Annotated in this window: 107 protein-coding genes and 2 pseudogenes; 53 read left to right on the top strand and 56 right to left on the bottom strand. The window is 71.6% G+C overall.

Annotated features, from left to right (window positions below):
- Together ACWDRB_RS56755 and ACWDRB_RS56750 are read left to right on the top strand one after the other, a co-directional pair.
- Positions 1 to 201: hypothetical protein (locus ACWDRB_RS56755; RefSeq protein WP_449909357.1), on the top strand; the 201-nt coding region annotated here is incomplete at its 5' end.
- A gap of 11 nt (positions 202 to 212) precedes the next feature.
- The gene (locus ACWDRB_RS56750) at positions 213 to 3473 is read left to right on the top strand and encodes a DUF2961 domain-containing protein (protein WP_449909354.1); all 3261 of its coding nucleotides are present in this window, start codon (positions 213 to 215) and stop codon (positions 3471 to 3473) included.
- A gap of 6 nt (positions 3474 to 3479) precedes the next feature.
- Here the strand turns inward: ACWDRB_RS56750 and ACWDRB_RS56745 are convergent, their stop codons facing one another.
- The gene (locus ACWDRB_RS56745; RefSeq protein ID WP_449909351.1) at positions 3480 to 4337 is read right to left on the bottom strand and encodes a helix-turn-helix transcriptional regulator; all 858 of its coding nucleotides are present in this window, start codon (positions 4335 to 4337) and stop codon (positions 3480 to 3482) included.
- 84 nt (positions 4338 to 4421) lie between these two features.
- On the opposite strand from ACWDRB_RS56745, the gene ACWDRB_RS56740 reads away from it, so the two are divergent.
- Positions 4422 to 5264 (top strand): NAD(P)H-binding protein, encoded by an 843-nt coding sequence (locus tag ACWDRB_RS56740; RefSeq protein ID WP_449909348.1) that lies wholly within the window; start codon positions 4422 to 4424, stop codon positions 5262 to 5264.
- A gap of 9 nt (positions 5265 to 5273) precedes the next feature.
- Here ACWDRB_RS56740 and ACWDRB_RS56735 read toward each other — a convergent pair whose 3' ends face one another.
- Positions 5274 to 6614 carry a serine hydrolase gene (locus ACWDRB_RS56735; protein ID WP_449909345.1) on the bottom strand — a complete coding sequence of 447 codons (1341 nt, stop codon included), beginning with the start codon at positions 6612 to 6614 and terminating at the stop codon, positions 5274 to 5276.
- Positions 6615 to 6748: 134 nt separating this feature from the next.
- Between ACWDRB_RS56735 and ACWDRB_RS56730 the strand changes: the two genes are divergently transcribed.
- The 3 genes from ACWDRB_RS56730 to ACWDRB_RS56720 are packed head-to-tail and all read left to right on the top strand — an operon-like array spanning position 6749 to position 10032.
- A complete protein-coding gene (locus ACWDRB_RS56730) occupies positions 6749 to 8500 on the top strand; it encodes a sensor histidine kinase (protein WP_449909342.1) in 1752 nt (583 codons plus the stop codon).
- Positions 8493 to 9167 carry a response regulator transcription factor gene (locus ACWDRB_RS56725; RefSeq protein WP_363968002.1) on the top strand — a complete coding sequence of 225 codons (675 nt, stop codon included), beginning with the start codon at positions 8493 to 8495 and terminating at the stop codon, positions 9165 to 9167. Before ACWDRB_RS56730 ends, ACWDRB_RS56725 begins: the two co-directional genes overlap by 8 nt.
- A gap of 37 nt (positions 9168 to 9204) precedes the next feature.
- A complete protein-coding gene (locus tag ACWDRB_RS56720) occupies positions 9205 to 10032 on the top strand; it encodes an alpha/beta fold hydrolase (protein ID WP_449909339.1) in 828 nt (275 codons plus the stop codon).
- 60 nt (positions 10033 to 10092) lie between these two features.
- On the opposite strand, the gene ACWDRB_RS56715 is transcribed toward ACWDRB_RS56720, so the two are convergent.
- Together ACWDRB_RS56715 and ACWDRB_RS56710 are read right to left on the bottom strand one after the other, a co-directional pair.
- On the bottom strand, positions 10093 to 11277 hold the full coding sequence (locus tag ACWDRB_RS56715) for an NAD(P)/FAD-dependent oxidoreductase (RefSeq protein ID WP_449909336.1): 1185 nt from the start codon (positions 11275 to 11277) through the stop codon (positions 10093 to 10095).
- A complete protein-coding gene (locus ACWDRB_RS56710; protein ID WP_350741946.1) occupies positions 11274 to 11474 on the bottom strand; it encodes a ferredoxin in 201 nt (66 codons plus the stop codon). Before ACWDRB_RS56710 ends, ACWDRB_RS56715 begins: the two co-directional genes overlap by 4 nt.
- 194 nt (positions 11475 to 11668) lie before the next feature.
- Between ACWDRB_RS56710 and ACWDRB_RS56705 the strand changes: the two genes are divergently transcribed.
- The 7 genes from ACWDRB_RS56705 (at position 11669) to ACWDRB_RS56675 (ending at position 20132) form a co-directional block, all read left to right on the top strand.
- A complete protein-coding gene (locus ACWDRB_RS56705; RefSeq protein WP_397367745.1) occupies positions 11669 to 12319 on the top strand; it encodes a TetR/AcrR family transcriptional regulator in 651 nt (216 codons plus the stop codon).
- Between the two features lie 122 nt (positions 12320 to 12441).
- The gene (locus tag ACWDRB_RS56700) at positions 12442 to 13077 is read left to right on the top strand and encodes a TetR/AcrR family transcriptional regulator (protein ID WP_449909365.1); all 636 of its coding nucleotides are present in this window, start codon (positions 12442 to 12444) and stop codon (positions 13075 to 13077) included.
- Positions 13078 to 13107: 30 nt separating this feature from the next.
- Positions 13108 to 14319 (top strand): cytochrome P450, encoded by a 1212-nt coding sequence (locus tag ACWDRB_RS56695; protein WP_449909332.1) that lies wholly within the window; start codon positions 13108 to 13110, stop codon positions 14317 to 14319.
- A gap of 544 nt (positions 14320 to 14863) precedes the next feature.
- Complete coding sequence (locus ACWDRB_RS56690) at positions 14864 to 16009, top strand: epoxide hydrolase family protein (RefSeq protein WP_449909329.1); 1146 nt, start codon at positions 14864 to 14866, stop codon at positions 16007 to 16009.
- 349 nt (positions 16010 to 16358) lie between these two features.
- Entirely contained in the window at positions 16359 to 17816 is a 1458-nt protein-coding gene (locus ACWDRB_RS56685; RefSeq protein ID WP_449909326.1) for a sulfatase family protein, read from the top strand.
- Positions 17809 to 18513, top strand: a complete 705-nt coding sequence (locus ACWDRB_RS56680; RefSeq protein WP_449909323.1) for a TetR/AcrR family transcriptional regulator — start codon at positions 17809 to 17811, stop codon at positions 18511 to 18513. The genes ACWDRB_RS56685 and ACWDRB_RS56680 overlap by 8 nt, the downstream gene beginning before the upstream one ends.
- Before the next feature lie 47 nt (positions 18514 to 18560).
- Entirely contained in the window at positions 18561 to 20132 is a 1572-nt protein-coding gene (locus ACWDRB_RS56675; protein WP_449909320.1) for an arylsulfatase, read from the top strand.
- A gap of 12 nt (positions 20133 to 20144) precedes the next feature.
- Here ACWDRB_RS56675 and ACWDRB_RS56670 read toward each other — a convergent pair whose 3' ends face one another.
- Complete coding sequence (locus tag ACWDRB_RS56670) at positions 20145 to 21098, bottom strand: AraC family transcriptional regulator (protein WP_449909317.1); 954 nt, start codon at positions 21096 to 21098, stop codon at positions 20145 to 20147.
- A 246-nt stretch (positions 21099 to 21344) separates the two neighbouring features.
- Between ACWDRB_RS56670 and ACWDRB_RS56665 the strand changes: the two genes are divergently transcribed.
- Positions 21345 to 21989 (top strand): TetR/AcrR family transcriptional regulator, encoded by a 645-nt coding sequence (locus ACWDRB_RS56665; RefSeq protein WP_449909314.1) that lies wholly within the window; start codon positions 21345 to 21347, stop codon positions 21987 to 21989.
- On the opposite strand, the gene ACWDRB_RS56660 is transcribed toward ACWDRB_RS56665, so the two are convergent.
- Genes ACWDRB_RS56660 through paaA form a run of 8 tightly spaced genes read right to left on the bottom strand, consistent with a single transcriptional unit; the run spans position 21977 to position 28351 of the window.
- Positions 21977 to 22798, bottom strand: coding sequence for a 3-hydroxyacyl-CoA dehydrogenase family protein (locus tag ACWDRB_RS56660; RefSeq protein ID WP_449909312.1), 822 nt, complete (start codon positions 22796 to 22798; stop codon positions 21977 to 21979). The genes ACWDRB_RS56665 and ACWDRB_RS56660 overlap by 13 nt on opposite strands.
- Positions 22795 to 23526 (bottom strand): enoyl-CoA hydratase/isomerase family protein, encoded by a 732-nt coding sequence (locus tag ACWDRB_RS56655; protein WP_449909309.1) that lies wholly within the window; start codon positions 23524 to 23526, stop codon positions 22795 to 22797. The genes ACWDRB_RS56660 and ACWDRB_RS56655 overlap by 4 nt, the downstream gene beginning before the upstream one ends.
- Positions 23523 to 24701 (bottom strand): thiolase family protein, encoded by a 1179-nt coding sequence (locus tag ACWDRB_RS56650; RefSeq protein WP_449909306.1) that lies wholly within the window; start codon positions 24699 to 24701, stop codon positions 23523 to 23525. The genes ACWDRB_RS56655 and ACWDRB_RS56650 overlap by 4 nt, the downstream gene beginning before the upstream one ends.
- Positions 24702 to 24712: 11 nt before the next feature.
- The gene (gene paaE, locus ACWDRB_RS56645; protein WP_449909303.1) at positions 24713 to 25768 is read right to left on the bottom strand and encodes a 1,2-phenylacetyl-CoA epoxidase subunit PaaE; all 1056 of its coding nucleotides are present in this window, start codon (positions 25766 to 25768) and stop codon (positions 24713 to 24715) included.
- Position 25769: 1 nt separating this feature from the next.
- On the bottom strand, positions 25770 to 26270 hold the full coding sequence (gene paaD, locus ACWDRB_RS56640; protein WP_449909301.1) for a 1,2-phenylacetyl-CoA epoxidase subunit PaaD: 501 nt from the start codon (positions 26268 to 26270) through the stop codon (positions 25770 to 25772).
- Positions 26267 to 27103 (bottom strand): 1,2-phenylacetyl-CoA epoxidase subunit PaaC, encoded by an 837-nt coding sequence (gene paaC / locus ACWDRB_RS56635; protein ID WP_449909298.1) that lies wholly within the window; start codon positions 27101 to 27103, stop codon positions 26267 to 26269. Before paaC ends, paaD begins: the two co-directional genes overlap by 4 nt.
- 13 nt (positions 27104 to 27116) lie before the next feature.
- Entirely contained in the window at positions 27117 to 27410 is a 294-nt protein-coding gene (paaB, locus tag ACWDRB_RS56630) for a 1,2-phenylacetyl-CoA epoxidase subunit PaaB (RefSeq protein ID WP_192783751.1), read from the bottom strand.
- Positions 27407 to 28351, bottom strand: a complete 945-nt coding sequence (gene paaA / locus ACWDRB_RS56625; protein WP_449909295.1) for a 1,2-phenylacetyl-CoA epoxidase subunit PaaA — start codon at positions 28349 to 28351, stop codon at positions 27407 to 27409. Before paaA ends, paaB begins: the two co-directional genes overlap by 4 nt.
- A gap of 109 nt (positions 28352 to 28460) precedes the next feature.
- Between paaA and paaZ the strand changes: the two genes are divergently transcribed.
- Both paaZ and ACWDRB_RS56615 read left to right on the top strand, forming a co-directional pair.
- Positions 28461 to 30512: a phenylacetic acid degradation bifunctional protein PaaZ gene (gene paaZ, locus ACWDRB_RS56620; protein WP_449909292.1), complete on the top strand. Its 2052-nt coding sequence runs from the start codon at positions 28461 to 28463 to the stop codon at positions 30510 to 30512.
- 1 nt (position 30513) lies between these two features.
- Positions 30514 to 31317: an enoyl-CoA hydratase/isomerase family protein gene (locus ACWDRB_RS56615; RefSeq protein WP_449909289.1), complete on the top strand. Its 804-nt coding sequence runs from the start codon at positions 30514 to 30516 to the stop codon at positions 31315 to 31317.
- A 15-nt stretch (positions 31318 to 31332) separates the two neighbouring features.
- Here the strand turns inward: ACWDRB_RS56615 and ACWDRB_RS56610 are convergent, their stop codons facing one another.
- The gene (locus ACWDRB_RS56610) at positions 31333 to 31671 is read right to left on the bottom strand and encodes an aldehyde dehydrogenase family protein (RefSeq protein ID WP_449909286.1); all 339 of its coding nucleotides are present in this window, start codon (positions 31669 to 31671) and stop codon (positions 31333 to 31335) included.
- A 241-nt stretch (positions 31672 to 31912) separates the two neighbouring features.
- Here ACWDRB_RS56610 and ACWDRB_RS56605 point away from each other — a divergent pair, with 241 nt between their 5' ends.
- Positions 31913 to 32089 (top strand): hypothetical protein, encoded by a 177-nt coding sequence (locus tag ACWDRB_RS56605; protein WP_449909283.1) that lies wholly within the window; start codon positions 31913 to 31915, stop codon positions 32087 to 32089.
- A gap of 85 nt (positions 32090 to 32174) precedes the next feature.
- On the top strand, positions 32175 to 32636 hold the full coding sequence (locus ACWDRB_RS56600; protein WP_449909280.1) for a GbsR/MarR family transcriptional regulator: 462 nt from the start codon (positions 32175 to 32177) through the stop codon (positions 32634 to 32636).
- A 4-nt stretch (positions 32637 to 32640) separates the two neighbouring features.
- Here ACWDRB_RS56600 and ACWDRB_RS56595 read toward each other — a convergent pair whose 3' ends face one another.
- A complete protein-coding gene (locus ACWDRB_RS56595; protein ID WP_449909278.1) occupies positions 32641 to 33132 on the bottom strand; it encodes an Lrp/AsnC family transcriptional regulator in 492 nt (163 codons plus the stop codon).
- A gap of 119 nt (positions 33133 to 33251) precedes the next feature.
- On the opposite strand from ACWDRB_RS56595, the gene pdhA reads away from it, so the two are divergent.
- From pdhA to ACWDRB_RS56560, 7 genes and pseudogenes are all read left to right on the top strand, one after another.
- Complete coding sequence (gene pdhA / locus ACWDRB_RS56590; protein ID WP_449909276.1) at positions 33252 to 34328, top strand: pyruvate dehydrogenase (acetyl-transferring) E1 component subunit alpha; 1077 nt, start codon at positions 33252 to 33254, stop codon at positions 34326 to 34328.
- A 1-nt stretch (position 34329) separates the two neighbouring features.
- Positions 34330 to 35358: an alpha-ketoacid dehydrogenase subunit beta gene (locus tag ACWDRB_RS56585; RefSeq protein ID WP_449909273.1), complete on the top strand. Its 1029-nt coding sequence runs from the start codon at positions 34330 to 34332 to the stop codon at positions 35356 to 35358.
- Positions 35355 to 36776: a dihydrolipoamide acetyltransferase family protein gene (locus tag ACWDRB_RS56580; RefSeq protein WP_449909270.1), complete on the top strand. Its 1422-nt coding sequence runs from the start codon at positions 35355 to 35357 to the stop codon at positions 36774 to 36776. The genes ACWDRB_RS56585 and ACWDRB_RS56580 overlap by 4 nt, the downstream gene beginning before the upstream one ends.
- A gap of 3 nt (positions 36777 to 36779) precedes the next feature.
- A pseudogene (locus tag ACWDRB_RS56575) lies at positions 36780 to 37064 on the top strand (aminotransferase class I/II-fold pyridoxal phosphate-dependent enzyme); the annotation flags it as partial.
- A gap of 234 nt (positions 37065 to 37298) precedes the next feature.
- Positions 37299 to 37691 (top strand): GntR family transcriptional regulator, encoded by a 393-nt coding sequence (locus ACWDRB_RS56570; protein ID WP_449909267.1) that lies wholly within the window; start codon positions 37299 to 37301, stop codon positions 37689 to 37691.
- Positions 37688 to 38533 carry an ABC transporter ATP-binding protein gene (locus ACWDRB_RS56565; protein ID WP_449909264.1) on the top strand — a complete coding sequence of 282 codons (846 nt, stop codon included), beginning with the start codon at positions 37688 to 37690 and terminating at the stop codon, positions 38531 to 38533. The genes ACWDRB_RS56570 and ACWDRB_RS56565 overlap by 4 nt, the downstream gene beginning before the upstream one ends.
- Positions 38530 to 39492, top strand: coding sequence for an ABC transporter permease (locus tag ACWDRB_RS56560; protein WP_449909262.1), 963 nt, complete (start codon positions 38530 to 38532; stop codon positions 39490 to 39492). The genes ACWDRB_RS56565 and ACWDRB_RS56560 overlap by 4 nt, the downstream gene beginning before the upstream one ends.
- A 17-nt stretch (positions 39493 to 39509) precedes the next feature.
- On the opposite strand, the gene ACWDRB_RS56555 is transcribed toward ACWDRB_RS56560, so the two are convergent.
- From ACWDRB_RS56555 to ACWDRB_RS56545, 3 genes are read right to left on the bottom strand one after another with little or no spacing between them, the layout of a single operon-like run.
- A complete protein-coding gene (locus ACWDRB_RS56555; RefSeq protein ID WP_449909259.1) occupies positions 39510 to 40820 on the bottom strand; it encodes an MFS transporter in 1311 nt (436 codons plus the stop codon).
- A 10-nt stretch (positions 40821 to 40830) separates the two neighbouring features.
- Positions 40831 to 42348, bottom strand: coding sequence for an acyl-CoA synthetase (locus tag ACWDRB_RS56550; RefSeq protein WP_449909256.1), 1518 nt, complete (start codon positions 42346 to 42348; stop codon positions 40831 to 40833).
- A complete protein-coding gene (locus ACWDRB_RS56545; RefSeq protein WP_449909253.1) occupies positions 42345 to 43106 on the bottom strand; it encodes an enoyl-CoA hydratase/isomerase family protein in 762 nt (253 codons plus the stop codon). Before ACWDRB_RS56545 ends, ACWDRB_RS56550 begins: the two co-directional genes overlap by 4 nt.
- A 112-nt stretch (positions 43107 to 43218) precedes the next feature.
- On the opposite strand from ACWDRB_RS56545, the gene ACWDRB_RS56540 reads away from it, so the two are divergent.
- Positions 43219 to 44112, top strand: a complete 894-nt coding sequence (locus tag ACWDRB_RS56540; RefSeq protein ID WP_397367773.1) for a LysR substrate-binding domain-containing protein — start codon at positions 43219 to 43221, stop codon at positions 44110 to 44112.
- Positions 44113 to 44136: 24 nt separating this feature from the next.
- Here the strand turns inward: ACWDRB_RS56540 and ACWDRB_RS56535 are convergent, their stop codons facing one another.
- Positions 44137 to 45072 carry a cupin domain-containing protein gene (locus tag ACWDRB_RS56535; RefSeq protein WP_449909250.1) on the bottom strand — a complete coding sequence of 312 codons (936 nt, stop codon included), beginning with the start codon at positions 45070 to 45072 and terminating at the stop codon, positions 44137 to 44139.
- Positions 45073 to 45154: 82 nt separating this feature from the next.
- Between ACWDRB_RS56535 and ACWDRB_RS56530 the strand changes: the two genes are divergently transcribed.
- Together ACWDRB_RS56530 and ACWDRB_RS56525 are read left to right on the top strand one after the other, a co-directional pair.
- Positions 45155 to 45991: an NAD(P)H-binding protein gene (locus ACWDRB_RS56530; RefSeq protein WP_449909248.1), complete on the top strand. Its 837-nt coding sequence runs from the start codon at positions 45155 to 45157 to the stop codon at positions 45989 to 45991.
- 236 nt (positions 45992 to 46227) lie between these two features.
- Positions 46228 to 46596, top strand: a complete 369-nt coding sequence (locus tag ACWDRB_RS56525; protein WP_449909247.1) for a hypothetical protein — start codon at positions 46228 to 46230, stop codon at positions 46594 to 46596.
- 97 nt (positions 46597 to 46693) lie between these two features.
- Here the strand turns inward: ACWDRB_RS56525 and ACWDRB_RS56520 are convergent, their stop codons facing one another.
- The 6 genes from ACWDRB_RS56520 to ACWDRB_RS56495 all read right to left on the bottom strand — a co-directional run bounded on the left by ACWDRB_RS56520 (position 46694) and on the right by ACWDRB_RS56495 (position 52062).
- Positions 46694 to 46903, bottom strand: coding sequence for a hypothetical protein (locus ACWDRB_RS56520; protein WP_449909245.1), 210 nt, complete (start codon positions 46901 to 46903; stop codon positions 46694 to 46696).
- A gap of 60 nt (positions 46904 to 46963) precedes the next feature.
- On the bottom strand, positions 46964 to 48517 hold the full coding sequence (locus ACWDRB_RS56515; RefSeq protein WP_449909243.1) for an amidohydrolase family protein: 1554 nt from the start codon (positions 48515 to 48517) through the stop codon (positions 46964 to 46966).
- Positions 48518 to 48642: 125 nt separating this feature from the next.
- A complete protein-coding gene (locus ACWDRB_RS56510) occupies positions 48643 to 49236 on the bottom strand; it encodes a response regulator (RefSeq protein ID WP_449909241.1) in 594 nt (197 codons plus the stop codon).
- Positions 49233 to 50435, bottom strand: a complete 1203-nt coding sequence (locus ACWDRB_RS56505; RefSeq protein WP_449909239.1) for a sensor histidine kinase — start codon at positions 50433 to 50435, stop codon at positions 49233 to 49235. Before ACWDRB_RS56505 ends, ACWDRB_RS56510 begins: the two co-directional genes overlap by 4 nt.
- Before the next feature lie 8 nt (positions 50436 to 50443).
- Positions 50444 to 51166, bottom strand: a complete 723-nt coding sequence (locus ACWDRB_RS56500; protein WP_449909237.1) for an ABC transporter permease — start codon at positions 51164 to 51166, stop codon at positions 50444 to 50446.
- Positions 51163 to 52062, bottom strand: coding sequence for an ABC transporter ATP-binding protein (locus tag ACWDRB_RS56495; RefSeq protein WP_449909234.1), 900 nt, complete (start codon positions 52060 to 52062; stop codon positions 51163 to 51165). The genes ACWDRB_RS56500 and ACWDRB_RS56495 overlap by 4 nt, the downstream gene beginning before the upstream one ends.
- Before the next feature lie 429 nt (positions 52063 to 52491).
- On the opposite strand from ACWDRB_RS56495, the gene ACWDRB_RS56490 reads away from it, so the two are divergent.
- On the top strand, positions 52492 to 53232 hold the full coding sequence (locus tag ACWDRB_RS56490) for an SDR family NAD(P)-dependent oxidoreductase (protein ID WP_449909231.1): 741 nt from the start codon (positions 52492 to 52494) through the stop codon (positions 53230 to 53232).
- 108 nt (positions 53233 to 53340) lie between these two features.
- Here ACWDRB_RS56490 and ACWDRB_RS56485 read toward each other — a convergent pair whose 3' ends face one another.
- Positions 53341 to 54297: an aldo/keto reductase gene (locus tag ACWDRB_RS56485; RefSeq protein WP_449909228.1), complete on the bottom strand. Its 957-nt coding sequence runs from the start codon at positions 54295 to 54297 to the stop codon at positions 53341 to 53343.
- A gap of 76 nt (positions 54298 to 54373) precedes the next feature.
- Here ACWDRB_RS56485 and ACWDRB_RS56480 point away from each other — a divergent pair, with 76 nt between their 5' ends.
- Entirely contained in the window at positions 54374 to 54994 is a 621-nt protein-coding gene (locus ACWDRB_RS56480; RefSeq protein WP_449909225.1) for a TetR/AcrR family transcriptional regulator, read from the top strand.
- A 208-nt stretch (positions 54995 to 55202) separates the two neighbouring features.
- Here the strand turns inward: ACWDRB_RS56480 and ACWDRB_RS56475 are convergent, their stop codons facing one another.
- Positions 55203 to 56162, bottom strand: coding sequence for a hypothetical protein (locus ACWDRB_RS56475; RefSeq protein ID WP_449909222.1), 960 nt, complete (start codon positions 56160 to 56162; stop codon positions 55203 to 55205).
- 274 nt (positions 56163 to 56436) lie between these two features.
- On the opposite strand from ACWDRB_RS56475, the gene ACWDRB_RS56470 reads away from it, so the two are divergent.
- From ACWDRB_RS56470 to ACWDRB_RS56445, 6 genes are read left to right on the top strand one after another with little or no spacing between them, the layout of a single operon-like run.
- On the top strand, positions 56437 to 57450 hold the full coding sequence (locus tag ACWDRB_RS56470; protein WP_350742018.1) for a LacI family DNA-binding transcriptional regulator: 1014 nt from the start codon (positions 56437 to 56439) through the stop codon (positions 57448 to 57450).
- A gap of 8 nt (positions 57451 to 57458) precedes the next feature.
- Positions 57459 to 59063, top strand: a complete 1605-nt coding sequence (locus tag ACWDRB_RS56465) for an FAD-dependent oxidoreductase (protein WP_363967923.1) — start codon at positions 57459 to 57461, stop codon at positions 59061 to 59063.
- A 19-nt stretch (positions 59064 to 59082) separates the two neighbouring features.
- Positions 59083 to 60336: an ABC transporter substrate-binding protein gene (locus tag ACWDRB_RS56460; RefSeq protein ID WP_449909218.1), complete on the top strand. Its 1254-nt coding sequence runs from the start codon at positions 59083 to 59085 to the stop codon at positions 60334 to 60336.
- Between the two features lies 1 nt (position 60337).
- On the top strand, positions 60338 to 61279 hold the full coding sequence (locus ACWDRB_RS56455; protein WP_449909215.1) for a carbohydrate ABC transporter permease: 942 nt from the start codon (positions 60338 to 60340) through the stop codon (positions 61277 to 61279).
- Complete coding sequence (locus ACWDRB_RS56450; protein ID WP_449909212.1) at positions 61269 to 62099, top strand: carbohydrate ABC transporter permease; 831 nt, start codon at positions 61269 to 61271, stop codon at positions 62097 to 62099. The genes ACWDRB_RS56455 and ACWDRB_RS56450 overlap by 11 nt, the downstream gene beginning before the upstream one ends.
- Positions 62100 to 62101: 2 nt before the next feature.
- Positions 62102 to 63958 carry a hypothetical protein gene (locus ACWDRB_RS56445; RefSeq protein WP_449909209.1) on the top strand — a complete coding sequence of 619 codons (1857 nt, stop codon included), beginning with the start codon at positions 62102 to 62104 and terminating at the stop codon, positions 63956 to 63958.
- Positions 63959 to 63980: 22 nt separating this feature from the next.
- On the opposite strand, the gene ACWDRB_RS56440 is transcribed toward ACWDRB_RS56445, so the two are convergent.
- Together ACWDRB_RS56440 and ACWDRB_RS56435 are read right to left on the bottom strand one after the other, a co-directional pair.
- Entirely contained in the window at positions 63981 to 65075 is a 1095-nt protein-coding gene (locus tag ACWDRB_RS56440; protein WP_449909206.1) for a winged helix DNA-binding domain-containing protein, read from the bottom strand.
- 33 nt (positions 65076 to 65108) lie between these two features.
- Complete coding sequence (locus ACWDRB_RS56435) at positions 65109 to 65525, bottom strand: VOC family protein (protein WP_449909204.1); 417 nt, start codon at positions 65523 to 65525, stop codon at positions 65109 to 65111.
- A gap of 95 nt (positions 65526 to 65620) precedes the next feature.
- Here ACWDRB_RS56435 and ACWDRB_RS56430 point away from each other — a divergent pair, with 95 nt between their 5' ends.
- Genes ACWDRB_RS56430 through ACWDRB_RS56420 form a run of 3 tightly spaced genes read left to right on the top strand, consistent with a single transcriptional unit; the run spans position 65621 to position 68381 of the window.
- Entirely contained in the window at positions 65621 to 66628 is a 1008-nt protein-coding gene (locus tag ACWDRB_RS56430; protein WP_449909201.1) for a helix-turn-helix transcriptional regulator, read from the top strand.
- Between the two features lie 44 nt (positions 66629 to 66672).
- Complete coding sequence (locus ACWDRB_RS56425; protein ID WP_449909198.1) at positions 66673 to 67524, top strand: phytanoyl-CoA dioxygenase family protein; 852 nt, start codon at positions 66673 to 66675, stop codon at positions 67522 to 67524.
- Complete coding sequence (locus ACWDRB_RS56420; RefSeq protein ID WP_449909196.1) at positions 67521 to 68381, top strand: helix-turn-helix domain-containing protein; 861 nt, start codon at positions 67521 to 67523, stop codon at positions 68379 to 68381. The genes ACWDRB_RS56425 and ACWDRB_RS56420 overlap by 4 nt, the downstream gene beginning before the upstream one ends.
- Here ACWDRB_RS56420 and ACWDRB_RS56415 read toward each other — a convergent pair.
- The gene (locus ACWDRB_RS56415; protein ID WP_449909194.1) at positions 68339 to 69262 is read right to left on the bottom strand and encodes a hypothetical protein; all 924 of its coding nucleotides are present in this window, start codon (positions 69260 to 69262) and stop codon (positions 68339 to 68341) included. The genes ACWDRB_RS56420 and ACWDRB_RS56415 overlap by 43 nt on opposite strands.
- A 114-nt stretch (positions 69263 to 69376) precedes the next feature.
- Here ACWDRB_RS56415 and ACWDRB_RS56410 point away from each other — a divergent pair, with 114 nt between their 5' ends.
- Positions 69377 to 70195 carry an APH(3'') family aminoglycoside O-phosphotransferase gene (locus tag ACWDRB_RS56410; protein ID WP_449909191.1) on the top strand — a complete coding sequence of 273 codons (819 nt, stop codon included), beginning with the start codon at positions 69377 to 69379 and terminating at the stop codon, positions 70193 to 70195.
- Positions 70196 to 70282: 87 nt separating this feature from the next.
- Here the strand turns inward: ACWDRB_RS56410 and ACWDRB_RS56405 are convergent, their stop codons facing one another.
- The 7 genes from ACWDRB_RS56405 to ACWDRB_RS56375 all read right to left on the bottom strand — a co-directional run bounded on the left by ACWDRB_RS56405 (position 70283) and on the right by ACWDRB_RS56375 (position 76368).
- Positions 70283 to 71437, bottom strand: coding sequence for an alpha/beta hydrolase family protein (locus ACWDRB_RS56405; RefSeq protein WP_449909188.1), 1155 nt, complete (start codon positions 71435 to 71437; stop codon positions 70283 to 70285).
- 13 nt (positions 71438 to 71450) lie between these two features.
- On the bottom strand, positions 71451 to 72869 hold the full coding sequence (locus tag ACWDRB_RS56400; protein ID WP_449909186.1) for a S41 family peptidase: 1419 nt from the start codon (positions 72867 to 72869) through the stop codon (positions 71451 to 71453).
- On the bottom strand, positions 72866 to 73918 hold the full coding sequence (locus ACWDRB_RS56395) for an ABC transporter permease (protein ID WP_449909185.1): 1053 nt from the start codon (positions 73916 to 73918) through the stop codon (positions 72866 to 72868). The genes ACWDRB_RS56400 and ACWDRB_RS56395 overlap by 4 nt, the downstream gene beginning before the upstream one ends.
- Entirely contained in the window at positions 73915 to 74805 is an 891-nt protein-coding gene (locus ACWDRB_RS56390; protein ID WP_449909183.1) for an ABC transporter ATP-binding protein, read from the bottom strand. The genes ACWDRB_RS56395 and ACWDRB_RS56390 overlap by 4 nt, the downstream gene beginning before the upstream one ends.
- Positions 74802 to 75194, bottom strand: a complete 393-nt coding sequence (locus ACWDRB_RS56385; protein WP_357754576.1) for a GntR family transcriptional regulator — start codon at positions 75192 to 75194, stop codon at positions 74802 to 74804. Before ACWDRB_RS56385 ends, ACWDRB_RS56390 begins: the two co-directional genes overlap by 4 nt.
- Positions 75195 to 75407: 213 nt before the next feature.
- A complete protein-coding gene (locus ACWDRB_RS56380) occupies positions 75408 to 75608 on the bottom strand; it encodes a hypothetical protein (RefSeq protein ID WP_449909180.1) in 201 nt (66 codons plus the stop codon).
- Between the two features lie 124 nt (positions 75609 to 75732).
- Positions 75733 to 76368 carry a TetR/AcrR family transcriptional regulator gene (locus ACWDRB_RS56375; protein ID WP_449909179.1) on the bottom strand — a complete coding sequence of 212 codons (636 nt, stop codon included), beginning with the start codon at positions 76366 to 76368 and terminating at the stop codon, positions 75733 to 75735.
- Between the two features lie 86 nt (positions 76369 to 76454).
- On the opposite strand from ACWDRB_RS56375, the gene ACWDRB_RS56370 reads away from it, so the two are divergent.
- Positions 76455 to 77429, top strand: a complete 975-nt coding sequence (locus ACWDRB_RS56370; protein WP_449909176.1) for an NAD(P)-dependent alcohol dehydrogenase — start codon at positions 76455 to 76457, stop codon at positions 77427 to 77429.
- A 27-nt stretch (positions 77430 to 77456) separates the two neighbouring features.
- Here ACWDRB_RS56370 and ACWDRB_RS56365 read toward each other — a convergent pair whose 3' ends face one another.
- From ACWDRB_RS56365 to ACWDRB_RS56355, 3 genes are all read right to left on the bottom strand, one after another.
- Entirely contained in the window at positions 77457 to 78494 is a 1038-nt protein-coding gene (locus ACWDRB_RS56365; protein WP_449909173.1) for a zinc-binding dehydrogenase, read from the bottom strand.
- A gap of 188 nt (positions 78495 to 78682) precedes the next feature.
- On the bottom strand, positions 78683 to 79444 hold the full coding sequence (locus ACWDRB_RS56360; protein ID WP_449909363.1) for a helix-turn-helix transcriptional regulator: 762 nt from the start codon (positions 79442 to 79444) through the stop codon (positions 78683 to 78685).
- Positions 79445 to 79472: 28 nt separating this feature from the next.
- Complete coding sequence (locus ACWDRB_RS56355) at positions 79473 to 81335, bottom strand: serine hydrolase domain-containing protein (protein WP_449909170.1); 1863 nt, start codon at positions 81333 to 81335, stop codon at positions 79473 to 79475.
- Between the two features lie 167 nt (positions 81336 to 81502).
- Between ACWDRB_RS56355 and ACWDRB_RS56350 the strand changes: the two genes are divergently transcribed.
- The 5 genes from ACWDRB_RS56350 (at position 81503) to ACWDRB_RS56330 (ending at position 84729) form a co-directional block, all read left to right on the top strand.
- Positions 81503 to 81679: a hypothetical protein gene (locus tag ACWDRB_RS56350; protein WP_449909167.1), complete on the top strand. Its 177-nt coding sequence runs from the start codon at positions 81503 to 81505 to the stop codon at positions 81677 to 81679.
- A gap of 138 nt (positions 81680 to 81817) precedes the next feature.
- Positions 81818 to 82633 carry a sensor histidine kinase gene (locus ACWDRB_RS56345; RefSeq protein ID WP_449909164.1) on the top strand — a complete coding sequence of 272 codons (816 nt, stop codon included), beginning with the start codon at positions 81818 to 81820 and terminating at the stop codon, positions 82631 to 82633.
- Complete coding sequence (locus tag ACWDRB_RS56340) at positions 82608 to 83261, top strand: response regulator transcription factor (RefSeq protein ID WP_449909161.1); 654 nt, start codon at positions 82608 to 82610, stop codon at positions 83259 to 83261. Before ACWDRB_RS56345 ends, ACWDRB_RS56340 begins: the two co-directional genes overlap by 26 nt.
- Before the next feature lie 140 nt (positions 83262 to 83401).
- Positions 83402 to 83530: a hypothetical protein gene (locus ACWDRB_RS56335; RefSeq protein ID WP_449909159.1), complete on the top strand. Its 129-nt coding sequence runs from the start codon at positions 83402 to 83404 to the stop codon at positions 83528 to 83530.
- A complete protein-coding gene (locus ACWDRB_RS56330; protein WP_449909156.1) occupies positions 83527 to 84729 on the top strand; it encodes a hypothetical protein in 1203 nt (400 codons plus the stop codon). The genes ACWDRB_RS56335 and ACWDRB_RS56330 overlap by 4 nt, the downstream gene beginning before the upstream one ends.
- Before the next feature lie 150 nt (positions 84730 to 84879).
- Here the strand turns inward: ACWDRB_RS56330 and ACWDRB_RS56325 are convergent, their stop codons facing one another.
- The 3 genes from ACWDRB_RS56325 to metX are packed head-to-tail and all read right to left on the bottom strand — an operon-like array spanning position 84880 to position 87925.
- Positions 84880 to 85362, bottom strand: coding sequence for a CoA-binding protein (locus ACWDRB_RS56325; protein ID WP_449909154.1), 483 nt, complete (start codon positions 85360 to 85362; stop codon positions 84880 to 84882).
- Positions 85359 to 86696 carry an O-acetylhomoserine aminocarboxypropyltransferase/cysteine synthase family protein gene (locus tag ACWDRB_RS56320; protein ID WP_449909152.1) on the bottom strand — a complete coding sequence of 446 codons (1338 nt, stop codon included), beginning with the start codon at positions 86694 to 86696 and terminating at the stop codon, positions 85359 to 85361. Before ACWDRB_RS56320 ends, ACWDRB_RS56325 begins: the two co-directional genes overlap by 4 nt.
- Positions 86693 to 87925 carry a homoserine O-acetyltransferase MetX gene (gene metX, locus ACWDRB_RS56315; RefSeq protein WP_449909149.1) on the bottom strand — a complete coding sequence of 411 codons (1233 nt, stop codon included), beginning with the start codon at positions 87923 to 87925 and terminating at the stop codon, positions 86693 to 86695. Before metX ends, ACWDRB_RS56320 begins: the two co-directional genes overlap by 4 nt.
- Positions 87926 to 88003: 78 nt before the next feature.
- Here metX and ACWDRB_RS56310 point away from each other — a divergent pair, with 78 nt between their 5' ends.
- Positions 88004 to 88552: an OsmC family protein gene (locus ACWDRB_RS56310; protein WP_355196847.1), complete on the top strand. Its 549-nt coding sequence runs from the start codon at positions 88004 to 88006 to the stop codon at positions 88550 to 88552.
- 27 nt (positions 88553 to 88579) lie between these two features.
- Positions 88580 to 89818: an NAD(P)-binding domain-containing protein gene (locus ACWDRB_RS56305; RefSeq protein WP_449909360.1), complete on the top strand. Its 1239-nt coding sequence runs from the start codon at positions 88580 to 88582 to the stop codon at positions 89816 to 89818.
- A gap of 20 nt (positions 89819 to 89838) precedes the next feature.
- On the opposite strand, the gene ACWDRB_RS56300 is transcribed toward ACWDRB_RS56305, so the two are convergent.
- The 9 genes from ACWDRB_RS56300 to ACWDRB_RS56260 form a co-directional block, all read right to left on the bottom strand.
- The gene (locus ACWDRB_RS56300; protein ID WP_449909145.1) at positions 89839 to 90720 is read right to left on the bottom strand and encodes an ABC transporter substrate-binding protein; all 882 of its coding nucleotides are present in this window, start codon (positions 90718 to 90720) and stop codon (positions 89839 to 89841) included.
- Positions 90717 to 91817 (bottom strand): LLM class flavin-dependent oxidoreductase, encoded by a 1101-nt coding sequence (locus ACWDRB_RS56295; RefSeq protein WP_449909142.1) that lies wholly within the window; start codon positions 91815 to 91817, stop codon positions 90717 to 90719. Before ACWDRB_RS56295 ends, ACWDRB_RS56300 begins: the two co-directional genes overlap by 4 nt.
- On the bottom strand, positions 91807 to 92583 hold the full coding sequence (locus ACWDRB_RS56290; protein ID WP_449909140.1) for an LLM class flavin-dependent oxidoreductase: 777 nt from the start codon (positions 92581 to 92583) through the stop codon (positions 91807 to 91809). Before ACWDRB_RS56290 ends, ACWDRB_RS56295 begins: the two co-directional genes overlap by 11 nt.
- Before the next feature lie 99 nt (positions 92584 to 92682).
- A complete protein-coding gene (locus tag ACWDRB_RS56285; RefSeq protein WP_449909137.1) occupies positions 92683 to 93495 on the bottom strand; it encodes a hypothetical protein in 813 nt (270 codons plus the stop codon).
- Entirely contained in the window at positions 93483 to 93974 is a 492-nt protein-coding gene (locus tag ACWDRB_RS56280; protein ID WP_449909135.1) for a hypothetical protein, read from the bottom strand. Before ACWDRB_RS56280 ends, ACWDRB_RS56285 begins: the two co-directional genes overlap by 13 nt.
- Positions 93971 to 94723, bottom strand: coding sequence for an ABC transporter ATP-binding protein (locus tag ACWDRB_RS56275; protein ID WP_449909134.1), 753 nt, complete (start codon positions 94721 to 94723; stop codon positions 93971 to 93973). Before ACWDRB_RS56275 ends, ACWDRB_RS56280 begins: the two co-directional genes overlap by 4 nt.
- The gene (locus tag ACWDRB_RS56270; RefSeq protein ID WP_449909132.1) at positions 94720 to 95541 is read right to left on the bottom strand and encodes an ABC transporter permease; all 822 of its coding nucleotides are present in this window, start codon (positions 95539 to 95541) and stop codon (positions 94720 to 94722) included. Before ACWDRB_RS56270 ends, ACWDRB_RS56275 begins: the two co-directional genes overlap by 4 nt.
- Positions 95538 to 96527 (bottom strand): ABC transporter substrate-binding protein, encoded by a 990-nt coding sequence (locus ACWDRB_RS56265; protein WP_449909130.1) that lies wholly within the window; start codon positions 96525 to 96527, stop codon positions 95538 to 95540. Before ACWDRB_RS56265 ends, ACWDRB_RS56270 begins: the two co-directional genes overlap by 4 nt.
- Positions 96520 to 97494, bottom strand: coding sequence for an ABC transporter substrate-binding protein (locus ACWDRB_RS56260; RefSeq protein WP_449909127.1), 975 nt, complete (start codon positions 97492 to 97494; stop codon positions 96520 to 96522). The genes ACWDRB_RS56265 and ACWDRB_RS56260 overlap by 8 nt, the downstream gene beginning before the upstream one ends.
- 126 nt (positions 97495 to 97620) lie before the next feature.
- Between ACWDRB_RS56260 and ACWDRB_RS56255 the strand changes: the two genes are divergently transcribed.
- Positions 97621 to 98394 (top strand): IclR family transcriptional regulator, encoded by a 774-nt coding sequence (locus tag ACWDRB_RS56255; RefSeq protein ID WP_350730894.1) that lies wholly within the window; start codon positions 97621 to 97623, stop codon positions 98392 to 98394.
- Positions 98395 to 98444: 50 nt separating this feature from the next.
- On the opposite strand, the gene ACWDRB_RS56250 is transcribed toward ACWDRB_RS56255, so the two are convergent.
- Positions 98445 to 99059 (bottom strand): TetR/AcrR family transcriptional regulator, encoded by a 615-nt coding sequence (locus ACWDRB_RS56250; protein WP_449909124.1) that lies wholly within the window; start codon positions 99057 to 99059, stop codon positions 98445 to 98447.
- 49 nt (positions 99060 to 99108) lie between these two features.
- Between ACWDRB_RS56250 and ACWDRB_RS56245 the strand changes: the two genes are divergently transcribed.
- Positions 99109 to 100059, top strand: a complete 951-nt coding sequence (locus ACWDRB_RS56245) for an NADP-dependent oxidoreductase (RefSeq protein WP_449909122.1) — start codon at positions 99109 to 99111, stop codon at positions 100057 to 100059.
- Between the two features lie 661 nt (positions 100060 to 100720).
- On the opposite strand, the gene ACWDRB_RS56240 is transcribed toward ACWDRB_RS56245, so the two are convergent.
- Complete coding sequence (locus ACWDRB_RS56240; RefSeq protein WP_449909119.1) at positions 100721 to 101296, bottom strand: dihydrofolate reductase family protein; 576 nt, start codon at positions 101294 to 101296, stop codon at positions 100721 to 100723.
- Positions 101297 to 101411: 115 nt separating this feature from the next.
- Positions 101412 to 101678 (bottom strand): annotated as a pseudogene (locus tag ACWDRB_RS56235) (transposase); the annotation flags it as partial.
- 244 nt (positions 101679 to 101922) lie between these two features.
- Here ACWDRB_RS56235 and ACWDRB_RS56230 point away from each other — a divergent pair.
- Positions 101923 to 102627 carry a cytidylate kinase family protein gene (locus tag ACWDRB_RS56230; RefSeq protein WP_449909116.1) on the top strand — a complete coding sequence of 235 codons (705 nt, stop codon included), beginning with the start codon at positions 101923 to 101925 and terminating at the stop codon, positions 102625 to 102627.
- A gap of 369 nt (positions 102628 to 102996) precedes the next feature.
- Here ACWDRB_RS56230 and ACWDRB_RS56225 read toward each other — a convergent pair whose 3' ends face one another.
- Positions 102997 to 105783 carry an ATP-binding protein gene (locus ACWDRB_RS56225; RefSeq protein ID WP_449909115.1) on the bottom strand — a complete coding sequence of 929 codons (2787 nt, stop codon included), beginning with the start codon at positions 105781 to 105783 and terminating at the stop codon, positions 102997 to 102999.
- A gap of 167 nt (positions 105784 to 105950) precedes the next feature.
- On the opposite strand from ACWDRB_RS56225, the gene ACWDRB_RS56220 reads away from it, so the two are divergent.
- Both ACWDRB_RS56220 and ACWDRB_RS56215 read left to right on the top strand, forming a co-directional pair.
- Positions 105951 to 106307, top strand: coding sequence for a VOC family protein (locus tag ACWDRB_RS56220; protein WP_449909112.1), 357 nt, complete (start codon positions 105951 to 105953; stop codon positions 106305 to 106307).
- Positions 106308 to 106507: 200 nt separating this feature from the next.
- The gene (locus ACWDRB_RS56215; RefSeq protein WP_449909109.1) at positions 106508 to 107083 is read left to right on the top strand and encodes a DoxX family protein; all 576 of its coding nucleotides are present in this window, start codon (positions 106508 to 106510) and stop codon (positions 107081 to 107083) included.
- Positions 107084 to 107266: the final 183 nt, after the last annotated feature.

Below are 107266 nucleotides of genomic sequence, written 5' to 3'. Positions count from 1 at the left end.
AAGTGGAACGACTGGTTCGCTCCGAACGGCGAGTTCCCCTACACCGGTGATTTCGACGGCGATGGCAAGGACGACATCGTCACCTTCACCAAGGGTTCCACGAACGACGTCTTCGTCGGCCTGTCGAACGGCACTTCGGCCTTCGGCGCCGGGGTCAAGTGGCACGACTTCTTCGGCCTCAACGGCGAGACCACCCTGTGAAAGGCACGCGGATGATGCGGAAGCTGCTCGCCGCGCTGGCGACGAGCCTGCTTCTCGTGGCCGCCCCCGTCGCCGTGACAGCGCAGCCCGCTGTCGCGGCGGCGGGGGCCGACAAAGGGCCGATCGGCTGGGACGTCTTCCGGCGCCTCGACCGGCTCCCGTACCTGAGTCCCGGTACCCAGACCCGGCAGTTCTCCAGCTTCGACCGGGCCGGCGCCAACTTCCAGGACGGGTTCGGCGGCGTGTACTCCTGCCTGCGCACCTCGGGAAGCCAGTGCGTGATCGCCGAGGACACGGGCGCCGGCGAGATCTCCTCGATCTGGTTCACCAGGGACGGCGGCGACGTGTCGGCCACCGGCACGATCACCATCGAGCTCGACGGCGCCGTGGTGGTCAGCGCGCCGCTGCAGAGCCTGGTCAACGGGCAGGTCGGCGGGCCGTTCGTCTTCCCGCTGGTGGCCAACGCCGACCAGAGCTCGGGCGGCGTCTACATCAAGGTGCCGATGCCGTACCGCCAGTCCATGCGGGTGTACACGCAGCACAACCCGCTCTTCTACCACGTCACCTACCGCCACTTCCCCGACGCGGAAGGCGTGCGGCGGTTCGACCCCGCAGAGAACGCCTCCGACGTCGTCAACCTGCTGAAGGCGTCCGGCACCCGCGACCCCAAGCCGGCCCGGCCCGGCGCGCAGACCGTCACCCAGAAGGCGAGCCTGACGGCGGGGCAGCAGCGCGAGTTCGCCCGGGTGACCGGCTCCGGCGCGATCTCCGCGCTGCGGGTGCGGGTCCCGGACGCGTCGGACACCGACGACACCCTGGCCGGGCTGCGGCTGCGGCTCGACTTCGACGGCCGGACCACCGTCGACTCTCCGGTCGGCGAGTTCTTCGGCGCCGGACTGGGCGAGCACCCGGTCAAGTCGCTGCTGTTCGCCGTGGACACCGCGGGCGGCGGCTGGTACACGACGTGGTGGCCGATGCCGTACCGGTCCGAGGCCAGGGTGAGCCTGGTCAACGGCGCCGGGCGCACGCTGGACGACCTGGAGGTGCAGGTCACCTCCGCGGCCGACGCCTCCTGGGCGGACGCGCTCACGCCGGGCGGCCAGGCCGGCTACTTCACCACCGAGTCGCGGCGCGGCTCGGCCGTCCGTGACTCCGACTGGCTGTTCTCCGACCGCACGGGACGGGGCAAGTTCGTCGGCGTCTCGCACACCATGACCGGGCTCATCTCCGAAGGTCTCACGCGGGAGTACCTGGAGGGCGACGAGCGCGCCTACGTGGACGGCGCACTGACGCCGCAGCTCCACGGCTCCGGGACCGAGGACTTCTACGAGTCCGGCTGGTACTTCAACCGCGGTGAGTTCAACGATCCGCTGGCCGGCAACCCGGCGCACGAGAAGGCCGGCGGCGGCTGCCCGTACGAATGCGACGCCGCGTACCGGCTCATGCTCTCCGACGGCGTGGAGTTCTCCTCCGCGCTCAGGTTCGGCATCGAGCACGGCCCGCAGAACGACAAGCCCGCCACGTACGGCTCCACCGCGTTCCTCTACACGCAGCCCACCTTCGGCACGCACCGCACGAGCGTCCTCGACGTCGGCGACGCGGCCGGCAGGGCCGCGCACGACTACCGGGAGAGCGGGGCCGCCACCCAGGCCACGCTCGCCTCGGTGTACGAGGGGGACGAGGACCACCAGACCGTGCGCGGGGTGACGCGGTCCACGTCGAGCCCCGTGTCGTTCCAGCTCGGCGTGGACGCCGGCAACGCGGGCGTGCTGCTGCGGCGCACCTCCGACCAGGCTGCCGCCGGCCAGGCGGCCCGGGTCCTGGTGGACGGGGTGGACGTCGGCGAGTGGCGGCAGCCGCTCGGCAACGGCACCCAGCGCTGGCTGGCGGACGCGTTCGCGCTGCCGGTGAGCGCCACCGCGGGCAAGTCCTCCATCAGGGTCGAGCTGCGACCCACGGCCGGCGCGCCTCCGTGGACCGCCGCCCGGTACGCCGCCGACAGCCTCGTCCCCGCGCAGCACGCCGACGACCGGGCGCCCTCGGGGAGTGAGGGGCCGTCCCTGGTCGGCGGCGACAGGCACGCGCTGCACCTCACGTGGCGCGAGCCGGACGACGACCTCGGCATCCGCGAATACCGCGTGTACGGCTCCACCTCGCCGTCCGCGCAGAACACGCTGCTCGGCACCACCCGCGCGCCCGGCTTCACCCACGGCCCGCTGGCCGCCGGCGCGACCTGGTACTACCGGGTGGAGGCGGTGGACCTGTCAGGCCGTACGGCCTCCGCCGGGCCGGTCGTCTCCGGCCGCACCGGCACGCCCACCCGCACCGACCTCGACAAGGACGGGCGGGACGACGTGCTGACCTTCACCCGGGGGAGCACCGGCGACGTGTACGCCTCGCTCTCCGACGGGACGAGGTTCGTGCAGGACGGGTGGAAGTGGCATGACTCGTTCGCCGTCGGCCAGGAGATCGCCCTGACGGGTGACTTCGACGGCGACGGCCGCGACGACGCGGCGACGTTCACCCGGGGGAGCGCCGCCGACGTCTTCGTGTCGCTGTCGGACGGCACGAAACTCGTCCAGAACGGCTGGAAGTGGCACGACTACTTCGCCGCCGGCACGGAGATCCCCGCCGTGGGCGACTTCGACGGCGACGGCCGCGACGATATCGCGACCTTCACCCGGGGCGACTCGGGTGACGTCTGGGTGGCCCTGTCGACCGGGTCCGGGTTCGGGGCGTCGCGCAAGTGGCACGACCGCTTCGTGATCGGCGACGAGCTCCCGGCCGTGGGCGACTTCGACGGCGACGGCCGGGACGACGTCGCGGCCTTCACCCGGGGCACGTCCGCCGACGTGTTCGTGGCGCTGTCCAGCGGCAGCGTCTTCCGGCACGACGGGTGGCGCTGGCACGGCAACTTCGCCGTCGGCTCCGAGACGCCCGCCGTCGGCGACTTCAACGGCGACGGGCGCGACGACATCGCGACCTTCACCGGCGGCGCGGCGGCCGACGTCTTCGTGTCGCTGTCCGACGGCGGGAGGTTCGTGGAGAACGCCTGGAAGTGGCACGACAACTTCGCGGGCGGCGACCAGGTCCCGGGCGTCGGCGACGTCAACGCCGACGGCAAGGCCGACGTGATCGCCTTCACGCGGGGCGACGCCGCGGACGTGTTCGTGGCCACCTCGGAGACCGGCCGTTTCCAGCCGGCGCCGATCAAGTGGCACGACCACTTCGCCGCCGGCACGGAGTGGCCGCAACCGAGCCAGATCGGCTGACCTGCCTCACGGCACCCGAGCCCGCTCCCGTCCCTCCGGGAGCGGGCTCATCGAGCTACCGTCGCTGAGTGCTCGCAGGCGCTGGAGCCCGCGGTGTGATGGCGAGCCCGGGGCGGCGGTGTAGAGGACGATGCGATGTTCCCCGCCGGGCAGGGGCAGGACGTCGCAATCGAGCTCCATCACGCCCACCACCGGGTGCATGGCTCGCTTCGTCACGGTTCGCTGCACTTCGATGTCCTGCGCCGCCCACAGCTCGGCGAACAGCGGGCTGGCCGCCGTCAGCTCGTCCACGATCTCCCGTACGTTTGGATCGTCCGGGTAGCGGCCGCTGGCCCGCAGATCGGCGACGGCCTGGCGGGCATGGTCGGCGTGATCACTCAGCAGGGCGGGAGCGCCGCCGAACAGCCAGCGCAGCGTGTTGCGCCGGCGGGGCGGTCTGGCCGCCGGGTCGCCGATGAGCGCGACCAGCATCCGGTTCCAGGCGAGCAGGTCCCAGCAGACGTTGACGATCACGGCGGGAAACTCCTCGAAGCGATCCAGCAGGCGCAGCGCGTGCTCGGGAACCTCCGGCGCGGAGCCGGTCCGGACCGGGGCCTGGCCGCCCATCCGCAGCAGGTAGTCGTGCTCGTCGCCGGTCAGCCGCAGCGTGCGGCTCAGCGCGGCGAGCACCTGCGCGGACGGCTGCGGCCCGCGGCCCTGCTCCAGCCGGATGTAGTAGTCGACCGAGATCCCGGCCAGCAGCGCGACCTCCTCGCGGCGCAGGCCCGGCGTCTGGCGCCGGCGGCCGGGCGCCAGCCCCGCCTCTTCCGGCCTGACCCGCTCGCGCCTGCTCCGCAGAAAACTGCCCAGCTCGTCCTTGTTCATCGTCTTCCATCATGGCCTGGTATCACGAGTCCCAGGCCCACGGGGGCCTACCCGCCGTCCCGGCCGCGCGGCCAACCTGGTGACATGACGATTCTGGTGACCGGGGCGCGCGGGCACGTCGCGCGCGGCCTCGTACAGCGACTTCTCGCCGCGGGACAGCCCGTCCGCGCGGCCGGCCGGAACCCGGGCGCGGCCCGCCTGCCCGCCGGGGTGGAAACGGTGCTCTGCGACCTCGCCGACCCGGGCACGTTCGACGCCGCGCTCGCCGGCGTCACCAAGGTCTTCCTGTACGCCGAGCGACGCGGCCTGGACGACTTCGTCACCCGCGCCGCGACCGCCGGGGTGGAGCACATCGTCCTGCTGTCCGCGCTGCTCGCCGACCCCGCCTCGACCGACGCGATCGGCCGCATGCACGGCGACGCCGAGCAGGCCGTGGCCCGCTCGGGAATCGCCTGGACGTTCCTGCGCCCGGGCGCCTTCGCCACCAACACGCTCCAGTGGGCGCCGTCGGTCCGGGCCGAGGGGGTGGTCCGCGACCCGTTCCCGGACTCGCGCTCGGCCCCTGTGCACGAGGCGGACATCGCGGCGGTCGCCGCCCTCGCCCTGACCGAGCCGGGACACGAAGGTGCGACCTACCCGCTGACCGGGCCGGAGCTGGTCAGCCGCAGCCGCCAGGCCGAGCTGATCGGGGAGGCCGTCGGCCGTCCGGTCCGCTTCGTCGTCCAGGATCTGGAGGAGTACCGCGCGGAGCTGAGCGCCTGGACGACGCCCCAGGTCGCCGACGTGGTGATCAAGGAGTCGGCCGCCGCCGTCGACCGGCCCCTGCCCCCCACGGACACGGTCGAGAAGGTCACCGGCCGGCCCGCCCGCACGTACGGCGAGTGGGCCCGCGACCACGCCGAGGACTTCCGCGACGAGCCCTCGTGATCGCGGCCTTCAGGAGCCCTTGACCAGCGCGAACGCGCCACGGGTCAGCCCCAGCTGCTCCGAGAGCGCCCGCGCCTGGTCGAACGGGGTCTTCGGATCGATCGCCAGGGTCGTCACCACGAACGACCTCCCGTCCGCCGTCCTGGCGAGGTATCCCAGATCGCTCACCCCGGGCTCCGACCCGCCCTTGAACCAGACCGACGGCCACTTGGCCCTGTCCAGCGCGAGCCCCGCGTCGTCGATCGACAGGGCCTCGCCGACGTGCTTGTCGGGCAGCTTCGACAGCCGGGCGAAGGCCTGGCACACCTGGGCGGGGGAGGCGTACCACTCGATCGTGTCCAGCCCGCGCGGCGCGGTCCACCCGGCGACGCGGGACAGCGGCACCTTGGCGACCACCTTGTCCAGGTAGGCCCGCTTCCCGGCCGTTCCCAGCGAGAGGTACTTCTTGGCGTGCCGCGGGTAGCCGGCGCCCTTGAGCACGAACATCTCCCGCGTGGTGAGCCAGGGCGTGTCGCGCCGGTCGCGGACACCCCAGGCCCGCGCGGTACGCTCGACGTTCTTGCGGCCGGCCCGGTGGATGAGCAGGTCGGCGGCGGTGTTGTCGCTGATGGAGATCATCAGCTTGGCGGCCTCCAGCACTGACACCTTGCTGTTGTCCGGGCGGTTCTGCAGCTCGCCCGACCCCAGGCTCTTCAGCTCCGGCGTGATCGTGAGCCGGGTGTCCCACCCGAACGCCCCGCTCGCGATGCGTTCGGCCACGGCCCCCAGCACGTAGAGCTTGAACATGGAGCCGAGCGGGCGCGCCGTGCCGGGGGCGACGGAGTGCACGGGGCGGCAGGCCCCGTCCTTGGCCACCTCGGCGGCGATGAAGCCGGCCTGCGGCGCGAGCCTGCTCAGCCGCTGGTCCAGCTCCGCCCAGTCCTTGGGCGCGGGGGAGACCTGCGGCCGGAACAGCAGTCCGCTGATGAGGCCGGCGCCGTCCGTCGTGAGCGACAGGTCGAACAGGACGCCGGCGGCCTCGACCGTGGCGACGAGCAGGGCGCTCTCCGACCTGGTGAGCTCCTGGAGCCGCATGCCCTTGAAGCCGGTCAGGGTCTGGTTCAGCCGGTCGGCGGGGACGCTCTGGAGGAACTCGGCGGCGAAGTGCTGCCTCAGCTCGCTCTCCGGGATCGGCGGGCGCGTGGCGGCGTCGAGCAGCCAGCGCAACTGCCGGCCCGCGGGCGTGTCGGGGATCTCGGGCGCGGCGACGGCGGCTGCCTGCACGGGCGCGGTCCGGCCCACGCAGACCGCCGTCATCGTGGCCGCGACGGCTGCCGCCGTCAGAAAGCGGACGGGCTTGTTGTTTCTCATGGTGCTCAGGCAATCGCGGCGGGGTCGCGGCGGGCCACCATGGGAGCCACCGTTCTGGCTGGTGGGGATGGCCGTACGAAATATGCGGATAACCTCATAGCCCTCTCGCCGATCACCCACGACGATGGGGGCTTATGGGTTCGAGGCTGGTGGCCGGGATACTGGCGACGGGCGCGGCCGCCGGCATCGTGGCCAACGTGATCATCACGAGCCGCATCACGGCGAGCCGCGGCGTCCCCCTCCCGGTGACCGAATGGGTGTTCATGGCGGTGGCGCTGCTCATGCCCGCGCTGGGCTGGTTGCTGGCCACCCGGCGTCCCGAGCTGCGGTACGGCTGGCTGCTCCTGCTCTGCGCGCTCTTCCTGGGCGTCGGCCTGACCGGCGCGGGGTTGGCGATCACGGGCGCGGTGCCGCTCTGGCTGTCCGCCCCGCTCTCCTCCGTCCTCGCTGTCTTCTACGGCCTGAACTGGATCTTCGTCCCGCTGCTCTTCCCCGAAGGACGGCTGCCCTCGCGCCGCTGGCGCGCGTTCGCGTGGATCTCCGGCATCGCGATCGCCCTGCACGCCGTGGGGAACACGCTGAGCGGCGGCGCCGCGCGCGAGCCGACGCGGGTCCTGGAGTCGACGCTCACCCTGGTCGGGCTCTTGATGTCGGCCGCCGGCCAGCTCACCACGTGGATCATGGCGGCGATCGGGTTCTGCGGGCTCGTGCTCCGCCGGCGGCGCAGCGCGCGGGTCGAGCGGCGGCAGTACACCTGGATGGTCGGGGGCGTGGCCGTGAGCCTGCTGGGCGGCGTCGCCCAGATGGTGTTCCTCACGAGGCTGCCGATGCTCGCGCTGCTCGGGATGGTGGCCATGACGGGGGCGCTGCCCGTCGCGATCGGGGTCACCGTGGTCCGCCACCGGCTGCTCGACATCGGGATCGGCATCCGGGGCTCCCGCCTGCACCTGATCTTCGACGTACGGCCGACGGTGGACGAGGTGCTGTCCGACCTCGGCACCGCGCTGGAGGACGCGCCCGAGCCCGCGGAGCAGCTCGGCCGGGTGGCCGCGGCCGTGCGCACCGCGTTGGAGGCCACCTGGGCGGCCGTGACGCTGGCGGACGGCACCCGCGTGGTCGCCGGCCGGCAGGAGGGCCCGGCGACGCTGACGGTGCCGGTGCACGGAGGGCTCGGCCGGATCGAGTGCGGCCCCCGAGGCGTCGGCGGGCTGACGCGCGTGGACCGGCGGCTCCTGGAGGCGCTGGCCGTGCCGGCCGGGCTGGCCATCCAGAGCGCCGGCCTGGCCACCCGCCTGGTCAACGCCCAGGAGGCGGAACGCCGGCGCATCGAACGCAACATCCACGACGGCGTACAGCAGCAGCTCGTCGCGCTCATCGCCGGTCTGGAGCTGGCCCGCTCCACCGGCGCGAGCCCCGACATGCTCGCCCACCTGCGCGAACAGGCCCGCCAGACGCTCGCCGACCTGCGCGAGCTGGCGGCCGGCATCCACCCGTCGGCCCTCAGCCAGGGCGGCCTGGTGGAGGCGGTGGAGGAACGCTGCTCCCGCCTGCCTGTGCACACGACGGTGGCCTCGGACCCCGGACTGCGAACCAGGCGGTTCAAGGACGAGGTCGAGGGCGCGATGTACTTCACCGTCAACGAGGCCCTCGCCAACGCGCTCAAACACGCGGGTGCCGCCACCATAGAGGTGGGCCTGTCGCACGCGGGCGGCCGCCTGCGCGCCACGGTCGCCGACGACGGCAAGGGCTTCGACCCGGGGGCCACCGCCCGCAGGGGGCTGGCCACGCTGTCTGACCGGCTGGACGCGCTCGGCGGCGGGCTCGACCTCGACAGCTCGCCGGGAAAGGGGACACGGGTGAAGGCGTGGGTGCCGGTCGATGGGTGAGCGGATCCGTACGGTGGTCGCCGACGACCACTACCTCGTACGCGAAGGAACCCGCCAATTGCTCGACATGTCGGGCGAGATCACGGTCGTCGGCGCGGTCGGCAACGCCGACGAACTCCTCGACGCCGTCCGCCGCCTCGGCCCCGACGTCGTGGTCACCGACATCCGGATGCCGGGCGGCGACTGGCGGCCCGGCTTCGAGGGCATCGACGCCGCCCACCGCATCAGGACCGCGCATCCGGGGGTGGGGGTCGTGGTGCTGTCGCAGTTCGCGGACGCGTTGTTCGCGTTCGAGCTGTTCAAGCACGGCACCGAAGGCTACGCCTACCTGCTCAAGGACCGGGTCGGGGACCTGGACGAGCTGCTGGGGGCCATCAGGGCGGTGGCCTGCGGCGGCTCCGTCATCGACCCGAAGGTCGTGGAGGGCCTGCTGGCCAGGCGCGACGTCCGCGGCCAGCAGGAGGCGCTGACCGGCCGCGAACGCGACGTGCTCCGGGAGATGGCGCGCGGCCGCTCGAACTCGGCCATCGCCAGGGCGCTTCATCTGTCGATCTCGTCGGTGGAGAAGAACGTCAACGCCATCTTCACGAAACTGGGGCTGGAGAACAGCGGGGACGTGCACCGGAGGGTGGCGGCGGTCCTCGCCTACCTGGGCCCCGATCGATAGGCGCTACACGCCCGACCGCTGACTACCATGGGTAGTCATGGAGTTGACGGAGCGATTCGAGTGGTGTGGGAGGCGGATCGCCTGGGGGCGCGCGGGCGCCGGTCCGGCGGTGGTGTTCTGTCATGGCACGCCGTTCTCGTCGGCGTTGTGGCAGCCGTTCGCGGAGGCCCTGAGCCGCGACTTCACCGTCTACCTGTGGGACATGCCCGGATACGGCCGTTCGTCCAAGCATGCCGAGCATCCCGTGGACTTCGGCGCGCAGGCCGATGCGTTCGCGGCGCTGCTCGCGCACTGGGGGCTGGAGCGGCCGCACGTGATCGCCCACGACTTCGGCGGTGCGGTGTCGCTGCGCACGCACCTCATCCTGGGCGTCGGCTACGCCTCGCTCATGCTCGTCGACGTCGTGGCCATCCCGCCCAGCGGCTCACCCTTCTTCAGGTTCGTGCAGGACCATCCTGACGTCCTGGGACAGCTGCCGGCGTACATCCACACCGCCATCGTGCGCGCCTACATTCAGGGCGCGAGCCACCGCGGCCTGCGCGAGGACGATCTCGACGCCCTCGTGCGGCCGTGGACGGGGGAGGACGGCCAGCCCGCCTTCTACCGGCAGATCGCCCACTATGACGAGCGCTTCCTCGAAGAGAACGAGGAACGGCTGGGCCGCATCAGCATCCCCGTACGGATCCTGTGGGGCTCCTGTGACGCGTGGATCCCCACCGAGATCGGCCGGCGGTTGCAGGGCCTGATCCCCGCCGCGGAGCTCTCGCTGATCGCCGCCGCCGGTCACCTGGTCCACCACGACGCGCCCGTCCCGCTCATGGACGAGATCCGCGCCTGGCTCACCCGGCATGAATCTACAATGTAAAGGCGCCGGGGTCGGAAGCCGCGGCCACGCCGGTCTCTCAAGGTGACCGCGGCCTGCCGGTCAGGCCGATCCAGCGAGCAGGGAAGTCGCGGTGAGCTCCTGCCGGTGCTGACGCGCCTGTTTGGGCATGTTCCAGCCGAGTACGGCGGTGGCCCGGCCGTCGTGGCGGTAGACGGCGACGAAGCGGCGTTCGGCCACGGAGCCTTCCGCGATGGACACCTCGGCGTCGGGTGACGGCATCCCGTGTACGTGGATCTTGGCGTCGAACTGGTCGGTCCAGAAGTAGGGGATCGGGGTGTAGGGCCGGTCGTCGCCGAGGAGGTTGCCGGCGACGGCGATCGCCTGTTCGGTGGCGTTGGTCCGGTTCTCCAGCCGGAGCGACCTGCCCAGGGTCTCGTGGTGCCAGCGGGCGACGTCGCCGACCGCGTACACGCCTTCCGCCGCGCGGCAGCGGGAGTCGCACACCAGCCCGTTGTCCAGGTCGAGCCCGCTGCCGGCGAGCCAGTCCGTGGCCGGGGTGGCGCCGAACGCGACCACGACGACGTCGGCCGGCAGCACGTCGCCGGTCTCCAGGCGTACCCCGGTGACGTGGCCGTGCCGTTCGGTCAGGCCGCTGACGGCGGCGCCGAGCCGCAGCTCGACCCCGTGCTCGGTGTGCAGGTCGGCGAGCAGCCCGGCGGCCGGTTGGCCGAGCTGGCAGGCCAGCGGCGCCGGTTGAGGGCCTGCCAGGGTGACGTTCACGCCCATGCCGCACGCGGTGGCGGCGATCTCGGCGCCGAGCACGCCGTCCCCGACGACCACCAGGCGCGTGCAGGACAGCAGGTCGGCCCGCAGCGCCAGCGCGTCGTCGAGGGTGCGCAGCACGTGGACGCCGGCCAGCCCGGCCTGGTCCGGCAGTGTGCGGGGGCGCAGTCCGGTGGCGACCACCACCGCGTCCGCGCTCAGAACGCGTCCCGATGCCGTGCGCACGGTACGGGAGGAGACGTCCAGCCCGGTCGCCGGGTCGCCGGGCACGAACTCCGCGTTCAACGCGGACAGCGTGGCCGGGGGCCGCAGCTGGGCTCGCTCGGGTTCCCAGCTGCCGGACAGGATCTGCTTGGACAGCGGTGGCCGGTCGTAGGGCAGGTGGGGTTCGGCGCCCAGCACGGTCACCCGGCCTTCGTATCCCTTGCGGCGCAGGGCTTCCACGGTGGCCAGGCCGGCGGCGGAGGCGCCGGCCACGAGCACGTGGCCGGGGGTGCTCATGCGTCCTCGCTCACGAAGATCGCCGCTCCGGGGCAGACGTCGGCGGCCTCGCGGACGACGGGGTGGAGCTCCGCGGGCGGCCGCTCGTTGAGCAGGATCACGATCCCGTCGTCGTCTCGCTGGTCGAACACGTCCGGTGCGACGAGCACGCACGTGCCGGCGCCGCAGCACTTGTCCTGGTCAATGGTGACTTTCATGGTTTCGTCTTCCTTCAGGGGGATGGGTCAGGCGGCCTTTGGGTTGGGTCATCGGTGGCGCCGGGACGGCGCTGGAGGAGCCTTCCGCCACGAGATGGGTAAGTCAGTCGCTTGATTTAATTAAATCATATGATTGAGTTGGGTGGATGTGAGGTTCCCTACGATGCGGTGAAGGCCACAGGGAGGAGAGGGTGATGGCGGGCGGGACTGCGCGGCCCGAGCGGGGGAGCGCGACGCGGGAGGTGATCCTGGCCACCGCGGAGCGGCTGTTCGCCGAGCACGGGGTGCACGCGGTGTCCAACCGCCAGATCAGCGAGGCCGCGGGTCAGGGCAACAGCGCCGCGGTGGGCTACCACTTCGGCACGAAGGCCGACCTGGTACGCGCCATCGCGCGCAGGCACGCCGACGAGATGGAGCAGCTGCGGGTGTGGATGGTCGCCGACGCCGCGGGCTCGACGGACGTGCGTGACTGGGTGGCCTGCTTGGTGCGCCCGTTCACCCGGCATCTGGAAGCGCAGGGCAGCCCCACCTGGTACGCCCGGTTCCGCGCGCAGGTGATGGCCGATCCGGCGCTCTACCAGATCACGGTCGAGGAATCGCTGCCGTCGCCCTCGCTGCGGCTGCTCGTGGACGGCCTGAACCGGTGCCTGAGCGACCTGCCGGCCACCGTGCAGAAGGAGCGCTGGGCCATGGCGCGTCACGTGATCGTGCACATGTGCGTCGAACGGGAACGCGCCCTCGCCGAGGGCGCCACCACCCTCCAGCCCAGCTGGGACGACCTCGCCTCCAGCCTGATCGACGCGATCGTCGGCCTGTGGCAGGCCCCGGTGACGCCTCGCCCGTAAGCCGGGGCCTCCCCGTCGTCCTGCATCACATAGTGAATCACGTGATTGACTAGATTAAATCATGTGATTCACTATGTGCCACGGACAGGCCGCCGAGCAGAGGAACGGTCGTGGGCAAGGCGATGCGGCAGGAACGCGGCAGTGCGACGCGTGACGTGATCCTGGCCACGGCGGAGCGGTTGTTCGCCGAACGCGGGATCCACGCGGTGTCCAACCGTCAAATCAGCGAGACGGCGGGTCAGGGCAACAGCGCCGCCGTGGGCTACCACTTCGGAGCCAAAGCCGACCTGGTACGCGCCATCGCGCGCAAGCACACCGGCGAGATGGAGCAGCTGAGGGTGACCATGGTCGCCGACGCCGCCGGCTCGACGGACGTGCGCGACTGGGTGGCCTGCCTGGTGCGCCCGCTCACCGGGCATCTGGCTGCCCTGGGCAGCCCCACCTGGTACGCGCGGTTCTGCGTCCAGGTGACCAGCGACCCCGCCCTCCACCAGATCATGATGGAAGAGGCGCTCACGTCCGCCTCGCTGCGGATGCTCGTGGGCGGCCTGCACCGGTGCCTGCCCGGCCTGCCGCCCTTCGTGCGTGACGAACGATCCGTCATGGCACGTCACCTGATCGCGCAGATGTGCGTCGAGCGGGAACGCGCCCTCGCCGAGGGCACTCCCACCCTCCATCCGAGCTGGGACGACCTCGCCGCCAGCCTGATCGACGCGATCGCCGGACTCTGGCGGGCCCCCGTGACCGGCCTGCCGTAAGCGAAAGATTCATGGAAAGGACCGACTCCTATGACGACCGAAAGCCTGGCCGAGGTGCCGGAGTTCCCGATGTCGCGGGAGGCCCGCTGCCCGTTCGACCCGGCCCCGGGCCTGTACGCCCAGCGCGAGCAGGGCCCGCTGACCAGGGTCCGGCTCTGGGACGGCAGCACCCCCTGGCTGGTCACCGGCTACGCCGAACAGCGCGCCGTGCTGGCGGACCCCAGAGTCAGCGCCGATCTCAGCAACCCCGGCTACCCCGCCACGGTGCCGCTGCCCGCCGGTGGCGTGAAGCGCAGCTTCATCGGGATGGACGACCCGGAGCACGCCCGGCTGCGCCGGATGGTCACCGCGCCGTTCGCCGTCAAGCGCATCGAGGCCATGCGCCCGTCCGTGCAGAAGATCGTGGACGACCTCATCGATGATCTGCTGGCCGGCCCGAAGCCGGTGGACCTGGTGGAGGCGTTCGCCCTGCCGGTGCCGTCGCTGGTGATCTGCGAGCTGCTCGGAGTCCCGTACGCCGACCACGACTTCTTCCAGGACACCAGCAAGACCATCATCAACCGGACCTCGACCCCCGAGGAGCGGCAGGCGGGCCACCAGGCGCTGCACGCGTACCTGGACGGCCTGGTCGGCGAGAAGCTCGCCAACCCCGGCGACGACCTGCTGTCCGGGCTGGCCGAACGGGTCAAGGCCGGCGAGCTGGCCCAGGACGAGGCCGCCCGGATGGGCGCGCTGATGCTGATCGCCGGCCACGAGACCACCGCCAACATGATCGCCCTGGGCACTCTCACGCTGCTGCAGCACCCCGGCCAGCTGGCCCTGCTGCGCGACGGCGACGACCCGAAGCTCGTCGCCTCCACCGTGGAAGAGCTGCTGCGCTACCTGAACATCGTCCACAACGGGCGGCTGCGCGTCGCGACGGAGGACTTCGAGGTCGCCGGGCAGACCGTGCGCGCCGGTGAAGGACTGATCATGGTCAACGAGATGGGCAACCGCGATCCCGAGGCGTTCCCCGACCCCGACGAGCTGGACATCCGGCGCGACGCGCGCCGCCACGTGGCCTTCGGCTTCGGGGTCCACCAGTGCCTCGGCCAGCCGCTGGCCCGCATGGAACTGCAGGTGGTCTACGGCACCCTCTACCGGCGCATTCCGACCTTGAAACTGGCCACCGAGCTGGACCGGGTGCCGTTCAAGCACAACGGGCTGGTCTACGGCGTCTTCGAGCTCCCCGTCACCTGGTGACCCGGCAACGGTAGGAGCAGCCGCCGGTGCCTATCCGGTGAACGAATCGGCATGAGCGCTATGTGGATAGTGGGAGCTCGTGCAACGCTCATAGGCTCGCATGGCCAGAAAGCATCGGCATCTCCGGCCCTGCGAAAGGAAACTGAACGTGAATCGTGTCCTGCTTGTCTTGGCCGCGACATTTGCCATGGGGGTGGGAGGCGTCGTGGTCGCCGCATCGCCGGCCGTGGCCGCCGGTCCGGAGTCGGGTAACGGCGCTGTCCCGAGGACGGTCGTGGGTGACGAGAGCGACAGCGTCCGCATCACGGGAGAAACCCCCACTCCATGAATTCAGGCGGCACCGCGCGCATTTCTCCGGGGCAAGCGCGGGAGTCGCGTACTTTCTTGATGAAACCAGCGCGCCGGTGCGCACGGCGGCTGCTCGACCCCAGGCAGAGGGGCCAGTCGGAGGCATGAGCCCGTTCCCCGGGAATGGCGGTGAACCGCAAACAACGGTCCACCGCCTTTTTCATATAAGTATTCCGTTGCTGGAAGGAACAGTTCGATGATCAACCCGTTCCGCATTGACATCCCGCAGGACGAGCTGGATGACTTACGAGACCGGCTCGCCCGTACCCGCTGGAGCGGCGAGATCGGCGGCCAAGGCTGGAGCCGCGGCGTCCCGACCGGCTACCTGCAGCAGCTCGCCGCCTACTGGGCCGACGGCTACGACTGGCGCAAGCACGAGGCCAGGCTGAACGACCTGCCCCAGTTCACCACCGACATCGACGGGCAGACCATCCATTTCGCGCACATTCGCTCTCCCGAGGCCGACGCCACCCCGCTGATGCTCGTCCACGGCTGGCCCGGCTCGATCGCCGAGTTCCTGGACGTCGTCGGCCCCCTGACCGACCCGCGCTCTTACGGCGGCGACCCTGCCGACGCCTTCCACCTGGTGATCCCCTCTCTGCCCGGGTTCGGCTTCTCCGTTCCGCTGCGCGAGGCGGGCTGGACGCACGGCCGCATCGCCGGCGCTTTCACCGAGCTGATGAACCGGCTCGGCTACTCCCGCTACGGCGTGCAGGGCGGCGACGTCGGCGCCTTCGTCGCTCCGGAAATGGGCCGCCAAGATGCCGAGCGCGTCCTCGGCGTGCACGTCAACGCTCTGGTCACCTTCCCGATCGGGGCCGACGGTGAGATGGACGGCCTGACCACGTCCGAACAGGAGCGGCTGGCGCGCCTGGAGCACTGGCAGCAGGAACAGAGCGGCTACGACAAGATTCAAGGCACCCGTCCGCAGACCCTGGGGCACGGCCTGAACGACTCCCCGGCCGGCCAGCTCGCCTGGATCGCCGAGAAGTTCAAGGAATGGACCGACAGCGCCGCGGACCTGCCCGAAGACGCCGTCGGCCGCGACGCCCTCCTCACCGACGTCAGCATCTACTGGTTCACGCAGACCGGCGCCTCTTCGGCCCACCTCTACTACGAGGCCCACCACGACCCCTCGGCCTGGGCGCCGCGCGACCCCGGGACCGTGCCCACCGGCGTGGCGGTCTCCCTCACCCAGGACGTCGCCATCCGTCGATTCGCGGAACGCGATCACACCATCGTGCATTGGACCGAATTCGAGCGCGGCGGACACTTCCTGGCCCTGGAACAGCCCGGCCCGTTCGTCGGCGACGTGCGCGAGTTCTTCCGCTCCCTGCGCTGACCGTTCACACCGCCGCCACACACCGATAGCGGCGGTCCGAGGCCGACCTTGACCGGTGCCGGCCGGCACGCTGTTGCCGACCGGCCCACAGCATCCACCGCCATTCGGCCTCCGGCCGTCCACGCGCCTCGCTCGGCGGTCCACCGGATCCTGCGACTCGGGTGCCACCGGAGGTATGGCCCCTAATTTTTTTTGTCGCGCTAACCTACCGAGTACTCGGTTAGTTAGGTATGGTCCCGTTACATTCCGCGAGGTGCTCGTCGCGCCTGGGGAACGACGAGAACGCGAGGAACGATCGCCATGCCTGCTGGACCTAGCCCCCCACCCGTCGAACTCTCAAGTAGGTGTGATGCCGAAACAACCGAACGTGCTCCTGATCGTGGCGGACCAGCACCGCTACGACTGGATCGAGGGAACGGGCGACCTGCCGGTACGCACGCCCCACCTGCGGAGACTGGCCGAGCGCGGCATGACGTTCCGCCGCGCCGTGACTCCCGCGCCGCTGTGCGCACCGGCGCGGGCCTGCCTGGCCACCGGTCTGGACTACGACTCCGGCCCGGTGCCGAGCAACTTCCACGACCTGCCGCCGGAGACGCGTACCTATTTCCGGACGCTCCGGGACGAGGCCGGGTACCACGTGGCGGGCGTCGGGAAGTTCGACCTGCACAAGGCGACGTTCGACTGGAATCTCGACGGCTCGCGGTGCCTGCGCGAGTGGGGTCTGGACGGTGGCATCGACAACGAGGGCAAATTCGACTCGCTCTGGTCGGGGCGTACCGGACCCAAAGGGCCGTACATGAACCATCTGTACGGACGCGGGGTCGCGGACCTGCACCTGCGGGACTTCGAACGCAGACGGCACGAGCCCTACTTCGACGTCGAGCCCAGCCCGCTGCCGGAGGACGCCTACCTGGACAACTGGATCGCGCGCAACGCCCGCGACGTCCTGTCGAGCTGCCCTCAGGGGCGGCCCTGGCACGTGGTGGTGAACTTCGCCGGCCCGCACGATCCGATGGACGTGCCGCCAGGGCTGATCGACAGGTGGCGGGACGTCGAGTTCCAGGTTCCGGCCGGCCAGGATCCGGCCGATCCCCGCCACCAGGAGGTGCGGCGCCGCTACGCGGCCATGATCGAGAACATCGACGGTCACGTCGGCGGGCTGCTCGACCTGATCGCGGAACGGGGCGAACTGGAGAACACGGTGGTCGTCTACACCAGCGACCATGGCGAGATGCTCGGTGACCAGGGCATCTGGGGCAAGCAGGTCGCCCTGGACCCGAGCATCCGCATCCCGATGATCATCGCCGGACCGGTCGTCAGGCACCCTGGCCTCACCAGCGACGCCCTGGTCTCGCTGGAGGACCTGGCCGCGACGTTCCTCGACGTCGCAGGGCTGGCGCCCGCGCAGTGGATGACCGCGCGGTCGCTGCTGCCCGTCGTGCGAGGGGAGACGCCCGAGCACCGCGACCATGTCGTGTCCGGGCTCGACCGGTCCGCCCGCGAGATCGAGCTCGCCCAGCGTCACTACGGGGACAACCGGTGGGTGGCCCTGCGACGCTGGCGTGCGGTCTCCACCAGGACGCGCAAGCTCGTGGTGAGCGCCGACCTGCCCGCGCCGGCCCTGTTCGACCTGGAGTCCGATCCGTACGAGACCACGGACCTGGCCGGTTCGGAACCGGCGACGGTGCGTGAGCTGCTGGCCTGCCTCGACGATGACCTCGTGGCCACGCTGCTCTGCCGGCGGGGGAGTTCGACCGCGTCCAGCCAGACAGCCAACCACGACGTACGGGAGAAGAGCGATGGATGACGGGGGCTCCGCACCACACGGAGGGACTCAGGACGGCGCCGCGGCGCCGAAGAGGCGACGCAGAAAGGTCGTCACGCGCCCGCACGGCGATCAACGCCGCCGCGAGATCCTCGACACGGCCGTCACCGTGTTCTCCGCCAACGGCTTCAATGCCGTGAGCCTGCGGGAAGTCGCCGACAAGGCCGACATCTCCCAGGCCGGTCTGCTGCATCACTTCCCCAACAAGGCCTCGCTCCTGATGGCCGTGCTGCAGGACCGCGAGGGCAGGAACCGGGAGGACGAGCGGCGCCGGCTGGCCGAGGGGGAGGACCGGATGGAGGTGTTCCTCCGCACCCTCGAGGACAACGAGCGCAACCCCGTGCTCGTCCAGCTCTTCGCCCTGCTGTCGGCGGAGGGGCTGAGCCTTGAGCACCCGTCCCACGAATGGTGGGTCGAGCGGTACCGGGCCATCGTGATCAACATGCAGGGGTGGCTCACCGAGGTGATCGACGAGCGCAACCTGCCTCCGGGGTTGACCACGGAGACGGTCGCGCGATGGCTCATCGCGCTCGCCGACGGGCTGCGCATCCAATGGCTGCTGGACCCCGACGCGGTGAGCCGGGCGGAGGCGGTCCGCCAGTTCGCCGACCTGCTGCGCTCACTGACCCGGCCGAACACGAACCCGGGCGGGCCGGCCGGCGAGACATCGGATACGTGAGCACAACCGGCACATCACACCCCTCCGACGGAAACGGAAAGGCCCGCATGCCCGCCCCCAACGTGATCGTGATCCTCGCCGACGACCTCGGCTATTCCGACCTCGGCAGCTTCGGTGGGGAGATCGACACTCCGAACCTCGACCGCCTCGCCCGCAGCGGCGTCCGGATGACGTCGTTCTACGTCACGCCGCGCTGCAGCCCCTCCCGCGCGGCCCTGCTGACCGGCCGGCACCCCCACTCCGTGGGAATCGGCGTCCTGACGCGCGACAACAGGCCGGCCGGCTACCGGGGCTCCCTGGACCAGAGCGTCCCGACCCTCGCGCAGAGGCTGAAAGACCAGGGTTACCGAACCGCGCTGGTCGGCAAATGGCACCTGTCGTCCGACACCACGACACCCAACGACACGTGGCCCACACGCCGCGGATTCGACGAGTTCTACGGCATCCTGCCCGGGTGCAGCAGCTACTACCAGCCGCCGCTCATGTCGGGCGAAGCGAGGGTGCCCGAGGCACACGCGGATCCGGACTACTACATCACCGACGACCTCAGCGAGCACGCCCGCGACTTCGTCGCCCGCGCCTCGGCCGGTGACACGCCGTTCTTCCTCTACCTGGCGTACACGGCTCCCCATTGGCCGTTGCACGCCCGCGAGCCCGACATCGCGAAATACCGCGAGCGCTACCGGGCCGGCTGGGACACGCTCCGCGCGGAACGCTTCCGGCGCCAGGCCGACCTCGGCGTCGCCGGCGTCGCGGAACTGCCCCCGCGGGACGAGGAGGTTCCACCGTGGGCCGACGTCGACGACCACGCCTGGCAGGTGGAGCGGATGGCCACGTACGCCGCCCAGGTCGAGGTGATGGACCGCGGCATCGGTCAGGTCCTCGACCAGCTCGAACGGTCAGGGACCCGCGAGAACACGATCGTGATGTTCCTCTCCGACAACGGCGGGTGCGCCGAGGAACTGCCGCACCGTCCCGGACAGCCGTACTTCGGCGAGGAGATCTGCCCCCGGCACACCCGGTTCGGCGAACCGGTCGAGGTGGGCAACACCCCCCGGATCATGCCCGGTCCCGAGCAGGGCTACATCAGCTACGGCCGAGGCTGGGCGAACCTGTCCAACACACCCTTCCGCCTCTACAAGCGCTGGGTCCACGAGGGCGGTGTCGCCTCCCCCTTCATCGTGTCGTGGCCGAGCGCCCTGCCCGCCGACCGGGTCGAACGGCGCCCCGGTCACCTGGTCGACCTGACCTCCACCATCGTGGAGGCGGCGTACGGCCACGCGGACACGGCGGGCCACAGCCTGTTGCCCGTGTGGCGGGGCGACGACCTTCCCGCCGCCGACGAACCCCGGACGTTGTGCTGGGAACACATCGGCAATGCCGCCGTACGACGGGGGCGCTGGAAGCTCGTACGCGAGTGGGGCGGCCCCTGGGAGCTGTACGACATCGAGGCCGACCGCGCCGAGAGCGAGGACCTCGCCCCGCGGGAGCCGTCGCTCGTCGCGGAGCTCGCAGCGGTCTGGGAACAATGGGCCAAGGACAACGCGGTCATCCCCTGGTCGGACGTGCTGGCCGACTTCCGCCGCCGGGGCCGGCCCGAGACCGAGGCGCTGGGGTAGGCGCCGACGGCCTCATCGGTGTCCTTGCCGGGTGCTGGACGGAAGCCGGCCGTAGGTCTGCCTGTACAGGGCCGCGAAGCGGCCGAGATGGGTGAATCCCCATCGCAGGGCCACCTCCGTGACGGTCGTCTGGCTGCCCGTGTCCGCGATGCGGACGAGATCGGCGTGTACGTGAGCCAACCGTACGGAACGGAGATAGGCCATCGGGGTGGTCTGCAGATGTTCACGGAAGCCGAGCTGGAGGGTACGGACGCTGACTCTGGCCGCGGCGGCGATGTCGCCGAGGCAGATCGCCTCGCCGGCGTGGTCTTCGCAGTAGCGGATGGCACGCCGGAGAGCGGCGGGGGTCCAGGGGGCAGCGGACTCGCAGAGTGCGTCCGAGTAGTTGTGCGGCTGGGAGGCGAGCAAGGTGTGCAGCAGAAACTGCTCGAAGTGATGCTCGGCCAGTTTCGAAGCCGCGAAGAGCAGCGTGCCGCCCGATGACACCATTCTGAGCGCGTGGCCGAGCGCGCCGGTGGCGTCCACCCCAGGCTCGAACCGCAGCCGCTCCTTGGGAGGATCGCCAAGATAGGCCTCGAGCGCCTCTTCCATGGCCGCCAACGGAACTTGCATCATCAACACCTCGTGGTCGAGGCTCCAACGCATGTCGATTTTCTGCTTGGGGCCGATGAGGGAGATCGGCGCGGTGACGTCCTGCCCGTTGAGCGTCACCCCGCCGGTTCCCCGCAACGGCATCATGACCGCATAGAAGTTGAACGACTCCGACGTTCCGACGCGAATCTCCGCCCCGTATGTCGCGGTGTGCAGAGCGATCTTTCCCTTGTGGAGAAGCTGGTATCGAGCGCCGCGCGGGTGCGGCTTGCCGATTTCGAGATAGTAAGGCGGGAAATGCTGCACCAGCAAATCGCGCAGCTGGTCGACATCTGCTGTGACAACCGGGTGGTTCATCGCGTTCAAGTCTTTCATTGGCGCTGATTCCCTTTCGCATTCAGCAGATTAACGACTGGATCGCGACGTTGTAAACGTAAATCCGAATGCTTTGAAGAATTTTCAAATCAATCGCTTTTTGGCGGGCCGCGGCTAAAATGCCCACGACGTGAGTTCTCCTCGCATTGGGCACCTCGGCCGTGTGACGGCACGCTGAGCGCGATGACCTGGACCCCACCCGCCGCGCGTGGAGGGGCGTCTGATCCGTCGTGAGATGCTGCATTCGTGACGACTCAGCCTGCCGAACCGGCCCCGCGCCGCGGGCGTGGCCGTCCCGGCCATGACCAGGCCGCGGTCCTGCGCGCCGCGGTGGAGCTGTTCAACCGCAAGGGGTACGACGCCACCAGCATGGGCGACCTGGCCAAGGAGCTGGGCCTGACCAAGCCGGCCATCTACCACCACGTCACCAGCAAGGAGCAACTGCTCGGCCAGGCCCTGGACGACGCGCTCGACGAGCTGACCGCCGTCGTGACCGAGGCCTCCAGGGACCAGGCCGGGACGAGCGCGTACGGACGGCTGCGCGAGGTGCTACGCCGCAGCGTCGAGGTGCTGGTGGCGCACCAGCCCTCGGTCACGCTCCTGCTGCGGGTGCGCGGCAACAGCGAGGTCGAGCTGGCGGCGCTGGAGCGGCGTCGCTGGCTCGACGACCGCCTGGCCGCGCTCGTCACCGACGCCGTCGCGGAAGGCGCGCTCCGCGACGACGTGCCGGCGACGCTGGTCAGCCGGCTGCTGTTCGGCATGGTGAACTCGCTGGTCGAGTGGTACCGGCCCGACGGCGCCTACGACCGGGCGATGGTCGCCGACGCCATCACCGCCATCGCCTTCGACGGCCTGGCCCGGCACGGGGCCGGGGGGTCTCACCAGGTGTAGAAGCCCTGGCCCGTCTTACGGCCGAGATGCCCGTCCGCGACCAGGTCGCGCAGGATCTGCGGCGGCACGAACCGGGGCCCCAGCTCGTGCGCCAGGTGCTCGGCGATCGCGAGCCGCACGTCCAGCCCCACCACGTCGGTGGTCCGCAGGGGCCCCATCGGGTGCCGGTAGCCGAGGGTCATCGCCGTGTCGATGTCGGCCGCGCTCGCGACGCCCTCCTCCAGCATCCGCATCGCCTCGAGCGCCAGGCAGACGCCCAGCCGGCTGCTGGCGAACCCCGGCGAGTCCGCAACCGTGATCGGCGTCTTGCCCAGCCCGGCCGCCCACTCCTGGGCCAGCGCCACGAGCGCCGGATCGGTACGCGGCCCGGTGACGATCTCGATGAGCGCGCTCACCGGGACGGGGTTGAAGAAGTGCAGCCCGAGGAAGCGCTCCGGCGCGGCCAGGCCGGCGGCCAGCGCGCCGATCGACAGGCTGCTGGTGTTCGAGGCCAGCACCGCGCCCGGCGCCACCTTCTCGACCAGGGCGAACACCTGGGTCTTGAGCGCCGCGTCCTCCGGGACCGCCTCGACGACGAGCTCGCACGGGCCCAGCTCGCCGGGGTCCGAAGTCGTCCGCAGCCGCGCGAGGGCGTCCGGGTCCGCGTTTCCCTTGGCCAGGCCGTCGCGCACCCGCCCCCTGGCCCGCTCGGCCGCCTCCGGTCCGTCCTCGACGACGATCACGTGGCTGCCCGAGGTCAGGAACGCCTGCGCGATCCCGGACCCCATCCGCCCGCCGCCGAAGACGCCGACCGTCCGTGGCAGGCTCATGAGCGCCGCTCCAGGAATGCCGTCATGCGCATGTGCTTCTCCTCCGTCTCGAACAGGACCGCCTGAGCCACGTCGTCCACGAACGGGTGCGCGCCCCGAGGGGCGTGGAAGACCGCCTTGGTCAGCCGGGTCGCCAGCGGCGCCCGCGCGGTGATCCGGTCGGCCAGCCGCTGCCCGGCCGCCAGCAGCTCCTCCGGCTCCACGACCTCGTTGAGCAGCCGTACGGCGTGCGCCTCCTCGGCCGTGAGCACCCGGCCCGCGAGCAGGATCTCCTTGGCCAGCGGCTCCCCGATCAGCTCGGCCAGCCGCCAGGCCGCCCCGGCCGCCGCCAGGATGCCGAGGCCCGTCTCCGGGTTGCCGATCCGCGTGTTCGGGGTGCCGATCCGGAAGTCGCAGGCGTAGGCCAGCTCGGCCCCGCCGCCCAGGGCGTACCCGTCGAGCAGGGCCACGGTCGGCATCGGCAGCCGGTGGATCCGGTCGAAGAGCTTGGAGTTGATGCCGCGCAGCGCGTCGTACAGGTCGCGTTCGCGCAGCTGGGCGATGTCCGCCCCGGCCGCGAACGTCGTACCCTCGCCGGTGAGCAGGACGACGCGCGGCTCCTCCTCGACGGCGGCGCACGCCTCGTGGAGCCTGGCGACCAGCTCGCGGTCGATCGCGTTGCGGACCTCGGGGCGGTTGAGCCGCCACACCACCCGGTTCTCGCCTTCCTCGACGATCAGGCTGGTCATGGGCGCTCCACCAGGAGAGCGCTGCCCTGGCCGACGCCGACGCACATGGTCGCCAGGCCGCGCCGGCCTCCGGAGCGTTCGAGCCGGCCGAGCAGGGTGACGAGGATCCGGGCGCCGGACGCGCCCAGCGGGTGCCCGAGGGCGATCGCGCCGCCGTCGGCGTTGACGCGGCCGAGGTCGAGCCCGAGATCCCGGACGCAGGCGAGCGACTGGGACGCGAACGCCTCGTTCAGCTCCACGGCGTCCAGGTCGCCGACGGCCCAGCCCGCGCGTTCGAGCGCCTTGCGGGTCGCCGGGACCGGGCCGACGCCCATGATCTCCGGCGCCACCCCGGCGTTCGCCGCCGCCACCAACCGCGCGCGGGGCGTCAGGCCGTGCCGTTCGAGGAAGCGGTCGCTGACCACGACGACGGCCGCGGCGCCGTCGTTCAGCGAGCTGGAGTTGCCCGCGGTGACGACCCCGTCGGGGCCGTTGACCGGGCGCAGCCGCGCCAGCCGCTCCAGGCTCGTGTCCGGCCGCGGCCCCTCGTCGGTGTCGACGACGCCCGCACCCGTGGGAACCGGGACGATCTCGCCGGTGAACCGGCCCTCCTTGATCGCCGTGACCGCCCGTTCGTGGGAGCGCAGCGCGTACGCGTCCAGCTCCGCACGGGTCAGCCCCCAGCGCCGCGCGACCGTCTCGGCCGTCTGCGGCATGGAGGCGGTGGTCGCGGCGTCGAAGCGGGGGTTGGTGAACCGCCAGCCGATCGAGGTGTCGAACGACGGCCCCGGCTTCGCGAACGCCTTGGCCGGCTTCTCGGTCACCCACGGAGCCCGGGTCATCGACTCCACCCCGCCCGCGACCACCACGTCCGCGTCCCCGGCGGCGATCAGGGCACGCGCGGTCGCCACCGCGGTCAGCCCCGAGGCGCAGAGCCGGTTGACGGTGAACCCGGGCACCGAGTCGGGCAGGCCCGCCAGCAGGAGGGCCATCCGGGCGACGTTCCGGTTGTCCTCGCCGGCCTGGTTGGCCGCGCCGAGCACCACCTCGTCCACGAGGTCCGGGGCGATCCCGGCGCGGGCGACGGCCTCGCCCACGACGAGGGCGGCCAGATCGTCGGGCCGGACGTGGGCGAGCGCGCCGCCGTAGCGGCCTATCGGCGTCCGCACGCCGGAGACGACGAAGGATTCGGGCATCAGTGGGCTCCTTATGCGTCGTAGTCGACGGTGACGCGCTCGCCGACCGGAAATGTCTGGCAGGTCAGGACGAATCCGGCGTCCACCTCGGCCTGTTCGAGGGCGTAGTTGCGGCGCATGTCCACCTCGCCCGACCGTACGACCGCGCGGCACGTCCCGCAGACGCCGCCCTTGCAGGCGAACGGCAGGTCCGCGCGCGCCGCCTGGGCGCCGTCGAGCAGCGTCGCGTCGCGGGAGACCGTCGAGGTCGTCCGCAGGCCGTCCAGCACCGTCGTCAGCTCGCTCGTCGCGCCGGGCGCGACCCCCTCCGCGGCCCGTCGCGGTCGCGGCGGCGGCTCGTCGACGTAGAACAGCTCGACGTGCACGCGGGAGGCGGGTACGCCCAGGTCGGCGAGCACCGTACGCGCTTCCTGGATCATCGCCAGCGGCCCGCAGAGCCAGATGTGGTCGAACACCTCGACCGGCACCACCTCGGTCAGCAGGCGGCGCAGCCGGTCGCCGTCGAGCCGCCCCGAGAACAGCTCGACGTCGCGCGGCTCCCGCGAGAGCGCGTGGACCACCTGGAGCCGGGGGCCGTAGCGGTTCTTCAGGTCGCCCAGCTCCTCGGCGAACATCACGGTCCGGCTGGTCCGGTTGCCGTACAGCAGCGACACCTGGGCTTCTGGATGGGTGAGCACGGTCGAGGCGAGCGACAGCATCGGGGTGATGCCCGACCCGGCGGCGACGCACAGGTGCCGCTCGCCCGTGGCGGGGTCGGCCCGCCAGGAGCCGGTCGGCGTCTGGACCTCGATCCGCGTCCCGGGCGCGACCTCGCGTACCAGCCAGGACGAGAACAACCCGCCCGGGATCTCGCGGACCCCGATCCGGGGCCGCGCGCCGGCCGGCGCGCAGATCGAGTACGACCGGCGCTCCTCCCGCCCGTCCACGACGCGGCGCAGGGTGAGCGACTGCCCGGCGCGGAAGGCGTACGCCTCGCGCAGCTCGGCCGGGACGGCGAACGTGATCGCCGCGGCGTCCTCGCACAGGCGGTCCACCGCCGACACGGTGAGCGGGTGGAAAGCGGCCATGTCAGATCTCCTTGACGTGCTCGAACGGCTCAAGGCAGCCGGTGCAGCGGTAGAGGGCCTTGCAGGCGGTCGCGCCGAACTCGGACGTCAGCCGGGTCGCCGCCGACCCGCAGCGCGGGCAGGGCGGGGCGCTCCTGGCCGGCCCCAGCGTGAGCGGGATCGGGCCGCTGCGCCGAGGGGCGGGGCCGGGGGCCGACAGCCCGGCCTCCCGCAGGGCGGCCCGGCCGCGTTCGGTGATCCAGTCGCTCGACCAGGGCGGATCCAGGACGATCCGCACCTCGACCCGGTCGAACCCGGCCTCCCGCAGCCGGTGGACGAGGTCGTCGCGCATGGTCGCCATGGCCGGGCAGCCGGTGTACGTCGGGGTGATCGACACGACCACCTCCTCGCCACCGGATACCTCGACGCCGCGCAGCACGCCGAGGTCCGCGAGCGTGAGCATGGGCATCTCGGGGTCGCGTACCTGCGCCGCGACCTCGGCGGCCCGGTCGCGGGCGCTCACCAGCGCCCGCTCGGGTGGGCGCGGGCGACGACCTGCATCTCGGCGAGCAGTGGGCCGAGGGCGTCGGTGTGCGCGCCGTCGCGGCCGGTGCCGGCCAGCGGCGCGCGCTCGGGCCGCTCGACGCCGCTCACGGCGAAGACCTGGTCGAGGACGACGTTCACCTCGTCGCGCAGGTCCTCGCCGAAATCGGTGAGCTCGGCCTGGTACGGCCACAGGGAGTCCAGCGCCGCCACCAGCCTGCGCCGCGACTCCCCGGTCCCCTGCGCCAGGGTGCGGAACCAGCGTCCCGCCCAGTCGCGGTGGTAGGTGATCTCCTTCACGCCCTTGGCCGCCACCGCCGCCAGGACCTGGTCACGGCTGGTCCGCAGCCGCTCCAGCAGCGCGAGCCGGGCCACCGAGAACAGCAGCAGCCGCACGACGACGTGCGCGAAGTCCCCGTTCTCCACCTCGGCGAGCCGGACGTTGCGGAACTGCTCGGCGTCGCGGAAGTACGCCAGCGCGTCCTCGGCGGGCACCGGCGAGCCCTCGGGCAGGGCGGGCACGACGCCGGGATCGGCGGCGGCCGCCCGCGACAGCAGCAGGCGGGCCTGTCCGAGCAGGTCGAGCGCCATGTTCGCCAGCGCGATGTCCTCTTCCAGGTCGGGCGCGCGGCTGCACCACTCGGACAGGCGCTGCGACATGATCAGCGCGTCGTCTCCGAGCATGAGGCAGTACGCGGCCAGCTCGGCGGCGTCCACGCCCGGCGGCACCGTGGTGTCGACCCCGGCCAGAGGGTCCTCGAAGCCGGTGCCGAAGGCCCACTGCGAGGAGTCGCCGGCGAATTCGTCGTTCATGAGTGCCAACCGATCACATGTGCGGGACGTTGTCGGGAATGTCGTAGAACGTCGGGTGTCGGTAGACCTTGTCGCCGCTCGGCGCGAACAGCGGATCCTTCTCGTCCGGGCTGGAGGCCGTGATGGCGTCGGCCCGCACGACCCAGATGCTCACGCCCTCGTTGCGCCGGGTGTAGACGTCACGCGCGTGCCGTACGGCCATCGCGTCGTCGGCGGCGTGCAGCGATCCGACGTGCACGTGGTTGAGGCCCCGCTTGCCGCGGACGAACACCTCGTACAGCGGCCACTCCCGCCGGTCGGCGCTCATCGGGTGCCCGCCCGCTCCGCGAACGCCGACGCGGCCTCGCGAACCCAGGCGCCGTCCTCGTGGGCGGCCCGGCGGTGCGCCATGCGCTGCGCGTTGCACGGCCCGTCACCGCGGATCACGGCGGCGAGCTCCTCCCAGTCGGGCTCGCCGAAGTCGTGGTGGCCGCGTTCGGCGTTCCAGCGCAGGTCGGGGTCGGGCAGCGTCACCCCCAGCGCCTCGGCCTGCGGGACCGTCATGTCCACGAACTTCTGGCGCAGCTCGTCGTTGGAGTTGCGCTTGACGCCCCAGGCCATCGACCGCGCGCTGTTGGGCGAGTCGGCGTCCGGCGGGCCGAACATCATCAGCGACGGCCACCAGAACCGGTCCACCGACTCCTGGACCATCGCCCGCTGGGCGTCGGTGCCGCTCATCATCGTCATCAGCAGCTCGTAGCCCTGCCGCTGGTGGAACGACTCCTCCTTGCAGATGCGGATCATGGCCCGCCCGTACGGGCCGTACGAGGTGCGGCAGAGCGGCACCTGGTTGCAGATCGCGGCGCCGTCGACCAGCCAGCCGATCGTCCCGACGTCGGCGTACGACAGCGTCGGGTAGTTGAAGATCGAGGAGTACTTCTGCCGGCCCGTGAGCAGCAGCTCGGTCAGCTCGGCGCGGGAGACGCCCAGGGTCTCACACGCCGAGTACAGGTACAGCCCGTGCCCGGCCTCGTCCTGCACCTTGGCCAGCAGGATCGCCTTGCGGCGCAGGGACGGCGCGCGGCCGATCCAGGCGCCTTCGGGCTGCATGCCGATGATCTCGGAGTGCGCGTGCTGGGCGATCTGGCGTACGAGCGTCCGGCGGTAGGCGTCCGGCATCCAGTCCCGGGGCTCGATCCGGTCGTGGCGCGCGATCGTCGCCTCGAACGCGGCTTCGAGCGCTTCCGGCTCCGCCGGTGGCGTCGTCATCGATTTCCCTCCTCGGGCGTCGAGTCGTATTTACTTATCGCTCGGTCAGTAATACCGTGGCACGTGTTGGGGTACCTGCGCAAGGGGCCCTGTGGAGAGGAGAGGACGCGTGAGCGCGCTGCTGGAGAGCTACGCCGCCGGACGATGGTTCCGGGCGGCCGATGAAGGGGAGCCCCTGCTCGACGCCGCCACGGGCGAGGAGGTCGGGCGGATCTCCAGCCGAGGGCTGGACGTCGCCGCGATGGTCCGCCACGCCCGTGACATCGGCGGGCCCGCGCTGCGGTCCCTGACCTTCCACGAGCGGGCGGCCCTGCTGAAGGCGCTGGCCAAGCACCTGACCGAGCGCAAGGAGGAGCTGTACGCGCTGTCCGTGCGTACGGGCGCCACCTCGCGCGACACGATGATCGACGTGGACGGCGGCATCGGCACCCTGTTCAGCTACGCCGGCAAGGGCGTGCGCGAGCTGCCGAACGACACCGTCGTCCTGGACGGCGGCCTGGAGCGCCTGGGCAAGGGCGGCACGTTCGTCGGCCAGCACCTCTACACCTCGCGGCCGGGCGTCGCGGTGCAGATCAACGCCTTCAACTTCCCGGTCTGGGGGATGCTCGAGAAGCTGGCCCCGGCCTTCCTCGCCGGGCTGCCCTCGATCGTCAAGCCCGCGAGCCAGACCGCCTACCTGACCGAGCTGGCCGTACGGCTGATCGTCGAGTCGGGCATCCTGCCCGAAGGCACGCTCCAGCTCGTCTCCGGCGGCGCCGGAGGGCTGCTCGACGAGCTGACCGTCCAGGACTCCGTCGCCTTCACCGGCTCCGCGCACACCGCGGGCATCCTGCGCCGCCACCCGAACGTGCTGGACGGCGGCGTCCTGCTGGGCGTCGAGGCCGACTCGCTGAACTGCTCGATCCTGGGGCCGGACGTGCGGCCGGAGGACCCGGAGTTCGACCTGTTCGTCAAGGGCGTCGTCACCGAGATGACGGTCAAGGCGGGCCAGAAGTGCACCGCCATCCGCCGGATCCTCGTACCCTCGGCCATGGCCGACCAGGTCGTCGAGGCGCTGGCCGCGCGCCTGGCGAAGGTGACCGTCGGCGATCCCCGCAATCCGGACATACGGATGGGCGCGCTGGCCAGCCTCGGCCAGCGCGACGAGGTGCGCAAGGCCGTCGAGGCGCTGCGGGCCGGCGCCGAGATCGCCTTCGGCGACCCCTCCGGCTCCTCCTTGCTCGACGGCGACGCCGAACGCGGCGCGTTCATGACCCCGCTCCTGCTGCGCGCCCGTCCCGGCGCCACCGAGCCGCACGACGTGGAGCCGTTCGGGCCGGTCGGCACCGTGCTCGCCTACGACGGCCTGGACTCGGCGATCGCGCTCGCGGCGCGCGGCAGGGGCAGCCTCGTCGCCTCCGTCGCCACCCACGACCCGGAGGTCGCGCGGAACGTCGTGCTGGGGCTGGCGCCGTGGCACGGCCGGGTCCTCGTCCTGGACAGGGACGACGCCAAGGAGTCCACCGGGCACGGCTCGCCGCTGCCCGTCCTCGTCCACGGCGGCCCGGGCCGGGCCGGCGGCGGCGAGGAGCTGGGCGGCGTCCGCGGGGTCCTGCACCACATGCAGCGCACCGCCGTCCAGGCCTCCCCGGACCTGCTCACCGCGGTCACCGGCCGCTGGACCACGGGCGCCGCGCGCGCCGAGTCGGACATCCACCCGTTCCGCAAGTCCCTGGCGGAGCTGCGCGTCGGTGACACGATCGCCTCCGCGCCGCGCACGGTCTCGCTCGCCGACATCGAGCACTTCGCCGAGTTCACCGGGGACACCTTCTACGCGCACACCGACGCCGAGGCCGCCGCGCGCAACCCGCTGTTCGGCGGCATCGTCGCCCACGGGTACCTCGTCGTGTCCCTGGCCGCCGGGCTCTTCGTGGACCCGGCGCCCGGACCGGTCCTGGCGAACTTCGGCGTCGACTCCCTCCGCTTCCTCACCCCCGTGAAGGCGGGCGACACGATCGACGTGACGCTGACCGTCAAGCAGATCACCCCGCGCAGCTCCGCCGACTACGGCGAGGTCCGCTGGGACGCCGTCGTCGCCAACCAGGACGGCCAGCCGGTCGCCACGTACGACGTGCTGACCCTCGTGGCCAAGACCTGGCCGCTGCCCGGACAGGAGGCCTGAGGTGGAGCCTGAGCTGGACGGCGCCTCGATCCTGCTGGAACGCGACGGCGCCGTGGCCGTCCTGACCCTCAACCGCCCGGACCGCCGCAACGCGCTGGACACCGGGCTGAAGACGGCGCTGCGCCGGGCGCTGGAGGAGGTCGCGGCCGACGACGACGTACGCGCGGTGGTGCTGACCGGGGCGGGGACCGCCTTCTGCGTCGGCCAGGACCTCGCCGAGCACGCGGCGGCGCTCCGCTCGGACGCCGGGCACGCCTTCGACACCGTCGAGGAGGACTACGCGCCGATCGTCCGGCTCCTGGCCACCATGGGCAAACCGGTCGTCGCCGCCGTCAACGGCACGTGCGTCGGCGCCGGTCTGGCCCTCGCCCTGGCCTGCGACCTGCGGGTGCTCGCGGAGGAGGCCGTCTTCGCGACGGCGTTCACGGCGATCGGGCTGACGTGCGACTCGGGGCTGTCCCTGACGCTCGTACGGGCGGTCGGCGAGGCCAGGGCCAAGGAGCTGGTCCTGCTCGGTGAGTCGTTCGGCGCCCGGCAGGCGGTGGAGTGGGGGATCACGGGGCGCGTGGTCCCTCGGGAGGAGGCCGGTGCGGTGGCGCGTGAGCTGGCGGCCCGGCTCGCCGCCGGGCCGACCGCCGCGTACGCCGAGTCCAAGCGGCTGATCGCCGGGGCCTGGGACCAGGACCTCGGCGCGGCACTCACCGCCGAGGCCCGCGCCCAGGCCCGCCTGGGGCTGACCGCCGACCACGCGGGAGCGGTGGAGGCGTTCCTCGACAAACGCAAACCCACCTTCGAGGGCCGCTGACCCCTGGGGTCCCCGTCACGCGGCGGGGGCGGTGTGGATCGAGGTGGGGCGGGTGGCCGCGTCGTAGGCGGCGCGGGAGCCGGTCGCGCCCATGCCGCTGTCCCCGGCAGGTTCGTACAGCCGCTCGGGGCCGCCGCCCTGCCACTGGTTCACCCACACGACACCGGCGGGGATGCGGCGGGCGGCCGCCATGTGCTCGGGGTCGGCGGTGTACACGGTGGCGGCCAGGCCGAAGCGTGACGCGCTCGCCCGCTCCAGCCCCTCCTCGAAGGAGGAGACCACGACGACCGGGGCGATCGGGCCGAAGGTCTCCTCGGTCATGACCAGCATGGACTCGTCCACGCCGGTGAGCACGGTCGCGGGGTAGAAGAAGCCCCTGCCCTGGCGAAGAGGACCTGGTCGACCAGGGTGTCACCGCGGACGGTGAGGCCGGCCAGGGACCGGGCGGGCTCGAGGTAGCCGTCGTTGACCGTGACCCGGCGCCCGGCGCGCGAGCTGATCGGGTAGGGGGAGACCCCGGCGGCGCCGGGCGCGTTCACGTCCGGCGCCCAGGCGTGCCCGGCCGCCAACGCGGCGGCGGATCGCGATCTGCCCGTTGATCGACGAGCTGCCGCCGACGCCCCTGCCCCGCCAGTACGGAGCCGGCGCCTGCCTGTCGGTGCGGGAGGAGGTGACGCCCATCCACACCATGCCCTCGACGGCGGTGGGGTCCAGCAGTGCGCGGACCGGGTTCGGCGAGCGCCACGCCTCGTGCATCCGCGCCGAACGGTAGTCGGGACCGGCCTCCAGCAGCAGGACGCGCTTGCCCCGCTCGGCGGAGCGGGCGGCGAGTGCCGCGCCGGCGGAATGTTCCGCTGGTGTCCGTCGGCGACGTGAACCCCCTGATCGACGACTTCGGCCTGCGCATCGGCCGCGCGATGGGCTGGCCGCCGATGGCCGGGCGTGCCGCGGGGGTGCTCATGCTGAGCGAGACGCCCATGACGATGGACGAGCTGCAGGCCGCCCTGAACGCCAGCAAGGGCTCGGTCTCGGAGACGACCCGCCTGCTCGTGGTCAACGGGACCGTACGGCGGTTCAAGGAGTCCGGGTCCCGGCAGTACGTCTACGAGTGGCGCGAGGACGCCTGGATCGGCTGCCTGCAGCACCAGCTGGAGCAGACGACGGAGCTGCTCTCTCTGGCCGAGAACGCCCGGGCCCGCTCGGCCGATCTCCCCGACCGGCAGCGCGCCCGCATGTCCGAGATGTACGAGTACTACACGTTCATGGTGCGGAGCCTGGAGGCGCTGCTCGGCGAGTACAAGGCGCTGCGGGCGCGCTGACCGCTCACCCGGCTCCGGCGCCGCGGGCCTCCTCGAACACCAGCCACGTACGGGTGGCACGGATGCCCGGGATGTCCTGGATGAGCTCCAGCACCACGTGCCGGAGCGTCGCGTTGTCCGGGGTCCTGACCAGCGCCAGGACGTCGTAGTCGCCGCCGACCAGGGCGAAGTTCTCGACGTACGGAGTCTCCCGGAGCCGGGCCGACACCGCGCGCCAGGAGTTCTGCTCGATGGTGAGCGAGACGTACGCGCTGGTGCCCAGGCCGGCCTTGTGCGGCGCGATCCGCGCCGTGAAGCCGGTGATCACCCCGGCGTCCATGAGCCGGGTGATCCTGGCGTAGACGTTGGCCCGGGAGACGTGCACGCGCTCGGCGAGGGTACGCATCGAGATCCGGCCGTCCCGCCGCAGCTCGGCGATGATCTCCCGATCCACCCCGTCCAGCGGCGCGGCCGAATGTCCCGCCGACCCCTCTCCGACACCGTCGTTGAACGACAATCGGTCCTCCTGAAGACTGGTTTCAGACCTTTTGTCGCTCATCATGCCTGATGTCTTGAACACCTGGCTCCATGCGCGGACGCTTTCCCTGTCAAACGTCCAGAGAAAGGGAGCGTCGCATGTCCGTCGACGTCCTTCTGCCCTCACCCGTGCCGGTGCGCTTCATCGCCGAGGACGGCACGGCGGTCCAGCCGCCCACCGGCTACCAGGTGCCGGAGGAGGAGCGGTTGCTGGAGGCCTACCGCCGGATGGTCGTCGGCCGCCGCTTCGACCGCCAGGCGACCGCGCTGACCAAGCAGGGGCGCCTGGCCGTCTACCCCTCCAGCCGCGGGCAGGAGGCCTGCCAGATCGCCGGGGTGCTCGCGCTGCGCGAGGACGATTGGCTGTTCCCGACCTACCGGGACTCGGTGGCGCTGGTCTCCCGGGGCCTCGATCCCGTCGAGGTGCTGACCCTGCTGCGGGGCGGCTGGCACTGCGGGTACGACCCCGCCGCCACCCGGGTCGCGCCCCAGTGCACCCCGCTGGCCACCCAGACCATCCACGCCGTGGGCATGGCCGACGCCCTGCGCCGCAAGAACGAGAACGGCGTCGTCATGGCCTTCATCGGCGACGGCGGCACCAGCGAGGGCGACTTCCACGAGGCGCTGAACTACGCCGCGGTCCTGCACGCGCCCGTCGTGTTCTTCGTGCAGAACAACAAGTACGCGATCTCCGTGCCGCTGGCCAAGCAGAGCGCCGCGCCGGCGCTCGCGTACAAGGGCATCGGGTACGGCATCCGCTCCGAGCAGGTGGACGGCAACGACCTCGTCGCGGTGCTGTCCGTCCTGACCGAGGCCGCGGAGCACGCGCGTACGGGCGGCGGCCCCTTCCTGGTGGAGGCGCACACGTACCGGATGGACCCCCACACCAACGCCGACGACGCCGCCCGGTACCGGGACAAGCGGGAGGTCGAGCAGTGGGAGGCGGCCGACCCGCTCGCCCGCCTGGAGACCTACCTGCGTGGGCGCGGCGTGCTCGACGCCGACGCCGTCGACGCGGCGCACGAGGCCGCCGAGGAGTTCGCCGCCCGGGTGCGCGCGGAGATGAACGTCGATCCGAAGGCGGATCCGTTCGAGCTGTTCGAGCACGTCTTCGCCGAGGCCACGCCCCAGTTGCGCGAGCAGCGGGCCCTGCTGGCGTCCGAGCTGGAGGACTGAGATGGCCACTTTGAGCACCACTTTGAGCATGGCGCAGGCGCTGAACGCCGCGCTTCGGGACGCCCTGCGCGAGGACGAACGCGTTCTCGTCTTCGGCGAGGACGTGGGCCCGCTGGGCGGCGTCTTCCGCATCACCGACGGGCTGACCAAGGAGTTCGGCGAGGAGCGGTGCTTCGACACACCGCTGGCCGAAGCCGGGATCGTGGGGCTGGCCGTGGGGCTGGCCATGGGCGGCTTCCGGCCGGTGATCGAGATGCAGTTCGACGCGTTCGCCTACCCGGCCTTCGAACAGATCGCCTCGCACGTGGCCAAGCTGCGCAACCGCACGCGCGGGCGGCTGTCGCTGCCGATGGTGATCAGGATCCCGTACGCGGGCGGCATCGGCGGCGTCGAGCACCACTGCGACTCCAGCGAGGCGTACTACGCGCACACGCCCGGCCTGAAGGTCGTAACCCCCGCGACGGCCGACGACGCGTACTGGCTGCTGCGCGACGCCATCGCCGACCCTGACCCGGTGATCTTCATGGAACCCAAGCGCCTGTACTGGTCCAAGGGCGAGACGTCCGTCGGGGACCGGCGGGCGGCGGGGTTCGGGCGGGCGGCGGTGCTGCGCGAGGGCCGCGACGCGACGCTGGTCGCCTACGGGCCGAGCGTTTCGGTGGCGCTCCAGGCCGCCGACGCCGCGGCCCAGGACGGGCTCGCCCTGGAGGTGGTGGATCTGCGGACGATCGTCCCGTTCGACGACTCGACCGTCGTGTCCTCCGTACGCAAAACCGGACGCTGCGTGGTGATCCAGGAGGCCCAGGGGTTCGCCGGGGTGGGCGCGGAGATCGCGGCCCGCGTGCAGGAGCGGTGCTTCCACTCGCTGGCGGCGCCGGTGCTGCGGGTCACGGGGTTCGACATCCCGTACCCGCCTCCGATCCTCGAGCACTCGCATCTGCCGGACGCCGACCGGGTGCTGGACGCGGTGGACCGGCTCCAGTTCGGTGACGAGCCCGATCTGGCGCACCTGGGCGGGGAGGCGTCATGACGCGGCACGTCTTCCGCCTGCCCGATCTGGGCGAAGGGCTGACGGAGGCCGAGATCGTCGACTGGAAGGTCGCCGTCGGGGACACCGTCGAGATCGACCAGATCGTGGTGGAGGTCGAGACCGCCAAGGCGGCGGTGGAGGTGCCTGTGCCGTACGCGGGGACGGTGCTGAGCCTGCACGCTTCGGCGGGGGCCGTCCTGTCGGTGGGGGAGCCGCTCATCGAGGTCGGCCCGGCGGGCGGCGTGGGCGATTCGGCCACCGCGGAGCGCTACCGGGAGGAGGAACGCGCCGGATCCGGAAACGTCCTCATCGGCTACGGCACCGGCCACACCCCCACCACCCGCCGACGCTCCCGAAAGGCCCCCGCAACCCCCGGCCGGCCACCTACGGTCCCGGCCTCCCGGCCCGCGTCCGCCTCGCCGGCCGCGCCTGCCTCCCCGGCCGCGGCTGGTGAGCGGCAGGCGCCTCGGGTGATCTCCCCGCTCGTGCGCAGGCTCGCCCACGAGCACGGGGTGGATCTCTCCGCCGTCACCCCCACCGGACCCCGCGGCGTGATCCTCCGCCGCGACGTCGAACGCGCCATGGCAGCCCCCGCCTCCTCCACCGTCCCCGCCGCCTTCGCGGTCGCCCCGGCGACACCGGGAGCGACCGAAACGACGTCGGCCGCGACCGGGACAGCGTCCGCCGCGACCCGGACGACATCGGAGGCGACCGGAACCCCGCTCCGGACCGAGCGCATCCCCCTGCGCGGACTCCGGCGGGCGGTGGCCGACAAGCTGAGCCGCAGCCGTACCGAGATCCCCGACGCCACCACCTGGGTGGACGTCGACGCCACCGGCCTGCTCGAGGTCAAGGACGCGCTCCGGCGGGACCGCCCGGACCTCGGCATCGGGCTGCTCGCGCTCCTGGCCCGCAGCTGCGTGGCCGCCCTGCGCCGCTTCCCCGAGCTGAACTCCTCGGTCGACACCGCCCGCGCCGAGATCGTCCGGCACGGCCACGTCAACCTCGGCTTCGCCGCCCAGACCGATCGCGGCCTGGTCGTTCCGGTGGTCCGCGACGCGCACCTCATGACGACCGCGCAGCTCGCCGCCGAACTGGCCAGGCTCACCGCCCTCGCCCGCGAAGGCACGCTGCCGCCCGCGGCGCTGACCGGGGGCACGTTCACGCTCAACAACTACGGCGTCTTCGGCGTGGACGGATCCACCCCGATCATCAACCACCCGGAGGCGGCGCTCCTCGGCGTCGGCCGCATCATCGACCGCCCCTGGGTGAAGGACGGCGCGGTCGTGCCCCGGAAGGTCACCCAGCTGTCGTTCACGTTCGACCACCGCGTCTGCGACGGCGGCGCGGCAGGCGGCTTCCTACGCTTCGTGGCCGACTGCGTGGAGAACCCCGCCGTCCTGCTCGCCCACGTCTGACGCCTGCTCGAAGCGCTGGCCGCCCGACACGAGGTGAGCACCGATCGCATCGCCGTGGGCGCGGGCTCGTCCGAGGTCTGCGGGCAGGTCCCGCACACGGTGTGCGGGCCGGGCAGCGAGGTGCTCTTCGGGTGGCGGTCGTTCGAGGCGTACCCGATCCTGACCACGGTGGCGGGCGGAGTCCCCGTACGGGTCCCGCTGCGCGACCACGTCCAGGACCTCCAGGCCATGGCGGCGGCCATCACCCCGCGGACCAGGCTGGTGTTCGTCTGCAACCCGAACAACCCGACCTCCACCCCCGTCGGCGAGGCCGCCCTGCGCGCCTTTCGCCGACCACTGCCATGCCAACGGGGTGATCGTGCGGGCGTTCCCGGGGGAGGGCGTGCGCGTCACGGTGGGCCTGCCGGAGGAGAACGCGGCCTTTCTCACGCCGGCCGCAATCTGGCAACGACAGCAGGGTTGACAACGGGCGCCCGAATACAACACCCTTTCACTACTCAAATAGTGAAAGGGTGTTTTCGGTTGATCGAGTTCAACCTGGACCGCGGCTCGGGGGTCTCGACGTACCTGCAGCTCGTTCACCAGGTCAAACAGGCGCTCAGGCTCGGTACGCTGCGGCCCGGTGACCAGTTGCCGACTGCCCGCGAGGTGGTCGAGAGCCTGGCCATCAACCCCAACACCGTGCTCAAGGCGTACCGGGAGCTGGAGCGCGAAGGGCTGGTCGAGGGACGGCAGGGAATGGGGACGTTCGTTCAGCGGGGCGTCGCGGGTGCGACGCTCGCCGAGCACACGCGGCTGCGGCGCGGGCTGGAGGCGTGGGTGCGCGAGGCCCGCGCGGCCGGGCTCGACCAGGAGGACCTGCGGGTGTTGGTCACCGTGGTCCTGGCCGACGCCGCGAAGGAGGGCGCGGCATGAGTCCCGCGCTGGAGGCGACCGGGCTGGGGGTCCGCTATCGCCGCACATGGGTGTTGCGCGACTGCTCGCTGTCCGTGCCCGCGGGACGCGTGGCGGCGCTCGTCGGGCCCAACGGCGCGGGCAAGACCACTCTCATGCACGCGGCCGTCGGCCTGCTGCGGCCCGCGCTGGGAAGCGTCCGCGTGGCCGGCAAGGTGGCGTTCGTGGCCCAGGACAAGCCGCTGTACGAGAGCTTCACCGTCGCCGAGATGCTCACCTTCGGCCGCCGCATGAACACCCGCTGGGACGACGCCGCCGCTGCGGACCGGCTCGCCCGGCTCGGCATCCCGCTGGAGCGGAAGGTGAGCGGGCTGTCGGGCGGGCAGCAGGCGCAGGTGGCGGTCACGATGGCGCTGGCCTGCCGGCCCGACCTGCTCGTGCTGGACGAACCGCTGGCCAACCTCGACCCCCTGGCCCGCCACGACGTGATGCGCTCGATCATGGCGGAGATGGCCGGGCGGGAGCTGACCGTGTTGCTCTCCTCGCACGTCGTCTCGGACCTGGAGGAGACGTGCGACTGGCTGATCGTGCTGAACGGGGGCCGGCTGCAGGTCAGTGGTGACATCGAGGACCTCCTCGACGGGCATCTCGTGCTCACCGGACCGGACGGGGCATCGGTGGCGGGGATGCAGGTGGTGAGCGCGAGCCGGGCCGGCAGGCAGGTCAGCATGCTGGTCAGGGGAGCGCCCCCGCTCGATCCTCGCTGGCAGGCGCGGCGCCCCCGGCTGGAGGAGCTCGTCATGGGCTATCTGCGCAGTCCCGAGTCGGCGGCACTTCCGGAGCTGACGGGGGTGAGCGCGTGATCTGGGTGACGTGGCGCCAGCACCGGGCGCAGCTCCTGGTGACGGCGGGCTTCCTGGCGCTGCTGGGGGTGCTGCTGCTGGGTTCGGCGGTGGAGGCGAGCCGGTACGTGACCGAGCACGCCCCGCCCGGCTGCCCGGGGCCCGCTGTGGAGTGCGGGGACCTGGCGGTGGCGCTCGGGCGGCGCTACGACGCGGTCTACTCGGTGTTCGGCTGGATGCCGCTGGTGGCGCCGGCGCTGATCGGGGCGTTCTGGGGCGCGCCCCTGCTCGGCCGCGAGTACGAGCGCGGCACCCACCGCCTGGCCTGGACTCAGGCGGTGCCCGTGTGGCGGTGGCTGGCGGTCAAGCTGTCGATCCTGGGCGGGGCGGTCGTGACGGGTGGGCTGCTGCTGTCGCTCATGGTGAGCCTGTGGCGGCCGGTGTTCAGGGAAGGGGTCGACTCCACGTTCGGCAATATCGGCGTGTTCAACATGGTCGGCGTGGAGCCGGCGGCGTGGTGGCTGTACGCGTTCGCGCTGGGCACGCTGGCCGGCACCCTGTTCCGGCGTACGCTGCCCGCGATGGCGCTGGTCGTGGCCGGGGTGGCGGTGACGATGTTCACCCTGTTCCAGCTGAGCGACTACTACGCCGAGCCGGCGCGTACCGAGCTGTCCGGCACCGTGCTGCTGGACGATCCCGACGCCCGGATGGTGAGCGCCGCCTGGGTGGAGCCGTCCGGGAGGGAGGTAGCCGAGCCGTCGGGGAGCGGCTGCCCGCGTCGGGTGGACGCGGGGCAGAGCAACAGGAACGCCGAGGCGTGGCAGGCGTGCCTGTTCGGCAAGGGCTACCGGTACGCGGTGTACCACCATCCGGCGTCCCGATTCTGGCGCTTCCAGTGGACCGAGGCGGGAATCCTGGCGCTCGCGTCGGCGGTCCTCGGCGGCCTGGCCGTACGCCGTACCCTCCGCCGCCCCGGCTGACGGGCCGGCTCCGCCGGTCAGGCCCCGCTGGTGACCTCGTCCACACCCCGGTCCAGCCGCAGGCCGCGGGTCTCCCTGAACGAGGTCAGCACCACCACCAGCGACACGGCCGCGAGCCCCACCATGTAGTAGGCGGGCGCGACGGCGCTGCCCGTCGCGGAGACCAGCCCCGTCGCCGCGAACGGGGCGGTGCCGCCGAACAGCACGTACGCCGCCGTGTACCCGATGGCCGAGCCGCTCGCCCGCACCTTCGCGGGGAACATCTCCACCAGCGCGGGCACGTTGGAGGTGCCGATCACCGCCACGAGCATCGCCAGCACCGACGTGCCGACCATCGCCCCGGCCAGGCTCGACCCCATCAGCCAGAACGCCGGCAGCGGCAGCAGCACGAAGCCCGCGCACGCGACGACGAGCATGGGCCGGCGGCCGAACCGGTCGCTGGCCGCCGCCGCGAACAGGCAGGCCACGCTGTAGGCGAGCATCGAGACCACGTTCGTGAGCTGGGCCTGGCTCTTGGTGTAGCCGAGCTCCTCCGACATGTACGCGATCATGTAGCTGCTCATCAGGTAGTACCCGACGGCGTTCGTGATGCTGTAGCCGAAGAGCGTGGCGATCTGGCGACCGCAGCGGCGCACGGCCTCGCGCAGCGGCGCCGGCTCGACCGCGTCGTGCTGCTGCAGCGACCGGAACACGGGCGTGTCCTCGACCTTGGACCGCAGGTAGAGGCCGATGAGCCCGAGCGGCGCCGCCAGCAGGAACGGGATGCGCCAGCCCCAGCTCTGCAGCGCCTCGGTCGTGACCGTCGAGGTGATCAGGAAGCCGACGCCGGAGCCCGCCACGCTGGCCAGGCCCACGGTCACCGGCACGGCGGCGGCGAAGCGGGCCCGCCGCCCCTCCGGCGCGTACTCCACGATGAACGCCGACGCCCCGGTGTATTCGCCGCCGGTCGAGAACCCCTGGGCGCAGCGCAGCAGGAACAGCAGGATCGGCGCGGCCATGCCCCAGGAGGCGTAGGTGGGCAGGATGCCGATGAGGAACGTGGCGCCGCTCATCGTCAGGATGGTCAGCGCCAGCATCCTGTTGCGGCCGAGGCGGTCGCCGTACCTGCCGAAGAAGGCGGCCCCGAGCGGGCGGGCGACGAACCCGCCCGCGAAGATCGCCCAGGTGGCGAGCAGCGCGGCCGTCGTGTCGTAGTCGGGGAAGAACAGCTTGGCGATCGTCGCGGACATCACCGCGTACGCCGCCGAGTCGAACCATTCGACGAAGTTGCCGATGGCGGAGGCCAGGGTGACCTTGCGCCGGACGTCCGTGGAGGCGTGGGGGGTCATTGCTTGCTCCCTATTTCTGGTGACGGAGTCGGAGCTGGGCGCGCTGGATCTTCCCGGTCGCCGACCGGGGCAGCTCGTCCACGAACTCGATCTCCCTGGGGTAGGCGAAGCGCGAGTGCGTGGTCTTGGCGAACTCGCGGATCTGCCGTGCCAGCTCCTCGCCCGGCAGGTGGCCGGGCGCCGGCCGGACCCACGCCTTGACGGCCTGGCCGCGTACGGGGTCGGGCACCCCGGCCACGCCCACGTCCGCGACGGCGGGATGGGCGCGCAGCGCCTCCTCGATCTCGTCGGGGCCAACGCGGTAGCCGGAGGTCTTGATCACGTCGTCGACGCGGCCGAGGAACCAGTAGTAGCCGTCCTCGTCCACCCGCGCGTGGTCCTTGGTGTGGAACCACTCGCCGCCGAACACCTCCCGGGAGGGCCCGGGGCGGTTCCAGTAGCCGAGCGGGAACTGCGGGTTGCTCCGCGCCCGCAGGCAGATCTCGCCGACCTCGCCCGCCGGGACCGGCCGCTCGTGCTCGTCGAGGAGCGCCACGTCCCAGCCGGGCAGCGGCCGCCCCATGGACCCCTCCTTGACCGGGACGCCGGGGAAGTTCCCGATCAGCGGGTACGACTCCGTGGAGCCGTAGTAGTCGAGCAGCGTGACCCCGAACTGGTCGCGGAACCAGCCGATCAGGTCGGCGGTGAGCGGCTCGTTGGCGCAGCAGATCGTACGGAACCGCTGCGGGTGACGGCGGCCCGCGTCTGGCAGTTGCTCGCGCATCTTGCGCAGGAACGTGGGGTTGACCAGGCCGGTCGTGACGCCGTTGCGCGCCATGCTGGCCAGCAGCCCCTCCGGGTCGAACCCGGCCGCCGGCCGGTAGACCAGATGCGTCGCGCCCGCCCTGAGCGGGCCCATGAGCTTGGCCATCGACCAGGCCCACTCTCCCGCGCCGTAGAAGACGTCGCCGGGACGCAGGTCATGGCAGTGCCGGAACTCGTTGTGGCCGAGCAGCGTGCGGTGCGCGTGCACGATGCCCTTGGCGGGACCGGTCGTGCCGGAGGTGTAGAAGATCAGCGCGGGGTCGTCGGCGGCGGTGTCGGCGTCCTCGAACTCCGGCGTCAGCAGGCCGATCGCCGGGTCGTCCACGTCGACCACGGTCCCGCCGTACCCGCTCGCCCGCCGGATCGCGCCCGCCTCGGTGACCAGCACGGACGCGCCCGAGTCGGCGAGCCGGTAGGCGATCTGGTCGTCGGCCCAGAGCAGGGACATGGTCACGAGCACGGCGCCGGTACGCAGCACGCCCAGGTACGTCGCCGGGGTGTCGGTGCGCTGGGGGAGCATGACCGCGACCCGGTCGCCGGGGCGGACGCCGAGGCCGTGCAGGCAGGCGGCCACCTGGCGGGAGCGGTCCTGCACGGCGCCCCAGCGGACCTCCTCGCGTGCTCCCGTGTGATCCTCGAAGATCAGCGCCAGGTTCTCGCGGGGGTGGCGGTCGGCCACGTCCACGGCCATGTTGTAGCGTCCGGGAACGCTCCACTCGGTCACTTGGCGCGTCCCTTCAGAAAACGGGCCATCTCCCGCTGGGGCTCGCCCGAGGCGTACGCGGCGGCGTGCACCTGCTTGGCGGCCGCGACCGAGTCGGCCAGGGCGTCCCGCTCCAGCTCCCTGAGCCGCCCCTTCGTCAGCGCCACCGCGCCGGAGGGCAGCGCGGCCAGCTCCTTGGCCTGCGCCACGGCGGCGGCCGGCACGTCGTTCTCCGCCACGAGCCTGGTCAGCAGGCCGAGCCGCTCCGCCTCCGCCCCGTACACCAGGCGTCCGGTCAGCGCGAACTCGATGGTCTTCGCGCGGCCGAGCACGCCCCACATGGCCCAGATGCCGGTGATGCTCGGGATGCCCGACAGCACCTCCGGCTGGCCCATCCGGGTGCCCGCGTGGCCGATGCGCAGGTCGGCCAGCAGCGCGAACTGGAACCCCGACCCGGCCGCCACCCCGTTCACCGCGGCCACGACCGGCTTGTCCAGGTCGAGCACCGCCCGGTAGAGCCGGTCGAAGCCGTCGATCCAGGCGTCGGAGGCGGCGTGGTCGTCGGGGTCGATCCCGGCCGTCTCACCCAGGTCCTGACCGGCGCAGAAAGCGCGCCCCGCCCCCGTGAGGACGACGGCGCCCACCTCCGGGTCGGCGCCCGCCGCGCGCAGCAGCTCGATCAGCCGCTCCCGCATCCCGGCGGTCCAGGCGTTCAGCTTCTCCGGGCGGTTCAAGGTGATCACCGCGACGGGTCCGTCACGGTCCAGCAGCACACTCACTAGCGTCCCTCCGCAGCTCAACGGGCTTGTCGGGGATATAACCAGGTCCTGCGGGGCGCTGGCCAACATCAATGTGGACTCTTGGCGATATCAGAGCGATATGGTCGGGGTGATGGAGCTACGCCACCTGCGGTATTTCGTCATGGTCGCCGAGGAGCTGCACTTCGGCCGGGCCGCGGAGCGGCTGCACATGGCGCAGCCGCCGCTGTCCCAGCGCATCCGCGACCTGGAGCGGGAGCTGGGCGTCCGGCTGTTCGACCGCAACCCGCACCGCGTCTCGCTCACCGAGGCCGGCGCGCTGCTGCTCGAGCACGCGCGCGGGGTGCTGGAGCGGGCGGACGCGGCCCGCGAGGCCATGCGCCGCATCCGCCCGGGCGACTCGGGCGTGCTCCGGGCCGGGGTGCCGCCGGACACGACGCCGATGGCGCTCAGGACGCTGGTGGCCACGTTCGCCGAGCGCGTTCCCGACGTGCTGCTGGAGCTGCACGAGCTGACCACCGCCAGCCAGCTCGCCAAGCTGCGCGCGGAGGAGCTCGACGTGGGCCTCGTCCGGCATCCCTGCGACACGGTGGGGCTGGAGTCGAGCGAGGTCGTCCACCGGCGCCTCGGCGTGGTGCTGCCCGCCGGCCACCGCGCGGCCGGTCAGGAGGTGGTACGCCTGCGCTCGCTCGACGGGTCACCGCTGGTGATCTTCCCCCGGGAGATGGCGCCTCAGCTCTACGACCACGTGCTGGAGGCGTGCCGGGACAACGGGTTCCTGCCCGGCGCGATCAGGCACGCCAGAAACCCCCACTTCGTGCACGGCCTCGTCATGTCGGGGCTGGGGGCGCACCTCAACGAGGAGCCGTACGACGAGTTGCCCGCCGGGCTGGTGTGGCGGCCCATCGACGAACCCCGGCTGACCTGGTCGACCTCGGCGGTGTGGCTGCCGGTGCAGGGCGGCGAGGTCGCCACCGCCTTCGCCGGCGCGGCCCTCGCGGGGCTGCGCGAGGTCGGCCATGCCTGATGCCGCGGTCCGCGACGCCGGAGGTCAGCGCGCCTGGCGGCGCCAGGCCGAAGGGCTGAGGGCGCGGGCGCGCTTGAACGCCACGCTGAAGGCGAAGGCGTCCTCGTACCCGACCTGCCGGGCCACGGTGGCGACGGTCGCCTCGGTGTCACGGAGCAGGTCCGCCGCCAGGGCCATGCGCCAGCCGGTGAGGTAGGTGAGCGGGGGCTCGCCGACAAGGCTGGTGAAGCGCGCGGCGAAGGCGGCGCGGGACATGCCGACCTTGGCGGCCAGCTCGGCGACCGTCCACCGGTGGGCGGGGTCCTCGTGCAGCAGACGCAGTACGTCCCCGATCGCGGGGTCGGCCAGCGCCCGATGCCAGGCGGGCAGGGCCGGATCCGGCCTGGCGCACCATGCGCGCAACGCCAGCACGAGCACCAGATCGAGCAGGCGGTCGAGGATGGCGTCCTGGCCGGGTTCGTCGCAGGCGATCTCGGTGGCCAGCAGCTCCAGCGCCGCTCGGGTCCGCGGCCCGGCGGGCACGACCGCCAGCGGCGGGAGCATGTCCAGCAGGCGGTCGCCCACGTCGCCGCGGAGTTCGTACGCGCCCCGGATCATGACCGTGGCCCCGGGCAGGCCGTCACCGTAGGTGCGGGGCGCCAGGCTCCGGTGAGCCGCCGCCTGGTCGCCGCCGACGGCGTACTTCTGCTGTCCCTGAATCACCACCTGGGGTGGGGTGGAGGGGCTGTCGGCGATCGTGTAGCGGCTCGTGGCGCTGATGAGGGCGATGTCACCGGCGGCGAGATGTACGGGGGCGACGTCCTCGCCGAGCCGGACCGACGCGTGGCCGCCGAGCGTGGCCACGACCGTGAGCGGGGGAGCGTCGGCGAAGCCCAGCGACCACGGCGGCCGCTGGACCAGCTTCCTGACCAGCGCGTTCCTGGCGCGGGCCCGGTGCAGCAGATCGCTCAGGACATCCATGCCCATCACGGTAGACGATCACAAAGGTATCCCGGATGTTCTCCCATGGATCGTCTTCGCGTTGTGGAGTTCCCTTGGGGGAATGACGAACATCCTCATCCTGGGCGGCAACGGCAAGACCGGCCGCCGCATCGTCCGGCGTCTGCGGAGCGCCGGCCATCCGGTACGGGCGGTGGCCCGTACCACCGGCGACCTCCCCTTCGACCTGGGCGATCCGACGACGTGGGCGCCCGCGCTCGACAGCGTCACCGCCGCCTACCTCATGGAGCCGGACCTGCGGGGGAGCGTCGACCACCGCGCGCGCATCCCCAGGTTCGTGGCCGAGGCGGTCGCGTCGGGGGTGCGGCGGCTGGTGCTGCTGTCGGCCTACGGCGTCGGCGAGGCCGGCGACAGCCATCCCCTCAAGCCCGCCGAGCAGGCCGTGCGCGACTCCGGCGTCGGCTGGACCATCCTGCGGCCGGACTGGTTCGCGCAGAACTTCAGTGAGAGCTTCTGGCGGCAGGGGGTTCTCGCCGGGGAGCTGGTCCTGCCCGCCGGTGACGGAGGTACGCCGTTCGTCGACGCCGAGGACATCGCCGAGGTCGCCGCGGCCGCGCTCACCGAGGACCGCCACGGCGGCCGGACCTACCAGCTGACCGGACCGCGGGCGATCAACTTCGGCGAGGCGGCGGACCTCATCGGCAAGGCCACCGGTCGTACGATCCGTCACGTCGACGTCGAGCCCGAGGTCTTCGTCGAGCGTCAGGTCGCCAATGGCGTCCCCGCCGACGTCGCCCGGCTGCTCACCGGCCTCTTCGTGGCCGTCCGCGACGGCCGGGGCTCGCCGGTCTCGGACGGCGTGGAACGGGCCCTCGGCCGGCCGCCGAGGTCGTTCGAGGACTACGTCGTCGAGACCGCCGCCGCCGGCCACTGGGACTGACCACCGAGGGCTGCCGGATGTGCCGCGTCCGCCGGGCAGGAAGCGACGGGCGCAGAGCGGGACCAGCTTCGGCCTGCGGCGCTGTGGATCCACGGACGCGCGCCCGTTCGTGCGACCTGAGCGACCTCGCCGCCCGCGATGCTAGGGTCCGGCCATGGATCACGAGCGATCAACGGGGCCGACCGGCTTCACGTAGTCCGCCAGGAGATACCTGGCGGTGCTACCAAGGGAGCCCCATGTCCCGCACCGCCCATCACCTTGACCGCCCGATTCCCGCTGGAGGTGATCGGCGGGGAGACCCGTGGCGATCGGTGACGATAGTCGATCTCCGTTACAGCGCCGCGTGCCTGCGCGAGGCAGAACGAGCCGGCCATCGAGCACGCCCGGCCCCCGTCCGCCGCAGGGTCGACGTCTACTCCTGGGCCAGGGCCGATCGTCGGGACCGGTCGGTGGCGCAATGGGCCAAGATCGAAGAGCGCCGGGCGCGCCAGCGTCTGCGTCTCCAGCTCGAGGCGATCCGCCAGAGCGCGAATGCCGCCGAGGCTGTCGACGATCTCGAGGTCCACCCTGTCCGACACCGTCGCAACGCCATCTGGCTGTACTGACCGGGGGACACCGATACGGCCTACCGGCGGCACCCCGAGCGTCTCGGTGACGGCTGTGCCGCCGGTACCGGCTGATAGCCGGCCCTCTGGAGCCGGCTCAGCTCAGCGTTTGGAAGCTGCCGACGATCAACCGGTCGATCGCGGTCTTGGACCGGGCTGGGGTCTGGCTGTCGGGTGCGGCCGGCCGCTTGGCCCAGGCGAGTACGGCGAGTGCGACGTGGCCGCGGTCGCGACACCAGGCCGGCCAGGACAAGATCGTCGCGCGGCGGGCGTTCCAGGTGTTGACCGCCGCGCCGCGCCGCGCCACACGGCTTCCAGGGCCTCGCCGATCTCGTCGTCGCCCACCGCCGCGAGCGGGCGGTGCAGGTCAGACGCCGTGGCAGACGCATGCCGGTAGCGACACGGCAGTGGCCCCCGGGTCCTTGGCCGCGGCCTCGACGTCCGCCAGGATCTTCTCTCGCTCTTCGCGCATGATGAGGCGACCGCGGGTCACCACGGCATGGATCGCGCGTGTGTTGCGGATGTCGGCGAGCGGATCGGCGTCCAGCACGACCAGGTCGGCCACCTTCCCCGGCGCGATGGTGCCCACGGTGTCGGCGCGGCCGAGGTAGCGGGCGGCGTCACGGGTCATGCTCTGGAGTGCGGCAATCGGGCTCAGCCCCGCTCGTACCAGCAGGGACAGTTCGTCGTGGACGCTGAAGCCGGGGAAGACGTACGGGTTGTAGCAGTCGGTGCCACCGATGACGCCCACACCGGCCCGGTGCGCTTGACCGACCATCCGCATCAGGGCGTGGAAGAACCTCCGTTGCTGCGTGACCTGCTCGGGCGTGACAGGTGCGATCTGTTTGAGGTGATCCGCCCACGCCGCCTGGTCCCAGGCCGGGATGTACCTCAGCCGCGGATCGTTCGCGTAGGTGGCCGCGGGTTGGCTGACCACATGCAGAACCGACAACGTGGGCGACTGCCATGTGCCGTTGCGTTTGAGGAGGCCGAAGAGCGCACGCGCCTTGTTCGGGTCGAAGCTCTCCACGGCTACCCGCTCCAAGTCGCGCACGAGATTGTACCACACCCGCGGCGCGGCGGGATCGATCGGTGTGTCCGCCATGCGACGGCGGAACTCCTCCTCCCTGCTGGAGGTCGACAACGTGATCCCCAGCAGGTGCTCGAAGCTGCGCTGCCCGCCGTCGCTGGCCTCCGGCACCGACAGCAGGTACGGAATGTGGCCCGCGACCTGTAACCCCTGCCTGCGGGCCTCGTCGACGACGATCGGGAAAGTGTCGCGGCCGAGATACGAGTAGATCTTGATGAAGTCGGCTCCCTCGGCCTTGGCCGCGCGGACCGCCTGCCTGGCGTCGGCCTCGGTGCTCACCCGCGTCGGGAGGGGCCCGAGCAGCGAGGCTGGACCGTCGATGATGTTGCTGGCCAACACCATGCGAGGACCGAGCAAGTCGTCGCGTTCGATCCGGTCACGCACCGCGTGCAGCGCGGGGAAGCCCCACATTTCCCTGATGCCGGTGACGCCATTGGCGACGAACAGGGGAGGCGCGATCCGCTCTTGCCCGCTCCCGTGCGCGTGCATGTCCCATAGCCCGGGGATGACGAACTTCCCGTGCAGGTCCACGACTCGTGCACCCTGATGTGCCGACACTCCGACGTCGGGGCCCACCCAGGTGATCCATCCGCCGGCGATCACTACGCTGGCGCCGTGTAATGGTCTGGCCCCCGTGCCGTCGATCACGGTGGCCCGCCGCAGCACGGTGACCGCTGCGCGCTCGGCATGGGCGGCCGAGGTCGGGAACGTGGGCAAGGTGCTGCCCGCCGCCGCGGCGCCCACACCGGCCAGTGAAAGCCCGCGCAGGAAATCGCGACGACTTCTCTTTGAGCTTGGCACATTGTACACCGTTCTCCCCTTCTTTCTCACGGGTTGTCAGCTCACAACCGGGTGCGCCGGTTATCGCGAGGGTGAACCTTCAAGACGATCAGGAGGGCTCTCCACGATGCCGCCCGCCGGACGCCGGCGGACCCGACGAATCAGCTGGTCGCCGATTACAGCCAGCCGCGGGACTCGGCCACGTGGACGGCCTCGGCGCGGTTGCGGGCTTCGGTCTTGCCGATGGCCGAGGACAGGTAGTTGCGTACGGTGCCGTCGGTGAGGAACAGCCGGCGGGCGATGTCGGCCACGGTGGAGCCGTCGGAGGCGGCGCGTAGCACTTCGGCCTCCCGCTGGGTCAGGGGGCTCGGGCCGACGGTCAGGGCCGTGACGGCCAGTTTGGGGTCGAGCACTCGCTCACCCGCCAGCACCCGTCGCACGGCCGCCGTCAGCTCCGTGACCGGAGCGTCCTTCACCACGAATCCGGCCACGCCGGCGTCCAGTGCCCTGTCCAGGTAGCCGGGCCTGCCGAAGGTGGTCACGATGATCACCTTTCGGTCGCGCAGGCGTGCGGCGACCTCCAGCCCCGACAGGCCCGGCATCTCGATGTCGAGCAGGATGACGTCGGGGTCGTGCTCTGCCACCGCGGCCACGACCTCGTCGCCGCGCCCCACCTCGGCGACCACCTCGATGTCGTCCTCCAGCCCGAGCAGCGCAGCCAGACCTCCCCGGACCAGGTCCTGGTCATCCGCGATCAGCACCCGGATCATGACGCGTCAGCCAGCGGGACACGGGCGTAGAGACGGTAGCCGCCGTCGGCCGGTCTGCCGACCTCCAGCAGTCCGCCGGCCTGCGCGACCCGCTCGGCCAGTCCGGTCAGCCCGTTGCCCTCGCGCTGTCCGGAAAGCTCCGCCCGGTCCGCGCCCGGGCCGGTGGCCCTGCTCGGCGTCGATGTGGCGACCGTCCGCTCGCCGGTCGTGATGCCGGCACGGATCCCGCCGACCGGTGATCCGTCATCGTGGACCTCGACGCTGGCCGTTCCCGCGTCCACGCGCAAGTCCATCCAGCAGTGCCGGGCCCGGCTGTGGCGCAGCACGTTGGTCGCGGCCTCCCGTACGACCCACGCGAGCAGGGTTTCGGTAGCGGCGGGAATGGGCCCGTCGGCGGGGGAGACCTTGAGCTCGATGCCGGCCAGCCGCAGCTCGCGCGCTGCCTTGTCCAGTTCCTCCGACAGCGCCGGCGCGCGATAGCCGGCGACCGCGTGCCGTACCTCGTCCAGTGCCTGGCGGGCGACCTGTTCCATGTCGGTCATCTCGCGTGCCGCCCGCTCTGGGTCGGTACGGGTCAGCCGGGCGGCGAGTTGGCTCCTGATGATGATCGAGGTCAGCGTGTGACCCAGGATGTCGTGCAGGTCCCTGGCGAAGCGCAGCCGTTCGTTCTCCACCGCCAGCTGCGCCACCTCGGCGCGGGCCGCGTCCAGCCGGGCCAGCAGCATCCCCATCCGCTTGATGCTGTCCACCGCGGCCGCCTGCGCCGCGATGGCGACCGGCACCCACCAGATCCCCCCGAACGAGATCCCGTGCGTCCTCAGCGCGACCACCTCCACGCCCGCGGTCACCGCCGTCGCGACGGCGAACGCGACACCCTCCAGCGAGGTGGCCAGCGCGCTGACAACGAACACGAACGAGACGTACGCCCAGGGCGGCCCGAGCACCGGAAGCAGGGCCAGCGTCGCGACGATCAGCCCGGCCACGGCAGGCAGCAGCGACCTCCAACCGCTGAACATCCGCCACATGACGGTCACCCAGCAGGCCGCGAACACCGCCACCGCCCCGAACGCCCACACCACCCGCCCGACCCTCGGCTCCGACTCCAGCAGCGACCAGAGCGGCCAGCCCAGCAACAGCAGCCACGCCAGGGCCCCGGCCCGGACCGCCCGGCGGCCCCGGCCGAATTCCCTCGGCGCCATGCCCACCTTCACAGAGCCCGACGGTAGCGCCAGACGGCCAGCGCGGCGAACAGCAGGGTCCAGGCGGCCAGCACGCCGACCGCTGTCCCGGTGGGCCACTCGCCCTCCAGCGCCTGCCAGCCGAGCGAACCCGCCTGATAGGCCGGGCTGTATTCGGCCAGCACCCGCATGCCCTCGGGCATCAGCTGTATGGGCAGCCACAGCCCGCCCAGGATGGACAGGCCGAAGTAGACCGCCATCATGGCCAGGTTCGCGGCCTGTCCCTTGAGCGTGTAGCCGAAGGCGATGCCCAGGGCGGCGAAGGGCATGACACCCAGCCAGATCAACACCACCAGGGTCGGCCAGGTCCACAACGGCAGGCGTACCCCGGCGAACAGCGCGCCCGCGGCCAGGACGACGACGATGCTCGGCAGCACTCCGGTCGCCCCGCTGACCAGCTTGGCCACCACATAGCCGTTCGCCGGCAGCGGCGTGACCGCGAGCTGCCGCGCCCAGCCCTTGCTGCGCTCCAGCGCGATGGCCCCGCCGATGAACAGCGCGCCGCCCATCGAGCCGTACGTGGCCATCGACACCATGGTGGCGGCGGCGAAGTCACCCTGCTGCTCCTGCGGCACCACGTTCAGCACCTTGGTCCACAGCAGGTAGAGAGCCACCGGGAAGCCGGTCAGCAGGACCAGCCCGGCGGGGTTCCGGAAACCGCGCCGCAGCTCCAGGCTCAGGTACGACCTCATCGCTCCTGCCCTCCCGTCAGGCTCACGAAGGCGCTCTCCAGATCAGTGCTCTCCGTGCGTACGTCCCTGACGTCGTCGAACTCGTCGGACGTCGCGAGCAGGGCGCGCAAGGTGGCGTCGGAGTCGCCTGTACGCAGGGCGACCGTGCGTCCCTCGATGCGCACCTGGCGAACGGCGGGCAGCCCTTCGAACCGGCTCATCTCGGCGCTGTCGGTACTGAAGCGGATCTCCGTACCGCCGACCAGGGATTTGATGGCTTCGACCGGTCCGTCCGCCACGATCTTGCCGTCCGCCAGCAGCACGATCCGGTCGGCGTAGTCGTCGGCCTCGGTGAGGTAATGGGTGGCGAACACCACCGTGCGGCCCTCCGCTGTCCGGGCGCGTACCTCTTGCCAGAGGGCGCGGCGGCTCTCCACGTCCAGGCCCACGGTGGGTTCGTCGAGGACGAGCAACTTCGGATCCCCGGCCAGCGCCAGAGCGAACCGTACCCGTTGCTGCTGTCCACCGGACAGCCGTCCGACCCGCCGCCCGGCGAGCTCCTGTACGCCCGCAGCGTGCATCACCCGCTCGACCGGCATCGGGTGCGGGTACATCCCGGCCACCGCGGCCACCAGCTCCGCCACCCGCACGTCGTCCAGCAGCCCGGCATCCTGCAGCAACGCTCCGACTTCGCCTTTCTGGAGGGCCTCGGTGGGCGGACGACCGAACACCCTGGCCGTTCCCTTGTCGGGAGGGAGGAGTCCCAGGGCGATGGACAGCATGGTTGTCTTGCCCGCCCCGTTGGGTCCCAGCACGGCGACCGTCTGCCCTTGTTCCACGTCCAGATCCACACCGTCGAGCGCGACGGTGGTGCCGTAACGCCTGCTCACAGCCTTGAGTTCCAGCGCGATTCCCATGCGTTCAGCATGAGCGAGGCAGGGGCGCGGCCATAGTGCCGTGCGTCAGCCAGCCCCATGTGACAAACGTCAGGTTCCGCAGACTGCCGGTCTGCCCCGATTCCACGTCATGCCGCCTGGGCCGGTCCGTCCAGACGGGGGCAGGGCGCGCGTCCCCCTGCGCAGAACGAATCTACATTGTAAAGGCGTCGGACGCGGGCAAACCTCCCCGAGCAAGAAAACACCCCACTCAAGCGCAGCAGGGCCACCGCCGCATCGGACCCGGCCTTGGCGCCTTCACCCCGGGTAGGTCGTCGGACGTCGCGTGTATCGTGGCTAGGGGGATATTCGGTCCGGCGCCGCGCTGATGACCAGCAGAGGGTGTGATCGCGGTCCTGGTCCGCGTTGGAGCGGCCTCAGGTCGGCATCTCACTGATCAAGGGCTCGATCATGGAACTTCAGAACCAGGCGGCGCTGGTGACCGGAGGCGGCTCGGGCATCGGCCGGGCGACCGCGCTGGCGCTCGCCCGCGAGGGGGCCTTCGTCATCGTCGCCGGTCGCAGCGCCGATCGCCTCACCGAGACGGTCGCGGAGATCGAGGCCGCGGGTGGCAGGGCTCGTGCCGTTCCCACGGATCTCAACGACCTGGACGCGCTGCAGCGGCTTGCCGACGAGGCCGGCGACGTCGACATCCTGGTCAACAACGCGGGCGTCTACCCCTTCATGCCGACCCCGAAGCAGGATCTGGAGTCGTTCATGCAGGTGTTCGACACCAACGTACGGGGGCCGTTCTTCCTGACCGCCGCCCTCGCGCCGAGGATGGGAGCCAAGGGAGCCGGCAGCATCGTCAATGTCAGCTCGATCGCCGCTCTTCAAGGCATCCCGGACGCCGCCGCGTACGGGGCGACGAAGGCTGCTCTCGACGCCCTCACTCGCTCTTGGGCCGCCGAGTTCGGCGATCGCGGGGTGCGGGTCAACTCCGTCGCCCCTGGCAACACCAGGACCGACAACGTGGTGAAGGCCCTCGGTGAAGAGATGTTCGAGGAGTGGGGGCGTACGGGCAACCCGCTCGGCCGCCTCGGCCGTCCGGAGGAGGTCGCCGAAGCGATCCTCTTCCTCGCCTCCCCGCGGTCGAGCTATATCACCGGGGTCACCCTGCCGGTCGACGGCGGCTACGTCGCGCGCGGCTGAGCCGGCTTCGGCGGAGTCGGGTCCGTCGTGGTCCTCCCATGGCAGGCGCTCCACGGTCGCTGGTGCGCCAAACCCTGCGCCGGGCCTGGCAGCAGCCTCAAGCGGGGATCAGCCGAGCGGGACCTCTGCCGAGCGGGAGGGGACGGCGTCGAGCGTGTTGAGCGTGGCGCGGTCGAAGGTGATCGTGGCGGCGGCGATGTTCTCTTCGAGGTGCTTGATGCTTGAAGTGCCGGGGATGAGCAGGACGTGGGGGGCGTGGTGCAGCAGCCAGGCGAGGCCGACCTGTGAGGGTGTGCGGTCGAGGGACGCCGCCGCGGTGAGGACGGCCGCCTCGTCGGTCACCTTCGGCATCTGGGGGAAGGCGCCGCCGAGGGGGAAGAACGGGACCCAGGCGATCCCCTCGGCCTGGCACAGCTGGAGCAGGGCTTCGTCGTCGCGGGTGACGAGGCTGTAGGCGTTCTGTACGCAGGCGATGCCGGCGGGGATCGCCCGGCGCAGCCCGTCGAGGGTGACGCTGCCCAGCCCGATCGCGCCGATCTTGCCCTCGTCGCGCATCGCCGTCATCACGGCGAGCTGGTCGTCGAGGTCGACCGCCTGGTCGCCTGTGGCCCGTAGTCCGGGGCCGGCGTCCAGGCGGCGCAGGTTCACGACCGGGATCTGCTCCAGGCCGAGGCTGATGAGATTGTCCTCGACGCTGGCGCGGAGTTCTTCGGGTCGCTGTGCGGGGCGCAGTGGGATCGGGCCGCCGGGGTTGGGGTCGGCGCCGACCTTGCTGACGACCATGACGTCGTCCTGCGGCCGGATCGCTTCACGCAGGAGCTCGTTGGCGAAGCCGTTGCCGTAGAACTGGGCGGTGTCGATGTGGTCGACGCCGAGGTCGATCGCGCGGCGCAGGAGCGCCAGTGCCGTGTCGCGGTCGTGGTGCAGGCGTTCGAGCTGTGCGGTGCCGTAGCCGACGCGGGAGACGGTACGTCCGGCGAACGGCGCGGTGCCGCCGGGCCGAAGGGCGTTGACCTGCTGTTCGTCGGAATGGGGGTTGCTGGGGGCCATGAGGATCCCGTCCACGTAGGATGTCAGAGATAGCGGAGGATCCTCCGCTATCTCTGACTGACTATAGAGCAATACCGGAGGTTCCTCCGCTTTGAGTTCGCCCGAATCGGCGTCCGCCGGCACCTCCGCCGAGCGGCCGGCCGCGACACAGCGCCCGCTGCGTGCCCACGCCCAGCGCAACCGGGACACGCTCATCGCCGTCGCCCGGACCGCCTTCGCGGCGGCCGACGACACCGTCCCGCTCGAAAGCATCGCCCGTGAGGCGGGTGTCGGGATCGGCACCCTCTATCGCCATTTCCCCACCCGCGAAGCGCTGGTGGAGGCGGTCTACGCCGCCGAGCTCGACGACATCGCCACGAGCGCCCCCGCCCTGCTCGAACGGTTCCCGCCGCAGATCGCGCTGCGCGCCTGGATGGAGCGGTACGCGGCGTTCAGCGCGGTGAAACGCGGGATGGCCGACGCGCTGCGCGCCGGCCAGGCCTCGGGCCGCATCCCGACCTCCACCACCAGGGAACGCATCACCGCCGCGATCGCGATGATCCTCGCCAAGGGCGCCGAAACGGGTTCACTCCGTGCGGACGTCGACCCGGACGAGGTCACCACGATGCTCCTGGGCATCTTTCTCGCCACGGCGGCCCGCGATACCCCCGAGCAGACCGGCCGGCTCCTGGACCTGCTCGTCGACGCCCTCCTCCCCGCGGCGGGCCGGTAGCGGCGGCCCCGGGGCAGCCCGCGCCCAGCGACAGGACCGAGCGTGCGGAGGTGGCACGCCCACGGATCGCGCCGCACTCGGCACCGGGCGATCGCGAGGTGTTCGGTGAGGAGGAGGCGGGCGTCGCTGTCAGGCCGGGTCGCTCCGGGGGCCCGGCCTGACAGCGAGGTCGTCGACGGGCAAGAGGGTGCCCGGACGTGCGGGCAGGTCAGGCGGGAACGGCGCGGGCGATGCAGATGCGAGCCTGCAGCCGGGGCCCGGCCTCGTAGAACATGAACTCGACCCCGCCCTGGGTGCCGAACGAGGGCGCGGCCACGCGGCCGTTGTCCGAGGCGATCGGCGAGTGGAAGACGCCGAGGTGGACCTCCTTGTCGAAGGCGTTGCCGACCTCGGTGATGCGCATGTTGCCGTCGTTGCCGTGGTACGCGACGTACGTGGTGCCGTTGCGCTTGACCAGGGCCGGGCCCGAGATGTCGGTCACGCCGTCGGGTTCGGGGTTGACCAGCGGCTGCTGGCTGAACTGCCAGCCGTCCCAGCCGTTGGGGGACCAGCCGTAGAAGAGGCGGCGGCCGTTCTTCACGCCCATGAAGACCATGACGTACTTGTTGCCGCGGCCCGGAAGGGAATGCTCGAAGACCCGGGCGTAGGAGGTCTCGGAGGTGCCGGACACCAGGCGGGTGCTCAGGATGGGGGTCTCGTCGGTGAAGGTGATGCCGTCGGTGGAGCGGGCCACGCGGGTGGTGAAGTTCTCGCCGTGGAAGTAGCAGAAGAACTGCTTCGTGGCGGCGTCCCAGGTGACGTGCGGCGAGGACACGTGGCTGACCGTGGTGGTGGGCAGGTACCTGTCGATGATCGGGTTGCCGCTGTAGTCGTGGAACGGGCCCTCCAGGGTGTCGCTGAAGGCCACGCAGATGCCGCCGGGGTTCTCATGGGGGGCGTAGTAGAGGTAGTAGCGCGAGCGCGGGTTGCCGAGCTTGTCGTACACCCCTCTGATGCAGGGGAAGATGAACTCCCCGGTGCGGTTGTAGTGCAGGGGGAGGGCGAGAGCGTCCCGTACGTACCGGAACACCGGCATACCCGCCGGCTGGGCGGCGGTCCCGGCGGTGGCGGGCCGGGCGACGAGGCCGGCGGTGGTCGCGGCGCCCAGCGTCGCGGCGCCGCGTAACACGCCGCGTCGGGTGAGCGGACGTGAGTCCCGGCCTGATTGATGGATGGTCAACATGCCCTCCGATCCTGGTCACGACAGGCGATGGGCGCCGTGCGGCCGGCAATGCCTTCGGCTCGCCGTCGCCCTCGGCGTCACTGTAGGTTGCCATGCCCGGAGGAAGTTGTACCAGCTGATAATACGAATTACTCAGCGATTATCTCTTGACGCCCGGTTGCGCCCGGTCTCAGAATGACCGAACTAATACGCATTACCGAAACGACGGGTGATACGCACTGTGACTGCTTCAGGGCGGCGGCTGACGCAGCAGGACATCGCGCGCATGGCTGGAGTGAGCCAGACGACGGTGTCCCTGGTGCTCAACGGAAGGGCCGAGGGCGAGGTACGGATCTCGCCCGAAACCCGCGATCGGGTCCTTCAGGTGATCAGGGAGACCGGGTACGTGGCCGACCCCGCCGCGCGCCGGCTCGTCGAACGGCGCAACCGCATCTACGGCGTGTTCACCTACGAGGCCGTCTTCCCCGCGGAGAGCGCCGACTTCTATCACCCGTTCCTGGTCGGGATCGAGGAGTGCGTCGAGGAGGCGGGCTGCGACCTGCTGCTGTTCACCAGCGCCAAGGTGCAGCAGGGGGAGCGGCGGCGGATCTTCAGCGCGGAGAGCCGGATCCGGCTGGCCGACGGATGCGTCCTGCTCGGCCGGACGATCGACCGGGAGGATCTGTCCAGGCTGCTGTCCGAAGGCATTCCGTTCGTCTCGGTCGGCCGCCGCGACGACGCGGGCGGTCCGGTGCCGTACGTCGGGGCGGACTACCCGCCGGCGGTGCGCGCGCTGGTCGAGCGGGCGGCGGCGCTCGGGCACCGGCGGATGGCCTACGTCGGGGCGGGGGAGGGCCCGGAGTCCTACGCCGACCGGTTTCGCGGTTTCACCGAAGGGGTGGCCGCGACCGGTGTCGAGGGGCTGCACCTGACCACCGCGGACGGGCTGTTCGACTGCGGCGCGACCGTGGTGTTCGCCGAGGAGCTGGCCGACGGCGTGGCCATCGCCGAGGCCGCCGAGGCTCGCGGGCTGGACGTGCCGCGCGACCTGTCCATGGTCGCGATGGGCGCGCCCACCAGGCCGGTGTCGACCGACATCGACTTCTCCGGGCTCCGCATCCCCCGGCGGGAGATGGGCCGCAGGGCCGTCGAGCTGCTCACCCAGGTGCTGGAACGCGGCGGCATCCCGCAGGAACTGCTGGTGTGCGAGCTGGTCGAGGGATCGACGCTGGCACCCGTACATGAGGAGAGGTAATCCCCCACGTGGTTGAGATATCGGCAGACGCGCTCGTCGTCGGCGGTGGGCTGGGCGGCGTGGCCGCCGCGCTGGCCCTGCTGCGGGCCGGGCGATCGGTGGTGCTCACCGAGGAGTACGACTGGCTGGGCGGCCAGCTCACCAGCCAGGCGGTGCCGCCGGACGAGCACACCTGGGTGGAGCGGTTCGGCGTCACGGCGAGCTACCGCGCGCTGCGTGACGGCATCCGGCGCTACTACCGCGACCATTACCCGCTGACCGAGCGGGCGCGGGCGTGGCCGGAGCTGAACCCGGGCGCCGGGCACGTCAGCAAGTTGTGCCACGAGCCCAGGGTCGCGGTCGCGGTCATCGAGGCCATGCTGGCCCCGTACCGGGGATCGGGCAGGCTGCGCGTGCTCCAGCCGTACCGGCCGGTCGGGGCCGAGGTGGACGGCGACCGCGTCACGGCGGTGCGGCTCGCGCACCGCGACGGGGGCGACGAGATCACCGCGGTGGCGCCGTACGTGCTGGACGCCACCGAGACCGGCGAGCTGCTTCCGCTGACCGGCACCGAGTACGTGACCGGCTTCGAGTCGCAGGCCGACACCGGCGAGCCGAGCGCCCCGGCGGCGGCGCAGCCGATGAACATGCAGGCCGTGTCCGTGTGCTTCGCGATCGACCACGTGGACGGTGACCACACCGTCGACAAGCCCGCGTCGTACGACTTCTGGCGCGCCTACCAGCCGCCCTTCTGGGGCGACCGGCTGCTGTCGTGGCGCTGCCCGAGCCCGCGGACGCTGGAGATCGTGGAGCGTTCCTTCACCCCGAACCCGGGTGACGACCCCCGCCTGGTGGCGGCCGACCAGCGGGTCAACCCGGGCGACGGCAACCTGTGGACGTTCCGCAGGATCGCCGCCCGCGACAACTTCCTGCCGGGCGCGTACGACAGCGACATCGCGCTGGTCAACTGGCCGATGATCGACTACCTGGAGGGGCCGGTCATCGACGTGCCGGACGCCGACCGGCACCTGGCGGCCGCCCGCGAGCTGTCGATGTCGGTGCTGTACTGGCTGCAGACCGAGGCCCCCCGCCACGACGGCGGCACCGGCTACCCGGGCCTGCGGCTGCGCGGCGACGTCACCGGCGGCGCCGACGGGCTCGCCCAGGCCCCCTACATCCGCGAGTCCCGGCGCGTCCGGGCCCTGACCACCGTCACCGAACAGGACCTGTCCGTGGCGGTACGCGGCGACAAGGGCGCCGTCTCCTATCACGACTCGGTGGGCGTGGGCATGTACCGCATCGACCTGCACCCGTCGACCGGCGGCGACAACTACATCGACGTCGCCTGCTCCCCGTTCGAGATCCCTCTCGGGGCGCTGATCCCGCAGCGGATGAGCAACCTGCTGCCCGCCTGCAAGAACATCGGCACCACCCACATCACCAACGGCGCCTACCGCCTGCACCCGGTGGAGTGGAACGTCGGGGAGGCGGCCGGCGCGCTCGCCGCCTTCTGCCTGGACCGCGCCACCACGCCGCACGCCGTGCGCGCGGACGGCCGGCTCCTGGCCGACTACCAGGACCGGCTCGTCCGCGACGGCGTGGAGCTGCGCTGGCCCGACGTCACCGGCTACTGACGCCAGAAGGAGATCCCCCATGAAAGCACCCCTGGCTGCCCTCGCGCTGGCCGCCCTCCTTACGGTCACCGCCTGTGGCGGCGGTGAAGCGCCGGCCGCGCAGGGCCCGCAGCCGCTGCGCATGTCGATCTGGACCTCCAATGAGGCCCACCTGAAGCTGTTCAAGGAGATCGCCGCCGAATACCGCAAGTCCCACCCGCAGGTCGGCGAGATCACCTTCGACCCGATCCCGTTCGAGAACTACACCACCACGCTGACCACGCAGATCGCCGGCGGCAACGCCCCCGACCTGGCCTGGATCCTCGAGAACTCCGCCCCCGACTTCGTCGGCTCCGGCGCCCTCGTCCCGCTCAAGAGCAAGGTCGAGAACGCGGCCGAGCTGGTCCCCGCCGCCACCCGGCTGTGGGAGCGCGACGGCGAGCTGTACGCCTACCCGTTCTCCACCTCGCCTTTCGGCGTCTTCGTCAACACCGACCTGGTCAAGGCCGCGGGCCAGAAGGCGCCGCGCGAGCTGATCAAGGCCGGTCAGTGGGACTGGGAGCACGCCAACGAGATCAACAAGGCCGTGGCGGCGGAGGGCAAGAACGGCCTGACCATCCTCAACTTCGACTACAAGGCCTGGGACAATCTCGCCACCGTCTGGCAGGGCTGGGGCGCCAAGGCGTGGAGCGACGACGGCGGCACATGCCAGTTCAACGCGCCCGAGATGGTCGAAGCCATGACGTTCATGCACAAGGCGATCTTCACCGACAAGTCCATGCCGGGGCCGGGCACCGCCGTGGACTTCTTCTCCGGCGACACGGCGATGGCCGTGGCCCAGATCTCCCGCGCCGCCATGCTGAAGGACGCGACGTTCAAGTGGGACCTGGTGCCGCTGCCCGCCGGGCCGAAGGGCGAGTACGCGGTCATCGGCCAGGCCGGGATCGGCGTGCTGAAGAAGTCGCCGAGGGCCGCGCAGGCCGCCGACTTCCTGGCCTACTTCACCGACTCCGCGAACTCCGCCAAGCTCGCCGCGTACTTCCCGCCCGCGCGTACCTCCCTGCTGACGGCCGACACCATGGCCAAGACCAGCCCCCTGCTGAACGGCGATCAGCTCCAGAAGGTGGTGATCGACGGCATCGAGAAGGGCGTGGTCAAGCCCAGCCACAAGGGGCAGGCCGAGCTCGCCCAGACCGCCAGGGCCGCACTCGACCCGCTGTGGAAGCCGGACGCCGACGTCAAGGCGGTGCTGGACGGCGTGTGCGCGAAGATCCAGCCGCTGCTGGGCGGATGACGTGGCGGTGACGGATCTCGGCAACCGGGTGGCTGACCGCGCCGCCGCCCGGCCCCGCCACTTCTGGACCATCCCCCGGCGCGACGCCCTCGTCGGTTACCTGCTGATCTCGCCGCAACTCGTCGGAAGCGCGCTGTTCGTCCTGCTGCCGCTCGGCCTGGTCGTCTACTACAGCCTCCAGGAGTGGAACGTGCTGGCGGGCACGTTCGAGTTCGTCGGGGGCGAGAACTACGCCAAGCTGCTCGCCGACCCGAACATGGGGCAGGTGCTGACCAGCACCGCGCTCTTCTCGGTCGGCCTGGTCGTGCTCAACCTCGCCCTCGCCCTCACCCTGGCCATCCTGCTCGACCAGCGGCTGCGCGGCACCACGTTCTTCCGCACACTGTTCTTCTCACCGGTGCTGGTGTCGCTGGTCGCCTGGACCATCGTCTGGCAGTTCCTGCTCCAGCAGGACGGCGGCATCAACGGCCTGCTCGGCGCGGCGGGCGTGGACGGCCCCAACTGGCTGCGCGGCGAGACCACCGCCCTGCTGTCGGTCGTCGTCGTCCAGGTCGTCAAGAACGTGGGGCTCAACATGGTCCTGTTCCTGGCCGCGCTCCAGGGCGTGCCGCGCCAGCTGTACGAGGCGGCGCAGCTCGACGGCGCCGGCGCCTGGACCCGGTTCCTGCGCATCACGGTGCCCCTGATCAGCCCGACGATCCTGCTCACCTCGATCATCACCGTGGTGGGGTCGCTGCAGGTGTTCGCGCAGATCGCCGTGCTCACCCAGGGCGGGCCCGGTATGTCCACGACTGTCCTCGTCTACTACCTGTACCAGCAGGCCTTCCAGTTCCGGCACCTCGGCTACGGCGCCACCCTGTCGGTCCTGCTGTTCCTGATCGTCGCGGCGCTGACGTTGCTGCAGTGGCGGCTGCGCCGGAGGTGGGTCTTCCATGAGTCGTAGGGTCAAGCTCGCGTTGTACGCGCTGCTGTGCGTGTTGTGCGTGCCGTTCGTCTTCCCGACCTGGTGGATGGTCACCTCGTCGGTGAAGCCGATCAGCGACATCTTCGCCTTCCCGCCCGCGCTGGTGCCCTCCAGGTTCGACTTCTCCACCTACAGCCGGGTCTTCGAGCTGCAGCCGTTCGGGCAGCAGTACCTCAACAGCCTCTACATCGCCGCGGTGGTGACCGTCGGGACGATGGCGGTGGCCGCGATGGCCGGCTACGCCTTCGCCCGCATCCGCTTCCCCGGCCAGAACGTGCTCTTCCTGGTCGTGCTCGTCGGCCTGCTGATCCCCAGCGAGGTGACGATCGTCCCGCTGTTCCAGATGTTCCACGCGGCGGGGATGACCGACACGCACTGGCCGCTGATCCTGGTGCCGATCCTGGGCGCGCCCAGCGTGCTGGCGACGTTCATCATGCGGCAGTTCTTCATCACGCTGCCGGACGAGCTGGAGGAGGCCGCCAGGGTCGACGGGCTCGGCCGCTTCGGCACCTTCTGCCGGGTGGCGTTGCCGCTGTCCAGGTCCGCGCTCGGTGCCGTCGCCATCTTCACCTTCCTGCACTCGTGGAACCTCTATCTCGAACCCATCGTGTTCCTGTCGACCCCGTCGAAGTTCACCCTGCCGCAGGCGCTCACCCAGTTCGTCGACGCCTACGGCTCGCCCCTGTGGAACGTGCAGCTGTCCGCCGCCACGATGACGGCCCTGCCCATCCTGGTCGTCTTCGTGCTGGCCCAGCGGCAGTTCATCGAGGGGCTCGCGCACACCGGTCTGAAAGGCTGACCATGCTCTCCCGCCGCACCCTGCTCCGCGCCGCCGCGCTGCTCCCGGCCGTCCCCGTGCTCGCGCCCGGCACCGCCTTCGCCGCCATCCCCTCCCTGCCGCCGGCTGTGGACCGCACGTCGTTCGCCCCCCACGAGCAGCGCTTCGCGCCGTACCTGGCCACCCTCGCGCCCATGGTCAACGACATGGACGGCAGCGGCTTCTTCGCCGGCGGCTGGTGGCGTACGCCGGCGGCGTCGTACAACGCCCGCGTGCAGGAGCACGTCTTCACGCTGGCCTGGTTCCACGCCAACGCCCGCCCGTGGAACCCGTACGCCGGGGACGCGAGCCTGCTGGCCGCGCTCGACGCGGCGCTCGGACACTACCTGTCACTCCAGCACCCCGACGGCTCCTTCCCCGAGTACAGCCGCGACCAGCACGGCCTGGCCCCCACCGGGTTCGGCCTCGGCTACCTGGCCAAGACCCTGCGCCTCCTGCGCGCGTCCGGGGCGCTGCCCGCCCGGCAGGCGCAGCTCACCGCCGCGTTGCGCAAGGCCATGACGTGGTTCCTGGACGCCGGCAACCGGGTCGTCTGGCAAGATCGCCTCACCTGGGCGAACCAGACCACCTCGGGCCTGGCAGGGGCCACGCACGCGCTCCAGCTCGACCCCGACCCCGCGCTCGCCACCCGCCTGACCGAGGCGTTCGCCCGGCTCCCCGCGGTCGGCCAGAGCCCCGCCGGCTTCTTCTACGAGGAGGGCGGCCACGACATGAACTACAACTTCGAGGTCATGCTCCCCGAGCTGGCCGACGCCTACCTCCACAGCCAGGACGCGCACCTGGTGGACATGGCCCGCGCGTTCACCGGCTTCCTGTCCTACAACCTGCTGCGCGAGCCCGACGGCGCCGGATACCTGGTCAACGTCGCCCCCTCCACCCGCACCAGCGCCCGCTGGTACGACGAGGTCCGGCCCGACCCCGACAGGACCGCGCTCAACTGGACGTTCACCCGCCAGGTGCCGCTGCTGTCGGCCTTCATGACCGCCCGCGAGGACCTGGCCGAGGCCCGTACGGCCTGGGCGGCCTCCACCGAGCCGGTGACGCCGCTCGCCAAGCAGGACACCTCGCCCCGCATCCTCACCCACGGCCTGTACGGCGAGCGGTTCCCCAGCAGGCGGCAGCGGGCCGAGGCCATCGCGGACCTGCCCTACCTGCGCTCGAACGACTTCGCCGAGCTGCGCAGGGACGGTAGCCAGGACTTCCTGTACGTCCGCAAGCCCGGCCTGTACCTGGGCGGCTACTTCGGCACGCGCGCCTCCCGCAGCCGTACCGGCCTGACCTTCCTGTGGCACCCCGACGCCGGCACGATCATCTGCGGCCTCAACGACAACAACTACGCCTGCTGGTCCACCGTCTTCCCCGGCCAGGCGCCCGACTCCAACGGCTCCCTGCCCGCCACCTACTTCCACGGCGCCCCAGGCGGCCGCGAGTGGAGCGGCGGCCGGGCCCCCGCCGCCCTCGGCATCCGCTACGGCAACGCGAACGTCACCACGGACGTCCTGGTCACCCGCCGGACGATCCGGCGCACGGTCACGGCGAACGCCGCCGCCACCGAGCAGATCCCCCTCGTCCTGCACCCCACGGACGTCCTCACCTTCACCGACGGCACCCGGGCGGCGTTCGGCGGCACGACCACCGCCACCGCCGACGGGTTCGACCTCCGCAGGGGCCGCACCACGATCCGCCTGCGCTGGAACACCCCTTTGCAGGCGACCCTGGCGGCCGGCAGCGTGCGCTACTTCCGCGACGGCGCCCGCCGCTTCCACGCCCTCCGCATCCCGCACCAGGGCACGTTCGACCTCACGGTCATCATGGGGTGACGCGACCGCCGGGCTGGTGACCTCAGCCGTTGCCGATCCGCACGCGGTGGCTGTCGCCGTCGGACAGGAACGCCGCCAGCGCCCGCCCCTGCTCGCCGACGGCGTCGCGGTCGGCTCCGGACAGGTGGCCCAGCGGGGTGACGGCCACCGTGCCGTCCTCGACGGCCCAGGTCGCGCGGACCCGGCCGTCGACCAGGACCACGCGGGCGCCGGCGACCGACAGGCCGCGGTGGGCGTCGTCGATGATCCGGCCGCGGTCGTGGTAGCCGAGGATCGCGTTGTCGAAGGCGGGCAGGAACCGCACCGGCGCGGGCGTGCCGGGGTCGGGACGCGGCGCGTCGGGCAGGTCCAGCAGCTCCCGGCCGCGCTCGTCGCGGAAGGAGACGAGCTCGGGGCGTACCGCGGCCACGGCGCCCGGCAGCCCGGCCAGGCCGCACCAGGCGCGCAGGTCGGCCGAGGCCGCCGGGCCGTAGGCGGCCAGGTAGCGCCGCACCAGCGCCTCGCCGACCGGGTCCGAGCCGTTCGCGGCGGGCGGGTCGATCTCCCGCCCGAGCCAGGAGGACAGCAGCGCGTTGCTCACGCCCGCCTTCGTCCGCCACAGCCCGCGCGGCGGCAGCTGCACCATCGGGATGAGGGCGGCGACCAGCATCTCGCCCAGCACGCGCGGTCCCGGCGCCGGCCAGCGCTCGGCGACCGCCCGCCCGATCTCGCCCATCGAGCGGGGCTCCCCGTCGGCCATCACCGCCCGGCCCGCCGCCAGGAGCTCGTCGAGGTCCACCCCGTCGAGCTCGCGGCGGTAGGTCCCGAGCATGCGCTGGCGCAGCATGGCGTCGTGGCGGGCGCGCCAGGCCAGGGCGTCCTCCGCGGTGAGGAGGTGGACGGTGCGGCGCATGAGAATGGTCCGCACCAGGTGCCGCCCGGTCAGCAGGTCCGAGAGCGCCGCCGGTTCGAACGCGCGCAGCCGCGACCAGAGCCCCACGAACGGCTCCTGCGGTTCCTGCGCCTGCAGGCCGCACAGGTGCGCGACGGCGTCCCGCACCGGTAAGTCGGCGCGGTCAAGCAGTAGCTGCCGCGCCAGCGTCGCGCGGTTGAGTGTCCGGATGTCGAGCACAGTCATGCGATCATCCTGCCGCAACGCGTTCTGTGCTGATCAGTACTGGGCGGCGACGTCGATGACCCAGGTCACGCCGAACCGGTCCGTCAGCATCCCGTACAGCGGGGCCCACTGCGCGGGCCCCAGAGGCTGCAGCACGGTCGCCCCGTCGGACAGCTTCTCCCAGTACGCGGTGATCTCCTCGGCCGTCTCGCCGCGCACCGAGACGAAGAACGCGTTCTCTCCCCGGCCGTACGGCAGGCGCGAGGGCACGTCGTAGGCCATGACCTCGAATCCGCCGGCGGCGCTCACCTGGCCCCACATGACCTGGTCGGCCTCGGACGGCTCCTGGACGTTGCCGGCGTCCTTGTAGGTGACCACGGCCAGGTCCCCGCCGAACACGGACTGGTAGAACGCGAGCGCCGCCCGGGCGTCTCCGCGGAAGTTCAGATGGGTCACGGTGTTCACGGACATGATGTGCTCCTTTGTCGGTCGTCTTCCCGGTCGCCGACCACAATTCCAGGGGTAGCGGTCAGGTTGTGGCCTCTTCTCCGCGCGATACTGGACGGGTGCAGAAAACCTCGGCTCGGCTGCTGTCGTTGCTCTCGCTGCTCCAGGCTCCCCGGGACTGGCCGGGAGCGCTGCTGGCCGAGCGCCTCGGCATCAGCCCGCGCACCGTGCGCCGCGATGTCGACCGGCTGCGTGAGCTCGGCTATCCGATCGTGGCCACCAAGGGTCCCGAGGGCGGTTATCGGCTCGACGCCGGTACGCGGCTGCCGCCGCTGCTGTTCGACGACGAGCAGGCCGTCGCCCTGGCCATCGCGCTCCAGGCCGCCACCACGACCGGCGCCGGCATCGAGGAGGCCGCGGCCCGTGCGCTGACCACCGTCCGGCAGGTCATGCCCGCACGGCTGCGCCACCGCATCGACGCCCTCCAGATCACCGCCGTCGAGCGGTACGCGCCGGATCCCCAGGTCGACAGCGGGGTGCTGGTGTCCGTCGGCGCCGCCGTACGTGCCCGGGAGGTGCTGCGTTTCGACTACGCCACGCCAGGAGGCGACGACGGCGGCCCGCCGCGCCGCGTGGAGCCCCACCACCTCGTCACCTGGGGCGGGCGCTGGTATCTCGTGGCATGGGATCTCGACCGGGAGGACTGGCGTACCTTCCGGGCCGACCGGATCGCGCCGCGCGTCCCCACGGGGCCCCGTTTCGCGGCGCGCGAGCTGCCCGGGGGAGGGGTGGCCGCCTTCGTGGCCGATCGGTTCCGGGGCTCCGGCGGCTCCGGCGACTGGCCCTGCCGCGGCGAGGTCATCCTCGGCCTGCCGGCCGCCGCCGTCTCCCCCTACGTCCACGACGGGGTCGTCGAGGAGCTCGGTCCGGACCGGTGCCGGCTCATCCTGGGGTCCTGGTCCTGGGTCGGGCTGGCCGCGAGCGTCGGCAGGTTCGACGCCGGCATCGAGGTCGTCGGCCCTGCCGCGCTCAAGGACGCCTTCGCGCACCTGGCCCGCCGCTACGCCGACGCCTCTTCGTCCCAGGTGGCGTCGGCGGATGACACGATTCGCCATCCGGATGCGTGATCGGGCCATGGCCGGGACCGGGCCGCGATGGTGATGATGGGGCGATGACGAACCCCGACCTGAAGGCCCCGTACGAGCGCGACGGCTACCTCGTCCTCGACCGCGCCCTCGACCCCGGCGAGGTGGGCGAGCTGCTCGAAGAGGCCGTCCGCATCTGCCGGGGCGAGCTCGGCGACATCAGCGGCGCGCTCCCCGCCGGGGACGCCGACAGCGACGACGACGTGCTGCGCAGGTTCCTGTGCGTCCACTACCCGCACAAGCTGTCCGGCCTGATGCTCGACACGATGCGCCATCCGGCGATCGTCTCGGCGCTGACCTCGCTGATCGGCCCGAACGTCAAGGCGATGCAGTCGATGTTGTTCATCAAGCCCGAGGGTGAGCCGGGGCAGGCCTGGCACCAGGACGAGCTGTTCATCCCGACCCGCGACCGTTCGCTCGCGGCGGCCTGGATCGCGCTCGACGACGCCACCGTGGAGAACGGGTGCCTCTGGGTGCTGCCCGGATCGCACCGGCGCGGCGTGCTCTACCCGAACCGCGAGCACGACGACCCCCGCTACGACTGCACGGTGGAGTCCTACGGCTTCCCGTTCGACGACTCCGACGCGGTGCCCGTCGAGGTCGCGGCGGGGACCGTTGTGGTGTTCAACGGCTACCTGTTGCACAAGTCGCTGCCCAACACCGGACGGCGGGGCTACCGGCGGGCGCTGGTCAACCACTACATGAGCGCCGAATCCCTGCTGCCCTGGGCCGTCCCGGCGGAGGGGACGGGCATGGCGCAGGCGGACTTCCGGGACGTCGTCCTCGTCGCCGGCACCGACCCGTACGCCTACAAAGGGCTCCAGGACGTGCGCCGGCCGCGGATCCGCCCGAATCGCGACGGCGGCTGTGACAGATGACGATCTCCGTCGATCTGGTGGCCCGGCTCGAGCCGAGCGTCGCGGACTATCCGCCCGGCTCGACGTTCGGCCCGCGGGAGGCCAGGTCGTACCAGTTCGTCTGGCTGCTCCGCGGCAGTGCCACCTGGCTGTGGGACGACGTCGCGCTGTCGCTGACCCCGGGAAAGCTGCTGCTCATCCGGCCGGGCATGCGTGACGCGTTCCGCTGGGATCCCCGCACCCCGACCCGGCACGCGTACGTGCATTTCACGCTCACGGGTCAGGTGCCGGCCGACTGGCCGCTGGTACGGGACCTGACCGGACGGCACGACCCGATGGGCGCCCTGTGCCAGTATCTGCTCTGGCTGGGCGCCGAGTGCCCGCCGCGGTGGCGGGTCCAGGCCTGCGAGACGCTGCGCCTGCTGGTGCTGACGTTCCTGGCCGATCCGGCGCCGGCGCAGCGCACGCCGTCGGTCCTGCCGTCACCGGTGACCGCGATGCTGCGCGCGGTGCGCGAGCACTGGTCCGACGGGGTGGCCAGGCCGGTCCCGATGCGGGAGCTCGCCTCGGCCGCCCGGGTCTCGCCGAGCACGCTGTGCCGGACGTTCCGCCGCACGTTCGGGGTCGGTCCGGTCGCCGCCCTCGAACTCCTCCGCCTGACCAGGGCCGAACCGCTGCTGTGGCAGAGCAACCTGTCCATGCGGGCGATAGCCGCGCAGTGCGGCTTCGCGGACGCGTACCACTTCTCCCGCCGGTTCCGCGCGATCTACGGGATGGCGCCGACCACGTTCCGCCGCACCGCACCGGAGGCCGCCCCGCCGTCACCGGCCGAGTCCTACGGCCTCACGGTGCTGCAACCGCTCGTCCAAGCCCCCTGACCCAACCGGCGCCTGTACGCCTGCGACAACGCCGGCAGGACGGCGAGGCCCGTGACCACGGCGACGCAGTGCTCGACCACGGCCACCCCGTGAAGTTCGACCGGCTGGTACGTTCCGGCCACCAGCCACGCCAGCCGCCACGCTCCCCATGAGAACAACGACCCGGAGGCGACGAACCCCACGGCCATGGGCAGCCACACCGGCGTCCGCCCGCTGCCCCACGGGCCGAGCGCCCACAGGCTCCAACCGGCGCCCGCCGCGCACAGCGCGCTGTTGGCCATGAGGAGCCTGCCCTGGGTGTCGCACACCGTGAGCAGCCCGTAGGTGCTGCCGGCGGCCCAGGAGATCCAGGTTGTGGTGAGCACCACGAGCGGCGGCAACACCCAAAGGAAGCGGCCGTCCGCTCGTTCCCGGCCCACCCGCCCGGTGAAGGCGCGGGGCCATCGTTCACGCAGGAAGAGCGGCAGGCCCACGACCAGCGCCACCGCCATGCCCGCGAACCCGACGCCGATGAGCGCGCTCTCCCAGGCCGGCGTGGTGGCCGCCGGCTCGGGCGCGCTCGGCGCCACCAGGCCGGCGACGATCATGTACGGGATCATGGAAACCAGGAAGCCGCCGGCGACCCACCCGAGCGGCAGCACCAGCCAGTCCGGCAGCCGCGTCCCCCACGACTGGGCCAGCGCCAGGCCCAGTGCGACGCCGGCCAGCGCCATCACCACCGTGATCGCGTTGAGCAGCACCCACTGGGCTGTGCCCTGCCACACCTCGGCGGCGATCCAGACCAGCTTGACCAGCAGGTAGAGGGACATCGCCGCCGCCGCGCCGAACCCGGCGACGCGGCGCACCAGCACGAGCGTACGGACCTCGATGTGTAGACGCATGGCAGGAGCCTCGCGGCCGGCGGGGGTGTCCGGGCACCCCCGCAAGAGGCAGGCCCCTCCCCAGTGAGGGGGAGGCGGGCTTCACGGTCGGACCCGGCGGCTAGGGTGGTTCACATGATCGACTCGACATCGGCCTTGCGGGCGCTGCTGTACGACGGCCGCGACGGGGACGGATGGATCCCCGTCACCGGCGGCGAGTCCGGGGCCGATGTCTTCCGCTCCGAGGACGGCACCCGATACGCCAAGTGCGTCCCCGCCGGTTCCGTGACCCCGCTGGAGGAGGAGCGGGACCGCGTCGAGTGGCTGGGCACGCAGGGCGTTCCGGGCCCTCGCGTCCTCGACTGGCGCGCCACGGCCGACGGCGCCTACCTGGTGACCAGCGCCGTCGCGGGCGTCCCCGCCGATCGGGTCCCGGCCGCGGAGCTGCGGGCGGCCTGGGAGAAGATCGCGGATGCCGTACGCCGCCTGCACGACCTGCCCGCCCGCGGGTGCCCGTTCGCGCGGGATCTCACACGGATGTTCGCCATGGCCCGCGACGTCGTCGCGCGGGGCGCGGTCAACCCCGAGTTCCTCCCGGAAGAACAGCGGGACACGCCCGCCGGCGAACTGCTCGCCCGCCTCGAACCCCAGCTGGAGCACCGCCGCGCACAGGAGGCCGCCGAGACGGTCGTCTGCCACGGCGACCTGTGCCTGCCCAACATCATCCTCGACCCGGAGACCCTGGACGTGGCGGGCTTCATCGACCTCGGCCGCCTCGGACGGGCCGACCCCTACGCCGACATCGCGCTCCTGCTCGCCGGCGCGCGGGAGACGTGGCCCGACGAGCGGGAGGCGAGCTTGGCGGACGAGAGGTTCGCCGAGCGGTACGGCGTCGTCCTCGACCGTGACCGCGAGCGCTTCTACCTCCACCTCGACCCGCTCACCTGGGGTTAGCGCCGGTGGAAATCTACAATGTAAAGGGCGTCGGCTAGGTCAAACCCCATCCAGAACAGCACAAAACCACAGACCCCGCGACGGGTCTCAGGATTGGCCGCAGGTCGCGGGGCAGAATTTGACCTCGGGGTAGCGTGAGGACGGCTTGTCCAGGAGGGGCTGCCGTTGCGATTTCAGGTGCTGGTCGAGGAAGGCCGCCACGTACGTGCGGGTGAGCTCGGCGACGCGCGCCGCGGGCAGGATGCCGTAGGCGGGTTTGATGCCGAGGGCGCCCGCCAGCAGCGGGGCGTCGGTGAAGGACGAGTGTTCCGCGCCGGTCACCACGAGCCACCGCTTCCACCCGGTCAGCAGCTTCCAGTCGCGGTCCCACGAAGTGTCGCGGCCTCCGGTGACATGCTGCGCCGAGCCCAGGAACATGAACGGCCGGGAGAATCCGCTCTTGGGGATCCGCGCGTAGGTGGTGCCGTCCATGTCGATCCCGGCCCGCACCCGGGAGTCCTTCACCATGGCCGCCAAGGCGCTCGCCCCGCCCATCGACTGGCCCACCATGGCGATTCTGGACCGGTCGATCACGTCGGAACCCTCCCACTGCGACGGCAGCCAGTCGAGCACGAACGAGACGTCGGCCGCCCGGCCCGCGACCACCCCCGTGCCGAAGCCCGTGTCGGTGTCGCTGTCACAGGCCAGGCACTCCGCGACCCGCCCGCCGGCGAGGGTCGTGGCGTGGCTCTCGTAAGTGTGGTCGATCCCGGCCACCATGTATCCGCGGCTGGCCAGTTCCTCGGCCAGGGAGGTGAGCGTGCTCATCGGATTGGTGAAGCCGGGGGAGAGCACCACCAGCGGAAGCTTGCGGCCCGCAGGTTCGGCGTCCTTGATCGCGTTGGTTCGGGTCTTGCTCAGCGTGTCGTCCGGCACGCCCGCGCTCCTCTTGCCCTTCAGGAGGAGCTCCGATTCCTTCGGGGTCATGTACGGCGCCCGCTGCCCGTCCTTCTGCTTGGTCGGGTACCACAGGGTGATCTTGAGCTCTCTGGCTTTGGCGTCGAGGTTCCAGGGGTCGGGGCGGGAGGTGTCCTTCGGGTACAGGGCGATGGTGCCGACCGGATGGGGGCCGGTGGGGGCGGGCAGGGTGGCGGGGCCGGTGGGTGTGGCCGAGGGGGCGGCGGAGCGGGGCGGGGTGGGCGCGGAGCAGGCGGACGCGGCGAGGACGGCCAGTCCGGCGGCGACTGCCAGGAGGTGTCTCATCGGAGAGGTCCGTTCACTTGTGCAGCAAGGTCAGGGCCTTGGCCAGGGCGGGGTCTCGCCCGGTGGCCGCGTCCTTCGGGGTGAGGGGTACGTGGTGGTCGGGGGGTACGCCGATCCGGTCGATCACCTCGTGGTCGGGCCCCAGGTGGTGTCGGGTGGGGAAGCTCAGTGTGGTGTTGTTGGCGAGGAGGTACGGCTGTGCCGGTCCGGAGATGACGCCGGCGGTCCTGGTGCCGATCAGCTGGCCGACGCGCAGGTCTTTGACCGCGGAGCTGAAGTGTTCGCAGGCCGAGGCGCAGCTGCGGTCGATGAGCACCATCAGTGGCAGGTTGACCAGTGGGACGGTGTCGTCGGTCCGCAGGGTCTCGCACTTGCCGTCGACGGTGCACAGGTGGGCGGTGGCCTTGCCGTGGGCGAACGCGCTCTCCAGCCGGATCGCCTCCTGGGGGCTGCCGCCGCCGTTGCCGCGCAGGTCCAGGACGACGCCGGTGAGGGTGCGGCCGGTGCGTAGTCTGGTGATCGCCTTGAGCACTCTGTCGGCGGAGTCGGGGGCGAATCCGCGCATCCGTACGTAGGCGATGTCGTCGTCCAGCAGTTTCGACTGGACCACTTGCAGGGTGGTCAGGTCGCGCTGGTAGAGGCCGGGTTTGAGCGTCGCGTTCCAGCGGCGGCCGGTGTTCTGCCGCAGGAGCCGCAGCCGGACCGGGCGCGCCTCCGGGTATCGGGGGTAGAGGGCGGCGATGGCGGGGGTGGGCTTGCCGTCGATGAAGGGCGCCGATCCGTTGATCGATTCGATGAGGTCGCCGGGTCGCAGTCCGGCGGTCTGTGCCGCGCCGCCCTGCACGGTGGTGACGAACAGCGGGGGGAGGGCGACGCCGGGGTTGCCCTGCACCTGCGGGCCGTTGACGTTCGCCTCGAGGCCCAGGCCGTAGCCGTCGCCGTCGTAGTAGTCGGGGGGTCGCTTGATGTCGTGGGCCCAGGCGGCGTGGTTGTCGCCGAGGGCGGCGACGAGGGCTTCGAGGGTGGCGACGGCCAGTTTGTCGCGCAGGTCGGGGACCTGGTCGGTGGTCTTGCGGTAGGCGGTCTCGAAGGCGGTCCAGTCGGCTTTCCGGTCGCCGGTCAGCGCCGGCATGGTGGCTTCGGGCAGGTCGCGTCCGTTGCGGTTGAGCTCCTGGGTCAGGGCGGCGAACGCGGTGGTCAGGAGCGAGCGGGCGTCCAGGGTGGCGCCGCTGTAGTAGTTGCCGAGGATGCAGAAGTACGCCTGCTCGATGACGTCGATGGTGGTGGCCGTCTCCGCCGCGGTCGGTCCCTGGGGGCGCGCGCAGGCCGTACCGGCTGCCGCGCTCGCCTCGCTGCGCGGCGGCGTCGGCGCCGTGCAGGCCGCCGCCAGGAGGAGGGCGAGCCCGGCCGTCATGGTCCTGATGGCGGTCATGACAGGCGCCTGCGGATCCACCAGAAGGAGAGCCAGGTGAGGCCGAGGGTGAGCAGGGCGTAGATCCCGGTTTCGATCCACTGGAAGGGCCAGAAGCGCTCAAGGGGCTGGTAGGTCGCCTTTTGCCGGTAGCCGAGCCGGTTGATCTCGGTCGTGCACGCGCCCATGATCGGTGATGCCGACGGTGCGCAGGGTCCCGACGTCGTCGAGACCTGGACGATCCCGATTCCGGGCTCGGGGCCGGCGGTCGGACGTCCGGACGGATCGACGAGATCGCTGGACAGGACCCAGGCGCCCGCGTGGTCGGGAACAGCCGCATTCAGGCGAATCTCCACACGTCCGCCTTGGTCCCGGTTTATGCCGATGCCGTCCACGTTCGTCTCGCTGAGCTCGAAGGTCGAGGTGACCGGGGTCATCAGGTGGGGCCGGACCAGCAGTGGCATGGCGAGCTGGATCGCGGCGAAGACGGCCAGCGTGAGGGCCATGGCGGGCAGGGTGCGGCGCACCAGCATGCCCACGGTCACGCCCAGGACGAAGGCGAACGCCGCATACCCCATCGGGGCGATGCCGCGCGCGCCGAACACCAGGGGAGCCATCAAGGCCAGGTCGCCGGGGGCCGACTTGTCCAGGGGATCGGACCACCAGGTCACCGCGAGGCCGCACAGGCAGGCGGCGGCCATGGCGACCAGGCCGGTGAGCCCGAGCTTGACCGCCAGCCAGCGGCCGCGGGTGATGCTCTGGTTCCATACCAGCAGATGCGTGCCGGTCTCCAGCTCGCGGCTGATCAACGGTGCTCCCCAGAAGAGCCCGACGACGGCGGGCAGGAGCAGCACGATGAGGCTGACGGCCATGAAGGGCATGTCGTACCCGTCGAAGAACCGGTCGTAGAAGCGGCCGCAGGTGTCGTCCTGGGTGCAGGCGGCGATACCGGCGGAGTAGTCCGAGGCCAGGTCCGGGCCGGTCAGGGCCAGGGCGGTGGCGAGGATGACGAGCAGGGCGGCCAGCATCGCGGCCGAGCCGCGCAGCTGGCGCCAGGTCAGCCAGATCATCGCTGGACCTCCAGGGCGACGCGCCGGTTCTCGGCGGTGCGCTTGTCCATGTAGGCCAGGACCAGGTCTTCCAGGCTGAGCCGGCTGACCGTCCAGGCGGGGTCGTGGATCGGGGCGTCGGTACGGACGATGAACGTGCTCTGCCGTTCGGTGTGGCGTGCGGAGATCACCTGCTGGTCGGCGGGCAGCCGGTCGGGGTCGCGGCGCGGGCCGGTGAGGCGGTGATGGGTGGCGAGCAGCTCCTCGACCTCTCCGGCGATCTGGACGCGGGAGTCGACGAGCACGACGAGGAAGTCGCAGACGCGTTCCAGGTCGGAGACCAGGTGGGAGGAGAGCACGACGCTGAACTCGTGCTCGACGGTGGCCTCCATCAGTCCCTGCAGGAACTCGCGGCGGGCCAGCGGGTCGAGGGAGGCGACCGGCTCGTCCAGGATCAGCAGCTCGGGCCGTTTGGCCAGGCCCAGGGTGAGGGCGAGCTGGGCGCGCTGGCCGCCGGACAGTTTGCCCGCCCGGTGTCCGGGGACGAGTCCGAGTTGCGCGATGCGTTCTCGTGCCGCGGTGTCGTCCCAGCGGGGGTTGAGCCGGGCTCCGAGCCGCAGGTGTTCGGCGACGGTCAGGCTCGGGTAGACGGGGGTGTCCTGGGCGACGAACCCGATCCTGGCCAGCTGGGCGGGTGTGGCCGCGGGCCGGCCGCCGAGCACGGTGATGCCGCCCGCCGAAGGTTGGAGCTGGCCGCTGGCGAGCTTCAGGAGCGTGGTCTTGCCGGCTCCGTTGGGGCCCACGAGCCCGACGACGTGGCCCGCCGGGATGTCGATGGTGCACTCGCGCAGCGCCCAGCGTCTGCCGTATTTCCTGCCCAGTGCCTGGGCCTGCAGGACAGCGGTCACGCTATGTCCTCCTGAGCGAAGGTCCGAAAGGTGGTCATGAAGAGGGCCTCGATGCTTTCGTCGTCGAGGCCGGCTCGGCGGGCCTTGGCGAGCCAGCGCTGCAGTTCCATCCGCAGCGGGCCGTGCGCGGCCAGGGAGGTGTCGGTGAGCGTCGCCGTCACGAACGTCCCCACCCCTGGCCGGGCGGCCACCAGGCCCTCGTGCTCGAGTTCGCGGTAGGCCTTGAGGACGGTGTTGGCGTTGATCGCCAGTTGCGCCACGACCTCCTTGACGGTCGGCAGCTGGTCGCCTTCGCGGAGGAGGCCGAGCCGCAGCGCGTGCCGTACTTGCTGGACCATCTGCAGGTACGGCGAGACACCCGACCTGCCGTCCAGATGGAACTCGATCACCGATTTCTCCATTTATCTAGCTTGCTAGCACTTTAGTACTCTAGATGTTAAAGGATCATAAGGATCGGTGTCGTCGGCCCAGTCGTGGTGGTCCGCCAGGTGGGTGCCGAACGGCCTCGCGGGTTACGTCCCGCCCGCGCAGGCCGTCATCGGCTACGACGGTGGTGGGCTCCAGCGCCGGGGGGAAGGCGTCGATCCCGCCGCCAAGATCCGCTATCGGACCGAGATCCTGATCAAGGCGCCCCTGCGCACGTTCTGGGAACTCCAGACAGACGTGGAAGGCCGGCCCACCTGGCAGAAGCCCGTGACCAGCATGAAGCGCCTGGACTCCGGCCCGCTCCGCGAGAACTCTCGGTTCCGGTGGACCACGCCGGTGCCCGCGACCCCCGTCAGCCCGCCGACCACGCTGGTCATCACCTCAACCGTCCGGCAACTGCAGCACCACTCTGCGGGTCGGTTTTGTCCTTGCCGATTGTGGGTGGGCCGGGTGGGACCGGCCAGGGCGCCGACCGGGCATTTCCCGGGCAAAGTCCCGGGGCTACCGCGCCGTCGCCTGCCCGTGCAGGAGGTCGAGGGTGAGGGGCGGCGCCGGCGGCAGGGGCTCGGCGTGCTGGGCGCGGAAGGACTGCAGCAGGTACGCCACCAGCCGCCGCGACCCCGCCGCCGCGACCTCGTTCGTCCCGGTGGCGACGCCGCAGTTGGCCTTGAGCAGCAGCGTCAGATCGGCCGGGTCGAAGTCGGCCCGCAGCCGCCCGGCGGCCTTGGCCCGCCGTACCACCTCGGCGAGGCCCTGCTCGGCCCGCACCCGCGTGCGCTCGTAGTCGATCGCGTCGGGAAACGCCGTCAGGAACGCCTCGGTGAACCCCCGGTCGGCGACCTGCATCGCGCACACCGTCTCGATCATCGAGCAGAACCCCCGCCACGGGTCCGGATCGGCCAGCGCCTCGTCCACGACCGACGCGCACGTGGCCAGCTCGTCGCCGAACACCTCCGTGATCAGTGACTCCCGTGAGGGGAAGCGCCGGTAGAGCGTGGCCACGCCGACCCCGGCGCGCCGCGCGATGGCCGCCATGGGCACGTCGAGCCCGCGCGTGGCGTACGCCTCCCGCGCGGCCTCGAGGATGCGTACGCGGTTGTGCCGCGCGTCGGCCCGCAGCGCCGGCGCGGGCTCCATCTGAGAGGGATGACCAGGCATGTTTCTCACATTAACGTAAGTGGACGGTCCCATCCGTTTAGCCCGGTAGCGTCGCTCACGTGGAGATGAATGCGACTGAGATGCGCGCGGCCCTGTTCGACCGGTACGGGCCGCCGGAGGTGCTGTATGTGGGCACGGTGCCCAAGCCGGTCCCCGGACCCGGTGAGGTGCTGGTGCGCGTGCACGCCATCAGCGTGAACGGCGGGGAGCTGCACGGCCGGGCGGGCAAGATGCGGCTCGTGACGGGGCTGACGCGGCGGGGCTTCCCGAAACGCATGGGGCTCGACTTCACCGGCGAGGTCGTCGCCCTGGGCCCGGACCCGGCCGAACCCGGCCCCCGGGTGGGCGATCGGGTGTGGGGCGTGCTGGGCCGCACGTTCGGCAGCGCCGTCGAGTACCTGATCGTCCGGCCCCGTCAGCTGTCCCTCGTCCCGGAGGGCCTGGACCTGGTGGAGGCCGCGGCGCTCCCGGTGGGGACGACGGCGATCACGGCGCTGCGCGACAAGGCGGAGCTGCGGCCGGGCGAGCGCCTGCTCGTACGCGGCGGCAGCGGCGGCGTGGGCGTCGTGGCGGTGCAGCTCGGCAGGGCACTCGGCGCCCACGTCACCGCCCTGGCCGGGGCGCGCAACCTCGACCTCGTCCGTGACCTGGGGGCCCACGAGGTCTACGACTACGCCACCACGCGGCCCGCTGATCTGCCGCGGTTCGACGTGGTCCTGGACACCGTGGGCACCGAGCACCCCGCCTACCGGCGCCTGCTGACCCCGTCGGGTCGCATGGTGGCGATCGCCTTCGACGTCAACCGGGCCGCCTCGACGCTGTCGTACCTCGCCGCCTCCACCGTGTACGGCCGGCGGCGCGTGCGCTTCTTCAGCGGTCAGCCCACCCACCGCCTTTTCGCCGATCTGGCCCGGTACGTGGACAGCGGCGCCATCCGCCCGGTCGTGGACGCCGTGTTCCCGCTTGAGGAGATCGCCAAGGCGCACCGGGCGCTGGAGGCGGGCGGCGTGCGCGGCAAGATCATCGTCCGCGTCGTCTGAGACCCGGCGCCGCCCAGGGGCGGATGGTCAGGGCTGGATGAGGACCTTCAGCGCGGTCCTGCCGTCCATGGCGCGGTAGCCGTCCGGCACCTCGTCCAGCGTGACCGTGCGGTCGAATACCCGGCCCGGCTCGACGGTGCCGTCCAGCACGCCGGGCAGCAGGTCCTCGATGTAGGCGCGCACCGGGGCGGGGCCGCCGGTCAGGGTGATGTTGGGGCCGAACAGGCTGCCGAACCCGACCGGGGCGTCCTCGTACTGCGGCACGCCGACGCGGCTGATCACTCCGCCGGGGCGGACGATGCCGACCGCCGTCTCGTAGGCGTTCATGTAGCCGACGGCCTCCAGCACCGCGTGCACGCCCTGGCCGCGGGTCAGCTCGCGTACCTTCTCGATGCCTTCGGCGCCGCGCTCGGGCACGACGTCGGTGGCGCCGAAGTCGATGCCGAGCTTGGTCCGGTCGTCGTGGCGGCCCATCAGGATGATTCGCTCGGCGCCCAGTTGCCTGGCCGACAGCACGGCCAGCAGGCCGACCGCGCCGTCGCCGATGACGGCCACCGTGGTGCGCGGGTTGACCTGGGCCTGCTTGGCGGCGTGGTAACCGGTGCCGTACACGTCGGCCAGGGTCAGCAGCGACGGCAGCAGCTCGGAGTCCTCGCCGACGGGCAGCTTGACCAGGGTGCCGGCGGCCTGCGGGACGCGGATCGCCTCGGCCTGGCCGCCGCCGACGTCGCCGGAGGCCCAGAAGCCGCCGTTGGGGCAGGAGGTGTGCAGGCCCTCGCGGCACAGGGCGCAGGTGTTGTCGGCGTGGGCGAACGGCGCCACGACCAGGTCGCCGCGCTTGAGCCCGGACACCTGCCCGCCGAGGTCCTCGATCACGCCGAGGAACTCGTGCCCCATCGGCGTGCCCTGCTCCGAGGCCGGCAGGTTGTGGTACGGGTGCAGGTCGCTGCCGCAGACGCACGAGCGCAGGATGCGGACGATCGCGTCGGTGGGCTCGCGCAGGACCGGGTCGGGCGCGTGCTCCACGCGCACGTCGCCGGCACCGTACATGAAAGTAGCTCGCATCAAAGGTTTTCCGTCTCTTGTCTTCGTCGTCGGGCATGCGGCGGGGCGGCTCCGGGGCCACCGGCCGCGGCCACCCCCGCCGCCGCGTCGAATGCCAAGGTTTCCCCTGGTCAAGCTCCATAGAACAGGCTCACCCGGGCATGTGGCAGGGCCTGCCGTTACAGGTAATGGCAGAGCCCCCCAAGAGGTCAGCGCTGGTCGGCGGCCGGGGTGCCGGGGGCGGCGGTGTAGACGTTGAGGGTCAGGCCCGGCTCCGACGGCAGCTCCATCGATTCGAAGTCCAGGTCGAGCCGGCCGACCACCGGGTGACGCAGCCGCTTGCGGCCGCTGCGGTGGAACTGCACGTCGTGGGAGGCCCAGCGCTCCCGGAAGACCTCGCTCCGCGTCGACAGCTCGCCGACCAGCTCGATCAGCGCCCGGTCGTGCGGAGCGCGGCCCGCCTCCAGCCGGAGCATGGCGGCGGCGTCGTTGGCGATCCGGTCCCAGTCGACGAAGAACTCCCGCGCGGCCGGATCCAGGTAGAGGAAGCGGGTGGTGTTCGCCGGGCGGCGCGGGTCGGCCAGGAGGGGGGAGTACAGGGCGCGGGCCAGGCGGTTCATGGCGACGATGTCGTGGCGGCCGTTGCGTATCCAGGCCGGCGCGTCCGTGATGGCGTCGAGCACCTGCTGGATCGCGGGCCGTACCGTGGCCGGCGGCGTGCGCCGCTGCCGCTGGCCCGGCCCGGCCGCCCGGGCCAGCGCGAACAGGTGCTCCCGCTCGGCCTCGTCCAGTTGCAGGGCGCGGGCCAGGGCGTCCAGCACGCTGTCGGAGGCGCCGGACAGGTTGCCGCGCTCCATGCGGACGTAATAGTCGATGGAGACGCCGGCGAGCATCGCGACCTCCTCCCGCCGCAGTCCCTGGACGCGGCGGTTGCCGCCGTAAGCGGGCAGTCCCGCTTGCTCGGGCGTGATGCGGGCGCGCCGCGTGCTGAGGAACTCGTCAGCCGAACTGCCAGCCGAGCAGGTTCCAGTGCAGGCAGAACCAGACGAGGGCCAGCATTCCGGCCAGCAGGATCACCTGGTGAGCGCGGGCCAGGACGCCGAGGCGCCGGTGTCTCCAGCCGATCACGGTGGTGGTGATCGCGGCGATGGTGAGGGCCAGGAACAGCGGGGGAAGGAGCAGCAGAACCCGCAGGGAGGCCGGCACGCCGTACAGGATGCTCGTGTCCCCGATCAGCGTCAGCGTGAACAGGACGACGAACACCAGCCCGACGGCGCCGCCCAGACCCGCGAGCAGGCGACCGGCCCGCCAGGCGCGCGGCGTCGCAGAGGGACGTCCGCGCAGCCGCCGGACCGCGGCGGCCAGTGGCAGGCCGAGCACGGCCGTCAGGGCGGTGACGGCGAACGCCAGGACGACGATGACGTTGGCCGGAGGGGTCTCCCACCAGGGGATGAGCTCGTAGGCGGGCCCGTCGGTGGCCGCGTAGGTGACGCCGGCGCCGTCCGTGACGAACGCCAGCCGCTGGGAGCCGCCGTCCTGCTGGTAGAGCCCCGCAGCCAGCGGGCTCCACGTCATGCCCTTGAAGGCGAGCTTCCCGCCGGCCTCGACCCGCAGCCGGGAGGAGTTGGTGAGGGTGAGCACCTTCTCGATGGTCGACTCGACCGTTCGGGCCGGTCTGTAGAAGCCCGCGACGGGCGTGGCCGACTTGAAGGGAGGAGCTGAGGGCGCGGCGCGCTCGCCGGGCAGGAAGCGGTCGAAGAAGGCGGGCAGGAACTCGGTGACGGCGTCGATGCCGCCCACGCTGTTGGTGGAGACGAACAGGCCGATGTCGGCGTCGGGCACCAGCAGCAGCGCGCTCTGGAAGCCTTCCCAGCTGCCGTCGTGCATGATCACGCGATGCCCGTTGAGGGTCTGCTCCTTGAACCCGTGGGCGTACCCGTCGATGCGGGGGTCGGCGGCGAAGGACCGCCGGTGCATGAGACGGGCGGTGGGCTCGTCGAGGAGGGTCCCGTCCTCCAGATGGGCGATCATGAAGCGGGCCATGTCGTCCGCGGTGGCGCTGATCGATCCGTCGGGCGCGAGGTTGTCGAAGACGAAGGGTTTGCGCTGGTACGTCCCGTCCTCGTAGTCGTAGCTGCGTGCCTGGCCGGCGGCCAAGGGGGCGGGGACCGGTTCGGAGGCCGTGCTGTGCCGCATGCCGAGCGGGTCGAGGATGTGGTCCTTCACGTACTGGTCGTAGGGCTGCCCGCTCACCTGCGCCACGATGTACCCGGCCAGCGCCGCGCCGTAGTTCGAGTAGGCCGACACCTGCCCGGGCGGGCGTACCCGCGCCGGCAGGTGCTCGGCGAGATACGTGCCCAGGGGCGGCACATCGGCCTTGCTGCGCGCGCCCACGCCGATGGTGCTGTCCTCGTCCCCGGCGGTGTGGTCCATCAGGTGCGCGAGCGTGATCGGCTGCGGGTACGTCGCGGGGATGCGGAAGGTGGTGAGGTAGCGGTTCACGTCCGCGTGCAGGTCCAGTCTGCCCCGCTGCACCTGTTGCATCACCGCGGTCCAGGTGAACAGCTTGGTGATCGAGGCGATCCGCACCAAGGAGGTGCCGGGGTCGAACGGCGTCCCGTTCTCGCGGTCGGCCAGGCCGTACCCCTTGCTGAAGAGGATCTTCCCGCCGCCCACCACCGAGACCACCGCGCCCGGCACGTGGTCGGCCCGCAGCCCTTTGGCCATCGCGGCGTCGAAGAAGTCCGCCAGCTCACGGGTGTCCGGAATGCGCGCCGAGGCCGCCGCCGTGGCGGGTGGCCAGAGGGCCGCCAGTGACAGGGCGGCGACGATCAGCAGGCGGAGGAGGGGGACTGGGTGCACGGCGTGACTCCTGACGTTGTCGGGGTCATCAACGCTGGCGCCTGCGCGGGCGCGGCCGCATCGCCATCACGGCCATCGCCGCATCACACTAAAGTCGGAGATTTCTGGACGGCCGGCATCGACGGTCGTAGGAGGTGACGCGCCGCCGCCCTGGCTACGCTGGGCCGATGGTGACGTACCGGGAGGCGCTGCGGCGGGTCCGCGCGCCGGGCCCGCGCGCGATCAGCGTGGCCTCCGTGACGGTCTGCCTGTTCCTGACGGTCCTGGCGGTCAAGACGCCGTGGGCGCCGCTGCCGCGCGTGGTCATCGCCGCGGCCGGGCTGGTCGCCACGGGCGCGGTGTGATTCCGCGATCGGTGGCCGACCGCGGTCGCCGCCGTCGGGGCGGGCGCGTACGCGCTGTCGGGCAACCCCGGGCCGCTGCTGATCGGCCTGTTCTCCGGCGCGGGAGCGCGGCTGGGCGCGCGGTTCGCGGCGCTGGCGGTGATCGGCGTGGCGGGGTTCGTGGCGCAGCAGTGGGTCGACGACGGCAGGCTCGGCACGGACGCGCTGGTCCCCGCGCTGGCCGCCACCACCGCCGTGCTGGTGACGGGCGGGTACGTCGCCACCCGCCGCGAGCTCACCCGATCACTGCGCGAACGCGCGGAGCGCGCCGAGGCCGAACAGCACCTGCGCGACGAACAGGCCAGGGCCGCCGAACGCGGCCGGATCGCCCGGGAGATGCACGACGTGCTCGCGCACAAGGTCACCCTCATCTCGCTGCACGCCGGCGGCCTGGAGGTCAACCCCGGCGCGGCACCGGCACGGATCGAACGGGAGGCGGCGCTGATCCGGGGCGCCGCGCAGGAGGCCCTCGAAGAGCTGCGGAAGATCGTGGGTGTGCTGCGGGCCGGACACGACGACACCTTTCCCGACCTGCGGCGGCTGGTGGAGTCCTGGGCGGCGGCCGGCAACACCGTCACGCTGCACGGCGACCTCGACACGCTGCCGGTGGCCACGGCCCGGGCCGCCTACCGGCTCGTGCAGGAAGGGCTGACCAACGCGCACAAACACGCCTTCGGAGCACCCGTCACCGTCTCGGTGACCGGGAGCCCGCAGGACGGCATCACCATCACGGTCACCAACGAGCGCTCGCTCCACCCCGCCGCGGGCCCCTCCGGGGCCGGTCTCGTGGGCCTGGCAGAACGTTTCCGGCTGATCGGCGGAACGGTACGCGGCGCGCCCGACGATGCGGGAGGCTGGCGTCTCGAGGGCCGGTTGCCGGGGGACACACATGATCAAAACGCTGCTGGTCGATGACGAGTCGCTGATCCGCGCCGGGCTGCGGTTCATCCTCGAATCCGCACCTGACGTGGAGATCGTGGGGGAGGCCGCGGACGGGGACGAGGCGGTCGACGCCGTTCACCGCCTGGGGCCGGACGTCATCCTTATGGACATCAGGATGCCGCGGACCGACGGCCTGGCCGCCACCGAGGCCATCCGCCGGCTCGTCCGTCCGCCCGCGGTCGTGATCCTGACCACGTTCGACAGCGACGAGCACGTCTTCGCCGCCCTGGAGGCCGGGGCCTGCGGGTTCCTCCTCAAGGACACCTCGCCGCACGACCTGATCCGTGCCGTACGCCTGGCGCACGGCGGTGACGCGATGCTGTCCCCGCAGGTGACGCGGCGGCTGATCCACCGGGTCACCACCGACGCGCCCGTCCGGCGCCGCCGTGACGCGCTCGCCCGGCTGGAGACCCTCACCGGCCGCGAGCGCGAGGTGCTCACCGAGGTGGGGCTCGGCCGCTCCAACGCCGAGATCGCGGCCGGCCTGCACATGAGCGAGGCAACGGTCAAAAGCCACATCTCCCACCTGTTCGACAAGCTCGCCGTCACCAACCGGGTCCAGGTGGCCATCGCCGCCTACCGCGCCGGCCTGGTGGACTGAGCGTCTCCGCATGTGAACGCGTCGATGGCGACCGGCAGTGCCTCAAAGGACGCACGCGGTGCGCATTTTGCTGCAGAACGGAATTCTGTACCTGCCTAGTGTCGGGCGCGGCACCATCCGCAACCGAAGGAGGAAGCATCATGCGTACACGTTTCACCGCAACCTTCGCCGCCGCCCTGCTCGTCGTCGCCGGGACGGCCGCGACCGGCGCGCAGCATCCGCCGGCGGCGACCAGCCACAGGACAAGCCCGCCGTCGTCCAGCCCGTGACGATCGCCGCCGAGCCGCCGCCCGGTTTCTCCTCCTGGGACGAGGTCCTGCAGGTCCAGGGGAAGCTCGATGCCACGGCCGAACGGCTGAAAGCCGCCGGCGGCGCCCTCGACGGCTTCGGCAAGATCACCGAAGCCGTCGAGGAGCGCCGGGTACGCCTGTACTGGAAGGGCGACCCGCCCGCCGAGATCCGGTCGATCGTCTCGGGGTCGGACAGCACCGTCGACGTGGTGCCCGCCCGCTACTCCGCGCGGGAGCTGAACCGCGAGAGCGAACGTCTGAGACGCCTGTCCAGCGGCACGGAGGGCTTCCGGATCGTCCAGATCAACCAGTCCCCGCAGGAAGGCCTGCGGATCGGCGTGACAGGGTCGATCGACGCCGCCGCCGCGTCCAGCGTCGTCAGGGAGGCCGGCGTGCCCGTCACGGTGACCGAGGGCCGTCAGGCCGAGCCGTTATCGCGCATCGCCGACACCATGCCGTACTGGGGCGGCTCCGCGATCACGATCGGCCGGCCTGGTCTGCCCAGCGTGAGCGGATACTGCTCCACCGGCTTCGGGATCCGTGACCTGAACACCGGGGACCGGTTCCTGCTCACGGCCGACCACTGTCGCCAGTCCGGCGAGATCGTCCTGGTCGGCAAGCTCGACGCCGGCGCCACCGGCACCAAGATGGGCACGGTGAGCGGCGGCGACCCCGACAACGACTCCCTGAAGATCCGCACCAGCACCGACGGCGTGATCTACAACAACAACGCCACCACCGAGTTCAACAACCCGGTGATCGGGTCGAAGTACCCGTTCGAGGGCCAGTTCCTGTGCACCAGCGGAGCGTTCACCGGCACCCGGTGCAACGCGAAGGTGGGCGAGGTGGACATCGAGTTCGGCCGCCCGGACGGCGGCTGGAGGTACCCGATGGCCCAGCTCGACAGCGTCAACGGGACGATCCTGGCCGGGCAGGGGGACAGCGGCGGGCCGGTCTTCCAGGTCAACCCGCAGAACCACCGCCAGGTCTTCGCCGTGGGCCTGATCAGCATGGCCCGCGCCGGCGACACCGGCAGCCGGTGCGAGACCAGCGGCGGCGGGAACCCCTCGACTCCGCCGCTGCCGAACTCCAGGTGTTTCGCGCACATCTGGTTCACCTACGTCCAGGAGATGGAGGACGCCTATGACGCGGCCGTCCTCACCTCCAACGCGCCGTAACGAGGCGGCCGCCACCTCCAGCACGGCCCGTCCGTCCCGCGCCTCCGGGGGCTCGCCCCCGGAGGTATCGGGTGAACATCGCGACGAGCTCGTCCTCCCGGTTCCCCGCGCCGGCCCGGTTGGCCCGCGAGCCCGCGGGCCGAGGGGTGGCTACTGGAGGCCGGCGCGGACGGACGTGATGCGCTGGGTGTTGAAGCCGAGCCAGTGCATCCGGCCCACATACCGCGCGTGCTCGACCTTGAGACAGCGGTCCATGATCACGGTCACGCCGCCGTCCCCGGCGATCCGCGCGCCCTCCTCGTTGATCACGCCGAACTGGCACCACAGGGCGCCGGCGCGAATCGCCACGGCCTCCTCCGCGATGGCGGGCAGCGCGTCCGGCGCGCGGAAGACGTTCACGAGGTCCACCGGAACGGGCACGTCGAGCAGGCTCGGGTAGCTGGTCTCCCCGAGGATCTCCCTCTCGCGGGGGTTCACGGGGATCACCCGGTAGCCGTGCCGTCTGAGGTAGTAGCCGACGAAGTAGCTGGCTCGCAGCTCGTTGCCCGACAGGCCCACGATCGCGATCGTCCTGGTGGAGTGCAGCACGCGCTGGATCGTCAGCGGGTCCTGGTATCGCCCGAGATCGGTCATGGCGTCTCCACCTTCTTTCCGTTCGTCCCGGCGACGTGGGCGAAACCCTGCTCCAGATCCCAGATCAGGTCCTCGACGGACTCGGTGCCGACCGACAGCCGCACCGTCCCCGGCCCGACGCCGGCCGCCCGCAGTTCGTCGTCGCCGAGTTGGCGGTGCGTCGTGCTGGCGGGGTGGATGACCAGGCTCTTGGCGTCGCCGACGTTAGCCAGGTGGGACCAGAGCGTCAGGCCGCCGATGAGGCTCTGCCCGCCGGTCCGGCCGCCGGCGCAGTCGAAGGAGAAGACGGCGCCGGCGCCGCGCGGGAGGTACTTCTCCACCAGCGGCCGGTACCCGCTGTCGGGCAGGCCGGGGTAGGTCACGTTGGAGGCCAGGTCGTGCGCCTGGAGGAAGGCCGCGACCGCCCGCGCGTTGTCGACGTGGCGGTCCATGCGCAGCGACAGCGTCTCCAGCCCCTGCAGGAACAGGAAGGCGTTGAACGGCGAGAGCGCCGCGCCGAGGTCGCGCAGGGTTTCGGCCCGCAGTTTCATCAGGTAGCCGTACGTCCCGAACGTCTCGTGGAACCGCAGGCCGTGGTAGGCGGGCGACGGATCCGCGACCACCGGGAACCGTCCGTTGGACCAGTTGAACGTGCCGGCCTCGACGACGACGCCGCCGATGCTCGTGCCGTGGCCGCCGATGAACTTGGTCGCCGAGTGGATCACGATGTCGGCGCCCCACTCGATCGGGCGGCACAGGTACGGGGTCGCGAACGTGTTGTCCACGATCAGCGGCAGCTCGTGCTCGTGGGCGATGGCCGCCACGGTCTCGATGTCCAGCACGTTACCGGCGGGATTGCCGATCGTCTCGCCGAAGAACGCCTTCGTGTTCGCCCGCACCGCCTGGCGCCACGCGTCCGGATCGTTGGGATCGACCCATGTCAGCTCCACGCCCATCTTGCGCAGCAGGTGCTTGAGCTGGTTCACCGTCCCGCCGTACAGCGCCGAGGACGAGACGACGTGGTCGCCCGGCTGCAGCAGCGTGAACAGCGCGGCCGCCTGCGCGGCGATCCCGCTGGCGAACGCCACCGCGCCGCTGCCGCCCTCGAGGTTCGCCACCCGCTCCTCGAACACCGCGACGGTCGGGTTCATGATGCGCGAGTACGTGTTCCCGTACTCCTGCAGGTTGAAGTACGCCGCCGCGGACTCGGGGTCTTCGAAGACATAGCTGGTCGTCTGGAAGATCGGCACCGCACGGGCGCCCGTGTTCGGGTCGGGCCGCTGCCCGGCGTGCAGTTGCCGGGTCTCGAACCCGAACGCGCGGGCTTGCTCGGCACGGGGGAACTGATCGGTCACGAAGACCCCTTCCTCGACGTCGCCCCGGCCAGGAACCGGCGGATGATGGGCGTCTGCCGCGCCTCCTCGAGCAGGAAGCAGTCGTGGCCGTACGGCGCCTCGATCACCTCGAACTCGACCGGTTTGCCGAGGGCGCGCAGCGCCTGCTCGATCTCCTCCGACGCCGACGGCGGGTACAGCCAGTCGGAGCTGAAGGCGATGAGCAGCGTCCGGGCGCGAACGCCTTCGAGCGACTGCGGGAGAGATCCGCCGCCATGCTGCCGCGCGAGATCGAAATACGTCAGCGCGCGCGAGGTGTAGAGGTAGGTGTTGGCGTCGAAGCGCTTGACGAACGAGTCGGCCTGGTGGCGCAGGTAGCTCTCCACCTCGAACTCCGGCTCGCTGATCGTGTAGCGCAGCGCGTCGGCGGACTGCAGCCGCCTGCCGAACTTCTCGCTCAGCGCGGGTGCGGACAGGTACGTGATGTGGCCGACCATCCGCGCCACCCCCATGCCCGCATGGGGCGCGCGGCCCGTGCCGTAGTAGTGGCCGCCCTGCCAGGCCGGATCGCGCATGATCGAGTCACGCGCGATCGCGTTCCAGGCCACCCCCTGCGGGTGGAGGGCGTGCGTGCTGGCGATGGCCACGACCGCGTCGACCTGGCCGGGGAACAGGACCGCCCACTGCAGCGCCTGCATGCCGCCGAGCGAGCCCCCGGCCACCGCCGCGAGCCGCTCGATGCCGAGGACGTCGAGGAACGCTCGCTGCGTGCGCACCATGTCCGCGACCGTGACCACGGGGAAGTCCGGCCCGTACGGCCTGCCCGTCGCCGGGTCGATCGACGACGGACCCGTCGTCCCGCGGCAGCCGCCGAGCAGGTTCGTGCAGATGACGAAGAACCGGTCGGTGTCGAACGCCTTGCCGGGGCCGATCATCCCGTCCCACCAGCCGAGCCCCTTGCCGCCCGCGCCGTCGCGGTCCTCGGCCCCGAAACCGTCGCGCGTGCTCTGGCCGGACGGCGCCTTCGCCAGACCCGCGGCATGGGCGTCGCCGCTGAGCGCGTGACACACCAGGACGACGTTGTCGCGCCGGGGCGAGAGGGCGCCGTAGGTCTCGTAGGCCACGCGGACCGGGTGCAGCTCCCGGCCGCAGTCGAGGTGTAGCGGCTCCGGCAGGTCGAGGTACCGGGTTTCCACGGTGCCGACCGTGCCGATCGTGCCGGCCGCGAGCGCCGGGGCTGGCTGCGACATAGGGCTATGGTAGCCGCCACGGCGCGTGTATGGTCAAATACCTACCGGGAATGCGGGAAGATCCGGAAGGGGCGGGACATGACCACGGTCGCCAACGGCGTGAACGTGCAGGCGCTGCTGGACGCGCGCGAGGCGCTGAAAGGCGCACCCGAGGCCGCGCAGTTCGTCTGGCGGGCATCCTCCAGATGGCAGAACGGCGTCCACAGCACCACCACGGTCAAGGAGTTCTTCGGTCTCGGGCAGGAGCAGAGCCACCGGACCGAAGCGGTGTTCGACGCCGACCACCCCGAGGTCTTCGCGGCCGAGGACAACGGCATCACGCCGATCGAGTACCTCCTCGTCGGCCTGGCGAGCTGCCTGACGGCCGGCGTGGCGTCCGTCGCGCAGAACCGCGGCATCCAGCTGCGCTCGGTCGAGGCCACGCTCGAAGGCGAGCACGACATCCGCGGCATCCTCGGCGTCGACGCCGACGTCCGCAACGGCTTCAACGACATCAAGGTGACGTTCACCATCGACGCGGACGCCTCCAAGCAGGAGATCGAGGCGCTGGTGGCCCAGTCCCAGAAGCGGTCGGCCGTGTTCGACGCCCTCACCAACCCGACGAACGTCACCGTCGACGTCGCCTGAAAGCCTGAAAGCCCGAAAGGCCGAGCCATCGAGCACGTCACCACGGTCGTCATCGGCGCGGGCCACGCCGGTCTCGCCGCGAGCCACTTCCTGCGCGAACGGTCGCTCGATCACCTGGTGATCGAGCGCGGCGAGGTGGCGAACTCCTGGCGGCGCGAACGCTGGGACTCCTTCCGGCTGCTCACCCCCAACTGGCAGAGCCGCCTGCCGGGCCTTCGCTACGAAGGCCCGGAGCCCGACGGCTACATGACCACGAAGGAGGTGACGCAGTTCATCGAGCGCTTCGCCGCGTTCTCCCGGGCTCCCGTCCGGACCGGCACGAACGTCACGTCCGTCCGGCGTACCGGCGACGGATACCACGTGACCACGAGCCGCGGCGAGCTCCGCTGCCGGACGGTGGTCATCGCCAGCGGGGCCTGCAACCGGCCGGCGGTGCCGCGGTTCGGCGACGAGGTGCCGTCGTGCGTCGAGCAGCTGACGCCGTTCGACTACCGTGCCCCCGATCGGCTGCCCGATGGCGGGGTGCTCGTGGTGGGAGCGTCGGCGACCGGCGTGCAGCTGGCCGCCGAGCTGCGCGGGTCCGGCCGGCCGGTGACGCTCTCGGTGGGGGAGCACGTGCGGCTGCCCCGCACCTACCGCGGACGCGACGTGCTGTGGTGGATGGACGCCTCCGGCGTGTGGGACCAGCGATACGACGAGGTCGACGATCTCGCGCGGGCCCGGCGGCTGCCATCGCCCCAGCTCGTCGGCACTCCCGAGCGCGGGACGCTCGATCTCAACGCGCTCACCTCGATGGGTGTCGAGCTGGTCGGCCGCTGGGCGGCCGTGCGCGACGGATGCGCGCTGTTCTCCGGCGGGCTGCGCAACGTGTTCTCGCTCGCGGACCTCAAGATGGAGCGCCTGCTGGGCACGTTCGACGAGTGGGCGCGTACGCGCGGCCGCGACGCCGAGGCCGGCCCGCCCGAGCGCTTCGCGCCGACCCGGGTGCCCGAGTCGGCGCGCCTGCGGCTCGACCTGCGGAGCGGCGAGATCCGCACGATCGTGTGGGCGACGGGTTTCCGGCCCGATTACGGCTGGCTCGACGTGCCCGTGGTCGACGAGAAGGGCCGGCTGCGCCACGACGGCGGCGTCGTCGACAGCCCGGGACTGTACGCGCTGGGGCTGCCCGTGCTGCGGCGGCGCAGGTCCACGTTCATCCACGGCATCGAGGACGACGCGCGCGAGGTGATCGACCACCTCGCGCGGTATCTGGCCGTACGACGGTGATCCCCGGCCGCCCGGACGGCTCAGCGGGTCCGCAGCACCAGCTCGCCGATCTCGGGAAGTACGGCGTCCGCGACCGAGATCTTCTTCTGGATCAGCCCGTTGGCGTGGAAGAGGTCGGCGGCGTGCTGCTGCTCGGCGACGAACTCCTCGCTGACCGGGTGCAACCCCCAGGGGCGGGTGCGCAGCGCGTGTTCCCAGGCGTCGAGGTCGCCGTCGAACAGGGCGGCCGCCTCGCGCGGGTGCCCGGCGGTCCAGCGGTCGGCCTCCTGGAGCGCGGTGACGATCCTGGCCAGCTCGTCGGGCCGGTCCCGCGCGAAGTCGCGGCGGGTGAACCAGAGCGAGCGGTGGCTGAACAGGCCGTCGGTCTCCACGAGCGTCCTGGTGCGCGACTCGACCGGCGTCAGGTACGGGTAGGAGCCCACCCAGGCGTCCACGTCGCCGTTCACCAGGAGTTCGGCGGCGTTGCCGTAGGCGTCCACGGGGACGATGTCGCCCCAGCCGAGCCCGGCGCGCTCCAGCGCCAGCAGCAGGAGCGTGGTCTGCCACGAGCCGTGCCCGAGGGCCACCCGCCTGCCCTTCAGCTCCGCCACGGAGCCGATCGGCGAGTCGTCCCGCACCACCAGGCGGCCGTTCTCGACCCGTGGCTCCGAGATCGCCACGTACACGATGTCGTGCCCCTTGGCCTGGGCGGTGACCGGAGGAGTGGAGCCGGTGCCGATGAAGTCGTACCCGCCGTCGAACAGGCGGTCGCCGTGGGCGGACGGGAGCGCCCTGGTGGGATCGACCGGCGCGCCGCGGCCCAGCGCGTTCAGGTCCACCCATTCCACACCGGGCAGCAGGTCGCGGTGGCGGGCCACCCACAAGGTGTTGTTCTGCGGGAAGAAGCCGGCTCGGGTGGTCATGAGGTGCGTCCTTTCAGTAGCGGCAAAACCTGGCGGCCCACGCGGCGGGCCTCTTCGAGATGGGGGATTCCGGCCAGGATGAAGGCGTCCACGCCGAGGTCCAGGAGCTGGTCGAGGCGTTCGGCGACCTGGTGGTAGTCGCCGACCAGGCCGAAGGCGGGGCCGTCGCGCAACTGGCCGAACCCGCCCCACACGTTCGGGGCGACCTCCAGGGCGCGGGGGTCGTCACCGGCCCCGGAAAGGAAGGAACGGCTGCGCCGCACGCCGACGGAGTCGCCCCCGCCGGAGTCGTCGCCGCGCGGCCTGACCGCCCAGCCCTGCCGGATCTCCTCCCACGCCTCCTCCTCGCTCTCCCGGGCCAGCACGTCCACGCGCACGGCGAAGCGGGGCGGCGTGGCGCTGTGCGCGCGTACGGCGTCGAACTTCTCCGCCAGCGCGTCGAACGGCTCCAGCCAGGACAGGTAGTAGTCGGCGTGCCGGCCGGCGGCGTCGATGGCGGCGGGGGAGGAGCCGGAGAAGAAGATCTCCGGGAACGGCTGCCCGGCCAGCTCCTCCGGCAGACCCGCGTCCTCCACCTGGTAAAAGCGGCCATGATGGGTGTGCCCGCCCTGCCAGACGCCCTTGAGCACGTCCAGGAACTCCGAGGTCCGCGCGTAGCGGTCGTCGTGGTCCACTTTGTCGCCCCACCAGAGCTGCGCGGGACCGCCGCCGCCGGAGATGACGTTGTAGACGATCCGGCCGCCGGTCGCCCGCTGCAGCGTGGCCGTCATCCGGGCCGCCTGCACCGGATGCAGGAACCCGGGCTGGAAGGCCACCATGAAGCGGTAGGAGGTGGTCTCGCGGGCCAGCGTCGCGGCGGCGGCCCACGGGTCGTCGGTGTGCGGGAAGTTCGGCAGCAGCCCTCCGACGAAGCCGGACTCCTCGGCCGCCCGCGCGACCTCGGCCATGTAGTCGGCGTGGGTGTAGCCGTCGTCGCGGCCGTCCCGGGTGCCGGGGGCGGTGCCGCCCGGGGCGAAGCCGCCGCGGCTGCGGACCCTGCGGCGCAGCGACGGCTGGTCGCCCTCCATGTGGATGCGCCAGTAGATGTCAACCGGCAAGAGCCTGCTCCTTGAGGTGCTCACCGAGGTGGTAGACGTCCTCGGCGGGGACGAAGAACTCGCTCACGCCGCGGCGGGCGTACTCCTCCACGAGGTCGAGCGAGGACAGCTGGACGCCGTAGCGCAGGCCCGGCAGCTCGGGGACGAGGGCGTCCAGGTCGTCGCCCTCGGCGAAGACGTGCACGTCCGCGTGCCGCCGCGACAGCGCGAGGGCCTCGGGGGAGGTGCCGGAGAGCTGCACCTCGGGGAAGGGCGGCGCCGACAGCGGCGGGCCGAAGCCGCCCGCGGCGACCTCGTAGAAGTCGCCCCGGAAGTCGAACGGCCCGCCCTGCCAGACGCCCTTGGCGACGGTCAGGAACTCGCCGGCGCGGGCATGGCGATCGGCGCCGGTCAGGAAGTCTCCCTGCGCCCTGGCCGCGGCCGGGTCCAGGTCCACCGTGAGCCGCCAGCCCAGCCGGCCGGCGGCGAAGCGCTGCAGCGAGGCCGAGAGCTTGGCGGCGTAGACGGGGGTGGCGGCCGCGGCGTGGAACCCGGCGACCACGCGCAGGTGCCGGGTACGGCGCAGGACGTTCGCGGCGACGGTCAGGGACTCCTGCCCGCCGGGATCGAACGGCACCAGCGCCCCCGCCAGCCCCGCCAGGTCCGCGGCCACGGCGGTCCGTCCGGCCGGATCGGTCAGGGCGGGCCGCACGTCGGTGACGAACGCGGGCAACTCCGGCGCGGCGGTGCTCCTGGTGGGGAGGACGACGTGGAAGCGGGATGCCACGGGGCGGGTCATCATGCCACCGCCGCCAGGCGCAGGACCGCGGCGGGCCGCCCGGACAGGTGGTCGATCATGCGGCCGGAGATGAGCAGGACGGTCATGTCAGATCTTTCCTAGGAGTTCGGCGGAAACGGGCGGAGTCCTGATCGGGCGCGCCGACTGCCCCGTCTTCTGGAGGAACGTGGGCGGCGGCAGGTGGTACGGAGGCTCCGCCCCGGTGGGCAGCGGTCCCGGCCCCCGTTCACGGGCGGCGAACTCCTGCCGGACCGCCGCCAGCGTCTCGGGCTGCTCGACCAGCGTGACGGCCGCCGCGGCCAGGTAGCGGGCGGCGGCCAGCAGCCCGGCGTGGGCGATCGTGGTGCCGGTGGCGGCCGTGGCCGCCCACGAGTGCAGCGGCACGCCGATCGGAACCACCGCCGCGGTCAGGCTGAGGTGCGGCGCCGTCCAGCTCACCTCCGAGGTGTCGCTGGACGGCCCGCCCAGGTCCGGCCCGGTGGGCGGGCGCAGCGGCAGGACCCCTGCCGCCAGGCCGGAACCCGGCCTGCCGATCGCCTCCTGCAGCCGCACCGCGAACTCGTGGTCGGCGTCGGTGAACGCGGGCGGACCGAGCTCGCTCATCGTGTGGTGCAGCAGCTCCGCGCCCGCCCGGTTGCCGAGCCCCTGTCTGATCGCCGTCACCAGCCGGTGTTCGAGCCGGGTCTGACTGGCGACGGCGGCGGCCCCGGCGCAGGCCACGACCTTGTCATAGAGGGTCCTGGCCCGCTCGTGGGTGGCCTCGCGGACGTAGACCCACAACGTCTGCAGGTCGGGGGTGACGTTGGGAGCGCCACCCCCGCCGATCGCGTAGCCGATCCGGCCCGACGGGGAGACGTTGCCCGCGCGCAGGCGCTCGATCATGCCGGTCAGCAGGAGCACCCCGTCCAGGCCGCTGCGGGTGCCCAGCGGGTTCGAGCCGTGGCCGGGCGAGCCGACACCTTGATGGTCGCCCGGCCGCGCAGGGCCCTGGCGGCGGCGATGGCCGCGCCGGTCGACGCCGCCGCCAGGGCGTTGTGGCCGCACCCGTGGCCGTGACCGTAGGCGGGGGCGTACTCGTCGCCCTCGAACACGGTGGGCTCGTGGCGGGGGACGCCGGCGCGCTGGGACAGGCCGGGCAGCGCGTCGTACTCGACGTTGAAGCCGAGCACCGGGCCGCTGTCACCGGAGGTGGCGACGAAGGCGGCCGGCAGACCGGCGGTGCCCCACGAGATCGCGAAGCCGTGCGTACGCAGCACCTCGGCGGTGGCCAGCGCGGAGCGCCACTCGCGCAGCGACGGCTCGGCGTAGGCCCAGATGCGGTCCGCGAGCCCGGTCAGCACGGGCGCGTTCTCGTCGATCCACGCGGTCGGAGCGGTCACCGTGCCACCTCTTCGCGCGGTGTGCCCGCGTGGGTGTCGACGCCGAGGTCGGCGAGGAGGTGGCGGCGCAGCTCGACGAAGACGGGGTCCGTCCTGTCGCGCGGACGGTCGATGCCGACCCGCAGGTCCGTGACGAACCGGCCCTCGCGCAGCACCGCGATCCGGTCGGCGAGCAGGGTCGCCTCCTCGACGTCGTGCGTGACCAGCACCACGGCCGGGCGGTGCCGGGCGCACAACTCGGCGATCAGGTCCTGCATGTGCAGCCGGGTGAGCGCGTCGAGCGCGGCGAACGGCTCGTCCAGCAGGAGCAGCTCCGGCTCGCGTACCAGGGCCCTGGCCAGCGCCACCCGCTGGGCCTCGCCGCCGGACAGCGTCGCGGGCCAGGCGTCGGCGTGCCGGCTCAGGCCCACCTCCGCCAGCGCCTCGAGCCCCTTGGCGCGGGCGGAGCGGCCCTGCCCGATGATCACGTTCGCGAGCGCGCGCTTGGAGGGGATGAGCCGCGGCTCCTGGAAGACGACCGTGCGCACCGGGGGTACGAGCACGGTTCCGCCGGTGGCGGCGTCCAGGCCGGCGAGGATGCGCAGCAGCGTGGTCTTCCCCGTGCCGCTCGCGCCGAGCAGCGCGAGGAACTCGCCGCGGCGCACGTCCAGGTCCACGCCGTCGAGCACGGCGCGCTCGCCGAAGACCTTGCGCAGCCTTCTCGTCCGTACGGCCAGGCCCGCCGATCCTGGGCCCGTCTCTCGGCTCATCGGATGCTCACCGCCTTGCGCCAGGGCATCGTCCCCCGTTCGACCAGCCGCAGCGCCAGGTCGGCCAGCAGCCCGATCACGGCGTAGAGCAGCACGCACAGCGCCAGGATGTCGGTACGCAGGTAGTCGGTGGCGCGGGCCATGAGGTAGCCGAGCCCGGCCGTCACGTTGATCTCCTCGGCCGCGATCAGCGCGATCACGCTGAGCGTGGTGGCCAGGCGCAGCCCGGCGAAGACCGACGGCAGCGCGCCCGGCAGCACGACCTCGCGGGCGATCGCGAGCCGGCCCAGGCCGAACGAGCGCGCCGCCTCGACGACCTTGCGGTCCACGTTGCGCACGCCGCTGGAGACGTTGACGTACATGGGGAAGGTGCAGGCCACGCCGATCAGCAGGATCTTGGAGGCCTCCTCGATCCCGAACCAGACGACGAACAGCGAGGTCAGCGCCAGGAAGGGGATGGCGCGCAGCGCCTGCATCGAGGAGTCCACGAGCTCCTCACCGAGCCGGGTGAAGCCGGAGACGACGCCGAGCAGCAGTCCGGTGGAGGCGCCCAGCACCAGGCCGAGGCCGGCCCGGGTGACGGACACGCGCAGCGCCTCCGGGAGCTGGCCGTCGGCCCACAGCTCGCCGAAGGTCTTGACGACGTCCTGAGGGCCGGCGAGCACGTCCTTGGTGAGGGCGCCGGAGGCGGTGGCCGCGTACCAGACCGCCAGCAGCAGGACGGGGCCGATGGCCCGCAGCGCGAACGTCAACGCGGGCGCGCGTCCGGCGGCACGGGGCGGGTTCGGGGCGACGAGCCCCTGCACTGCGGCGCTCATTGCTCCGCGTTCCCCAGCGTCGTCACGTCCACGACGTGCTGGGAGACGTCCAGCGGCGCGGTGAGCACCTTCTGGTCGAGGAAGAACTTCGCGACCTCCTGATATTTCGCGATCTCGGGTGCGGTGACCGCCTGGGCGGGCTTGCCCTTCTTCTGGATGTCGACCACCAGGTCCTTCTGCTTGCCCTGCACGGCCTGCGGGCCCGCCTGGGTGAAGACGTTCAGGTACGCCGCCGGGTCGGCGATCTCCTTCGCGCTGCCCTCCTTGAGGAACTCGAACAGGGCCTTGACCACCTCGGGATGCTCGTCGAGCAGCTTGTTGGCGGCCACGTAGATCACGTAGTTGTCCGACTTGATGGCCTCGCCGTCGGCCAGGATCCGCGCGTCCAGGTCGGTGACGGCGGGGATGAGGAAGGTGGAGAACGTCGCCCAGGCGTCCACCTTGCCCGAGCCGAAGACCGGTGCGGTCTGCGGCGGCAGCAGGTAGACGCGCTTGACCTTGTCCACCGGCACGTTGAACGTCTGCAGCGCCTTGAGCAGCAGGTACTCGCTGGTGCCGCCGTGCCCGACGGCCACGGTGCGCCCGGCCAGGTCCGCGACCGACTTGACCGGCGAGCCGTTCTTGACCACGATCCCCTCGCCGGCGAGGTCGGGCGGCACAGTGGCGAAGATCTTGAAGCTGGGCTTGACGGCCAGCGCGGTGACGCCGGAGGTGATCGAGCCGGTCGCGATGTCGAGCGAGCCGGCGTTGATGGCCTGGGCGGCGGGGGCGAAGACGGAGAAGTCGCCGGCCCACTTGACCTTGGCGTTGACCTTGGCCAGGGCGGCGTCCAGGCTGCCGTCCTTCTTCGCGACGGCCAGGAAGCCGCTGTTGCCCGGGTCCGCAATCCGGACGACCACCTGTTCCTGGGCGGTGGTGGCGCCGGTGCCGCCGCCACAGGCCGCGGCCAGGAGGGCGAGAGGGACGGCGAGCAGCAGCTTACGCATGGGTGACTCCTTGGAGCGGGGTGTGGTCGACCCAGGCCGCGACGTCCACGGGCGATTCGAGGAATTGGTGGTCGCGCAGGAAGTGCTCCTGCTCGGCCAGCAGGTCGAGGCGTTCGGGCGACAGGTCCAGGTGGAGGGAGGCGCCGGGGACGTAGGCGGCGGCCACGCCGGTCGCGCCCGCGCCGGTCTCGGCGCCGAGGATTCTGGCGACCTCCGCCGGGTGATCGGCGGCCCAGTCGGCCGCCCGCAGCAGGACGCCGAGGAAGCGGGTGACCACGTCGGGGTGCTCGTCGAGCAGGCGCTGGTGCACGGTGATCGGCCGCGGGGTGCCGTTGTTCACCCGCGCCCGCCGGTCCGGCACGGCGTCGAGGTCGAGGCCGACTTCCGCGCCATGGCGCAGGGCGGCCTCGACGGCGAGCGCGCCCTTGACGTAGACCGCGTCCACCTCGCCGGCGGCCAGCGCGGCCAGCTCGGCCTCCCACTGGCCGCCGCCCGGCTCGGCCGCGACGTCCACCAGCTCGGCGTCGCCGAGGCCGAGCCCGGCCAGGGACAGGGCTCCGTGGAAGCCGTGCAGGGCCATGGCCCGCCAGAAGTCGATCGCGATGCGGTGCCGGGGAACGGCCAGGCGCAGGCCCTTGAGCTGCTCGGGGCGCTCCAGAGCGGTGCCGGCGCGGACCAGGACGGTCTGGTGCTCCTCGATCCAGGTGAGCCCGATGAGCCGGGTGGCCTCGCCGCGGGAGCGCGCCCAGAGCGCGGGCACGTTGCCGCCCTCGCGGAACAGACCGGTCAGGGCGTGGGTGTAGTGCGTCTCGCGGGGGACGTCAGGCGAGTCGTCCTGCAGGGACCGGACCTCGATCCCGTCGGCGGCGAACTCCCCGGCCAGCCAGCCCTGGTCCGCCGCGATGCCCGTCGCGGTGGGCACGGGACAGCGGGTGAACCAGATGGTGTCGAGTGCGGCTGTGGTCATGGCAGAGAGTTTGCTTGTAAGTTGGTAGGAAATGCAAAGAATATCCCGCGATGCGGGAAGCGTTCCCGGCCGGACCGGCTCTCACCTGGTCACGGCTCTCCCTACTCGGAAGACGGAGTTTCCCGCATGGCAGCAGAAGGCGGCGTGCAGTCCGTACGCAGGGCGATCGGCGTGCTCGACTGCTTCGGCGGCGGGGACGCCTCGCTCAGCCTGTCCGACCTCTCGCGCAGGATGGGCCTGTCCACCTCGACCACGCACCGCCTGGCCAGGACGCTGACCGCCGCCGGCTTCCTCGAACAGGAGGCGCGCACCGGCCGCTACCGGCTCGGGCCGTCGATCACCGAGCTGGGACAGCTCTCCTTCCACCGGCGCGGCCTGCACCGCATCCCGCCCGAACTGGCCGAGCTGGCCCGCATCACCTCCGCCACCGTGGACCTGGCCGTCCGCAACGACAGGCACGCGGTCATCCTGAGCGGCGGCTCGCTCAACCCCGACAGCGGCATCGGCCTGCGCCGCCCGCTGCACTCCACGGCGCTGGGCAAGGTCCTGCTGGCCTGGGACCCGGAGGGCAGGGCGGACCTGGAGGCGCTCGGGCCCCTGCGGCCGCTGACCGGCCGCACGATCGTGGACCACGGCGAGCTGCGCGCCGAACTGGACCGGGTGCGCGAGGCCGGGTACGCGCTCAACGACGGGGAGTCGGGCGACGGCATCCGCACGGTCGCGGTGCCGGTCCTCGACCGGCAGGGCCACGTACGCTACGCGCTGGCCGTGCGCTCAACGCCGCTGGTGATGAGCGACGCGCGGATCGACTGGTTCGTCACGCACGCGCGGGCCTGCGCCCGGGCGCTGGAAGTGCTGCTGATCCCACCCGCCGAGCGCCGCCTGCGCACCTCCGAGTGAAGCGGTTTTGCCCGTCGTCTCACGGGGGCGACTCTCCGAGCGCCAAGGCGCTACTGAACGGCCGGCAGCAGCCGGACCGCCGGCGGAAGCGGCGCGCGGACGGGGTCGGCGCGGAAGGACTGGATCATCAGGGCCGCGAAACGGCGCGACGCCGCCGCTCGCTGCTCGGGTGACTCGGCGCGGATGCCCTCGTTCGCCATCATCGCCAGGATGAAGTCCTCCAGGACGAAGTCCGCCCGCAGGTCGCCTGCCTCCTTCGCGCGCCGGATGAGTTGGAGCAGCAGCCGGATCGTACGGTCGCGGTCCGCGGCGAAGTACGGCAGCTGCGAGGTGAACGCGCCGGACAGACCCCGGTCGAGGGCGTGCACCTCCATGAGCTTCTCGATCACCAGGCAGAACCCGCGCCACGGGTCGGCCTGCGCCAGCCCTTCCTCGACGACCGCCGAGCACATGGCCATCGGCTCGGCGAAGACCTCGCTGAGCAGCGCTTCCTTGGTCGGGAAGTGCCGGTAGACGGTGGCCGCGCCGACTTGCGCGCGCCGGGCGATCTCCCGGATCGGCACATCGAGGCCTTCGGCGGCGAAGGTCGCGCGGGCGACCGCGAGGATGCGCGCGCGGTTGTCGCGGGCGTCCGAGCGCAGCTTCTGACTCACTTCGGCCGTCACCGCTCTCACTTTAGTCAAACGGACGGGGTGTTCCGTTACCGTACGGCGCATGAGAGCAGTTCAGTTTTCGGAGTACGGCCCGGCCGGCGTGGTGCATGTCGCCGAGGTCGAGGAGCCGCATGCCGGGCCGGGGGCGATCCGCATCGCCGTACGGGCGTCCGGATTGTCGACGGGAGAGACGTCCATCCGCTCAGGGAGGATGCGTGACGTGGTGCCCGTGACGTTCCCGTACCGGACCGGGTTCGACGCCGCCGGCGTGGTGGACGAGGTCGGCGACGGCGTCACGGGTGTCGGGGCCGGCGACGAGGTGTTCGGCATGACCGCGACGACCGCGCGCGGCGCCAACGCCGATCACGCGGTCCTGGTCGCCTGGGCGCCGAAACCGGCCGCGTGGAGCTGGGAGGAGGCCGGTGGTGCCGCCGGGAGTGTCGAGACGGCCACCCGGGTGCTCGACCGGCTCGCGGTCGGCGCCGGGCACACCGTGCTGGTGCAGGGCGCGGCCGGCGGGGTGGGCACGGTCGCCGTGCAGCTCGCGGTCGCCCGTGGCGCCACCGTCATCGGCACGGCCGGGGAGCACAACCACGACTTCCTGCGCTCGCTGGGCTCCGTGCCGACGACGTACGGGGCGGGATTGGTCGAACGGGTCCGCGCGCTGGCACCAGGTGGGGTGGACGCGGTTCTCGACTGCGCAGGAGGGGCGCTGCCCGACCTGATCGCCATCACCGGGAACCCGGCGCGCGTGGTGACGATCGCTCCCGACTTCACCGCGGCGGCCCTCGGCGTGCACCTGTCGCACGGCGTGCCGGCCGGCGACACGGCGGCGGCCGTTGGGGCCGCCGACCCGCTGGCGGTGCACGGCCTCGGCATCGCGGTCGAGCTCGCAGCGCAGGGCCGGCTACGGGTGCCGGTCGCGGCGGCGTTCCCGCTCACCGAGGCCGCCGCCGCACACGAGTTGAGCGAGAGCCGTCACGCTCGCGGGAAGATCGTGCTGGTGAACTGACCAGCTCCACCGACCCACACGCCGTACGTGCTGGCCCGCTTCCGAGCCCGACCGCCCTCACACGGAGGATGGGCTTCATCCCGGACGACGCGGTGACGCTCGTGGAGGTCCTGGAGGAGAACGCGAATCGGGCGGGCGACCTTTCCTCAGCAGGAATTCCCAACCCCGGCGCGGTCACGCCCTGCGACCGGCCACCAGCGCCCGATCCTCATCCAGAAGCGCCCAGAACTCGATCAGCTCACCCAGCGCGGCCGGCAGCATCATCCCCGCTCACTTCACCACCGGCACCAATCGAACCTGAGCGATTAACGTGGGGCCACAACCATCGTCAGCGACGAGAGAGTCGACCCCGCACGGAGCCGTCGAGTTGAGGCGTGCAGAGTTCTTCGCTGGTGGTCAACGTGTCGACGTCAGGAACGCAGTGCGTCCCGGACCCGCCCGGCATCGCGATCGCGCTCGCTCCACAGAGGCCGCCGTCCCTTGGCCGTAGCCGAGCCTTGGCTCGTCATCGCCCATGATCCCCACAGTGGACGCCGTCCAGACCCTTTGTATCGCCGCAGGTCAGGCAAGCCCGCTGGAATTTCCCTGGGACTACATCCACCCCCCAGGAGCACAGGGCCATACACCACGCACGCGGCGAGGATGACGATCCCGGCATGGCTCAACTGTGTCGGGTCGGTCGATAGGTCAGCACCTGCGTGTGGCCGTCGAAGGTCCGGGCCTCGAGCAGTTCGAGGTCGAAGTCGTCCGCACCGTCGAAGATCCGGTCCACGCCGGTCGTCCCGGAGATCACTGGGAAGACCGTCACCTCGATGGTGTCGATCAGGCCGGCGTTCAGCAGCGCCCGGTTGAGCGTCAGGCTGCCGTGGGAGCGCAGCGGCACCTCGGATTCGGCCTTGAGGCGCGTGACCACCTCGACAGGATCGCCGGACTCGATGGTCGTGCCCGGCCACTCGAGCGGCTCGGTCAGCCGGTTGGAGAGCACCGTGACCGGGGAGTCGAACATGCGCGTGATCCACCCGTCGAACAGGCTGCGGTCGAAGCCTGCGTCAAGGAACGGCGCGTTCGACGAGTAGGTCTTGGCCCCGAGCACCATGCGCAGCGGGTCACGGTAGGCAGCGGCGCGATACGCGAGGAATTCGGGGCCCTGCTTGCCCCAGTAGCCGCCCCAGTCGCCGTTGTGGTTGGCGAAGCCGTCGAGCGTGGAGAAGATGTCGAAGGTGTACGTGGCAGTCATGGTGTCTCCTTGCGGGCGGTCGGTCGCGCGCGCCTTGCGGCGGCCTCACCCCTGCTACGAACACCACCGCCCCGATCCGACACGCCTCCCGGATTTCTTTCAAAACTTTCCGGGCTCATCCGATCCGAGTGTGCAGTTGTGGTCTGAACCCGCCGGCCTCGAGTAGTGATCTTGCGATGTCGTTGGCGAGGGTGCGGAAGCCCAGCGCGGAGCCGCGTAGGTGTTCGAGGCGGCCGTTGATTGCTTCTTTCGGTCCGTTGCTGGTGCAGGCGCGATCGAAGTAGGCCGGCACGTCGGCGGCCTGGCGTTTGAGCGTTCGCCCGAGTGTGATCAGCTCGGTCAGGGCCGTGGGCACCGCCGCGATGATGACGGTGATGGTCTTCGCGGAGGTTCGTGCAGCGGTAACCCAGGCTGCTGTGCAAGCGGTGCAGGTTGCCAGTCCTCGATGAACTCGAAGATCACACCGCGGGCGGCAGCGCGGGTGGGCCAAGACTGGGCGTTACCCCACCTCGTCGCCCTCGTCCGCGCCGGAGCCCGCTTCGAACGAGGCGTCCTCGTCGAACGCGAGCCGGCGACCGCAGCCTGACGTGCGGTGCTAAAACAGAGACACCGTGAGAGAGGCAGCAATGGACCAAGGCACCCGCGGCGAGCTCATCAGCCGGCTGGCCGAGGCGATCAGGTCCGTCACGACCGCGCACCCGCTGCGGGTCGCCATCGACGGGCCGCCCGCCTCCGGCAAGACCACGCTGGCCGACGAGCTCGCCGTCGTCCTGCGCGCGCAGGACCGAGACGTCATCCGCGCGACCATCGACGATTTCCTGTTCCCCCGTGCACAGCGCTACCGACGCGGCCAGTACTCGGCCGAAGGCTGCTACTTCGACGCCCACGACCACGCCGCGCTGTGCCGGGTCCTGCTCGATCCGCTGGGCCCAGGCGGAGACCGAAGGTTCCAGCACGCGGTCTATGACAGAGACACCGACGCCCCATCGTCCCCGCCGGCCACGACCGCCCCCGCAGACGCCGTACTGCTCTTCGACGGCGTCTTCCTCCTGCGCCCAGAACTCATCGACCGGTGGGACCTGCGCATCTTCGTGTCCGTCCCATTCGAGCAGACGGTAGATCGCGCCCGGGACCGAAGCACAGCGCCGGCCGGATCCACCGCCGACACCGCCGAAATCGAACGGTCCTGGCGCAACCGCTATATCCCCTCCCAACAGCTCTACTTCGCCACAGCCCGCCCAACCGACCACGCCGACATCATCGTGTACAACGATCAGCTCCAACGGCCGACCTGGGAAGTCCGACCACACTCATCGATACACAGGATGTGACAATTGTTCCCTGGTCGCGGCCGCACGGAACTGGCGGAGCTTGCTGAAGCAGCGCTCGACGGTGTTGCGTTCCTTGGAGGCCTGTGCGTCGAAGACCGGCGGGCGGCCGCTCTTGGAACCGAGCTTGCGGCCCACGCCGAGCGACACCCCGCTGAAGTCTTGGCGATACTGCGCCGGGCACTTCTTGAACGCGGACGCGTTCTGACGGGCCTCACGTGGAGATGGCCGCTCGTCAACGATCTCTCGTAGTCCATGCCGGTGGCGTCGGCCAGGGATCCCGTGCGGGCACAACGAATCTCCAGATAGCCCACGCCAGGTCTTCGACAGTTCGACACGTACAGGGGCGATCCGGCCCGCTGTGTAACGAGGTCACCATCTTCGGCCGGTTGGTGTCATCGGGGCGAGACCGAGGGCGGCGAGGGCGGCGGCGCCGCGGTCGGCGTGGTCGCCGCCGGCGAGAACGAGGGTCCGCGCGGACTGGTAGCGGCAGCCGGCGGCGTCGAACGCGTCCGTCGTGGCGAGCAGCGCCTCCTGGTCGCCGTCGAGCAGGGCTCCAGCCCGTTCCACGATGGCAGCGGCGACCGGGTTGCCGGCCACGACGGTGCGGGCCTCGGCGACGATGTCGCGGGCGTTGCGGCTTTCGGCGAGTACGGCGCTCTCGCTGCGCAGCGCGACATACCAGTGGTGCCAGATCCAGGTGATCCACTTCCACACCTGCCGGGGCTCGGGGGCCATCCGCTCCAGCGCCTCCGGTGCCTGCCCGTGGTGCAGCAGGAGCATCGCGTCGAAAACCGCCCCGTAGCCGTAGATATGCTCCGGTGAGGTGCCGAGCCGGCCCAGAATCTCCTGCCATTCGCGTCTGGCGTCAAGGTCGCCGCGCAGGCCGTGGATCATCGCCACACCGGCCACCGCCGGGGCGAGGATGGACCGGGCGGGGCTGCCTGCCCGCTGCCACGCGTCGAGGAACCGGACGCTGCCGGTGAGCACCTCGTCGACGTCGCCCGCCAGCGCGTCCACCATCAGCAGGCGGCACGTAGCGCGGTGACCTACTTCCGCCAGCGATGGATGGTCGGCCAGTTGCCGTGCCCATCGGCGGGCGCCCGGCACATCTCCCGTGCCGAGGCTGGCCTCGGCGACGATACCGAGCGCGTCGATCAGCTCGTGGGTGCCGGCCGGCGAGATCGGCAGGGACGACAGGAGCGTGATCCGGCGCCGGGCCGTGGCGGCGGTGGCGAACGTGTCGCCGGCCCAGCCTTGAGCGCCGGTGAGCGCGTCGAGTGCGGCCGACTCGGCGAGCGGGTCGCCGGTCCGGCGGGCGAGTTCGACCGCGCGCTCGGCGCGCTCCCGTGTCTCCGGCACGGCGTTGCCGGGCGGGCCCTGGACGGCGCCGAACGCGTCGGTGAGCACCCCGGCTTCGGCCAGGGCCACCGCCGCCTGCGCGGCCGGATCGTCGCCGGCCTGCTCCCGCGCCTCGGTGATCAGCTCGAGCGCCTCCTCCTGAGACGGGCGCCGCACGAATGTGGTCGAGAACCGGAAGGCGATGGTGGCGGCGGTCGCCAGGTCGGCGGCGGCGCCGGCAGCGGCGCCGGACGTGCGGGCGGCGTCCGCGGCCGCGCGGCGCAGGCGGTACATGTCATCACCGACTGTCCGGCACCCGGCCACGGCCGCGGCCTGCCGGAGCATCGACGCGGAGGCGGCCGGGTCGGTCGCGAGTGCGGCGGCCTGCTCATAGCGCCGCTGGGACTCGCCGGTCAGGTGACGGGTGAAGGTCAGCTCCGCCAGGCACCGGGCGAGCTCGAACGCGTCCACGCGCTGCTCCGGACGGTTGGCCACCCACGCCAGGGCGGCGCGGAGGTCGTCGGCCACCAGGTCGAACCGTGCCCTCCAATCCTGGGCTACCACGGCCAGGCCAGCAGCCTGCGCCAGGCGCCAACGAAGGTGCCGGGATCGAGCATCGATCAGCTCACCGGCCTCGGACAACCGCTCCATCCCGTACTGGCGGATGGTCTCCAACGCCCGGTACTCGGTCCTGCCCAGGGACGCCGTCACCGCCAGGAGACTCTGTCCGGCGAGCCGGGCCAGGCCGTCGGCGACCAGGCCTTCCTCGTCCCCGGTCACCTGCGCCGCCGCCGCGGCGGTGAACGGCGCCACGAACACCGACACCCGGCGCAGCAGCGCCCGGTCGGCCGGCTCCAGCAGGGCATGGCTCCAGTCCAGCGCCGCCCGCACCGAGCGGTGCCGGTCATCGGCACGGGAGCCGCCGGTGAGCATCCGCAGCGGGTGGGACAGGGCGGCGGTGATGCCATCGAACCCGAGCATGGGATAGCGGGCGGCGGCCAGCTCGATCGCCAGCGCCATTCCATCCAGTCGCTCACAGATCGCGGCCACCTGGCCGCGCAGCGGCGGATCCAGCGGCCAGCCGACCGCCGCCGCCCGTTCCATGAACAACGCGACCGCGTCCGACTCACCGTCGGCGGCCAGCGACAGCGGCGGGACCGGATACACCCGTTCGAACGGCACCATCAGCCGGGCCCTGCTGGTCGCCAGCACCGTCACCTGCGGGCATGTCGCAAGCAGCCGCTCGACGAACAGCGTCACCCCGTCCACCACGTGCTCGCAGTTGTCCAGCACCAGCAGCGCATGACGGTCGGCCAGCGCGGCGACCACGGACTCGGTCATGTCGCGGCCGGGCTGCTCACCGAGGCCCAGCGCCCCCGCGACCGCGGTCGCGATCAGGCCCGGATCGGTGACCGGGACCAGGTCGACGAACCACACGCCGTCGGCGTACTCCCCGGCCGCCTCCGCGGCCACCGCCGACGCCAGCCGGGTCTTGCCCACTCCGCCAGGACCGACCGCGGTCACCTGCCGGTGCGCCTTGATCATCTCGGTCAGCTCGGCCCGCTCGCTCACCCGGCCGATGAACGAGGTCAGCGGGGTCGGCAGAACCGGTGCCGGGCGGCCCGGGCCGGCACCGGCCGGCGTGGGCGCATGCTGGGCGAGCGCCCGCCGATCCGGCACCTCCAGCTTGCGCAACAGCGAGGAGACATGGCTCTCCACGGTACGCACCGAGATGCACAGCCGTGCCGCGATCTCGGCGTTGCTGAGATGGGCCCCGACCAGGTCCAGCACCTCGGCTTCCCGAGGCGAAATCTCCACTTGCGTCACCACCGCCCCAGTTTGCCGCATCCTCTCCGCAACCCATCCGTGCTGACGATCCGTGCTGACGATCCGTGGTCACCACGGATGCGCAGCGGCCAAGCCGGGCGAAAAGCTGAGCACACGCAAACAGCGGGTCGATGTGACCCACGACGACAGGAGTGACCATGACCGGCTCTTCCTCCCAGGAAATCAAGACCGTGCTGCATCCCGTGTCTGACCTTGCCAAGGCCAAGGCGGTGTACGCGGCCCTCCTCGGTGTCGCGCCACAGACCGACTCGTCCTACTACGTCGGCTTCGAGGTCGGGGGACAGCACATCGGACTGGTGCCGGGCGGTGGGCCGCAGGGCATGACCTCGCCGGTGGCCTACTGGCACGTGCCGGACCTCGAGGCGAAGCTGGCCGAGGTGATCGCCGCAGGGGCCACCGTGAAGGAGACCGCACACGACGTCGGCGGCGGCCGCCTCGTGGCCACCGTCACCGACCCCGACGGCAACGTCCTCGGACTGCTGCAAGACCGATGAACGCCGACGCCGCCGCGACACCGAGCACCGGCTCACCCATGACGACCTCAGGGCCGTCAGCACCCTTCTCAAGATCGAGTACATCAAGGTTCTCAAGGACAATCTGCCATGAACAGCATCGAAACGACGGGCCACCTCGTACCGACCCGCCCACAAAGCTCCTTCCCCGGCCAACCCGATAAGAAAGGCAGTGATAGAGCATGAACGGGCATGTCAGCGCCAACCTGCCCGGCGTCAAGGACATTGAGCAGCAGCCCAAGAGGCGCGGAATGAGGTTCACGCTCAACGGCGCACTTTGGTCACTACAAGCGTTGTTCGGCTTCTTCTTCGCCGGCAGCGGTTTCGGCAAAGTGCTGTTGTACGACGCAGCTCTGTATGCGGCAGCGCCCCGGGCCGTGGCTTGGTACGCCGCGGTGCCGCAGCCTCTGATCGTCTTCATCGGGGTCTGTGAGGTACTTGGCGGCGTCGGCCTGATCCTGCCGGCGATGACGAAAGTCAAACCGATGCTGACGCCGCTCGCCGCCGTCGGCCTGACACTGACGATGATCCTCGCGGCTGGTTTCCATATCACGCGCAACGAATACGCATTGGTGCCCGCGAATCTCTTGCTGGGAGGCGTCGCGGCGTTCATCGCGGTCGGACGATGGGAGCTGCGGCCCATCGCACCCGCGCCCATCACCACCTCACGCGCACTCACGTCATTCGCGGTCCTCGTCGCGCTGGCCCTGCTGGCGTTCGTCCCGACGTGGTACACGATGACCAACGTCCACTTCTGATCACTCCGGTGTCACACGCCTACTCCCTTAGAGCTTGTTGCTGAACTTTCGATCTTGGAAAGCGTCGTCCCCGGGTCTGTACGGTCACTGGCTCTGGCCCACTTTCGGTGGTGACGGAACGTGATAGCTCGTGTCGGTACATGGCTATCTCGCCGTGCTGTGTCAGCGTGACGCCGGTGTGAC

It is taken from the genome of Nonomuraea sp. NPDC003707 (genome assembly GCF_053587055.1).
The sequence above is the reverse complement of the archived record's forward strand: the minus strand, read 5'-3'. Positions and strand labels throughout refer to the sequence as shown.

Coding starts and splice junctions, on each gene's coding strand:
- ACWDRB_RS56670 (WP_449909317.1), bottom strand. CDS start 21,098: ATGAAAGACTTGAACGCGATGAACCACCCGGTTGTCACAGCAGATGTC.
- ACWDRB_RS56310 (WP_355196847.1), top strand. CDS start 88,004: ATGACCACGGTCGCCAACGGCGTGAACGTGCAGGCGCTGCTGGACGCG.
- ACWDRB_RS56445 (WP_449909209.1), top strand. CDS start 62,102: ATGCTCTCCCGCCGCACCCTGCTCCGCGCCGCCGCGCTGCTCCCGGCC.
- ACWDRB_RS56440 (WP_449909206.1), bottom strand. CDS start 65,075: ATGACTGTGCTCGACATCCGGACACTCAACCGCGCGACGCTGGCGCGG.
- ACWDRB_RS56705 (WP_397367745.1), top strand. CDS start 11,669: ATGGCGGGCGGGACTGCGCGGCCCGAGCGGGGGAGCGCGACGCGGGAG.
- ACWDRB_RS56540 (WP_397367773.1), top strand. CDS start 43,219: ATGGAGCTACGCCACCTGCGGTATTTCGTCATGGTCGCCGAGGAGCTG.
- ACWDRB_RS56530 (WP_449909248.1), top strand. CDS start 45,155: ATGACGAACATCCTCATCCTGGGCGGCAACGGCAAGACCGGCCGCCGC.
- ACWDRB_RS56675 (WP_449909320.1), top strand. CDS start 18,561: ATGCCCGCCCCCAACGTGATCGTGATCCTCGCCGACGACCTCGGCTAT.
- ACWDRB_RS56405 (WP_449909188.1), bottom strand. CDS start 71,437: ATGAGACACCTCCTGGCAGTCGCCGCCGGACTGGCCGTCCTCGCCGCG.
- ACWDRB_RS56425 (WP_449909198.1), top strand. CDS start 66,673: ATGACGAACCCCGACCTGAAGGCCCCGTACGAGCGCGACGGCTACCTC.
- metX (WP_449909149.1), bottom strand. CDS start 87,925: ATGTCGCAGCCAGCCCCGGCGCTCGCGGCCGGCACGATCGGCACGGTC.
- ACWDRB_RS56450 (WP_449909212.1), top strand. CDS start 61,269: ATGAGTCGTAGGGTCAAGCTCGCGTTGTACGCGCTGCTGTGCGTGTTG.
- ACWDRB_RS56565 (WP_449909264.1), top strand. CDS start 37,688: ATGAGTCCCGCGCTGGAGGCGACCGGGCTGGGGGTCCGCTATCGCCGC.
- ACWDRB_RS56715 (WP_449909336.1), bottom strand. CDS start 11,277: ATGAGCACCCCCGGCCACGTGCTCGTGGCCGGCGCCTCCGCCGCCGGC.
- ACWDRB_RS56350 (WP_449909167.1), top strand. CDS start 81,503: ATGGTGACGTACCGGGAGGCGCTGCGGCGGGTCCGCGCGCCGGGCCCG.
- ACWDRB_RS56490 (WP_449909231.1), top strand. CDS start 52,492: ATGGAACTTCAGAACCAGGCGGCGCTGGTGACCGGAGGCGGCTCGGGC.
- ACWDRB_RS56710 (WP_350741946.1), bottom strand. CDS start 11,474: ATGAAAGTCACCATTGACCAGGACAAGTGCTGCGGCGCCGGCACGTGC.
- ACWDRB_RS56270 (WP_449909132.1), bottom strand. CDS start 95,541: ATGAGCGCCGCAGTGCAGGGGCTCGTCGCCCCGAACCCGCCCCGTGCC.
- ACWDRB_RS56255 (WP_350730894.1), top strand. CDS start 97,621: ATGGCAGCAGAAGGCGGCGTGCAGTCCGTACGCAGGGCGATCGGCGTG.
- ACWDRB_RS56660 (WP_449909312.1), bottom strand. CDS start 22,798: ATGAGCCTGCCACGGACGGTCGGCGTCTTCGGCGGCGGGCGGATGGGG.
- ACWDRB_RS56460 (WP_449909218.1), top strand. CDS start 59,083: ATGAAAGCACCCCTGGCTGCCCTCGCGCTGGCCGCCCTCCTTACGGTC.
- ACWDRB_RS56415 (WP_449909194.1), bottom strand. CDS start 69,262: ATGCGTCTACACATCGAGGTCCGTACGCTCGTGCTGGTGCGCCGCGTC.
- ACWDRB_RS56750 (WP_449909354.1), top strand. CDS start 213: ATGATGCGGAAGCTGCTCGCCGCGCTGGCGACGAGCCTGCTTCTCGTG.
- ACWDRB_RS56555 (WP_449909259.1), bottom strand. CDS start 40,820: ATGACCCCCCACGCCTCCACGGACGTCCGGCGCAAGGTCACCCTGGCC.
- paaB (WP_192783751.1), bottom strand. CDS start 27,410: ATGAGCGCCGACCGGCGGGAGTGGCCGCTGTACGAGGTGTTCGTCCGC.
- ACWDRB_RS56245 (WP_449909122.1), top strand. CDS start 99,109: ATGAGAGCAGTTCAGTTTTCGGAGTACGGCCCGGCCGGCGTGGTGCAT.
- ACWDRB_RS56370 (WP_449909176.1), top strand. CDS start 76,455: ATGAATGCGACTGAGATGCGCGCGGCCCTGTTCGACCGGTACGGGCCG.
- ACWDRB_RS56695 (WP_449909332.1), top strand. CDS start 13,108: ATGACGACCGAAAGCCTGGCCGAGGTGCCGGAGTTCCCGATGTCGCGG.
- ACWDRB_RS56700 (WP_449909365.1), top strand. CDS start 12,442: ATGCGGCAGGAACGCGGCAGTGCGACGCGTGACGTGATCCTGGCCACG.
- ACWDRB_RS56365 (WP_449909173.1), bottom strand. CDS start 78,494: ATGCGAGCTACTTTCATGTACGGTGCCGGCGACGTGCGCGTGGAGCAC.
- ACWDRB_RS56510 (WP_449909241.1), bottom strand. CDS start 49,236: ATGATCCGGGTGCTGATCGCGGATGACCAGGACCTGGTCCGGGGAGGT.
- ACWDRB_RS56215 (WP_449909109.1), top strand. CDS start 106,508: ATGAACGGGCATGTCAGCGCCAACCTGCCCGGCGTCAAGGACATTGAG.
- ACWDRB_RS56740 (WP_449909348.1), top strand. CDS start 4,422: ATGACGATTCTGGTGACCGGGGCGCGCGGGCACGTCGCGCGCGGCCTC.
- ACWDRB_RS56220 (WP_449909112.1), top strand. CDS start 105,951: ATGACCGGCTCTTCCTCCCAGGAAATCAAGACCGTGCTGCATCCCGTG.
- ACWDRB_RS56720 (WP_449909339.1), top strand. CDS start 9,205: ATGGAGTTGACGGAGCGATTCGAGTGGTGTGGGAGGCGGATCGCCTGG.
- paaA (WP_449909295.1), bottom strand. CDS start 28,351: ATGACGACGCCACCGGCGGAGCCGGAAGCGCTCGAAGCCGCGTTCGAG.
- ACWDRB_RS56260 (WP_449909127.1), bottom strand. CDS start 97,494: ATGACCACAGCCGCACTCGACACCATCTGGTTCACCCGCTGTCCCGTG.
- ACWDRB_RS56380 (WP_449909180.1), bottom strand. CDS start 75,608: ATGACCAGCGTGGTCGGCGGGCTGACGGGGGTCGCGGGCACCGGCGTG.
- ACWDRB_RS56655 (WP_449909309.1), bottom strand. CDS start 23,526: ATGACCAGCCTGATCGTCGAGGAAGGCGAGAACCGGGTGGTGTGGCGG.
- ACWDRB_RS56525 (WP_449909247.1), top strand. CDS start 46,228: ATGTCCCGCACCGCCCATCACCTTGACCGCCCGATTCCCGCTGGAGGT.
- ACWDRB_RS56535 (WP_449909250.1), bottom strand. CDS start 45,072: ATGGATGTCCTGAGCGATCTGCTGCACCGGGCCCGCGCCAGGAACGCG.
- ACWDRB_RS56400 (WP_449909186.1), bottom strand. CDS start 72,869: ATGACCGCCATCAGGACCATGACGGCCGGGCTCGCCCTCCTCCTGGCG.
- ACWDRB_RS56500 (WP_449909237.1), bottom strand. CDS start 51,166: ATGAGGTCGTACCTGAGCCTGGAGCTGCGGCGCGGTTTCCGGAACCCC.
- ACWDRB_RS56585 (WP_449909273.1), top strand. CDS start 34,330: ATGGCCACTTTGAGCACCACTTTGAGCATGGCGCAGGCGCTGAACGCC.
- ACWDRB_RS56435 (WP_449909204.1), bottom strand. CDS start 65,525: ATGTCCGTGAACACCGTGACCCATCTGAACTTCCGCGGAGACGCCCGG.
- ACWDRB_RS56730 (WP_449909342.1), top strand. CDS start 6,749: ATGGGTTCGAGGCTGGTGGCCGGGATACTGGCGACGGGCGCGGCCGCC.
- ACWDRB_RS56375 (WP_449909179.1), bottom strand. CDS start 76,368: ATGGAGCCCGCGCCGGCGCTGCGGGCCGACGCGCGGCACAACCGCGTA.
- ACWDRB_RS56410 (WP_449909191.1), top strand. CDS start 69,377: ATGATCGACTCGACATCGGCCTTGCGGGCGCTGCTGTACGACGGCCGC.
- ACWDRB_RS56300 (WP_449909145.1), bottom strand. CDS start 90,720: ATGACCACCCGAGCCGGCTTCTTCCCGCAGAACAACACCTTGTGGGTG.
- ACWDRB_RS56275 (WP_449909134.1), bottom strand. CDS start 94,723: ATGAGCCGAGAGACGGGCCCAGGATCGGCGGGCCTGGCCGTACGGACG.
- ACWDRB_RS56395 (WP_449909185.1), bottom strand. CDS start 73,918: ATGATCTGGCTGACCTGGCGCCAGCTGCGCGGCTCGGCCGCGATGCTG.
- paaC (WP_449909298.1), bottom strand. CDS start 27,103: ATGAACGACGAATTCGCCGGCGACTCCTCGCAGTGGGCCTTCGGCACC.
- ACWDRB_RS56240 (WP_449909119.1), bottom strand. CDS start 101,296: ATGACTGCCACGTACACCTTCGACATCTTCTCCACGCTCGACGGCTTC.
- ACWDRB_RS56420 (WP_449909196.1), top strand. CDS start 67,521: ATGACGATCTCCGTCGATCTGGTGGCCCGGCTCGAGCCGAGCGTCGCG.
- ACWDRB_RS56745 (WP_449909351.1), bottom strand. CDS start 4,337: ATGAACAAGGACGAGCTGGGCAGTTTTCTGCGGAGCAGGCGCGAGCGG.
- pdhA (WP_449909276.1), top strand. CDS start 33,252: ATGTCCGTCGACGTCCTTCTGCCCTCACCCGTGCCGGTGCGCTTCATC.
- ACWDRB_RS56650 (WP_449909306.1), bottom strand. CDS start 24,701: ATGCCCGAATCCTTCGTCGTCTCCGGCGTGCGGACGCCGATAGGCCGC.
- ACWDRB_RS56505 (WP_449909239.1), bottom strand. CDS start 50,435: ATGGCGCCGAGGGAATTCGGCCGGGGCCGCCGGGCGGTCCGGGCCGGG.
- ACWDRB_RS56265 (WP_449909130.1), bottom strand. CDS start 96,527: ATGCGTAAGCTGCTGCTCGCCGTCCCTCTCGCCCTCCTGGCCGCGGCC.
- ACWDRB_RS56725 (WP_363968002.1), top strand. CDS start 8,493: ATGGGTGAGCGGATCCGTACGGTGGTCGCCGACGACCACTACCTCGTA.
- ACWDRB_RS56685 (WP_449909326.1), top strand. CDS start 16,359: ATGCCGAAACAACCGAACGTGCTCCTGATCGTGGCGGACCAGCACCGC.
- ACWDRB_RS56340 (WP_449909161.1), top strand. CDS start 82,608: ATGATCAAAACGCTGCTGGTCGATGACGAGTCGCTGATCCGCGCCGGG.
- ACWDRB_RS56495 (WP_449909234.1), bottom strand. CDS start 52,062: ATGGGAATCGCGCTGGAACTCAAGGCTGTGAGCAGGCGTTACGGCACC.
- ACWDRB_RS56335 (WP_449909159.1), top strand. CDS start 83,402: ATGCGTACACGTTTCACCGCAACCTTCGCCGCCGCCCTGCTCGTCGTC.
- ACWDRB_RS56325 (WP_449909154.1), bottom strand. CDS start 85,362: ATGACCGATCTCGGGCGATACCAGGACCCGCTGACGATCCAGCGCGTG.
- paaE (WP_449909303.1), bottom strand. CDS start 25,768: ATGGCCGCTTTCCACCCGCTCACCGTGTCGGCGGTGGACCGCCTGTGC.
- ACWDRB_RS56230 (WP_449909116.1), top strand. CDS start 101,923: ATGGACCAAGGCACCCGCGGCGAGCTCATCAGCCGGCTGGCCGAGGCG.
- ACWDRB_RS56580 (WP_449909270.1), top strand. CDS start 35,355: ATGACGCGGCACGTCTTCCGCCTGCCCGATCTGGGCGAAGGGCTGACG.
- ACWDRB_RS56735 (WP_449909345.1), bottom strand. CDS start 6,614: ATGAGAAACAACAAGCCCGTCCGCTTTCTGACGGCGGCAGCCGTCGCG.
- ACWDRB_RS56690 (WP_449909329.1), top strand. CDS start 14,864: ATGATCAACCCGTTCCGCATTGACATCCCGCAGGACGAGCTGGATGAC.
- ACWDRB_RS56680 (WP_449909323.1), top strand. CDS start 17,809: ATGGATGACGGGGGCTCCGCACCACACGGAGGGACTCAGGACGGCGCC.